The 115,343-nt window shown below is 26.5% G+C and carries 92 protein-coding genes, 1 tRNA gene, 1 rRNA gene and 1 other RNA gene (2 of these 95 running past the window's edge); 41 read left to right on the top strand and 54 right to left on the bottom strand.

Features of this window, described 5'->3' with window-relative positions:
- The 4 genes from EXC58_RS02480 to EXC58_RS02465 form a co-directional block, all read right to left on the bottom strand.
- Positions 1-2,006, bottom strand: partial view of a transglutaminase-like domain-containing protein gene (locus EXC58_RS02480; protein ID WP_129725465.1) — the 5' portion only. The gene continues 136 nt to the left of window position 1, outside the view; the window shows 2,006 of its 2,142 coding nt (coding positions 1-2,006); it begins with the start codon at positions 2,004-2,006; its stop codon lies beyond the left edge, outside the window.
- 71 nt (positions 2,007-2,077) lie between these two features.
- On the bottom strand, positions 2,078-2,722 hold the full coding sequence (locus EXC58_RS02475; protein ID WP_129725464.1) for a hypothetical protein: 645 nt from the start codon (positions 2,720-2,722) through the stop codon (positions 2,078-2,080).
- A gap of 154 nt (positions 2,723-2,876) precedes the next feature.
- A complete protein-coding gene (locus EXC58_RS02470) occupies positions 2,877-3,140 on the bottom strand; it encodes a hypothetical protein (protein ID WP_129725463.1) in 264 nt (87 codons plus the stop codon).
- A 43-nt stretch (positions 3,141-3,183) separates the two neighbouring features.
- On the bottom strand, positions 3,184-3,456 hold the full coding sequence (locus EXC58_RS02465) for a hypothetical protein (RefSeq protein WP_129725462.1): 273 nt from the start codon (positions 3,454-3,456) through the stop codon (positions 3,184-3,186).
- A 49-nt stretch (positions 3,457-3,505) separates the two neighbouring features.
- Here EXC58_RS02465 and EXC58_RS02460 point away from each other — a divergent pair, with 49 nt between their 5' ends.
- On the top strand, positions 3,506-3,949 hold the full coding sequence (locus EXC58_RS02460; protein ID WP_129725461.1) for a hypothetical protein: 444 nt from the start codon (positions 3,506-3,508) through the stop codon (positions 3,947-3,949).
- Positions 3,950-4,077: 128 nt separating this feature from the next.
- On the opposite strand, the gene EXC58_RS02455 is transcribed toward EXC58_RS02460, so the two are convergent.
- Both EXC58_RS02455 and EXC58_RS02450 read right to left on the bottom strand, forming a co-directional pair.
- Positions 4,078-5,520 carry a hypothetical protein gene (locus tag EXC58_RS02455; protein WP_129725460.1) on the bottom strand — a complete coding sequence of 481 codons (1,443 nt, stop codon included), beginning with the start codon at positions 5,518-5,520 and terminating at the stop codon, positions 4,078-4,080.
- Between the two features lie 338 nt (positions 5,521-5,858).
- Positions 5,859-6,335 (bottom strand): hypothetical protein, encoded by a 477-nt coding sequence (locus tag EXC58_RS02450; protein ID WP_129725459.1) that lies wholly within the window; start codon positions 6,333-6,335, stop codon positions 5,859-5,861.
- A gap of 431 nt (positions 6,336-6,766) precedes the next feature.
- Here EXC58_RS02450 and EXC58_RS02445 point away from each other — a divergent pair, with 431 nt between their 5' ends.
- Positions 6,767-7,066 carry an HU family DNA-binding protein gene (locus EXC58_RS02445; protein ID WP_129725458.1) on the top strand — a complete coding sequence of 100 codons (300 nt, stop codon included), beginning with the start codon at positions 6,767-6,769 and terminating at the stop codon, positions 7,064-7,066.
- On the opposite strand, the gene recU is transcribed toward EXC58_RS02445, so the two are convergent.
- Together recU and serS are read right to left on the bottom strand one after the other, a co-directional pair.
- On the bottom strand, positions 7,063-7,548 hold the full coding sequence (recU, locus tag EXC58_RS02440) for a Holliday junction resolvase RecU (RefSeq protein ID WP_129725457.1): 486 nt from the start codon (positions 7,546-7,548) through the stop codon (positions 7,063-7,065). The genes EXC58_RS02445 and recU overlap by 4 nt on opposite strands.
- Before the next feature lie 66 nt (positions 7,549-7,614).
- On the bottom strand, positions 7,615-8,880 hold the full coding sequence (gene serS, locus EXC58_RS02435) for a serine--tRNA ligase (RefSeq protein ID WP_129725456.1): 1,266 nt from the start codon (positions 8,878-8,880) through the stop codon (positions 7,615-7,617).
- A 195-nt stretch (positions 8,881-9,075) separates the two neighbouring features.
- On the opposite strand from serS, the gene rpmH reads away from it, so the two are divergent.
- The 3 genes from rpmH to yidC are packed head-to-tail and all read left to right on the top strand — an operon-like array spanning position 9,076 to position 11,568.
- Positions 9,076-9,222: a 50S ribosomal protein L34 gene (gene rpmH / locus EXC58_RS02430; protein WP_036464075.1), complete on the top strand. Its 147-nt coding sequence runs from the start codon at positions 9,076-9,078 to the stop codon at positions 9,220-9,222.
- A 5-nt stretch (positions 9,223-9,227) separates the two neighbouring features.
- Positions 9,228-9,566, top strand: coding sequence for a ribonuclease P protein component (gene rnpA, locus EXC58_RS02425; RefSeq protein ID WP_129725455.1), 339 nt, complete (start codon positions 9,228-9,230; stop codon positions 9,564-9,566).
- Complete coding sequence (yidC, locus tag EXC58_RS02420) at positions 9,544-11,568, top strand: membrane protein insertase YidC (RefSeq protein WP_129725454.1); 2,025 nt, start codon at positions 9,544-9,546, stop codon at positions 11,566-11,568. Before rnpA ends, yidC begins: the two co-directional genes overlap by 23 nt.
- A 62-nt stretch (positions 11,569-11,630) precedes the next feature.
- Here the strand turns inward: yidC and rrf are convergent.
- Positions 11,631-11,736 (bottom strand): 5S ribosomal RNA (gene rrf, locus EXC58_RS02415).
- A gap of 101 nt (positions 11,737-11,837) precedes the next feature.
- On the opposite strand from rrf, the gene EXC58_RS02410 reads away from it, so the two are divergent.
- The 4 genes from EXC58_RS02410 to EXC58_RS02395 all read left to right on the top strand — a co-directional run bounded on the left by EXC58_RS02410 (position 11,838) and on the right by EXC58_RS02395 (position 15,480).
- Positions 11,838-12,479: a DUF402 domain-containing protein gene (locus tag EXC58_RS02410; RefSeq protein WP_129725453.1), complete on the top strand. Its 642-nt coding sequence runs from the start codon at positions 11,838-11,840 to the stop codon at positions 12,477-12,479.
- 111 nt (positions 12,480-12,590) lie between these two features.
- A complete protein-coding gene (gene rpmG / locus EXC58_RS02405) occupies positions 12,591-12,743 on the top strand; it encodes a 50S ribosomal protein L33 (protein WP_036434678.1) in 153 nt (50 codons plus the stop codon).
- 101 nt (positions 12,744-12,844) lie between these two features.
- On the top strand, positions 12,845-13,885 hold the full coding sequence (locus EXC58_RS02400) for a hypothetical protein (protein WP_129725452.1): 1,041 nt from the start codon (positions 12,845-12,847) through the stop codon (positions 13,883-13,885).
- A 719-nt stretch (positions 13,886-14,604) separates the two neighbouring features.
- Complete coding sequence (locus tag EXC58_RS02395; protein WP_129725451.1) at positions 14,605-15,480, top strand: hypothetical protein; 876 nt, start codon at positions 14,605-14,607, stop codon at positions 15,478-15,480.
- 23 nt (positions 15,481-15,503) lie between these two features.
- Here the strand turns inward: EXC58_RS02395 and EXC58_RS04775 are convergent, their stop codons facing one another.
- From EXC58_RS04775 to coaBC, 3 genes are read right to left on the bottom strand one after another with little or no spacing between them, the layout of a single operon-like run.
- Positions 15,504-16,073, bottom strand: a complete 570-nt coding sequence (locus EXC58_RS04775) for a type III pantothenate kinase (protein WP_334295059.1) — start codon at positions 16,071-16,073, stop codon at positions 15,504-15,506.
- 38 nt (positions 16,074-16,111) lie between these two features.
- Positions 16,112-16,303, bottom strand: coding sequence for a hypothetical protein (locus EXC58_RS02385; protein WP_129725449.1), 192 nt, complete (start codon positions 16,301-16,303; stop codon positions 16,112-16,114).
- On the bottom strand, positions 16,291-17,424 hold the full coding sequence (coaBC, locus tag EXC58_RS02380; RefSeq protein ID WP_129725448.1) for a bifunctional phosphopantothenoylcysteine decarboxylase/phosphopantothenate--cysteine ligase CoaBC: 1,134 nt from the start codon (positions 17,422-17,424) through the stop codon (positions 16,291-16,293). Before coaBC ends, EXC58_RS02385 begins: the two co-directional genes overlap by 13 nt.
- Position 17,425: 1 nt before the next feature.
- On the opposite strand from coaBC, the gene EXC58_RS02375 reads away from it, so the two are divergent.
- The 3 genes from EXC58_RS02375 to EXC58_RS02365 all read left to right on the top strand — a co-directional run bounded on the left by EXC58_RS02375 (position 17,426) and on the right by EXC58_RS02365 (position 21,448).
- Positions 17,426-18,157, top strand: a complete 732-nt coding sequence (locus EXC58_RS02375; RefSeq protein ID WP_129725447.1) for an ECF transporter S component — start codon at positions 17,426-17,428, stop codon at positions 18,155-18,157.
- 137 nt (positions 18,158-18,294) lie between these two features.
- Positions 18,295-20,244, top strand: coding sequence for a DNA topoisomerase subunit B (locus EXC58_RS02370; protein ID WP_129725446.1), 1,950 nt, complete (start codon positions 18,295-18,297; stop codon positions 20,242-20,244).
- A gap of 196 nt (positions 20,245-20,440) precedes the next feature.
- Positions 20,441-21,448 (top strand): DNA adenine methylase, encoded by a 1,008-nt coding sequence (locus tag EXC58_RS02365; RefSeq protein WP_129725445.1) that lies wholly within the window; start codon positions 20,441-20,443, stop codon positions 21,446-21,448.
- Here EXC58_RS02365 and EXC58_RS02360 read toward each other — a convergent pair.
- From EXC58_RS02360 to EXC58_RS02340, 5 genes are all read right to left on the bottom strand, one after another.
- A complete protein-coding gene (locus EXC58_RS02360) occupies positions 21,441-22,574 on the bottom strand; it encodes a PDDEXK family nuclease (RefSeq protein ID WP_129725444.1) in 1,134 nt (377 codons plus the stop codon). The two genes, EXC58_RS02365 and EXC58_RS02360, sit on opposite strands and share 8 nt — an antisense overlap.
- A 141-nt stretch (positions 22,575-22,715) precedes the next feature.
- A complete protein-coding gene (gene plsY / locus EXC58_RS02355; RefSeq protein WP_129725443.1) occupies positions 22,716-23,378 on the bottom strand; it encodes a glycerol-3-phosphate 1-O-acyltransferase PlsY in 663 nt (220 codons plus the stop codon).
- A gap of 29 nt (positions 23,379-23,407) precedes the next feature.
- On the bottom strand, positions 23,408-24,925 hold the full coding sequence (gpmI, locus tag EXC58_RS02350; protein ID WP_129725442.1) for a 2,3-bisphosphoglycerate-independent phosphoglycerate mutase: 1,518 nt from the start codon (positions 24,923-24,925) through the stop codon (positions 23,408-23,410).
- Between the two features lie 113 nt (positions 24,926-25,038).
- Complete coding sequence (gene rsmG / locus EXC58_RS02345) at positions 25,039-25,725, bottom strand: 16S rRNA (guanine(527)-N(7))-methyltransferase RsmG (protein ID WP_129725441.1); 687 nt, start codon at positions 25,723-25,725, stop codon at positions 25,039-25,041.
- Complete coding sequence (locus EXC58_RS02340; RefSeq protein ID WP_129725440.1) at positions 25,715-26,689, bottom strand: ribose-phosphate pyrophosphokinase; 975 nt, start codon at positions 26,687-26,689, stop codon at positions 25,715-25,717. The genes rsmG and EXC58_RS02340 overlap by 11 nt, the downstream gene beginning before the upstream one ends.
- 129 nt (positions 26,690-26,818) lie before the next feature.
- On the opposite strand from EXC58_RS02340, the gene EXC58_RS02335 reads away from it, so the two are divergent.
- Positions 26,819-26,895: transfer RNA gene (locus EXC58_RS02335), tRNA-Arg, on the top strand.
- Positions 26,896-27,024: 129 nt separating this feature from the next.
- Here EXC58_RS02335 and EXC58_RS02330 read toward each other — a convergent pair.
- The 4 genes from EXC58_RS02330 to EXC58_RS02320 form a co-directional block, all read right to left on the bottom strand.
- The gene (locus EXC58_RS02330) at positions 27,025-27,429 is read right to left on the bottom strand and encodes a hypothetical protein (protein WP_129725439.1); all 405 of its coding nucleotides are present in this window, start codon (positions 27,427-27,429) and stop codon (positions 27,025-27,027) included.
- A 158-nt stretch (positions 27,430-27,587) separates the two neighbouring features.
- Complete coding sequence (locus EXC58_RS02325; protein WP_129725438.1) at positions 27,588-27,977, bottom strand: hypothetical protein; 390 nt, start codon at positions 27,975-27,977, stop codon at positions 27,588-27,590.
- Between the two features lie 167 nt (positions 27,978-28,144).
- Positions 28,145-28,309, bottom strand: a complete 165-nt coding sequence (locus tag EXC58_RS04710; RefSeq protein ID WP_165177535.1) for a hypothetical protein — start codon at positions 28,307-28,309, stop codon at positions 28,145-28,147.
- Positions 28,310-28,402: 93 nt separating this feature from the next.
- Positions 28,403-28,762 (bottom strand): hypothetical protein, encoded by a 360-nt coding sequence (locus tag EXC58_RS02320; RefSeq protein ID WP_129725437.1) that lies wholly within the window; start codon positions 28,760-28,762, stop codon positions 28,403-28,405.
- A 639-nt stretch (positions 28,763-29,401) separates the two neighbouring features.
- Between EXC58_RS02320 and EXC58_RS02315 the strand changes: the two genes are divergently transcribed.
- Positions 29,402-29,827: a hypothetical protein gene (locus EXC58_RS02315; RefSeq protein ID WP_129725436.1), complete on the top strand. Its 426-nt coding sequence runs from the start codon at positions 29,402-29,404 to the stop codon at positions 29,825-29,827.
- Between the two features lie 527 nt (positions 29,828-30,354).
- On the opposite strand, the gene EXC58_RS02310 is transcribed toward EXC58_RS02315, so the two are convergent.
- The 4 genes from EXC58_RS02310 to rpsP form a co-directional block, all read right to left on the bottom strand.
- Positions 30,355-31,017 (bottom strand): hypothetical protein, encoded by a 663-nt coding sequence (locus EXC58_RS02310; RefSeq protein WP_129725435.1) that lies wholly within the window; start codon positions 31,015-31,017, stop codon positions 30,355-30,357.
- Between the two features lie 86 nt (positions 31,018-31,103).
- A complete protein-coding gene (gene rplS, locus EXC58_RS02305; protein WP_129725434.1) occupies positions 31,104-31,454 on the bottom strand; it encodes a 50S ribosomal protein L19 in 351 nt (116 codons plus the stop codon).
- Complete coding sequence (gene trmD / locus EXC58_RS02300; RefSeq protein WP_129725433.1) at positions 31,444-32,127, bottom strand: tRNA (guanosine(37)-N1)-methyltransferase TrmD; 684 nt, start codon at positions 32,125-32,127, stop codon at positions 31,444-31,446. The genes rplS and trmD overlap by 11 nt, the downstream gene beginning before the upstream one ends.
- 3 nt (positions 32,128-32,130) lie before the next feature.
- Complete coding sequence (gene rpsP, locus EXC58_RS02295) at positions 32,131-32,379, bottom strand: 30S ribosomal protein S16 (protein WP_129725432.1); 249 nt, start codon at positions 32,377-32,379, stop codon at positions 32,131-32,133.
- 113 nt (positions 32,380-32,492) lie between these two features.
- On the opposite strand from rpsP, the gene ffs reads away from it, so the two are divergent.
- The 4 genes from ffs (at position 32,493) to tsaD (ending at position 34,542) form a co-directional block, all read left to right on the top strand.
- An RNA gene (gene ffs, locus EXC58_RS02290) (signal recognition particle sRNA small type) lies at positions 32,493-32,589 on the top strand.
- Positions 32,590-32,639: 50 nt separating this feature from the next.
- Positions 32,640-33,050: a tRNA (adenosine(37)-N6)-threonylcarbamoyltransferase complex ATPase subunit type 1 TsaE gene (gene tsaE, locus EXC58_RS02285; protein WP_129725431.1), complete on the top strand. Its 411-nt coding sequence runs from the start codon at positions 32,640-32,642 to the stop codon at positions 33,048-33,050.
- Positions 33,050-33,613 carry a tRNA (adenosine(37)-N6)-threonylcarbamoyltransferase complex dimerization subunit type 1 TsaB gene (tsaB, locus tag EXC58_RS02280; RefSeq protein WP_129725430.1) on the top strand — a complete coding sequence of 188 codons (564 nt, stop codon included), beginning with the start codon at positions 33,050-33,052 and terminating at the stop codon, positions 33,611-33,613. Before tsaE ends, tsaB begins: the two co-directional genes overlap by 1 nt.
- A complete protein-coding gene (gene tsaD / locus EXC58_RS02275) occupies positions 33,613-34,542 on the top strand; it encodes a tRNA (adenosine(37)-N6)-threonylcarbamoyltransferase complex transferase subunit TsaD (RefSeq protein WP_129725429.1) in 930 nt (309 codons plus the stop codon). Before tsaB ends, tsaD begins: the two co-directional genes overlap by 1 nt.
- A gap of 14 nt (positions 34,543-34,556) precedes the next feature.
- Here tsaD and EXC58_RS02270 read toward each other — a convergent pair whose 3' ends face one another.
- From EXC58_RS02270 to EXC58_RS02260, 3 genes are all read right to left on the bottom strand, one after another.
- Positions 34,557-35,453, bottom strand: coding sequence for an ORF6N domain-containing protein (locus tag EXC58_RS02270; RefSeq protein WP_129725428.1), 897 nt, complete (start codon positions 35,451-35,453; stop codon positions 34,557-34,559).
- A gap of 143 nt (positions 35,454-35,596) precedes the next feature.
- Positions 35,597-36,406, bottom strand: a complete 810-nt coding sequence (locus EXC58_RS02265; protein WP_129725427.1) for an alpha/beta fold hydrolase — start codon at positions 36,404-36,406, stop codon at positions 35,597-35,599.
- 2 nt (positions 36,407-36,408) lie between these two features.
- Positions 36,409-37,389 carry a lipoate--protein ligase gene (locus EXC58_RS02260; RefSeq protein WP_129725426.1) on the bottom strand — a complete coding sequence of 327 codons (981 nt, stop codon included), beginning with the start codon at positions 37,387-37,389 and terminating at the stop codon, positions 36,409-36,411.
- Positions 37,390-37,467: 78 nt separating this feature from the next.
- On the opposite strand from EXC58_RS02260, the gene dnaJ reads away from it, so the two are divergent.
- From dnaJ to EXC58_RS02245, 3 genes are all read left to right on the top strand, one after another.
- Positions 37,468-38,577, top strand: a complete 1,110-nt coding sequence (gene dnaJ / locus EXC58_RS02255) for a molecular chaperone DnaJ (protein ID WP_129725425.1) — start codon at positions 37,468-37,470, stop codon at positions 38,575-38,577.
- 92 nt (positions 38,578-38,669) lie between these two features.
- Positions 38,670-39,401, top strand: a complete 732-nt coding sequence (gene tpiA, locus EXC58_RS02250) for a triose-phosphate isomerase (RefSeq protein WP_129725424.1) — start codon at positions 38,670-38,672, stop codon at positions 39,399-39,401.
- A gap of 345 nt (positions 39,402-39,746) precedes the next feature.
- Positions 39,747-39,941 carry a hypothetical protein gene (locus EXC58_RS02245; RefSeq protein ID WP_129725423.1) on the top strand — a complete coding sequence of 65 codons (195 nt, stop codon included), beginning with the start codon at positions 39,747-39,749 and terminating at the stop codon, positions 39,939-39,941.
- Between the two features lie 151 nt (positions 39,942-40,092).
- Here the strand turns inward: EXC58_RS02245 and EXC58_RS02240 are convergent, their stop codons facing one another.
- The 24 genes from EXC58_RS02240 to EXC58_RS02135 all read right to left on the bottom strand — a co-directional run bounded on the left by EXC58_RS02240 (position 40,093) and on the right by EXC58_RS02135 (position 62,173).
- Positions 40,093-40,776 carry a winged helix-turn-helix domain-containing protein gene (locus tag EXC58_RS02240; RefSeq protein WP_129725422.1) on the bottom strand — a complete coding sequence of 228 codons (684 nt, stop codon included), beginning with the start codon at positions 40,774-40,776 and terminating at the stop codon, positions 40,093-40,095.
- A gap of 65 nt (positions 40,777-40,841) precedes the next feature.
- Positions 40,842-41,252, bottom strand: a complete 411-nt coding sequence (locus EXC58_RS02235) for a hypothetical protein (protein ID WP_129725421.1) — start codon at positions 41,250-41,252, stop codon at positions 40,842-40,844.
- Positions 41,253-42,364: 1,112 nt separating this feature from the next.
- Complete coding sequence (locus tag EXC58_RS02230; protein ID WP_129725420.1) at positions 42,365-43,765, bottom strand: hypothetical protein; 1,401 nt, start codon at positions 43,763-43,765, stop codon at positions 42,365-42,367.
- Between the two features lie 269 nt (positions 43,766-44,034).
- A complete protein-coding gene (locus EXC58_RS02225; RefSeq protein WP_165177532.1) occupies positions 44,035-44,250 on the bottom strand; it encodes a hypothetical protein in 216 nt (71 codons plus the stop codon).
- Between the two features lie 607 nt (positions 44,251-44,857).
- A complete protein-coding gene (locus tag EXC58_RS02220) occupies positions 44,858-45,466 on the bottom strand; it encodes a hypothetical protein (protein ID WP_129725418.1) in 609 nt (202 codons plus the stop codon).
- Between the two features lie 147 nt (positions 45,467-45,613).
- Positions 45,614-46,033 (bottom strand): hypothetical protein, encoded by a 420-nt coding sequence (locus EXC58_RS02215; RefSeq protein ID WP_129725417.1) that lies wholly within the window; start codon positions 46,031-46,033, stop codon positions 45,614-45,616.
- Between the two features lie 380 nt (positions 46,034-46,413).
- Positions 46,414-47,133 carry a hypothetical protein gene (locus tag EXC58_RS02210; protein WP_129725416.1) on the bottom strand — a complete coding sequence of 240 codons (720 nt, stop codon included), beginning with the start codon at positions 47,131-47,133 and terminating at the stop codon, positions 46,414-46,416.
- Positions 47,134-47,246: 113 nt separating this feature from the next.
- On the bottom strand, positions 47,247-48,044 hold the full coding sequence (locus EXC58_RS02205; protein ID WP_129725415.1) for a hypothetical protein: 798 nt from the start codon (positions 48,042-48,044) through the stop codon (positions 47,247-47,249).
- The gene (locus EXC58_RS02200) at positions 48,038-48,520 is read right to left on the bottom strand and encodes a hypothetical protein (RefSeq protein WP_129725414.1); all 483 of its coding nucleotides are present in this window, start codon (positions 48,518-48,520) and stop codon (positions 48,038-48,040) included. Before EXC58_RS02200 ends, EXC58_RS02205 begins: the two co-directional genes overlap by 7 nt.
- 274 nt (positions 48,521-48,794) lie before the next feature.
- Positions 48,795-49,226: a hypothetical protein gene (locus tag EXC58_RS02195; RefSeq protein WP_165177528.1), complete on the bottom strand. Its 432-nt coding sequence runs from the start codon at positions 49,224-49,226 to the stop codon at positions 48,795-48,797.
- Positions 49,227-49,693: 467 nt separating this feature from the next.
- Complete coding sequence (locus EXC58_RS02190) at positions 49,694-50,281, bottom strand: hypothetical protein (RefSeq protein WP_129725412.1); 588 nt, start codon at positions 50,279-50,281, stop codon at positions 49,694-49,696.
- A 128-nt stretch (positions 50,282-50,409) separates the two neighbouring features.
- Positions 50,410-50,562: a hypothetical protein gene (locus tag EXC58_RS04705; RefSeq protein WP_165177525.1), complete on the bottom strand. Its 153-nt coding sequence runs from the start codon at positions 50,560-50,562 to the stop codon at positions 50,410-50,412.
- A gap of 544 nt (positions 50,563-51,106) precedes the next feature.
- Complete coding sequence (locus EXC58_RS02185; protein WP_129725411.1) at positions 51,107-51,511, bottom strand: hypothetical protein; 405 nt, start codon at positions 51,509-51,511, stop codon at positions 51,107-51,109.
- A gap of 407 nt (positions 51,512-51,918) precedes the next feature.
- Positions 51,919-52,083: a hypothetical protein gene (locus EXC58_RS04700; RefSeq protein WP_165177522.1), complete on the bottom strand. Its 165-nt coding sequence runs from the start codon at positions 52,081-52,083 to the stop codon at positions 51,919-51,921.
- Positions 52,084-53,036: 953 nt separating this feature from the next.
- Positions 53,037-54,476: a hypothetical protein gene (locus tag EXC58_RS02180; protein ID WP_129725410.1), complete on the bottom strand. Its 1,440-nt coding sequence runs from the start codon at positions 54,474-54,476 to the stop codon at positions 53,037-53,039.
- A gap of 124 nt (positions 54,477-54,600) precedes the next feature.
- A complete protein-coding gene (locus EXC58_RS02175; protein WP_129725409.1) occupies positions 54,601-54,879 on the bottom strand; it encodes a hypothetical protein in 279 nt (92 codons plus the stop codon).
- Positions 54,880-55,073: 194 nt separating this feature from the next.
- The gene (locus tag EXC58_RS02170; RefSeq protein WP_129725408.1) at positions 55,074-55,304 is read right to left on the bottom strand and encodes a hypothetical protein; all 231 of its coding nucleotides are present in this window, start codon (positions 55,302-55,304) and stop codon (positions 55,074-55,076) included.
- 153 nt (positions 55,305-55,457) lie between these two features.
- Positions 55,458-55,889 (bottom strand): hypothetical protein, encoded by a 432-nt coding sequence (locus EXC58_RS02165; protein WP_129725407.1) that lies wholly within the window; start codon positions 55,887-55,889, stop codon positions 55,458-55,460.
- A gap of 368 nt (positions 55,890-56,257) precedes the next feature.
- Positions 56,258-57,019 carry a hypothetical protein gene (locus tag EXC58_RS02160; RefSeq protein ID WP_129725406.1) on the bottom strand — a complete coding sequence of 254 codons (762 nt, stop codon included), beginning with the start codon at positions 57,017-57,019 and terminating at the stop codon, positions 56,258-56,260.
- A 3-nt stretch (positions 57,020-57,022) separates the two neighbouring features.
- The gene (locus EXC58_RS02155) at positions 57,023-58,444 is read right to left on the bottom strand and encodes a hypothetical protein (protein ID WP_129725405.1); all 1,422 of its coding nucleotides are present in this window, start codon (positions 58,442-58,444) and stop codon (positions 57,023-57,025) included.
- A 124-nt stretch (positions 58,445-58,568) separates the two neighbouring features.
- Positions 58,569-59,273 (bottom strand): hypothetical protein, encoded by a 705-nt coding sequence (locus EXC58_RS02150; RefSeq protein ID WP_129725404.1) that lies wholly within the window; start codon positions 59,271-59,273, stop codon positions 58,569-58,571.
- A gap of 3 nt (positions 59,274-59,276) precedes the next feature.
- Positions 59,277-60,053, bottom strand: a complete 777-nt coding sequence (locus EXC58_RS02145; protein ID WP_129725403.1) for a hypothetical protein — start codon at positions 60,051-60,053, stop codon at positions 59,277-59,279.
- 15 nt (positions 60,054-60,068) lie between these two features.
- Entirely contained in the window at positions 60,069-60,935 is an 867-nt protein-coding gene (locus EXC58_RS02140) for an ROK family protein (RefSeq protein ID WP_165177519.1), read from the bottom strand.
- Between the two features lie 149 nt (positions 60,936-61,084).
- Positions 61,085-62,173, bottom strand: a complete 1,089-nt coding sequence (locus EXC58_RS02135) for a hypothetical protein (RefSeq protein ID WP_129725401.1) — start codon at positions 62,171-62,173, stop codon at positions 61,085-61,087.
- Between the two features lie 262 nt (positions 62,174-62,435).
- Here EXC58_RS02135 and EXC58_RS02130 point away from each other — a divergent pair, with 262 nt between their 5' ends.
- From EXC58_RS02130 to EXC58_RS02035, 20 genes are all read left to right on the top strand, one after another.
- On the top strand, positions 62,436-63,392 hold the full coding sequence (locus EXC58_RS02130) for a phosphate acetyltransferase (RefSeq protein WP_129725400.1): 957 nt from the start codon (positions 62,436-62,438) through the stop codon (positions 63,390-63,392).
- 2 nt (positions 63,393-63,394) lie between these two features.
- Positions 63,395-64,582, top strand: a complete 1,188-nt coding sequence (locus EXC58_RS02125) for an acetate/propionate family kinase (RefSeq protein WP_129725399.1) — start codon at positions 63,395-63,397, stop codon at positions 64,580-64,582.
- The gene (coaD, locus tag EXC58_RS02120; protein WP_129725398.1) at positions 64,572-65,000 is read left to right on the top strand and encodes a pantetheine-phosphate adenylyltransferase; all 429 of its coding nucleotides are present in this window, start codon (positions 64,572-64,574) and stop codon (positions 64,998-65,000) included. Before EXC58_RS02125 ends, coaD begins: the two co-directional genes overlap by 11 nt.
- Positions 65,001-65,002: 2 nt before the next feature.
- Positions 65,003-65,599, top strand: coding sequence for a ribosome biogenesis GTP-binding protein YihA/YsxC (gene yihA, locus EXC58_RS02115; RefSeq protein ID WP_129725397.1), 597 nt, complete (start codon positions 65,003-65,005; stop codon positions 65,597-65,599).
- Positions 65,580-66,704 (top strand): MAG1430 family protein, encoded by a 1,125-nt coding sequence (locus EXC58_RS02110; protein ID WP_129725396.1) that lies wholly within the window; start codon positions 65,580-65,582, stop codon positions 66,702-66,704. The genes yihA and EXC58_RS02110 overlap by 20 nt, the downstream gene beginning before the upstream one ends.
- A 145-nt stretch (positions 66,705-66,849) precedes the next feature.
- The gene (gene pyk / locus EXC58_RS02105) at positions 66,850-68,280 is read left to right on the top strand and encodes a pyruvate kinase (protein ID WP_129725395.1); all 1,431 of its coding nucleotides are present in this window, start codon (positions 66,850-66,852) and stop codon (positions 68,278-68,280) included.
- Between the two features lie 146 nt (positions 68,281-68,426).
- Complete coding sequence (locus EXC58_RS02100; protein ID WP_129725394.1) at positions 68,427-69,776, top strand: hypothetical protein; 1,350 nt, start codon at positions 68,427-68,429, stop codon at positions 69,774-69,776.
- Positions 69,777-69,900: 124 nt separating this feature from the next.
- Positions 69,901-70,767 (top strand): hypothetical protein, encoded by an 867-nt coding sequence (locus tag EXC58_RS02095; protein ID WP_129725393.1) that lies wholly within the window; start codon positions 69,901-69,903, stop codon positions 70,765-70,767.
- Positions 70,768-70,898: 131 nt separating this feature from the next.
- Positions 70,899-72,077 carry a hypothetical protein gene (locus EXC58_RS02090; RefSeq protein WP_129725392.1) on the top strand — a complete coding sequence of 393 codons (1,179 nt, stop codon included), beginning with the start codon at positions 70,899-70,901 and terminating at the stop codon, positions 72,075-72,077.
- A 177-nt stretch (positions 72,078-72,254) separates the two neighbouring features.
- On the top strand, positions 72,255-80,789 hold the full coding sequence (locus tag EXC58_RS02085; RefSeq protein WP_129725391.1) for a coiled-coil domain-containing protein: 8,535 nt from the start codon (positions 72,255-72,257) through the stop codon (positions 80,787-80,789).
- 9 nt (positions 80,790-80,798) lie between these two features.
- Positions 80,799-89,492, top strand: a complete 8,694-nt coding sequence (locus EXC58_RS02080) for a coiled-coil domain-containing protein (RefSeq protein WP_129725390.1) — start codon at positions 80,799-80,801, stop codon at positions 89,490-89,492.
- 305 nt (positions 89,493-89,797) lie between these two features.
- Positions 89,798-90,418, top strand: coding sequence for a DUF6088 family protein (locus EXC58_RS02075; protein WP_129725389.1), 621 nt, complete (start codon positions 89,798-89,800; stop codon positions 90,416-90,418).
- Positions 90,415-90,645, top strand: a complete 231-nt coding sequence (locus EXC58_RS04890; protein ID WP_129725956.1) for a nucleotidyl transferase AbiEii/AbiGii toxin family protein — start codon at positions 90,415-90,417, stop codon at positions 90,643-90,645. Before EXC58_RS02075 ends, EXC58_RS04890 begins: the two co-directional genes overlap by 4 nt.
- Positions 90,646-90,702: 57 nt before the next feature.
- The gene (locus EXC58_RS02065) at positions 90,703-91,380 is read left to right on the top strand and encodes a nucleotidyl transferase AbiEii/AbiGii toxin family protein (protein WP_129725388.1); all 678 of its coding nucleotides are present in this window, start codon (positions 90,703-90,705) and stop codon (positions 91,378-91,380) included.
- A 224-nt stretch (positions 91,381-91,604) separates the two neighbouring features.
- The gene (locus EXC58_RS02060; RefSeq protein WP_129725387.1) at positions 91,605-100,148 is read left to right on the top strand and encodes a hypothetical protein; all 8,544 of its coding nucleotides are present in this window, start codon (positions 91,605-91,607) and stop codon (positions 100,146-100,148) included.
- Between the two features lie 12 nt (positions 100,149-100,160).
- Positions 100,161-108,836, top strand: a complete 8,676-nt coding sequence (locus EXC58_RS02055) for a hypothetical protein (protein WP_129725386.1) — start codon at positions 100,161-100,163, stop codon at positions 108,834-108,836.
- Between the two features lie 362 nt (positions 108,837-109,198).
- Entirely contained in the window at positions 109,199-109,807 is a 609-nt protein-coding gene (locus tag EXC58_RS02050; protein WP_129725385.1) for a DUF6088 family protein, read from the top strand.
- Positions 109,797-110,837: a nucleotidyl transferase AbiEii/AbiGii toxin family protein gene (locus EXC58_RS02045; RefSeq protein WP_197723782.1), complete on the top strand. Its 1,041-nt coding sequence runs from the start codon at positions 109,797-109,799 to the stop codon at positions 110,835-110,837. Before EXC58_RS02050 ends, EXC58_RS02045 begins: the two co-directional genes overlap by 11 nt.
- A gap of 347 nt (positions 110,838-111,184) precedes the next feature.
- Positions 111,185-111,793, top strand: a complete 609-nt coding sequence (locus tag EXC58_RS02040; RefSeq protein ID WP_129725384.1) for a DUF6088 family protein — start codon at positions 111,185-111,187, stop codon at positions 111,791-111,793.
- Positions 111,780-112,829, top strand: coding sequence for a nucleotidyl transferase AbiEii/AbiGii toxin family protein (locus tag EXC58_RS02035; protein ID WP_129725383.1), 1,050 nt, complete (start codon positions 111,780-111,782; stop codon positions 112,827-112,829). Before EXC58_RS02040 ends, EXC58_RS02035 begins: the two co-directional genes overlap by 14 nt.
- 58 nt (positions 112,830-112,887) lie before the next feature.
- Here EXC58_RS02035 and tig read toward each other — a convergent pair whose 3' ends face one another.
- Positions 112,888-114,207: a trigger factor gene (gene tig / locus EXC58_RS02030; RefSeq protein WP_129725382.1), complete on the bottom strand. Its 1,320-nt coding sequence runs from the start codon at positions 114,205-114,207 to the stop codon at positions 112,888-112,890.
- Between the two features lie 73 nt (positions 114,208-114,280).
- Positions 114,281-115,343 carry the 3' portion of a YihY/virulence factor BrkB family protein gene (locus tag EXC58_RS02025; protein ID WP_129725381.1) on the bottom strand. It continues 95 nt past the right edge of the window, so 1,063 of the gene's 1,158 nt are visible here — the last part of the coding sequence; its start codon lies beyond the right edge, outside the window — the gene reads right to left on this strand; the stop codon is at positions 114,281-114,283.

The raw sequence follows: 115,343 nt of genomic DNA, 5'->3' as shown, positions 1-115,343 counted from the left end.
TCATCTTTAAGTTCGAAAGTTTTAGGAATATAAGAATTTTCATCATAATCAAATCAAGTTAAGTTAATCGCTTTTCATCTACCGTCAACAAAAACTTCATTTCAAGCATGATAACCATTCGGAGTTGCTCTAGACGCATCTATTACAATAGGTCCACCTAAAATTCTTACCGGAATATTTAAAATTGTTAGAGCAGCAGCTAAATTCATTGAATAACCAACGCACTGAATTTCAGGATCGTTTGTAAAAATTTGTGTTGGATTATAAAATCCATATCCATTGTAATTAAAGTTTTTTTCTTCGGGTGATAAATATAAAGAATTAGTGGCAATATAATAAGCAACAGCTTTAATTTTGGTTTTGGTTTCTCAATTTTTGTTTATTATTTTAGGTAAAACTTCTTTTCAATGGTTAAATCATTTTTTATATTCAAGAATTGGATTAATTCAATTAGTATCTTTGTTCGGTTTTTTTCCTTGTTTGATTTCTTCGTCTGTTAGTGAAGTTGTGTAGTCTATTATATAGTCATAATCTTTTTTTCTTTTATGAACAGGTTTTATTAGTTCTGAATATATAGATTTATAATTTCCATCAGAAAACAAGTTTGGTTTGTCTCATAATAAATTGTTGTAGATTTTGAAAATAGGTACAGATCCATAAATATCTTTGTCTTTTAGTTCTAAAAAATTTTGATATTTTCAAAATTTTTCGTAATCAAATTTTTTTTGTTGACTGTTATCAAAAAATTCGTATTCCTTATTTCTGTTTTTGATTTTTTTAGTTTCATTATTTAATTGTGTTTGAAAATTATTAAATTTTAAATTTAATTTATTTATTTCGTCAATTGTTTGAATTTCAGTATTTTCATATTTTGAAAAATAATCAGAAAAGTCGTGCTTTTTAAAATTTTTATAGTTAACTTTTTCTGGGTGTTCGGGATTTATAGTTCAAAGTTCATAATAATTATCAGGAGTAAAATTAATTTGCCTTTTTATATAATCACTAATTATTTTATTATTTTTAAATTTTTCATTTATTTGTAAAGCTTCAATATTTTTATCTTCAATTTTAGGAATTTGATTTTCTGGTTTTACAAAAATTCAATTTCATCTTTGGTAGTATTTTAATCAGTTTTTAATGTATTCATCATTAATAAAAATTCTTTGATAATTTCCGCTATAATATTTTTTTGGTTCTAGTGAAAATTTGTTATATTTGTCAATACCTCACTGGAAATCAATATATTCTTCATAATGATTTTGATAGTAATACAAGAGTTTTTTTAATCTTTCTAAAGGTTGAAGATAGTAAGGATACTGTTCATATAAATTAATTTGTTCCTTTAATAATTCAATATAAAAATCTTTTAAGTAATTTTCCAATTCTATTTTTTTGTTATTAAACGACAATTTATAAATATTACTTGATTCTTCATTAAAAATTTTATTTCACTTTTCTTTTGCTTCTTTAGATACAACAAATTCATTTTTATTCAAAAAAGCTTGTTTTCATGTGTTGTAATTTTCGAAAAATAAATTTCAGTGCGGATCTATTTGGTTAAAATAAATATCCCCAGTTAAAACTTTATTTGCTTGGGTGATTTTTTCATTTATAAGAAATAATAAATCTCCTGAAATTGGAAGATTTTTGCTTTCTGATTGGATTTTTTGAAATTTTAAAAGTATAGATTTTAAATCATTTTTAAAACTTTCTGATAAATTATATTTTTTTGGTTTATCATAAAAGTTTTTTACTTCGTTATGATCTTTTGGAATTAAAAAATCATCATTTTTAGGTTTAATATGTGGATTTTTTATATCTGATTTTTGAGGATATTGATTTAAATTCCTTTCTGTTGAAAAAGAAGATTTATTTTCTAAATTTAAATTAGCAGTTGAATTTATTTTTCAAGTGAAAATTAATATCAAAGAGGTTAGAACTCCCACAAAAACCAAAATTAATAATTTTCTAACTTTTTTCGAAGATAAAAATCTTTGAATTTTCATATTGTTTTAATTATACGGCAATTTAATATTTTAAAATTTAAAAACAAGCCTTATGGGTTTTTAAAATTCTTTTAAAAATAATAAATTTTAGATTCATCACCAGAAATATCTTCAACTGCTACAATCGGGGTTGTTTTGGCTATGCTATATTCAATTGAGTTTGTTAAATTAGAAGGCCCTTGTAATCCTGTTTCTTGAGCTGAACCAAGAACATTGGTAAATTCAAAAACTCCTTGTTCTTTTTCTTCTACAACAAGAAATCCTATTTCGGTTCTAGCATCTGGAGCATGGTATTTTATTTCTGAATTTAGTTCGAATGCACTTCGTTCATCTATTGGACCAATAATTTGGCTAGTATCTCTAGGAGCTGCTATATATTTTGAATAAATATTTATTATTTTTGTTTTAAGTTTCTTAGAATCGTCTATTTCATTATTGTCGATGTAATAGACTTTAAATTTTCAGTTAAAATGTGATTGTTTTTTTGCTTTTACAGTAAGTGTATTGACAACAGCAACCTGATCTGGAGTTCTGTTTTTACTATCAAATTTTTGAAAAAATTTACCATATTTTTCAATTGTTGAAGTTGTGGAATTAGTTAGCAATTTTTTTGCTGCTGATAGGAATTCATTTATACCTGTGTAAACTGTATTTGCAGCATTTTTGTATACATCAGAGTTTAAAACAGCATCTTTATATTTAGTATAATTAGCCAACGCTTCTTTAAGTTTTTGATTTGCATTATTTAATTGTTCTTGGATTTCTTTTTGCTTTTTTAAAAGTTCTTTTTGAAATTCTTGTCTTAAGTTTTCTTCAAATTTGAGAAATGTTTCTACTGAATAACCTTGATTATTAACTGCTTCACGTGCTTTATGTTCTCAATAATCACTGATATCTTTTGTTTTTTTTAAGTGTCTCGTTAAGTCTTTTTATTTCTTCTGATGAATTATTTTTTTGCTTTTCAAATTTTATTATATTCTCTCTAGATTTTTTATTTTGATTTTCAGCTTTTTTGAGAATTTGATTTTGTAATTTTAAAGTTTCAGAAGATAAATTGCTAATTCTATCAGTGTATTGTTTAACAAAATCAATTTGTTTGGTTAAATCATTTCCTGGATCTTGTAAATCTTGCAAGACAAGTAAATTTTCAAGTGCTGAAGTATTAATTTGATATTGTTTAGCAGAATCTTTTGTTTTTTGAGCTGTGGTTTTTCTGTTGTTGTAAGTTCTTTTTAGAGTTGATATATTTTCCTAAAACATTTGAAAATCTTCTTTGTTTTTCTTGCGAATCTTCAATTGATTTTTCAATTAAATCCTTTTGTGATTCAAGACTTTGAATTTGTTGTTGTGATTTTTGATTTTTAAAATTAAAATCTTTTTTATAAGCATCATTAAGTAAATTATTTAATTGATTTGATTTATCAACTAAAGATTTAATATTAGATTGCATTTGCTCAAGAGCTACATTTTCTTCAAAAACCGGTAGCTATTCATTTAATTTGTTTCTTAACTCTGAAATATCAATACTTGAATTCATTTCTTCAATTAAAGCATTTCCTTTAACTTTAAGATTTTCGTATACAGATTTAACACTGTTAAATACTAACTTAGCTTCATCTCTATTAGTGGTTATTTGAGCATCTAATTCTTCAAGATGAGATTTCGTTTTAATTAAAACTTCTTGAGTGCTAGCTAATAATTTACTTTCTTCTAATTCTGTTTGAAGAGTTTGTATAGAATTTTGAGCATTAGCAAGTTCTTGATTCTTTTGACTAAGTTCAGATTGAGCTGTGAGTAATTGCTCTCTAGTAGAATTTAAACTTTCTAATGTAGTTTTGTATTGAATTTTAAGTGCATCTAAAACATTACTTTTGTATTCTTGAATAACTTCTTGAGCTACTTTTAAAGCATCATTAAAAACAGGTGTAAAAGTTTGAGAATAATTATCTAATGTGTTAAACTAGGACAAGTTTTAATGACACTTTAAATTATAAAAAAGTCATTAAAAACACGATATGAATCCTTAATTTTGAATTTTATTGTCTAACCTTTGGGGTTAATATCATTTAGATTATTTTGATAAATCAATTACAAAATATTTCAGAGTTTGTCCATCTTCAGAGTATTCAATTTTGGCAGTATTAGGATCTACAGTCACTTGATGACCTTTAAGTTTTGGGTTTTTAAACATAGTTGTTTTTCAGTAGAGTTTAATTGATTTAGTATCTATTTTTCCAGTTTGTCCATTAAATCCTTTTAATTGAGGAGAATCTTGAGGAATTGTTAAAGTTATATCTTTGGAAATTTCATAAACATTTTTTGAATTCTTTTTAAGAGAAATGTTTATATAATCTTTTTTGCCTTTCCCTTTTTTCTTACTTTCTTTTTCAATATATTCTTTAAGTTTACTTAAATTATTGATTGTAAAGGTTATTTGATTTTTTTGTTCTGAAGATTCTTGATCTTTTTTGGGTTGTATCTTTATCTTTGTATCTTGTTTTTTATTAGGATCATCATTAGAAGAATTTTCTTCATCTTGATTGTCTACTTCATTTTCGTCATCACTGTTTTTTTCTGAATCTTCAGGAATAAAATCTTCATCATCTTCATCTTCGTCAGAATTTTCGATATTGTCAGTTAGTTTTAAATCCACTTGATGTATTTTATCATTTAGAACATATTGAACCACAACATATCCATCTTTTACTTTTACATCTTTAGCACTATTTTTTGAAAAATGGTAATCAACAGAATAAACTTTAATAGATTTTGTTTGCTTTTTGCCATCGGAACTTATTCCTTTTAATTCGGGAGTCCCTTCAGGGACGCTCAAAAGTGCTATTTCTTTTTTATGCTCTGAAAATGTGTTATTTTCAGGATTAAAATACAAATTAATATATGGTTTATCAGAGCTATCTAATGCCTTTTGTAATTCTTTTTCATTTACAATTGTAAAGTTAATTGTTTTTTGTTCATCTTTATTTTTTGAGTTTTCTGACCCATTTTCAGAAGGTTTTTGTTTATTTGGTTCTTGTGTTTCAGGATCGGTTTTTGGTTTTTCTTTGTTATTTTGAGGAGATTCTTTTTCTAAAAGTGAAATAAATTGGTCAACTTGTTTTTTTGAAAATTCTTTAGTTTTTTCAAAAACTTCTAGCATCCCCTTAGGGATACTGGTTGTGTCTTTTAAAGAATCAAAAATACCTAAAAATTGTTTGAGACCTTCTAAATTTTTAGCATCAAATAACTCTTGAGGGATTTTTTGTAATGTTGGCAAAAAATAAGTTGTAAATGAAGCAGTTAAATCTGCTTTTGCTTTTTCGGAAATATTTAAATTAGAAGAGATTTTAGTAAAAGCCTCTAAGTAATCTTTTAAATTGTTTGTATTGGCTTCTTTTTCATAATCCTTTATATTGATTTGTTGTTTTTTGCTATTTATATCGGTACAAGATATTGCTAAAGAAATGGGTAAAATAGTTATTGGAGTAATTGCTGATAGTTTCAAAATTTTCTTCATAAGTGCCTAAAAAAGTAATTTTATATACCTTATTTAATTTTAAAATATCCTATAATAAATTTTCAATTTAGTATAAATTTTTTAAGTTCCATAAATTCAATACTAAGGGATTTTTTATTAAAATATTTTTCCTCTTCTTGCTTTATTTTGATTATTTTAAAAGAAAAAGCAGAATTTTAAGTTTCTGCTTTTTAGTCTTTTATTGTTGCATTTCTTTTTGATTTTAATTTGTGTCAGTTAAATTTTTTGACTTAATATTTAAAAAAAGCACTCTAAGTAAGCTTTTGAACTCTCAAAAGAAGAATTTTCTTTTTTGTGATTTTTAAATGAATCTTATTTTAAGTTTGTTTTTCTGGATTATTTTCTCCACTAGCTTTTTCAGGCAGTTTTAATTCCTGTTGATATAATTTATCATTTAATAAATATTGAATAACAACATAACCTTGTTTAACTTTAACATCTTCTACGTTGTTCTTTGGATATTTGTAATCCTTATAGAAAAGCTTAATTGATTTAATTTCTGTAACACCATCTGATTTTAATCCTTTTAATTCAGGAGTTCCTTTTGGAACACTTAAAAGATTAGGTTCTTTTCGGTACTCACGAAATTGATTTTTAGAAGGTCTGAAATATAAGGTAATGTAACTTTTATCAGAAGCTTTAATTGCTTTTTCAAGCTCTTCCTGATTAATAATTGAAAATTCTATTGTACCTTGTTCAGAAATTCTTGGTTTTTTACTGGTGCAAGATATTGCTACTGCAACAGGCAAAATTGCAGCTGATGTAATGCTTAATAAGTTTAATATTTTCTTCATATATCTCCTCGTATTTAAATTAATTAGCAATCTATATTTTAAAATATATAAACTTTCAATAAAAGCAAAATAATAATTTTTTAATCTGCTTAAAACCTGTATTTTATGGAAATTTTTCAAAAAATTTTCATTAAGATTTTTCTAATTTTATTAATTTTTAAAAAATAACTTTTTCGGAAAATTAAGGATTTTTAATTAAAAAAAATGATCTTAATATTTCATTATATTAATATTTAAGCAAATTTGAAATAAAAAAGCTATATTTTCCTCAAAAATAACCATTTTTTAAATTTTTTTAACTAGTTTTTGGTCAGAGTGTTTTAAAGCTTAAAAATATTTTTATCCACAAAATACAGGTTTTTTATTTTTTTATTTGTTTAAAGTCTATATAATTTAGCTATACAAACTACATATAAATGTAAGGAGACTTAATGACTAAAAAAGAATTTATTGCTGCAGTTGCTGAAAAAATCGAAGTTGCTCCTAAAGAAGTAGATAGAGTTTTTGATGCAATGGTTTTTGTTTTAAAAGAACAACTAATTACCGAAGATAAAATTCAATTATCACAATTGGGTATTTTCTCAACAGCAATTAAACGTCCACGTAAAATCTATAATAAATTCTCAAAAGATGAAAAAGAAGGGGAAGTGAAATTTGTAGATATTCCACAAAGACGTGTAATTAAATACAAACCTTCAAAATATTTACGTGAATTAATTGATTTTAACTAATCAAGAAAATTTAAATAACCCGGAAATTCTAAAGTTAAAGCTTTAGAATTTTCTTTTAATCAGTTTATATGCATTGATTTAGAATTTTCGAGCGCTTTTTCTAAAGACTCAAAAGGAATTTTGAAGAATAAATTATAGCTAGACATATATAAAATTACAAAAGCAATTCCTTGCAATTTGTGTATTTGAGATAAATATAAAAATTGATGTGATTTAATTTGATTAAGATAAAAGGTGTCACCCTCACAAGTTTTTGCCTCAAAACATATAAATTTTCCCCTTGAATTAATTCCGATATAATCAACTGTACTTTTACCTATAATTTCCACCGAATAAGCTTTTAATTTGTTTTGATTTTTCTGAATAGTTCGGAATTTATAAGGTAAAAGTTTCTTTTCAATGAAAGCAATATTATTAATAGCTAAAAATGAAATAGTATTGTTAATAATTTCTTCAAGTAGCATTCCTTTATTTTTGTTCATACTTTAGTAATAAATTTTTTATCAAAAAAACCAAAAAAAATAAAAAATAAAGCTTTTGTTTAAGCTTTATTTGATAATTTCCATTCCCATATAAGAAATTAATGCTTTAGGCACTGTAATTGATCCGTCTTCGTTTTGATAAATTTCAAGAATGGCTGCAATAACCCGATCAATTGCAAGTGCTGAACCATTCATGGTGTGAGCGTATTGATTTACACCTTTATTATCTTTATAGCGAATTTTAGCTCTTCGAGCTTGAAAATCACCCATGTAGCTAACTGAAGAAACTTCTCGATAACGTTGTTCGCTTGGTAATCATAATTCTAAGTCAACAGTTTTTCGAGATCCAAAACTCATATCTCCTGTACATAAAAGCAATTCTCGATATGGAATTTCTAATTTTTCAAGCACATTTTTTGCATCTTGAAGCATTAAATTAAATTCTGGTATTGCATCTTCAGCACTAGTAACTTTAACTAGCTCTACTTTTTTAAATTGATGTTGTCTTAAAATTCCTTTAGTGTCTTTTCCTGAGCTTCCAGCTTCGCTTCTAAAACACTCAGTATATGCAGTTGCTCTAAAAGGTGTTGATAAATTAACAATTTCATCATTATAGTAATTAGTTAAAGTAACTTCAGCAGTAGGAATTAAGTAAAAATCATCTTTATTTAATTTGAACAAATCCTCTTCAAATTTAGGAAGTTGACCAGTTCCGTATAGCGCTTTAGATTTAACTAAAACAGGAGTAGTTAATTCTGTATATCCGCTTAAAACGTGTAAATCAAGCATAAACGAAATTAAAGCTCTTGTTAATTTTGCTCCTGCATTTTTGTATATAATAAATCTTGATCCAGATAATTTAACTGCACGTTCAATGTCTAAAATATCAAGTTTTTTAGCTATTTCATAATGAGGGAGCATCGCCTTAACAAGACCACGCCCTAAATTTGGGTGTTCTGATAAAACCACATTATCATTTTCGCTACTACCGTAAGGAACTTCATCAAGAGGTAAATTAGGAATAGTAAGAGCTAATTTTTCAATTTGTTCATTTAATGAATCAGCTTGATGAGTTAGGTGTGCTTCTTGCTCTTTAATTTTGGCAATTAAAGATTTTAATTCGCTTAATTTTTCAGAGTCATTTTTGTATTTTGAAAAATCTTTTGATAATTTTGTTAGCTCTGATTTTTTACTTTGAGCTTCAAACATTAAAATCCCTCTTTTTTGAGCTAATTCTAAATATTGCTCATAAATTGATAAATCAAAACCTCTTTTTTGTAATAATTCTTTTGTTTTTTGTGGATTTTTTAAAACGTACTTAATGTCTAACATATAACCTCATTTTTGTAGTAAAAATTATACACTTTTTGTTCAAACAACATAGCAAAAGTATTGTTAAAAAACAAAGGATTATGACTTTTTAATGCGAAAAATGAGCTAAAAAGTTATTAAAATATCAAAAAACGCTTTTTTACGTATTTGCTATAATTTAAATACGTTTATTTTAACTATTAAAAAGGAGGGAATATGAGCAAGAGAACATACCAACCAAACAAACGTAAACATGCAAAAGTTCACGGTTTTAGAGCTAGAATGAAAACAGCAAATGGTAGAAAAGTATTAGCTAGAAGAAGAGCTAAAGGTAGAAAATATTTAACAGTTTCAGATAAATAATTAAAATGAAAAAAGAAAATCGACTAAAGAAAAATTGAGAGTTCAATGAAATTATCGACCTCAAAAAGCAGTTTTTGAATAAATACATTATTGTTTATTATCAAGAATCTGATATTTTAAAAGTTGGTTTAACAGTTTCAAAAAAATTTGCAATTGCAGTTAAACGGAATTACTATAAGAGACAATTAAGAGCTATTTTACAAAATATTGGAATACAAAATTTCAATTATAAGTTTGTTATTATAGTTCGAAAAGAATTTTTATTAGCTTCTTTTGAGCAAAAAGAAAAAGCTATTAAAGAATTATTTGAAAAGTTTAAAAATGAAAAGATCAGACAAATTTAACTATTTTATACAAGATAAAGATCCTGTTGAAAAAAGAAAAAAGCTCATTAAACGAACCCTAAAATGAATTAAAATTATTCTTTTAATTTTTATTTTAGGAATTACTTTAACAGGGTGTATTCAGTCCTTTGCTATTCGAACATCTACAAATGTTGGAGCTGGATTAGAATTCACTAATTCAAGAAGCAAAATTGGTCCTAAAGTTACTGTGCTTGAAAATAAAACAGAAACTTTAGAACTTCCTTCTTCAGGAAAAAATTCTGAAACAAGCAAAATAAATATAAATACCTATAAAGTTAATACCAATGCCAATCCATATATTTCAGATCCTAATGTGATAAAAGCAGTTAGAGAACAACTAAATGGTAAAGATGGAGATAAAGGTTATTTCGGAAGAGATAACACTTATTCATCAGGTATTGTTTTAAACGAAAATAAAGATACTATTTTTCACAACGAAAATAATAAATATCTAGTTGCAACAATTAGATCAACAAATCAAATTCAAGCAGATTTGCCTGATTATGAATTTGTCAATAAAATTAAACCTATTTATTTCTTTAATTACTATTATGACTGAGCTAAAAATGGAAAAATTTTCCTAAAATATGCTAAAGTAGGTGGCGAAGAAAAAGGGACAACCACTGTTGCAAAAGAAGCAATAGATAATAACGGAAATATTTCAGTTACTTGAGTTTCGGGCTTAGGACAAGTAGCTTCATATAACGGAGAAAAAGAAAATATTTCTGATTTTAATGATCCTGAAAAGCAAGAAGCTTTATTAATTAGAAAATTTAATCGCGATGTTTTACAGTTGTTTTATGACAAAACCTTCGCTAAAGATTCACAATTTGTAGAAACATTAGGTAAGGATCCTTCAACTTTTTTAGTAGAGAAAATACAAGAAGCTCAAAAAAATGCACAAGCAAAAAAACCAGTTTTATTTACTTTGACTGCTAAGGAAGAAGTTTTAATTCAAAAATACATCGAAATAATGAACTCTTGATTTGCACTTACTGGTTATTTATGAACTCAAAATGGGAATGTGACATCATCACAAATTGTTGCTCAAAGTGGAGATAAATCAACCGCAGCAGAAAAAGCTGCCGAAAATTCAAGTAAATATGAATTTGAAAAAAATGTAATTGGAATTGGAGATCCAGTTAATAAACTGGCTTTCCAAGACGCATTACCACTTTTAAACATTTCTTCTTGAGGACAAGCGTGAAAATATGGACCTTTTTATGGAATTTTTGTATACCCAACTTCATGAGTTATTAATGGAATTTCTCAAGGAATTGGAATTTTAAAAGGTTGAGGAACCATTATTGTTTTATTTATTGTCACATTTATTATTAGAGGATTAGTTTTTGCTTTTACTTTTAAATCAACTGCAAAAATGTCAGTTCAAGAAGAGTTAAAAAGCAAACGAGCTGTTATTGAAGCTAAATATGTTGGTTTTGAAAATAATAAAGCAATGAAAGCACGTAAAGCACAAGAATTGCAAACATTAAATAAAAAGTACAATATTTCAATGCTTGATACTATTGGTGCTCAATTTTTCACCTTACCAATTTTTATTACCATGTGAAGGGCAATTCAAATTATTCCATCGATTAAATCAACTGAATGAATTGGAATTAACTTTGGTTCAACTTCATATCAAAAAGTGGCAGAAGGTCAATTTATTTACTTATTAATACTGATTTTAGCAGTTCTTATTCAACTTGCTTCTTCAGTTTTACCAATGCTTTTAAATAAAAAACGATTCAAAGAAAGAACTTCAATTGCTGAGCGTCAAGCACTCAAAAAGCAAGAAAGAACACAACAAATTATGATTATTGTTTTTACTGTGTTTGTTATTTTATTCTCAGCTGGGGTTCAAATTTATTGAATTTTCACTGGTTTATTTACTATCATCCAAACTTTGATTATGTGAAAAGTCAAAAAAACTCAATGATTTAAAGATCGTTATTCACTAAAAGCCTTAGCAAGGCAATAACAAAAGTAACCCTAAGGTTACTTTTGTTTTTAATTTAAAATATAGTATAAAATGAAAATAAAAAACAGCAACTCCCTATTTTAACATCTCTGCTATCGTCGGCACTAACAGGCTTAACTACTGAGTTCGGAATGGTATCAGGTGATCCCTGTCGCTATAATCACTGTAGTATAAGTATAGCACAAAAATAAATTTTTTAAAGTTTTTTCTAAAATTTATTACTTTGATATTGATATAATAAAAATATAAATATAAAAAAAGAAGTTGACATGGAAAGAGATTTTAAAAATTTAAGAGTTGGACAAATGATCGATGTTCAAGCTTATAAATTTAATGGTTTTTTATATCGTCAATGAAATTCGGCTAAGGTTATTTTTAATAACTCAAGACACATTGTTTTATTTTTATGTAATACCAAAGTAAGTGATTATAATAAAAAAATTAATCACTGAAAATATACTGAACATGCATTGTGATTTTTTCCTAAAAATTCATATTTTAATGCAATTTTACTACTTAAACAAAATGCAGGAATTTATCACTATATGAACATTGCTTCTAAACCGATTTTCGAGGATCAAACCCTTAAATTTATTGATTTTGATTTAGATATTAAGTGTTATCCTGAAAAAGATTTACAAATTGTCGATCGAGATGAATTTTTACGGAACATTGTCCAAATGAAATATCCCAAAAAACTAAAAAAAATAGTTTTTGAAGAAGTTAAAAACATTTTCTCACTATATACTGATTATAAATATTTTTTTAATCCTGAAATTCTTATTTACTATTTAGATATTTTGCTTGCAGATAAACTAATTGATAAGAAATTTCATGATAAATTTATCATAAATAACATTCAAAAATATAGTGATGAATTTAATATGTTTTCAGATTTAATGAAAAAATAAAGTAATTTTAAAATTTATACTATAATAGATAATAAACGAGGTTATTTAAACTCTGTTTAAATAACTCAAACTAACATTTATTATTTATCTTAATTAATTAAAGGAGTAGTTATGGCTAGAGAAGGATACACATTAGCATGTACAGAATGCAAAATGGAAAACTATATCTCAAAGAAAAACAAAAAAAATCATCCAGAGAGAGTAGAATTATCTAAACATTGTTCAAAATGCAATAAACATACTAATCATAAAGAGAAAAAATAACTTTTGTATTTTCTATTAATGATAATTCAACCTCAATAAATTTGAGGTTTTTTATTTTTTAATAATTAGTATTAGTCTATAAAAAATAATGGAGTATGAAAATGAAATCACTATTTTTAAAATTAGGTCAGCCTGTTTCTGGTATAGCACAATTTTCTTCAATTGTTTCAGCAAACACAGATTTAGAAACCGAAAACAAAAATATTTTAGCTAAAAAAATTAATATTACTGAACAAGAAAAATCAAAACTTACATCTTTGATATTTCAAGATTTAAAAAATAAAAGAAATCAATTAAAAATACTAACAGAAAAATTAATACCAGAATTAAAATATTGGGTTTATCAAAAATATGTAAACCTAAATTTTGCTTTTATACCAAGTGTTGGTTCTGTATTATCAACTGGAGCTACATTATCTAATAAAATAGAATTAGCTACAAAGTTTAAAGCTGTAGCAGCGGGTTTTGCTTTTTCTGGAGTGTCACTTGCACTACATTATAAAATGTCAGAGATTGAAAAAAATATTGAAAAATTGCAAGAAAAGATAAGAAAATATATTAAGTTATTTTTCGAGAATAACAATAAATTTATTGATATTTTTGGAAAATGACATGACAAAATATGATCCCATACATCATATGGTTATAATGCTATTTCGCTAATTTTATTTGATTATTCACCTAAAAATTTTCCTATCAAATGATATGATAAGTTCTTAAATTCATTAAAGAAAGGGGTAGAATTTAAAGCTTTGGGTTTGCTTTCTTTGGGTAATGATATTATAGCAATATTATTGAATAGAGGTGAAGAAGCCAAAACAGAACAAGCACTTAAATATATACAAAACAAAGAAAACGAACTCAAAAACATATTAGAGGATTTAAATAAAAAAATTGAAAGTTGAGAAGAAGAAAAATGAGTTGTTATTAATGAAACGCATCAAACAAATGATTATTCTTGTGGTGGAAGAGGAGGGAGAAATTTAATTTTTAGAAATACTAAAACCAACGAGGAAAAAACTATTGACCAAATGCTCCGATATTCTAAAGAAGAATTAAAGGTTTGGGGGTCTTCAAAAAGTACATCATCCCAAAAAAGGATGATATATAAGAAGCATTCCAAACAAAACCAAAGATGATAATCTAGGATAAAAATGAATTGATTCTTTTTGTTTGTTTTAATAGCTTTTTTCCCTCTTTCTAGTTTTTTCATGATAAAAGAATGACACAAGCGTTATTCACAAGCGAAAATATTAGTATTTTTCATAGATTTATCAATTGAAAAAATAAAATACAATAGCAAAAAATTTTTTTCAGATTTTCAAAACATTGAAGGAATTCAAGAACTATGTATATTAACTAAACAAAGACTTTTCTTTATTTATTCTTATTTAATTATGTCTCTTGGATTATTACTTATTTCACTTATTTCCTTGTTTATAATTAACTATTTTGAATTTACTAGTTATTTTTTCATGAATTTCATAATTTTCGTTTCTGGGATTTGAGTACCTATTTATTTTTTGTTGTTTTTATTTTCTTTTTTGTTTAAAAGAAGGATCTTTATCAAAATTCTTTTTAAATTTGATTTTTTTAAAATAAATAATATTAATAAAAATTTAATCATTGAAAAAACTAAAAATAAACAATTTATTACTAAGGGTTTACCATTTATTTTTTCAACTTGCAGTTTTTTTAAAAGAAAAAGAACTTTGATTTTTTACGAAGGAAAAATTAAACAAACTTTACAAAATAAAGCTCAATCAATTATGTATCTTTATATTTATGACATAGATAATTTTAAAGCTCCTTATTTTGTGTTTGAAAATCAGCTTATGATTAAACAATACCAGGAAATAGAATGAACCCATATTTAACTACTTATGTTCTTTTTGCTGGAACATTTATTATTTTATGCATAAAAGCCATTTTTCGAATTTTATACATGTATTTTACTTCGATGAAAATTGATGCTTTTTTGTATTCAATTACAATGGAAAAAATTAAATTTTGTTTATATCACAAAATCCAAGTTCATAGTTTTTTTATTAAAGGGATTAACTCTCTTTGTAAAAATTTAAAATTAAGGAATATTCAAGTAATCTATCAAAAGATACCTGCTCTTGTTTTAATGGAAGCAATATTAGTTTTTCTAGTTTGATTTACATGAGTTTCTGTACCACCATATGGCTCTAGTTTTTCTGTTATTTCGTATATAACTACCTGAGAATTTATGAAATATTTGTTTAACTTAATATTACTAATCCTTTCAATTCTTGTATCAATTCAAATTTTCTGATGAATGATTTTTATTTTTTATAAAAGAAATCAAATTAAAAAAATAAAAAAACTATCTCAAGATTTGCAAATAAGCGGAGAAGATAATTTATTTGGTCTAACACTAACCCCTAAAGAAATTTTATTTTTAGACCAAAAGGGATCGGTAAAAAACTTTGTAAATTATGTTAAAAATCAGAATTTATCTTTAAGATTTTCTACTTTTTATCATAATATTTTAAATTGAAAAATTGATGATTTGCAAAAAATATATAAAGAAGACATATTTTGAAGTAGAGATATTTTAATTGATTATTCAAATGGGAATAAAGATGATGCAAGATTTATTCACTACTTGCTAATTGTTTATTCTAATTATTTAGGTGAACATTTTTATAATTCCGATTACAAAGATAACATGAGATTTTTTATTGAACTAGAAAAATATTATCAAGATTAAAAATAAGACTTTTTAAAAAAGTCTTATTTTTTATTAATAACTTGAGCAAATCCTAAAGCAACCATTGAATTAACAATATGAACCTTTAGATGTGGAAAAATCAGTCTTAATTCTTTCTGTAAATGTGCTTTTAAATTTACGTCTCCACCAGTAATGAAAATATCTTTTATTACTTTATTTTGCAAAACTAAATGAGACACAATATATCCTAAAAACATCTTATATAGTCCACTATTAAGCGCTTTTAAAGTATTTGTACCCATTTGAGCAGAAAAAGTTACAGGATAATTTCAGGTAGCATTACCTGAAGAGGATTTTTTTAGATGCTTTTGTAATTTATAAAAAGAAAATCCAATCCCAGGAGCAATAGAAACTCCTGAGATAGTTTTGTTTAATATTTGGATAGCCACCGAAGCACTCCCAAACATAAACACAAAACTATCGTTTGTTAAAGAATTAGCATATGAAGCAGAAGCAATAATATCTAAACCTATTTTCTCTTTTTGAATAACAGTTTTTACATCAAAAGGATAATTATGATTAATAATTTTGATGTTAGTAATCTTTAAGTCATTTTCTAAAATTTGTTTTAATTTAGTAGCAAAAATTTCTGAAGGCGATCCAATATAAATTAAAGTGTCTTGGTTTTGTCAAATACCAAGATTTTTTTAAGGGATTTTAGTAGTGCTAAAGATCTTTTTTTAAGCAATAATTGTGAAGATCCAATTATTAATTCTAAGTTAATTTCTTCTTTATTTGATTGATTAAAAAGGTACATTTTAATATTTGTGTTACCAATATCAAATATAATTATTTTTTTCATAACTCTTCCAATATCTTATCAATTTTTAGTGCTAAATCATGTTTATTTAAATTATGAAATTCGCTTATTTGTTCATTTTTTAAAGCAATAAAACCATTGCTAGTTTGATTTTGTAAGCTTTGAGCATCGTTAATGATAATTGCATCTAATTTTTTGGAAATTAATTTTTTAATTCCGTTTTCTAAGATATTTTGGGATTCTAAAGCATATCCAATTTTAATTTTGTTTGGATATTTAAGTGAGATATCCTTTAATACATCTCTGCCAATACTATAGTTAAATTTTGTGTTAACATCTTTTTTAATTTTATGTTCATGTTTTTGAAAAACCAAATCACTAACTGCACATAGTGAAATAAAACAATCATTTTCATGGACGTTTCCATCCACAGCATCATAATATTCTTCCAATGTTTCAATATTAATTATTTTAACATTTGAAGGAATTAAATTATTTAAATGCTTCAAATTTCCACTAATTACAGTTAGATCATATTTTTGAGCTAATACATAAATAAGGGCGAGTCCACTTTTACCAGATGAATGAACTGTTATACTGCGAACTGGATCTAGAAAAACTTTAGTGTATCCAAAGGTCAATAAAACTTTCTTCTTGGGTTTATTTATTAAAAAATCAACAAGTTGCTGAGGTTCAATAACTCTCCCAATTCCGATGTCTCCATCTTTTAAAATTCCATAATTTGGTCCTAAAAAAGTGGCCCCATGATTTTTTAACTTTGTAATATTAGCTTGTAAAAATGGATTTTGAAACATTTTGGTATTCATTGCAGGGGCAAAAATCACTTTGTTAAAGCTCGCCAAACTTAAAGTGGTACTAATAAAATCATCTGCAATCCCATTAGCTACTTTTCCAATGACATTAAAACTAGCTGGATAAACAATAATTTTATCAGCTCACTTAACTGCATCTACATGAGTAGAATTATCTTTTTGATATCAATTTACATCAATACTTCCTTTTGTAAATTGTGGCTCTAAGAAACTCTTAGCAGCATGTGAAATAGCGTATTGAACTGCAATTCCTTGTTTTTGCAAGGAATTAATTAAAAGCGGAGCTTTAATAGCGGCAATACTACCAGTAATTAGTAATAAGACTTTCATAATGCAATATAATTATAGCAATATGTTTATCATCAAAATACTTATAAAAAGCAGGAAAATTTCTTGATCTTTTTTAAAAAATAAACTAAATTATCTTATTACTAAAAACAAAGTTTTTAATTCAACTTCACTTGTAGTTTATTTAGCGATGTGACTTTCATTATTTATTTTACTCACATTTACCCGAACTGGAGTTATTCCCTTAGGACCTGTGAGTTTGAATTTAATTACTTTTTTAGTTATTTTGATGGGAATTCATTTAGGATTTAAGGGATCGTTTTTTGGAGGGATTTTTTTAGGTCTTTGTTCATTTTTTGGAGCACTAACTTTTGGTTCGTTTTTATTTATTTATCCATTAATTTCGATTTTACCAAGATTTATTTTAGGATTTTTTGTATATTTTTTATGTAAAATAGCTCAAAAAATTGTTATACGCTATGTTGACGCAAAAAATCAAAATAGAGCATTTAAGGTTAAGTTGATATCTTATTTTTTTGTTGGTGCATTTAGTGCTTTAGGAAATACAATTTTTGTGAGTATAGGATTATTTACCCATAAATTAATTTTTGGTCTTGAAGCAATTGGTTCACTAAAAGCATGATTATCGCTTATTTGGATTCAAGCTCTTTTTGAGTTTGTTTCAATAGGATTTTTATGCATGATTATGAGTGGCTTTTTGTATGAACTTTCAAGCAAAAAAAGCTCATTTTTACCTAAAAATAGAAAGTGATAAAAAACGCAAAAGACATTTGCGTTTTTTATTCTGAATGTTTGCTAAAAAAGAGCTTAAAAAATGAGATCAAAGCAAGAATTTCGTCCCCAATTTTCGTGGATTTTGATATAATAAAAATAATTATTTAAAGGAGCAAAATGGAAGCAAAAAAACATAATTATGATGCAAGCAATATTAAGTTTTTAGAAGGTTTAGAACATGTTCGTAAGCGTCCAGGAATGTACATTGGAACCACTTCAAAAACTGGTCTTCATCACATGATTTGAGAAATTGTTGATAACTCAGTTGATGAATGTATGGCTGGATTTGCTACCAAAATTGACATTACTATTACCAAAGATGAGCATATCATTGTTGAAGATGATGGAAGAGGGATTCCAGTAGGGGTTCATGAACGTTTTGGAATTAGTGCTTTAGAAGTTGTTTTAACAAAACTTAATGCTGGTGGAAAATTTGAATCTAATGCTTATAAAGTTTCTGGAGGATTACATGGAGTAGGAGCTAGTGTTGTAAACGCTCTTAGTGATGTAATGAAAGCTTGAGTGAAACGAGATGGAAAGCTTTATTATGCTGAATTTGCTAACGGAGGAAATACTGTTAAGCATACTCAAGTTATTGGAGAAGTTCCTTCTGGAATAAGTGGAACTAAAATTGAGTTTCATCCAGATTATTCTGTAATGGAAAAAGTTCCTTTTGATAAAGAATTAATTATTGATCACGCTAAACAAATTGCTCACTTAAATAAAGGATTATTTGTCTCAGTAACTGATCATCGAGACAATAGTTATTTAGAATTTCAATATGATAATGGAATTATTGATTATGTTAAAGAATTAAACGAAGGTCACAATCCGATTAATCCTGAAATTATTTATGCTGGAGATGATTTTATCTCACACCAAGACCAAAATGGGAATGAAGTTGTTATTGGAGTTGAAGTGGCGTGTCAATATTTACACAATTTTTACCGAAGCAACATTATTTCATATACCAATAATATTTCCACTCATGAAGGCGGAACCCATGTTTTAGGGTTTTATGATGCTTTAATTAGAATTGTGAATAATTACGCTATTGAAAAAGGTTTTGTTAAAACTGATGCTGAAAAATTTGTGCGGGAAGATTTAATTGAAGGTTTAACAGCAATTATTTCAATTAAGCACCCAGATCCACAATTTGAAGGACAAACTAAAGGAAAATTAGGTTCAAAAGACGCTCGTCAAGCTGTTAATAGAGTTTTTTCACAAGTTTTTGAACGATTGTTAATCGAAAACCCCGATTTAGCAAAGAAAATTATTGATAATGCCATTTTAGCTCGTAAAGGAAGACTTGCTTCAAATGCTGCTCGAGATAGTGCACGTCGAAAAAGTGCTTTTGATAATGGTGGATTACCTGGTAAACTAAGTGATTGTTCAAGTAAAAATGCAGAAATTAGCGAACTTTACATTGTCGAAGGGAATTCAGCCGGAGGAAGTGCTAAAATGGGTCGTGACCGAAACATTCAGGCGATTTTACCATTGCGTGGAAAAGTAATTAATGTGGAAAAAGCTCGTCAAGAAAGAGTACTTGAAAATGAAGAGATTATGTCATTAATTACTGCTCTTGGAACTGGACTTGGAGACACCTTTAATATTAACAAACTTCGTTACCATAAAATTATTATTATGACTGATGCTGATGTTGATGGTTCGCACATTCGAACTTTATTACTGACTTTCTTTTATCGTTATTTCAGGGAATTAATTGAATATGGATTTGTGTACATTGCTCAACCTCCACTATATAAAATTCAGCAAAATAAAACTGTTGAATATGCTTATAATGACAATCAAAAAGAAGAAATTATGAGCAAATTAAATTCAGCTCAAAAAATTAACATTCAACGTTATAAAGGTCTTGGAGAAATGGATCCAGATCAACTTTGAGAAACAACCATGAATCCAGAAAATCGCAAAATGCTTCAAGTTCAAATTAAAGACGCTTTAAAAGCCGATAAAGCTTTTACCACTTTAATGGGTGAATTAGTTGAGCCTCGTCGTAGATTCATTGAAGCTAATGCTAAATATGTTAAAAATATTGATTTATAGGCAATAAAAGAAAAATCAACTTTCTTTTTAAAGATTACAAAAATTTTAGGAAATCATTCTAAAATTTTTCTTTTTCATATAAAAAATTTAAAATAAATATAAAAATCATTTTTTAAACTTTACTTTAATATTAAATATAATTTTAATGAAATTAAATTTCCTAATTTACAGTAATAAATTCACAAGGAGGCTATTAATGAATTATATCGGCTCAAAAAATTCTTTATTGTCATTTATTGATGATTCAATTAAAGAAATTACAAATTATAAAGATAGTGATAGCTGGGTTTTTACTGATTTATTTGCAGGAACTGGTGTTGTGGGGAATTTTTATAAGAAAAAAGGCTGAACAGTTTATTCGAATGACTTTCAAACATACAGTTATATTGTTAATAAGCATTATATCGAAAACAATTCAGAAAAAATTGACGCAAGTTTATTTGAATATTTAAATAACCTGAATGAAGTTGAAGGTTTTATATACCAAAATTATTGCTATGGCTCTGGAAGTGGTCGTAAATATTTTAGCGATCAAAATGGAAAAAAATGCGATGCTATTAGATTAAAAATAGAACAATTATACAAAGATGGAAATATTAACGAGAGTAGTTATTATTTTTATTTAGGAAGTTTAATTAATTCTATAGATAAATACGCAAACACCGCTTCAGTTTACGGAGCTTTTCTTAAGAAAATAAAAACAACAGCACAAAAGAGCTTTGTCCTTGAACCACTTGAAGTAATTGATAATAAAATAGGCAAAGTTTTTCAGCTTGATGCTAATGAACTAATTAAAAAAATTAAAGGTGATGTTTTATACTTAGACCCACCTTATAATTCAAGACAATATTATTCTAATTATCATGTTTTAGAAACAATTGCCAAATATGACAATCCACTTTTAAAGGGAAAAACAGGACAAAGAGCAAATAATAGCCAAAGAAGTGATTTTTGCTTAAAAAATAAAGTATCAGAAGCCTTTGAAAATTTAATTGCAAACGCTAATTTTAAATATATTTTTCTTAGTTATAACGATGAAGGTTTAATGAGTATCGAAACCATTAAAGAGATTATGTCTAAATATGGTGAATATTCTTATAAAACAAGAAATTATAAAAGATATCAAGCTGATAAAAGCCATAATAGAAATATTTTGCGCAAAGGAACAATTGAATATTTACATTGCTTAAAAAAAACTAAATAATATCAACTTGATTTCCTTTAACTTTTAGAAGTTTTAAATCAATTTTACTTACTTTTAAAAACTTATTATTATATTTTTCAAAATTATGTTCTTTTAATTTATTTTCAACTTCATTTTGTTTTGATATACTCTTATAACCCATGCCAATTATTATAGGATCAACATATATATTTTTACCTTCAGAAAAATAAATTGGAACTAAATAATCCAAAATTCACTTTAAGTATCTGTCTATTTGAATAATAATTTCGCTAGGTTTTATTTTTTCGTCTTTAAGTTCAATTAAAGAAATATAAACATTATTATTTTCTTCTTGAATAGCCATGCAATCAATTCTTTGCATCCCTACTCCACAACTAACTTCATTGCCTATTCAATTTAAAGGAATATCTCTTTTTAAAATTAAGTTAGGATTATTTTTTAGAGTATTTAGGGTAAAAAGTTGAACATAATGCTCAAATGCTTTTTTGGTCTCTATTCGAAATATTAAATTATCTAATGCACTAGGGTGAGGATTTAATTTATTTCCTAAATATGGATTTGTTTTTTGTGTTGAAACAATTATTTTGTTATTTCTATCATAAGAAAAGTTTATTCCTTCAAGAACTTTGTTGTTTTTTGATATAAGATTTTTAAATCTTTTAAATTCTGAATCTGTAATTGCTGTACAGCCTCGCTCACCTTTTAATTTGCGATAAATCAAAGATCAACACATGTCTTGTGGCTTGTAAACTTCATTTAACGAATCTAACAATTCAAATTCAGATAATCCATTTTGGTAGACTCTTTCAGGTGCAATTGTTATACGGTAAGTTAAAACTTTATTAAGTTTTGAGTACAAATAATTATTATTTACATTATCAACAAAAACTTCACTTGTTGCTTTGAAAATACCAAAAAATCTAGAAATTCCCGTAACAAAAAACAAGATATTATCTCCAATTCTAATTCTTTCTAAATCTGAAAGCATAGAAATTGCTACCTTCTGTTTCGGATTTGTTGCCTTAGTATTTTCTTTATTTTTAATTAAAAAATTAATATCCGATATTGAGTTACCTGTTCCAGCAAACATATATTCTAAGTGTATTTTGAAAGTTTGTTCATTTACAATAAAAACGTGAGTCATATTTTCCTCTATTTATAAAATAAAATAATTGATTATTATTATATTTTATGGAAAAATCAAACATTTTTCCATAAAATATTTTAAATATCATTTTTTTTATAACAAAATCAACCACTAAGGGTTGATTTTATTTATTTAGTTTTATTTAATCTTAGATTCTTTTCCTTGGACAATTCTTTTGACATTTGAATGATGTGCAATGATTAGTAAAATAAATGCAAAGCTGTAAATAATAGGATTTATCCATCAATATGGATTATTTTGGCCCTTAGTAAATGCTAAAATACCATCACTAATTCAAGGAATATACACAAGTGCAACAACTATAATTGCAGTACTGATGCTTGCTAGTGAAACCATTTTTTTTCAATATAAAATTCCAAAGAAAATAATCGCACTTATAAAAAATAAAGTAATGTTTATTGAGATAATTAATCCAACTGAACAAGCAACACCCTTACCACCTTTAAACGCAAAAAATACTGGAAAAACGTGGCCAAAAATTGTTCCTACTCCTGCAATAACAGGAAAAAAGACAATTGATTCACTTCAAGCATAAGACAAAAAATAAGCAAAATAAACAGCTAAAGCAGTTTTAATAATATCAATAAGAAGGACAATTAGTGCAAATTGTTTGCCATAGGCTCGAAAAGAGTTGGTTGCTCCAGCATTTTTTGAGTAATGATTTCTGACATCATCACTTTTTAGTTTCTTACTTAAAATAATTGAAGTGTTTAAAGATCCTCACAAATATCCCAATAATAAAGCTGATAAGTTAGCGATAATAGAATAAAAAATAAGCATATTTAAGTTAATTAAGAGTATTTTTTATTTTAAGCACAATTACATTTTAAAAGAAGTGAATCTTCATCCATTTGCTGAGGCTTTTTAACACCAATATAATCTAAAATAGTTGGAGCAATATTAGCTAATTTACCATCTTTAAGTTTTAGATTTTTATCAGTACTAATAAGCATTACTGGACTACTTGTATGCTTGGTTGCTGGCTTACCATTTTCATCCTCAGTAATTTCAGCATTTCCATGATCAGCAGTAATAAATACAGTTACGTTATTTTTTTCAGCAAATTCAACCACTCTTTGAATTTGTGTATCTAAAATTTCTACTGCTTGAATTGTGGCTTTTAAGTTTCCGGTATGTCCTACCATATCTGGATTGGCATAATTTAAAATAGTAACATCATAATTTAAAGCATTATCAATTAATGCATCAGTTATTTCTTTAGCTGACATTTGGGGAGCATCAGCATATGATTCAACTTTAAGTGAAGGAACCATGATTCGGTGCGAATTTTTAAATTCAATATCATCTCCTCCATCCATAAAGTAAGTTACGTGAGCATATTTTTGAGTTTCAGCAAGACGCAGTTGCGATTTTCCAGCTTGTTCAAGCACTCTTCCGATTGGATTTGGGATTTTCATTTCTGAAAAAGCAACAATAGTATCAATTCCTTCATATTTCATCATTGATACAAATTTATCAATTTTTACCTTATCAGTAGGCTTAGCATCATAAAGCGGAGAACCAATAAGTAAGTGAGTGAGTTGTCTAGCACGATCTGGACGGAAGTTAAAGAAAATAATGCTGTCATGATCTTTAACGAAGTATTTTGCATCTAAAGTGCTATTATGTGCAGGAACAAAAAATTCATCAGTAATATTATCTTTATAACTTTGAACAACATACTCTTGAACATCTTCAAAATGATTTTGTGCTTTTCCTAAAAGTGCATCAAAACCTTTTTGCACTCGATCAAACATTTTATCACGGTCCATTGAGTAAAATCTTCCCGCAATTGAAGCAATTTTATATCCATATTTTTTGGTTAACTCAACAAGTTGATTTAATGAATTATTAATTGAAGCAGGCGCTACATCTCTTCCGTCTCCAAAAACATGGATAGAAACATCTTTTACTCCATTTTCATGTGCTGATTTTAAAATTTCAAATAAATGCGAATCAAGTGAATGAACCCCTCCATTTGAAAGCAATCCCATAACATGTAGGGTTGAATTTTGTCTTTTTACACTTTCAAAAGCTTCTACAAATGCTTCGTTAGTTTTAAACTTTCCATCAGCAAGTTCTTTAGCAATTAAAGACAATCCAGTATAAACAATTGTTCCGGCTCCAATGTTTAAGTGTCCAACTTCTGAATTTCCCATTTGTCCTTTTGGAAGTCCAACAAATTCTCCTGAAGCTTGAATTAATGAGTTAGGATATTCTTTAAATAGCTTATCAAAAGTTGGGGTTTTAGCAAGTGCAAAACCATTTCCTTGTGTTTCTTTTCTAAGTCCTAAACCATCAATAACAATTAAAATAGTTTTTTTCATAACTCTCCTTTAATATTTTTTATTATATCTTTTTCTTTGATTTTTAGGGATAAAAAGTAAATATTTTTAAAAAAACACCTTTTAATTAGGTGCTTAAATTAATTTTCAAATATTTAACTCTTACTTAATCTCGCAATATCTTTTCATTTATAAGGAAATTGTTTTGGAGTACTTCGTTTTTTAATTATTTCAACAACATTATTTTGTTTATCGCTTGAAATTTGCTTAAGTTGAAAAATATTAACTTCAGTTGTTAATTGCTTTAAAATTCCGCTTGCATGAAGCAATTCTTCTTGGTATTTTTGACCCTTAATAAGTGACATTTTGCCATTTAATTTTACTAAATGAAAACCACACATGAGCATAGTTGCTACATTTCCAACTGCTCGAGCAGTTACAATATCAAAAAGATTTTTATTAAACACTTCTTCAGCTCGTATTTTTAAAACTTCTACATTTTGTAAATTTAAGTTTTCAATTACTAAGTTTAAAAAATTCACACGTTTTTGCAAAGGTTCATAAATTGTAAATTTTTTATGTTGATTAACAATAGCATAAGGCATCGAAGGAAAACCGACTCCTGCTCCAATATCTAAAATTTCATTATCTTGTTGATTAACAATTGAATTCATAAAAATTAGCGATTCATAAATTCCTTCTTCTCAAAGCTTATCTCCTGAAAATCCGGTAAGATTCATGACTTGATTTTGCTGTTCAATTAATTCAACATACTCAGATAATTTTTCAAAATCCCAGTTATTTTGTTTACATAATTGTTCTGTTAATTCCCTATTTAGCACGAAGTTCTTCTTTCATTAATTGATATACATCAGATACACTGCTTTCTGAGTATTGTGCTTGAATAACTTTTCCTAAAAATTCACCCAAAGAGACAATTTTTAATTTTTTATATTTGGTAGCTAGTTGAGAATTATCAATACTATCTGTAATAATTACTTCTTTTATTGCATCATTATTTTCGAAAATGTCAAATCCCTTAGTAAATAATCCATGAGTAGCTGCAACAATAATATCTTTTGCTCCATTTTGCTTAAGTGCTTCGGCAGCTTTAATAATAGTTCCGCCAGTATCGATAATATCATCAATAATTACTGCGTTTTGGTTACTAATATCTCCAATTAAGCCCATAATTTCAGTTTGATTAACTCCGATTCTTCGTTTGTCAATTACACATATTTTGGCTGTATCATCAATAATTTCAGCAAGTCTTCTTGCTCGAACTGTTCCTCCATGATCTGGAGATACGACTGTAAAATCTTGGTTATAAGTTTTAAGAGCTTGAGCTATGGTGTATTGAGCACGCAAATCATCAAGAGCTATATCAAAAAATCCTTGAATTGATGGGTTGTGTAAATCCACACAAATTAATTTTGTAGCTCCAGCTACTTGAAGTAAGTTAGCCACAAGTTTTGCCCCAATTGGCTGTCTACCGCTTGCTTTACGGTCTTGACGAGCATATCCATAGTAACTTAAACATACAGTAATGGTTTTAGCACTGGCACGCTTTAATGAATCGATAAATAATAATAATTTCATAATATTATCATTTACAGGTCGAGCGGTGTTTGCGATAATAAACACATCTCTTCCTCGTACTGTTTGCTCTGAGACGAGCATATTTTCTCCATCAGCATAAGTAATTGTTTGCATTTTGGTAAGTGGGATTTGCACAATATCAGAAATTTTCTGAGCAAGCCCAAGGGAATTTTCCATTCCAAATAAAATAATGTTGTTCTTTTGCATTGTTCCTCTTATGTAGTTAAAAATAATAGTTAAATTATATTATTTTATTAACTTTAATATGCGAAAATTAGGGTTATAAATAATCTTTTTGCTTTTGATTTTTGGAAATTAATATAAAATTATTTTAGTGGTCCCGTAGCTCAGCTGGATAGAGCACAAGCCTTCTAAGCTTGTTGTCACAGGTTCGAATCCTGTCGGGATCGCCATTTTTATTTTTTCTTTTTTTGCATAATTATGACATAAAAAAATAGGTTCAATGATACAAACCCCTTAATTTTGGATTTTATTATCCAACTTTAGGGGTTAATATCACAATCCTATTTTTTAATTTGCCATTACATAGTTGATTTTGAAAAACTAAGTGATTCCGAAGTTCTATTCAAAATCATAAAATATGTAACAATTGAAATGATGGGAATAAAAAAGCCAACAATAGTTAAAATCATTAAGGTTCCATAACTGTTTGATTGAGCTAAATCATTTGCTAAGTAGTACCTTTTGATTTCATTTAACCTAATAGTAAGTAGAATTTTAGCAACAAATATAGTTATAGATCCAATTACAAATAGTAATACACTAATACCAAATAATACAATTCATATTACTGGTATGAAAAATGCTCCAAATGTTATAACTGCTTCAATAATTAATAAAATGAAAAATAAAATATTAATTAGCCAAATGATTAAAGACATTTTAGCTAGTGATCTTGCTTTTAAAAGTTTTTCAGTAATATTCAAGTTTATCCTCCGTTATATTTTTCTAGTTGTATTTATATTGTAAAAAAAAAAAAAAAAAGCAAGCTTTTTGTGAAAAAACCGCAAAAATTTTCATTAAAAAAACAAAGCTCATCATTTTTGTTAGAAGCTTTGTCTTTAAAATATTTTTATTACATATTTTATTTTGAAAAACCAAGGGATTCAGATGTTTTACTTAAAACCATAAAATATAAAACAATTGAAACAAAGGGAACGAAAAACCCAACAATACTTAAAGTAAATAAGGTATTATAACTTTCTGATTGCATCGGATCAGTTGTTAAGTAATATGCTTTAATATCATTAATCCTTATAACAAGAAGAATGTAAAGCACAACTGATGTTATTCCAGAAATTGCAAAAACTATAGGCCCAATTAAAATTACTACAAGTATAATTCCAATAAATCCGCTAAATCCTAGTACAAGGCCAACTATTAGTAATATGAAAGAGACAAAATTCAGAAGTGCAGTAATTAATAATATTTTAGCTAGTGATCTGGCTTTATTGAGCATTAATATAATATTCATTTTTTCTCCAATATTTTTTAATAAGAATTTTAGGATATTTAAATTCTTATAATAATTATATTTTGTTTGTATAAAAATTAAAAAATTAGTTTAAATTTTAAAAAACTAGAAAAGAAATTTTCTAGTTTCTATTATTATCTTTTTAAGTATTATATGCAAAAAGAAATTTATTTTTTATCACAACCACACGAAGGGTTTTCTTCTTCATGCATGTGATCCATTTCTTTGGTTTCTTCTGTTTTGTCCATGTGATCCATTTGACTCATTTCTTTTTTAGCTCCACATGAACATTCTTTTTTCTTTTTACATAATTTTTTTAGAAAACAAAACATGTTATACCTCTTTTTTATTTATATAATAATTATATTTCAAAATTGGAAATATTTACATAAAAAAACATTCAATAGTAAATGCTTTACATTTTACTATTGAATGTTTTCCATTTCTTTTAAAGTTTTAGTGGTTTGAATTGCTACCATAATTCAAGCTACTCACCCTACAGGAGGAAGAGGTATTGATATTACTGATAAAATAAACAAATTATTATATTTATCTGATAATTGCTTGTTAATATTTAAAAAATAATTTTTAATTTGTGAAATTCGAATAACAACAAATGAAGATGCTAAAGCCATTAATATTGACAATAGTACAGCACCAAACTTACCATTTTCTATACCAAAAACAGCTAGGGAAACTATTAGTCCAACTAACCATATAAATGAATAAAGAAAAGCATTAATTGCATGAATTCTTGCATGTTTAAGTTTTTTAATAATATCCATTTAATTCCTTAAAAAATTTTAAATTGAATAATTAAATTATACTAATTTCAAATTTATTTATGTACATTTTTTAGGATAAAAAGAAAAATAAAACTCATCAAAAAATAAATTGATGAGTTTTATAAAATTGGCTACATATATTCATTTTGTTTTATATATTTATAATTTGAACGCTTTTTAAAAAAAGTTCTATTAATTAAGCAATATTCATAATAGTAAATATAAATCCAACTAGAAAAGCTAATAAATTAATAATTGACATAGCTATTATCAAACCATACTAATTAAAGTTTTTTGATCTTTTACTCTGCAGAGATTTTTAAATTTTTAATTCTAGAGATTGTATATATCAGATTAATATTGATATTATAATTACTAATCATAAAATAGGAATTATTAATAAAAAAACTTGAATTTGCCTAATGCTTAAGGTCATAATTTATAAATTTTTATAATAATCAAATTATGTAATTTTCTAAATTTGTGTTTCACTACATATTTTGATAAATTGTTTTGAAACGGTTAATGATAATAATTTCTATATTTTCAAGCTTATTCATAATTTATTTTTAAATTAAATATAATTATTTATATATAGAAATAGAATCGAAATAATTCTTTTTTATGGGAGAACAATTCATGAAAGCAATTTTTAAATTATTATCTTTAAGTACAATTACTACTATTCCAGTTGCTACTTTAATTTCTTGCTCACAAGATCTTAAAAGTTACGAAAAACAAAACCCTACATTAAATGATTTAAAATCATATTTGCAGGTTTTTATATCAAAGGTTTCTGACGAAAATCTTCCAGAAACAGAAAAACAAAAAATTTTGCAATCTTTTTTGCAATATTTTCCAACTAATTTAACTAAATTAGCTTTACAATATCGACAATCTAAAAATGTGTCGGAATTAAGACAAATTCCATCTATTTTTGATGTTATTTCATCTAACTCAAAACTAGATCCACAAGTAAAACAATTATTAGAACTGCAAAAAATATCACTTCAACAACAAATTGAAGAATATATTTCTTTAATTGAAAGTAGCAAGAATGAGTAATTTAAAATCGGAAAATTTCCAATTTTTTAATTAAACATTTTCTGTTTTTTGCAAATTTTTATTTCTAAAAAAGAAGATTGAAATTTTCTTGTAATATTTTTTGTTTTTATCTAATTGTTTATGCTATAATGGTTACGTTGTATTTGAATATTTACTAAGTAAATAGATCAAAAAACCACAAAAAAGTTTCTTTTTTGTGGTTTTTTATCATATATTTAAAAACAGAAATATGATAGCAATCCTAAAAGTAAGTTAGTATAAAGATAAGATAGGAGATGTTTATATTAATATTTAATTCATTATTAAATGTATTTGAAGTTGATTATTTTGATAAAAAATCACTTATCTCTGTGCAATACAAAAATAGTTTCTTTTTACATAAATATTGATGAATAAAGAAAAGGCATATTAAATTTTTTGATTAATAATTGCAAAAAAATAAATGAAATATTTTAAAAAATTAAATTTTTCCTATTGAGTATTATAAAATCCTATCTTTTAATAAAAGATAGGATTTATCTTATTATTTATATATTTTTTAAATGTCAATTCTCAAAGATTAAGTTAGCTAATTCACTCATTGAAAGATTGGAATAATTATTAATACCTAAAGATTGCGCAATTTCTTTTATTTGATCTTTTTTGAGTGAAAGTAATTCTGTTGTTATTTTTTCTCTGTTATATCCTAATTTTAATATTGAAATTTTTTGGCACTTACCTTTATCGTCTAAATTTACAAAAAGTTTTACATTTTCTTTGTCTTGGTTTTGAATCAATATGTTATTTACATAAGCAATTGACATAAAAGCAAATACTAAGCCAAAAGGTCAAATAAAAAGTCCTCAAATTGATCAATTTAAAAGTTGTGTATATTCAATAAAAATTTCTAGATTTTTATCTTTATAATATTTTCTAACGTAATTAATTCTAGTTATATTAATAATTCAATAAATTCAGACAAAAACACCAATAATTGTTAATAAAATTAGGAAAACTAATGCACTCTTATTTTGTTTTAAAAATGATCTGCTTAATAAACCGACTGCTCCAAATAAATTAAATTTATCTAAACTTTTTGAATAAATTGATAAATAAGCAACCAAAAAAACAGATAAAAACAATGAAGCAATTAAATAAAAATAAGCAAATTTTTTAATTTTTATAAGCTTGTTATAAAGATGATATTCCATTTTCCCCCTATTTCTTCTTCTTCTTATATTAATTATAAATTTTTTAGAAAAAAGTCGCTTAAAATGCGACTTATAGCATATCAAAATTATCTTTTAATTTCTTTAAGACGAGCACTTTTTCCAGTACGATTTCTCATAAAGTATAGACGTTTTCTTCTAACTTTATTTGAACGAACTACTTCAATACTTGCAATTAAAGGTGAATTTAAAGGGAAAGTTCTTTCCACTCCAACACCATAAGAAATTTTTCTTACCGTAAAGGTTTCTCTAGTTCCTGATTCTTTTTTAGAAATAACCAAACCTTCAAAAATTTGGATACGTTCTTTTTCACCTTCGCGAATCCGAACGTGAACTTTAACATTATCTCCAGTTTGGAAATTAACTAAATCTGTACGTAATTGATTTTCTTCAACAAGCTCTAATAATTTATTTCTCATGTTTAATCCTTTCAATAATATCAGGTCGATTTTTGAGAGTTTTTTCTCACTGAGCCTGATTTTTTCATTTTTGTATCTCGCTATGATTTCCATTAAAAAGTACTTCAGGAACTTTCATTCCTTTGTATTCTCTTGGGCGAGTGTATTGTGGATAATCAAGTAAACCTATTCCTTGAAATGAATCGTGTTGATGAGATTGTTCATTAATTACTCCATTGATAAGTCGACTAATACTATCGGCCATTACCATTGCTGGCAACTCGCCTCCAGTTAATACATAATCACCAATTGAAAGTTCAATATCTACTAACTCTATCACTCGTTCATCAAACCCTTCATATCTACCACAAATAAAAGTAATTTGTTCTTTTTTACTCAATTCTTGGGCTAATTGTTGATTAAAAACTTTACCTTGAGGAGATACAAGTACTTTGTATCCTCCTTGATTTTTAAGGGATTGTAATGCTAAATCAATTGGTTCAACTTGCAAAAGCAATCCATGTCCACCGCCATAAATTTCATCATCAACTTTACGGTGTTTATTAGTGCTAAAGTTTCTAAAATCAACTACATTAATTTCAAGCAATTTTTTTAAAATTGCTTTATTAATGATGCTTTCAGAAATAAAAGGTTCAAAATATTTTGGGAATAGTGTTAAAAAATTAATTTTCATTGCTTATTTTCTAAGTTCAGCAGTTAATTTGTTGGTTCTAAAAAGATTTGCAACAGTCACAGTAGGTTGAGCACCTTTAGCAAGTCATGCTGCAGTAGCTTCTTTATTTAATACAAGTTCTTTTGTAGCTGGATTGTAGTGCCCTAAAGCTTCGATAAATCTTCCATCACGAGGAGCACGAGCATCAGCAGCAACGATTTTATACACTGGTCTGAATTTGCTTCCCATGCGTCTAAGTCTAATTTTTACCATAGATATGCCTCCTTTGCTGTCAAGCACTTTTGCTTGACACTTTTAAATATTTTAAGTTAATTATAAACTAAAAATATCAATCTCATAAAATAAAAATTTAATTTTTGATATAATAAGTAAGCCGTTAAAACAATAACCCACTAACCTGGTCAGGACAGAAATGTAGCAGCCAAATGAGGAAGTGTTGTGTTTGACGGTTTTTTATTTTGCTAAAAGTAGCTTTATCACACAAAAATTGGTACAATAATAAAAAGGAATTTATGAAAAAACCAAAACAGCACCTTTATGTTTTTAATGCAAAAAATGAATCAGATGTTTCTATTTTAATTAGTTATCTTCTATATGAGATTCAAAAATGTAAAATTGTGCTTCTTGAAGGTGATTTAGGATCTGGAAAAACAACGTTTGTTAAATACCTAGCTCTTTATTTAAACATTAAAGAAAACATCACAAGCCCGAGTTTTTCATATATGAAAACTTATAATGGATTAGTTCATATTGATTTGTATAACTATAAAGGTGATATTGAGGAATTTGAGGATTATTTTGAAGATAATGTTGTTGCAATTGAGTGAAGTAATTTAAGAGAATTTAAATTTTCTAAATATGTGCATGTAAAGATTGAAATAACTAAAAGTGGACGCAAATTTGAAGTAACGGTGGTGAGATAATGAATATTTTTTTAGATACTGCTGGTAGTGATTTAGTGATCATTTTATTTAATGATGATTTTAAAGTTCTTGATTATGTCCATGAACAAGGAGTTAAACAGAAAGTTGAATTATTAACCCAAAAATTTGATGATTTGATGAATTTCCACAATTTAAGCTACTTTGATATTAAATCTTTTTATATTAATAAAGGACCAGGTTTTTTTACAGGTGTAAGAATTGCTTTGGTTTTTGCTCGAAGTATTGCTTTATGAACTAATGCCAAAATGTACACTACCAATACTTTTTTAATATTAAAAAAACAAATTTCAAAAAGGTTATATGTTTTAGATGCTAGTGGTGGTAAAAAATACTTATTAGGTCAAAAAACCTTACTAAAAGGAAATATTAAAAATATTGAAAATAGTATTTCAGTTGATGTAAATAACAAAAAAACACATGATATTAATTACAATTTGGTAATTAATTCTTTTAAAAATTATCAAGATATTTTTACTGAAGAAAAAATTTTAGATATAACTCCTTTGTATGTTAAAAAACCTCAGATTGGAGGGTTAAAATAATGACTATTTTAGGAATTGAAACTTCACATGATGATACTTCCATAGCAGTTTTAAAAGACGGAAAAGTCCTAGATATGTGGACCATCTCCCAAATTGATATTTTTAAAGAATTTGGTGGTACCATTCCTGAGCTTGCTTCACGAGAACATGTTAAAAATATTACGCTCATTCAAAAACTAATTTTAGAAAAATATTCTAAAGAAGATTTTGATTATGTTGCTTACACTAAAGAACCAGGATTAATTGGAACTTTACAAATTGGTTATTTATTTGCATTTGCAACTGCAAAAACACTTAAAATTCCGCTTATTCCTGTTAATCACTTGCATGGACATTTTTTATCAGCAACCTTAACAAACGAAATTACTTATCCAGCACTTTGTTTGCTTGTTTCTGGTGGACACACTCAGCTTATTTATGCTACATCTCATGCAGATTTTGAAATTATTGGCGAAACTTTAGATGATGCTGTTGGGGAAGTGTTTGATAAAGTTTCTTCACGTTTAGGGATAGGATTTCCTGGTGGTCCACTAATAGATAAAATTTATAATCAATACAATGGAAAGTATATTAATTTCACTATCCCTAAAACCCAAAATGAATTAGATTTTTCTTTCAGTGGAATAAAAACACAAGTTTTAAATTACTTAAATAAACAAAAAATGTTAGAAAAAGAAATTGATGTTAATAAAATAGCTGCAAGTTTTCAACATACAGCAGTTAAGTATTTAAACCAAAAAACATTAGTAGCTTTAAAAAAATACAAGGTCAATACTCTTGTGCTTGGAGGAGGAGTTTCAGCAAATTCTTTACTTAGAAAAGAGTTTGCCAAATTACATCCAAATACAATTATTCCATCTATGAAATATACTACTGATAATGGTGTAATGATTGCTCAAGTAGCATATTTAAATTTAAAAGAAAAATAAACCAAATAATAATATTAAATATCTATTTGGTTTATTTTATTTATAAGACTTTCTATTAAATCTTTTTCTTCAATTTTTGAAATAGCAAAACTTTTTTTGCCGGCATCTTTAATAGAAGCACCAATATGATAAACATCTGCGTCATCTAATATTAAAAACCTATCGTGAAAATTATTATTTATCTTAACAATAAGGTTAGGATATTGTAAATTAAATTTGTCGGTATCTTTTGCTGATAATTTTCCTTTACCTGAAGTTATGATAACTACATTTACTTCTTTATTTTTATTGCGTAAAATATTTAAGCTATTAATATCTACATAGTTATCAATTAAAATAATTTCTTTTTTTGCTTTTTGAATTATTTTAATAATAAAGCTAAAAGCATCATATATTTGTCCATTAAAAAATATTTTTTGTTTTACTTCTTTTTGATTGGCAAGATAATCAAAAACCTCATCCATTCTTTTATCAGTTTCTAATAGTTTTAACTCCACTCTATCTAGTCTTGAAAAAATTTCTTTATTAGCAATTAAGAAATTACGCATTTCTACAAAACTTTTTATAATTTTGATACTCATTTGTATTGCAATATCACTATTAAGAACTGCTGAGAGCATTGTTATCCCTTGTTCAGTAAAAACATAAGGGTTAGATGTTGAATGTTTTAAACTACTGAACCGGTCGCAATTTGCGACCAGTTCCTTTTTTTCTTCATTATCAAGTTGGAAACAAAATTCTTCCGGAAATCTTAAATAATTTCTTTTAACTTGTTCATTAAGTCTTTTAGTTGTCACATGATACAAACTTGCTAAGTCTCTATCAATCATCACTTGCTTATCACGTATAGTAAAAATCATATTTTTTATATTTTGATCATCAATTTCAAGAATATTCTTACTATTTTCCATGAACTTAATCTCCTTTTTAAAAATAAATATAAGAATCTTATAATAATTTTACACCCATAAAATAAAGTTTTAAATTTGTTATTAAATTAATAATAAAAAAATAGATGAACCGGCCGCAAATTGCGACCGGTTCATATTTATATTTATCGATTTTTAATTATTTGATTGAGTTTATTAATTACTTCTTGCGGTCTTTCAGTCATTATTGCATGTCCAGTTTTAGGAATAACTTCAACATCAATATTGTATTTTTGGTTTAATTTCTCCATTTGTTCAATTGGAGTATATCTATCTGTATCTCCAGTTAATACCGATACATTAGTAGCATTTTTATATAAATTACTAATTACACTTTCAAGATATACTTCATTTTTGAGTTGATTATCAACCATATGTTGAAATTTCTTTTTCTTAATAACATAACCTTCAGGAGATCCTTGGCAAAGGTATTTTGCAACAGCAGTGACTTTTTCAGTTTTTTGATAAAACAGATTTTCACAAGCTACTATACAGCCTTCTTCATCATCAGGCAGAACTCAATGAGGAAGTTCATTAGCATATTGATTGTATTTTACAAACTCATTAAATGGAGAAAGTAACAAAGTAGCTTTAATTTGTGGTTCTTTATTTAATGATAAAGCACTCGCAGATCCAAGGGAATGTGATACAAGATAAATTTCTTTTTCTTCTTTTAAAACATTATCTAAAAATTTCTTAACTACATCAAAATATTGTTCTAAAGTTAAATCATTTGCTGATGAGCTTTCTCCACATCCTGGAAAATCCAAAGCAGCAAAACGAAAATCTCTTTGCAATCTTAAAAGGGGTAAAAAGATTGTAAAAGTTCCACCAAATCCATGAAAAAATAATACAAGAGGTTTGTCTGAATTTTCCTTATTTTCATAAAGATAGTTAATTTCAAAATTATTAATTGTTACTTTATTAGTTTTCATAATTATCCAAAAATTAAATCTAAAATTTCTTCTTTAGCAATTCCACCAAAATATGTGTTTAAATCAATTTGATCTAAAACTTGTGCAAAAGCTTCTTTTTTAAATTCAATTCCTTTAAACAAGTGTAATACATCATCAAGATCTTTAGTGGCTAAAAAATCACCCTCAAATAAAATATCTTTTACCTTATTTTCTACAACATTGAGTTTAACTTTTAAAATTCCATTAGTAAATTTAGCAGCATTTTCGGCACTAAATTGTGGATTTTTACCATAAATTCATTCCTCTGAAGATTTAAATTTTCTAAGCTCTTCAAGTTTTTTAGAATATTTTTCAAGAGGAAGCTCTTCTAATTTTGCTCCAAAATGATCAATAAAGTATTTTACCAATCCATCAATAAATTCTTGTTCGTTAATTGAGTAGTTTAACTCTTTAGCAATGTTTGTTACTCTTTGACGAGCTGATTGAATCCCTTTAGATTCCATTTTTAATTTTGAAGGATTGAGTGCATTTGCAAGTTTAGTTAAATCAACATCAAAAAGCAATGTTCCATGTGATACAATTCTATTTCCTTTGATAAATTGGGCGTTTCCACTAATTTTAGCTCCATTGCAAAGTAAGTCATTACGACCTTTAAATTCAGCGTTTAATCCTAAAGAATTTAAATATCCAATAATTGGAGTTAAAAAAGCTTCATATCCTCCTTTTTTATTATTATCGGTAATAAAAGAAAAATTAATGTTTCCTAAATCGTGATATACAGCTCCACCACCGCTGTTTCTACGTGCAAGTTCTATGTTATTTGCTTGGATATAATCGCGTTTAATTTCTTCGTGAGCGTTTTGATTTCTTCCGATAATTACGGCATTATCGTGTTGATATAAATACAAAATATCACCAGTTTGTTCAGGGTCATTAACAATTAATTCTTCAAGAGACAAAGTGATATAAGGAGAGTAACTTTTACTTACATATATTTTCATATAAAAAGTATATATCATTAGGACACCATTTAAATAAATTTAGCAGTTTATATAAAATTGTGCTAAAATTAAAACATTATGGCAGGAAAAAGAGATTATTATGAAGTTTTAGGTGTTTCAAAAGGTGCTTCAGCTCAAGAAATAAAAAGTGCATATCGTAAGTTAGCGATGAAATATCACCCAGATAAATCTAAAGAAAGCGATGCACAACAAAAAATGCAAGAAATTAATGAAGCTTATGAAGTGCTTTCAGATGAAAATAAAAGAAAAAATTACGATCAGTTTGGTCATGACGGAGCAAATGCTCAAGGGTTTGGAGGCCAAGGATTTAGTGATTTTGAAGGTTTTGGGGGATTTGGAGATTTTTTTCAAGATCTTTTTGGTTCATTTTCTGGTTCTTCTCGTCGGAGAAGCAACGCTCCACAAAAAGGCGAAGATCAGTCAATGATTTTTGAAATTTCTTTCTTAGATTCATATAATGGATTTTCACAAACTCGCAAACTTCCTAAATACGAACTTTGTTTATTTTGTAATGGAAGTGGGGCCAGTTCTAGTGCAGATATAAAAAGTTGTGGAACCTGTAATGGAAGTGGTCATATTCAAAAACGAATCAACAGTATTTTTGGAGCTCAAATAGTTTCAAGTGAATGTCGTACCTGTGCAGGGACTGGTAAAATTATCGCTAAACCCTGTGGTGAATGTCGTGGACATAAGTATATTAAAACTCAAAAAGAAATTAAAATTAATATTCCAGCTGGAGTAACCAGTGGAACATTACTTAAATGCACTGGATTTGGATCTCCTGGATATAATGGCGGGCCTGCAGGAGATTTATACTTAAAAATTCATGTTAATGCTCATAAATACTTCCTTAGATCTGGAGATGATTTAATTTTAGATTTTCCAGTATCTTTTGCAGATATTTTGCAAGAAAAAGTTGTGGAAGTTCCTACCCCAAATGGAACTACAAAAATTCAACTTAAAAAATCATATTTAGAACCTAAAACTATTTCGCTTTCAGGGCTTGGTTTTAAACGAGGAAATCGAAGTGGAAATATGAAATTAAATTTAAAGATTATCATTCCAGATTATGCTTCGCGTCAACGTAAAGAAATTAATAAGATTTTAGAAAATATTAGCGATAAAACAAACCAAGATTTTGTTAGAGCGGTTAATAAAGCAAGTTAAAGAACACGAAAATGTGTTCTTTTTTTGCTTATTTGAGCATAATTAGGTCTTTTTTATTATAATTTTAATAATTATTTCATAAAGGAGAAAAAATGAAAAAAACAGTTATTATCGGAAACTGAAAAATGAATAAAACCTTCAGTGAAACCAGTGCATTTTTAGAGGATTTGTCAAAAGCTTTAAAAGAAAATCACAGCAAAATAGTTGCTAATTTAGAATATGGAATTGCTGCTCCTTTTACTAATTTGGCAGCTTTTACAAATAAACCTAAAGACTTAAGAGTTGTAGCCCAAGATGTTTCAGCTCACAGTAAAGGAGCTTTTACTGGAGAAGTTTCAGTTTCAATGCTTAAAGATTTAAATGTTTCACATGTTGTTATTGGACACTCAGAACGTAGAACTTATCATCACGAAAGTGATGAACTTGTAAATGCTAAGGCAAAAGCCGCTTTAGAAGCGGGAATAACTCCAGTTATTTGTGTGGGAGAAACCTTAGAACAATACGAGCAAGGAATAACCAAAGAAGTTATCAAGCATCAAGTCCAATATTCATTAAAAGATTTGGATTTATCTAAAGTTATTGTTGCTTATGAACCAATTTGAGCTATCGGAACTGGTAAAGTTGCAACTCCTGAAGTAGCTCAAGAGGTATGTGAATTTATTCGCTCATTAACTAACAAAGATCTTCTTATTCAATATGGAGGAAGTGTATCTCCAAGTAATATTGAAGCATTACATTCACAAAAAGATATTGATGGATTTTTAGTTGGTGGAGCTTCTTTAGAAGTAAGTAGCTTTGTAAAACTACTTACTTTAGGAAAATAATAATTATTTAAAATTTTGAAAGTGATTTTGAATTCTCAAAATCACTTTTTTTATCATTTTTTAATACTTAAATTATCTTGAAAAAGTTAAATTTTATAGTCAAAAAATCTTTAGAAAAAATTTAAAAAATTTTGTAAAAAATATTTATAAGTTATATAATTACTATGACTTAAAAATAGCAAAAACATCAAAAAAAGCTCTTTTTTATGTCAAAAATGCAATAAATGCTAAAAATTAAATATTTTAGTATTGAAATAATTTAGTTAAAAGTTAATCTTTTTAATGTTTAAAATAATGTTTTTTAGCATTTACACTTTAAAATCATAATACGAAAGGAGAATTAATATGTCAAGTTGTGAAATGAAAAAAGAACAAGAACAAAAAACTTGCTCAAAAAGCGCTTGCTCAATGGAAAAACAATCATGTTGTCCAAAAAGTGGTGAATGCTCAAAAGCAAAAGAAACTTGTGCTAAATCATCATGTCCTTCAATGGAAGAAAAATCTTCTTGTTCAGATGGAACATGTCCAAACTCAAAATAAATAAAAAATAGCAATTAAAATGCTATTTTACCCAATTTTAATTTAGAACAGCATTCTTAAAATGCATTTCATAAGTTAGTTTTTAGCTTTTAACTTTTGAAGTAAATTGGATTATGCTGTTCTTTTTAAATTTTTCTTTAATAATATTTTATTATGAAATTTTATTTATTGATCCAAATTCTTGGTGAAAAAATTGGAAATGATCTGGATGTACATATAAAGTTCCTGCTATTGAAATAGATTCAGTATCATATCCATAAAAATTAATTACCACTAATTTTTCATAACCAAATTTCTTAACATCTTGATATTCTAAAAAGTAAATAATATTATTAAGCATTTTTGCATTAACTAATATATCTGTTAAAGATTCTTTTAGGTTTACTTCTGGAACAACTTTAAAAAGATCATTTGAAACATAAGTGATTCCTTCAGCTATAAGTTGATTTTCCTTAAAATAATCCTTTGCAAAAGCTCGATATCCATTAACAAAAATAATGTTTTTAGTTTCAAATCATTTAGGAGCTTGAACTGAATTTGTCACTTCAATACCTTTTTGTTGGTCGCACTTAAGCATATATGAAAGAGGTTTGATTAAATTATGAAAATTTTCAGCCACAAAATGACCGCGCTTATTAATTGAATATACAGCCCCTAAAGCAGCTAATTTATTATAAGCACTCACTACCACACCTCGAGAACACTCAAAGCGATTCATCAACGCATGCTCAGAAGGCATTACTTTATTTACGGGTATTTTCTTAGATTTAATTAATTCAAGTAGGTAATCAATAATTTCTTGTGTTTTACTAATATCGTTTTTCGGATCTTTCATTTAAATAATTATATTAAAAATACCCAATTTATTATAAAAATGTGGATAAACAAAAATAAGCTTTTTTAAAGCTTATTTTTGTCATTTGAATGGTATTTTTCCAGCTCTAAAAAATATCGCATGTTATTTTCATAATTTGGATTGTAAAATTCTTCATCTTTATAATTAGAATAAACCACCATTAAATAGTGAATATGTCGAGCTTGCTCTTTGTTTCCGTTAAGTTTATAATAAATAATGTCTCTATTAAGTAAAATATTTTGTTTTTTATTTTTAAATAAACTTTTTGGTTTTAATTCAAAAAGCAAAAATCTTATATCTCGATTCTCATATATTTCTTCCATTGAAGAAAAAGTGATTTCAATATTTTCGACAGAACCAGTATGATTTATTTGTTCTAATAATTTTCTAGATAAATGAATATCAAATAATTTAGCATCTTTTTGAAAAATTATTTTTCTTTTAATATTTAGCATTTGTTTTATTTTTATATATCTAAAAAATGTAAATAATAAGAAAAAAATTGATACTATTGCCCATATACTAAAGAAAATTAATTGTATTATTTGAGAAAAATGTCCTTGAAAATCATTGATTTTAATAATAAATATAAAAACAAAAATAAAATAAGGACTAGAAAAAAGAATTTTTAAAATTATCTTTTTGTTAGTTTTTTTGGTATTTATAGCAATAGATAAAATAGCTTCTTTAATTAAAAAATGTGGATGTAAATTATTTTTTAATATAAATTTAATCTTTTTTATAGCTATTTTAATTCAAATGTTTTCTATTTTTTTAAATAGAAAAGAAAAAACTTCTGAAAATAAAATTCATAAAAAAATCAATTCAAATAAAATAATTATCGTTATTAGAGCTATATTATTTAGTCCCATTTTGCTTCTCCATAATTTTTTATCATCTTTTGATGTTCAAATACAAAATATGGAGCTTTAAAGTTATTTATATCATATATGTAAATGTACATAATTGTTTTTGAGTTTTTACCTAAGAAATATTTGATATTTTTTTCAATTAAAATAAAGGATTCTATTTTCTTAAATAATATTTTTTGCGTTGTAAATAAAAACTTTTTTCCAGGTCTTTGATTAAGAAATATTTTAGGATTTTTAATTTCTTTGATTTTATCAAATACAAAAACATTGAGTTTTTTGATCTCTTTTTGAAAATATCAAAACACATAAAAAAACTTCAAAAACGCGAAATACCAAATAAACAAAGAGAAATTAATTATGAAAAATGTGTATTTTAAATAAAAATCTTGCTCACTTTTAAAACTTGTACTTAAGATCAAGAAAACTGTAATAAAAACTAAATTAACAGAAAAATCAAATAGAAAATTTATGCAAAGAATCTTTTTGTTGTACTTAATTTTTGATAGAAAAATATTTATGCTTTTTTTAAAATTGTTATCTAAATATCAAGTTTCTTGATTATGTTTTATTTTAAGAAGAGAAAGTTTAATTAAACAGTCAAAAAACTTTCACCTTGAAAAATGTTTTATACTCACAAAGATAATTCTAATTCCGAAATAAACAATTAACAATATTATGTATAAAATAAGCAAATTTTATCCTAAATTATCTTCTTTTGAAGAATTTTTAATTTTTCTAATATAAAAACCTTTTTTGTGATCATAAACTTTTTGAAGGCCTTGAGCTCTTAATTCAAAATCACTATATTTGAGTAATTCATTAATTGTTTTTATTTCACCTGTTTGAAGGTTTTTAAAAACTAAGTTTTTTCCACCTCTTCCTCCATTTCAGTAAAAATCAGTTTGTTCAGTTTCATTAATTACCACTCAATTGTATTTTTTTAGCTCTTCAATTCTTTGATATATTTCGCTTAATGAATTATTAATTTCTTTTTCTTTTTTGTTAATATACGCTATTCTTTGATTTGTTAAATATAATTCATGGCTATTAAAACCAACTTCAATAGCATCATTAATTGCTGCAAAAGCTATAAACTTCTTTTTTGAGAAAAAATCACCTAAGAATTTTAATACACCTCAATTTTGAGGTTTACCTACTTTTTTTGCAATTTGTGAGGCAAGTGATATTAAAGAAGATTCTGCAGAACCAGCTGCCCATATATTGCCGTGTAATATTTTTAAGGCAGTTATTGGATCGTCTGTTTGTGAAATTAAAGAACCGTAATATTTTACTTTTAGATCTGCAATTTCGATATTATAATTAATTTCATTAATTTTTTGACTTATAAGGAATGCAGCAGTTGTTAATGCCAAACTCCCTAAAACTAAAACTGGTGCAAATATAGAAAAAATCCCCACAAAAAATGAACTAATTCCCAAACCAATATTTGCCGCAACGTAATCACGTTTAACTTCAGTTCAATATTTCAAGTTGTTTTTGATTTCATTTCGAAGTTTAATTATTTCTTTAGCTTTTTTCTCTAAATTATTAAATTCAAGTGAGATTTTTTTGGAATTTATTTCACCATCTATAATGTTTAATTTATAAGAATTTGCATAATCTATTGTGACTCTTTTTAAACTATCTTTAAATTTTTTGGACGAATATTTAACGATAACTTCTTTTTTTGTTTGTATAGAATATTTTTTAAACTCCCTTTTGAAATTTTCAAACATACTATCAGAAATGGGTGTATTAATATACTTATTGTAATCTTCTTGTGAAATTTTATTTTCTTTTAATAATTTTGTTAAAAGAGTTTTTGAAAATGCTTTTAAATCATCTTTTTGTAAATTTTCTGCAACTTTTGTTCCTGATATTTTTTTATCTAGCATTAAATTTGTAAATTTATCAATTAAATCTCTATTTTGATTTTGCAATTCGTTACCTAGTTTTCTCAGAAATTTATAATCAATAACTTTTTTATTTTGCTGAATTTTAGAAATATTACTTGTATCAATATTATTTGCTACAATCGAAGAAAGTTGAGTAACGTTAGCAACAGGCTCTCCGATTTTCAAAAATATATTTTTCATTTTTATCCTCTGATAGTTTTTTGATTTATTTTAATAATTTTATTTTATAAGAAAAATGACAAAAATATGGTTCAATTTTTAGATTTTATAAAATGTAGAAGATTTTTTATTTTCATTTGTAGTACCATTTTTTGAAAAGTCAATAAATAAAATAACCTTAATATAATCAAAATGATATGAACCCCTTAATTTTGGATTTTAATGTCCAACTTTTGGGGTTCATATCACAACTTAATTATTTTCTATCCTTTTTTAAAAAATAAGCTTATTTAAAGCTTATTTTTATCATTTGAATGATATTTTTCCAGCTCTAAAAAATATCGCATGTTATCTTCATAATTTGGATTGTAAAATTCTTCATTTTTATAATTGGAATAAACCACCATTAAATAGTGAATGTGTCGAGCTTGCTCTTTGTTTTGATTAAATTTATGAAATAAAATATCTCTATTTAATAAAAATTTTTGTTTGTCCTTTTTAAACAAGTTATCTTTTTTAAATGGAAAGTAGGTATTAAAAATCACTCAATCTCACTTTATAGAATATAAAAAATAATCAAATCCTTCAATATTTTCAAAAGAAGCATTGTGATTAATTTCGAGAATATCTTTTGGTTTTAGGTCTATATCAAATAATTTAGTTTTTGTATCAACAACAAGATTTTTAACTATTTTTTTAGTTTATTAACCCTAAAAAATCTTTTAAGTATAAAATAAATTAAATAACTAAAACGCAAAAATCAAAACCCAACAATTCATCACGCAGGATAATAAAATGGTTTTTCTCAAGAATCTTCATGCCTTGTTAAAAACAGAAAAATAAATAAAAATATAAAAAATAAAAATTGGAAAAAAGTTTGAGCAAAAATTTTTATGTTACCTCTTTTTACAATACTAAAAACACTACTAATAGATTTTAGAAAAAGTGAAGAAACATTTATTTTATTCTTTGAAGCAAACTTAGTTTTTTTAATAACAATAGTTAAGATATGATTTTCGAAAGTTCTTCATCAAAGAAGAAAGATTATTATAATATCAATTGTTAAAACTATAAAAGCAAATAAAAAAACTATATTTGATAAAACATAACTGCTTATCATTGAATTTCCTTATAGTTTTCAATTATTTTTTGATTATCGTACACAAAATATGTGGCTTTATAATTACTGATGTCATACACATAAATGTACATAATTGATTTTGCTTCTTTTCCTAAAAAATATTTAATCATTTTTTCACTTATTACAAAAATTTTAGCTTTTTTTGAAAAGATTTTTTTACCAACAAAAGCAAAATTTACACCATTATCATCTAATTTTATTTTTTCTTCTTTTTTTAACTTTTCAATATTTTCTCAATCAAATATTTGATGTTTAATAATTTCTTTTTTAAATTTATTGATTTTATGCAAAAATAAAGTTAAAAAAATAAGTCATCAAAGAGGGGCAGTAAAGATTATAATTGGTGCAAAAATGTCATGAGCTAGAAAATATGATTTTAAAATAATATCATCAATATATCATAAAATTGCAGTCGCAAGAATTAAAGTAAGATTGAAAGACCAATCAATTCAAATATATTTTTTATAATATTGAATTTTTTTAAATAAATCTAAAGTTGCTTTATTTAGTTTTCGATCTAAAATTCACTTATTTTGGTTAATTTTAGTTTTTTCAAATCAAAGATCAAGTAAAAATATCATAAATTTTCATTTTCCTATTAGATTGCTATGTTTGAATAGAAATAAATTTGCATATAAGAAAAAAATTATCAAAATTGAAATTGAAATTATTAAAATGTAATCATCCATATATTTAATTATCTTAGATTATTTTGATTTGTTTTCTTTTTAATAAAACTTTTCAAGCTCTAAAAAATATCGCATATTATCTTCATAATTTGGATTGTAAAATTCTTCATTTTTATAATTGGAATAAACCACCATTAAATAGTGAATATGTCGTGCTTGCTCTTTGTTTTGATTAAATTTATAAAGTAAAAGATCTCTATTTAATAAAAATTTTTGTTTGTCATTTTTAAATAAATCACTATTTTTTCTTATTTTATAGTCTTTATATGTCGAAAAATCAAATATAAGTGAATGCAAAAAATAATTATCACTTTCAATATTTTCAAAAGATCCAATGTGTTCTATTTTTAAAACATCTTTTTGCTCAATTTTCAAATCAAATAAATTAATATCAGATTTAATAATTAGCTCTTTACTTATGATTTTTAATTTTTTGGTTATAGCAAATCTGGAAAACATAAAATAAAGCAAATAAAAAAATTTTATTATTCAAAAAACTTCAAATACTAAAATTAAACTTGAAAAAGGATCTATATAAAAATCATATATATATCCAAAAATTAAAAAAATTACTGTTCCAATAAAATAGAGAAAAACAAAAAAGTTTTGAAAAATAATTTTTTTATTACTATTTTTTATTATTGACAAAACCGAAAAAATTGAATTGACAAAGAGATCATGAACTTTTATTTTATTTTTAAATACAAAATCAATTTTTTTAATGGAAATAATAGCTATTTGGTTTTCAAATATTTTTGATCTTGTGTAATAAATTAAAAAATTATCAATGATAAAAATTAAAAAAGATATAGCAAAAACCAAAACATAAATTAAAAAAGTTAATCCCATTTTATTTCCTCGTAATTTTGAATCATTTTTTCGTTTTCATACACAAAATATGGAGCTTTAGGGTTTTTTATGTCGTAAATATAAATATACATAATTGATTTAATATGATTGGATAAAAATTCTTTAATATTGTTTTCATTTATTATAAAAGTTTTAGTTTTTAATAAAAAAATACCTCTATTTCTCATTAAAAAAGATTTGCCAGCTTTTTTAAAATGATTTAATTTTTCTCTGCGCAAAGGTTCTATATTGTTTAAATCAAAAGCATTACTTTTTAATATTACTTTTTTAAATTTAGAAAATTTATTTAGAATAACACTTAAAAAAATAAATCATCAAAGAGGTAGTGTAAATATTATTAAAGGAGCAACTAAATCTTGTCCATAGAAACTATATTCATAAGCTATATGACTAATTAATCATGCAACTAGCACAGAAATTATTAATGTTAAATGAAAAAATCAGTCAAGTATTATATATCTTTTATAGTATTGAGTTTTTCTATATAGATCTAAAACACCTTGAACTAATTTCTTATCTAATGTTCAAATTTTTTTGTTAAATTTATTTTTTTCTAAGAAAAGATTAACTAAAAATAAAAGAAATTTTCATTTTCCTAAAATATCAGAATATTTAAACAAAAATAATATTGCATATGAACCATAAGTTAAAATAAGAACAAGCGAAATTATAAAAACAGAGTCATTCATTTTTTAATTATCCTAAATTATCTTTTAAATTAAAATAATTTCTTGCATGAAAAATAATACAATTGTTTACTTAAAAAAACTTTTATTATCTAAAAATGAAGCCATCACTTGTTTTAATTTGAATAATATTGCTCTAGTTCCAAAAAATATTTGATGTTATCTTCGTAAAGAGGATTATAAAATTCTTGCATTTCATCATCTGAATATGCAACCATTAAGTAATGAATATACCTTGCTTGTTGTTTGTTACCATTTAATTTATAAGAAAGAATATCTCGATTTAAGAGTAGTTTTTCAATGTTGATTTTATAATTTTCATAATTAGTTGAAGAATCTATTAAATTTTTATCATTTGTTATACTTGAAGAACTTCAGTTAAAATTTTCAATATTAGCAACAGCACCACTATGGTATAAGATTTCATTTGGATCGGCGCTGATTTTTAAATTAAATAATGGAGCTTGTTTATTAACTATTATTTTTTTGGATACTTTTAATAATTTGTTTATTTTCATATTTCTCAGAAAGATTAACACTAGCATTAGTGATCCAAAAAATGCTCAAATAATAAATAAAAATAAGTGAGTAAATTCTAAAGCCGATTGATTAAATCCGTTAATTCGAAATAAAATTACAAAAAAAATAAAAAATAAAAAATCTGGCATTTTTTGGTAAATTAGTTTTTTGTTGCTATTTTTAACTATCAAAATAACGCTTTCAATACCCGCTAAAAAGAAAGGATGAACTTTACTTTTATTTAGTAAAACAAAATCTGTTTTTTGAAACGATATTTCAACTAAAGTGTTTTCAATTTTTAATCATCAAAGAAACGACAAATTTACTATTGAATATATAATCATTCCAATATCTATGATGATAATTATGCTTTTCAAATAACTAAAATCTATCATTGTGCTTCCTTATAATTTATTAGCATTTGTTTATGTTCAAACACAAAATAAGGAGCATAGAAATTATTAATATCATATATGTAAATATACATTAGCTCTTTAGTTTGAAGTCCTAAAAAACGTTGTACAATTGTTTCGTTTAAAATAAAAGTTTTAACTTTAGGTTTAAAAATTTCTTTTGTAACAATTGTAAAAGCATTATTTGTCTTTTGCATGTAAAGTGATTTGGTGTTTTTTCAAGGGCGAAGTTTTTTAAAGTCAAAAAGATTTTGCTCTTGAACATATTTTTTAAATTGAAAAAATTTAAAAAGAGCAACTGCAGATAAGAATGCTTCTATTATAATAATTGCGATAGCAATTCACAAAAATATTTCACTTATTGATGCTAAAAATTTTTCATTTGCATTAACTTTAATGTAAAAAACAATAAAAAGAATAATTGAACTAATAATAAAATCAAGCGCTAAATTCAACATAATTAAATTCTTGTTATATTGATTTTTTCTTAATAAAGTCCAAGTTGCGTTTTTTAAAGGCAAATCTAAAAACCATTTATTTTGATTATGCTTTATCTTTCAAAAACACAAATCACTTAAATGGATATAAAACTTTCACATAAAATAAAATTTTGTGTATACTAAAATCTGTTTTACAACAACATAAAAAATAAATAAGATAATTACAATATCTTTTAATTTGACTGCCATTCTAACCTAAATTTTTCCTTTTAATTAAATTTTATCAATAAATTTATTGGTTCTTTTTGTTGATTAACTGATCAATTTTAGCATAAACCGTTCTGTAGTTTTGATCATTAAAACTTGAATTACTTTGCAAAAACTCTGTTCCAGCAGCCATAAAATAAAGAATATTTACAGATTCTGAAGGATCTCTCTTTATTATTTCTAATAAATTTACCACCTCATTGTTATAAAATTCAAAAATTCTTAAATCGACTTTTCTACTTTTACCTTTTTTAAAATAAATAGGAATTAAATTTTCATTTTTAAAAGAAATTTTTTCAAATAGTTTTTCAAATCTTTTAAACTTAAAACTAAAAATATATAAATTAAAAATAAAAGCAAAAGTACCAAATAAAATAGGCATAATAAAATAAAATAATTTTAATTCAACTAAAACAATAAAAATAATCGATGCTATTAATTGTAATAAAAAAATCAATGTATATAATAAAAGAATTCATAAAAGCTTTTTATTGCTTTTAATTATTCGTTTTTTAATTGCACTATATCCGTCTAAAAATCTTTTATTAAAGTTTAAATTTATATTAATTGAAAATAAAAAAGAGATTTTCTTATAAGAGAAGTTAAGGATACGACCATATTTAAAATCTTTTTTATTTTTCAAAAGAAGAAATATCATGCTTGGAAAACCTAAAACAAAAATTGATAAGCTTATTCCTAAATATATAAGAGAATAATCAATATCCATTTACTCCACCCCCCCTTTTTTTTAAAATAAATATATTTATATTATAAATAATTGTTAAAGTTATATTTATTTTTATTTAAATCTCTGATAATAGCTTTCATATTCTAAAAAATATCTAGCATTTTTCTGATAATAAGAATTATAAAATTTTTGATTTTTGTAATTTGAATAAACAATCATTAAATAAGTAACATATCTTAAATGATTTTTGTCTCCATTAAATTTTCTTGTCAGAATTTTTCATGATCATTTTTATTGCTTAAATTCTTAGAATATTTTTCTAAATCAAAATCAAAAAGTTTTAATTTGGAGTTAGCAACAAGCTTTTTAGATAAATTTTTTATTTTTTTAATTTTCAAATATCTCTTAATAATTAAATGAATTAAAAATGTTGCTATTAGCAAGGAAAAACAACTAACTATTCAGCTTATCATTCCGAAAACAAAGTCATTAATTTGATTTAATGAGGCTCAAATTAAAAAACTTATTACTCCTAAAGCAGGAAGTAAAATTCACAAAGTTATTAAAATTATTTTGAAATTAACTTTCTTTATTAAATAAGCAAAAGAATCTATTCCCTTAATAAAGAAAGGATGAGCGTTGAAATTATTTTCCAAAACAAAATTTGCTTTTGCCAAACTCAGATCAATTAGATTATCATCAAATTTTTTTGTGGATATAGAAAATAAACGAGGGGTAATTCCTGAAAAAATATCTAAATTAAAAAAACTAATTCCAAATATAGTGCCAAACTCTGATAGATATTTTCAAGCGATAAAATCCATTACAATTCCTTAAATTTTCTGAGCATTTCTTTATGTTCAAACACAAAATAAGGTGCATTAAAATTATCAATATCGTATATATAAATGTACATAATCTCTTTTGTTACATCCTCTAAATTTCGATAAATTTATAATGATGTTAATAATTTTTTAGAAACTATACTTTTAGAAATTCATGTAAATTTGCATTCTTGGTCTTCTTTATCAAAAGCATTATTAATTTTTGTTTTTTTATTAACTTCTTGAATTTGATTAAAATCAAAAAGATTGTATTTTTTCAATCTTTTTTGGAAAGAATAACTTTTACAAATAAAAAACAAAAAAATCCACTTCAAGTCAAAGTTCCAGGAATTGGTCCAATAAAAACTACTATAGATGTAATTGTTGGTTCGATAACAAAATTTAAAATATAACTTAAAGTCAGAATAATAGTTAAAATAATTAAAATTAAAATTCTTAATAACAAGTCAAACAAAACAGTTTTACTATACAGCTTTGTTTTTTGAAAAGCTCAACCACCCCTTGTTTTAAGAGAGCATCCAAATATCAAGTATTTTTGTTAAATTTAATTTTGAAAAATAACAAATTAATTAAACGAATGTGAAATTGTCATTTTTCAAAATTTCTTACCATTGTATATGCTATTATTGACGACGTATAAGTAATACAAATAAAAATAAAGATATAGCTATGTGCATCTAAAACACCTCATTATTTAAAATTATAGCAATTTTGCAATATTAAAACAAGCTAGTGCTTGTTTTAATATTTGTTCATAATTTTCTAATCACAAAAATCAATATTATCTTTCTAAAATAATCAATTTTATTGATAATATTTTTCTAAGTGCATAAAATATTGCATATTATCTTGGTGATTAGGAATGTAAAATTTTTCGTTTTGATAATTAGAATATACAATCATTAAATAATGAATATATCTTGCTTTTTGCTTATCTCCATTTAAGTTATAGGCGATAAAATCTCTATTAAGTAAAAGCTTTTCTTTACTTATATCATAAATGCTATAAATTCTAGAGGTATTAATTTTAATATAAAGAAGCTTTATTATATAATTTTCTTCTTTCTTTTTACTTGAAAATTCTCCGTTTTTTAAATTTTCAATAGTTCCACTGTGAAGTATTTCTAAAATATCTTTATCATTAGGAAATTCGACATTAAATAATATATTTTGATTATCTAAAATTAAATTGTTTGAAATTTTTATCACTTTTTTAATTTTAATATACCTTAAAAGAGCAAAAAATAACAAAGGAAATCATATAACAATTCAAATACAATACATAGATAATTGAAAAATTTGAAAATCTGTTTTAAAATCGTTAGGATTAAAAGCTAATCAAAAGGTTATCGAATAATAAAAAAAGCCTATTAAAAATTTATATACCATCTTTTTATTGGTGCTTATAATCGATTCTTTGATAACCAAAATTGCACGGAGAAAGAAATTGTGAACTTTTAGATTATTTTGAAGTGAAAAAAATGATTTTGAAATTGCATTTTTTAATCAATGATTTTGAATCACTCTCAGCGTAGAATAAAAGAATTCAAATAAAACTATAACTAAAAAAATAAAATCAATTAGAAAAATAATAAAAGCAACAGCGGAACTAAATTTTATCATTGTGCTTCCTCGTAATTTTTTATCATTTGTTCATTTTCAAACACAAAATATGGAGCATTAAAGTTATCTATATCATATCTATAAATATACATAATTACTTTTGCCTCTTTACCAAAGAAATTACTAATATCTTTTGCGTTTAAAATGATATTTTGCATTTTTTCACCATAAATATTTTTAAGTATAAATAAAAAATTTAATTCTAAAACATCTTTATTTCCACGACTTTTTTTAATAGGTTTAATTTTTTCTAAATTTAAAAAATTAAGTTTCTTAAATTTATTTTCAAATTTTCAAATTTTATAAAGAAGAATTATTAAGTAAAAAATATTGCTAATTGCTCAAAAAAAAGTAAGTAAAAAAGATATAGATAATCGTCAATGTGGTCATTGATAACTATGCAAAAATACTAAAAAAACACTTAATGCAGTGGCTATGTTTATAATAGACTCAAAGATTAAATTAATTCAAAGGTACCTTTTTTGATATTTTATTTTACCTATTAATGTTAAAATAGCTTCTTTTAATAACTCATCTAAAAATCAAGTTTTTGAATTGTACTTTATTTTAAGAAAAAATAAATCAAATATTTGAATAAAAAATTTAATTTTTATCAAAGGTAAGAAGTAAATAAAAAATATTCTAAGGATGTTATAAACAATATAAATAATGATTAACACATATATATTAGAAACAAAATTATTTTCCATTTTCGCCTTTAATTGTGTTTGTTTAATAAATACTTTTAATATAAATAAAACATTTTTATCTTAAATAATTTTATTATTTTTATTAATTATATTAGAATTATTTAAGAAATCAATTTTGTAAATTTTAAAATACCTAAAATTAAGTATTAATTATCCTAATTTTTGACTAATAATTTGTGTTTTAAAATAATAAGAGACTAATTAGTCTCTTATTATCAAGTATAAAAACATTATATAAAATATTTTGTAATCTTTATCATTATAAATCAATTAGAACATTTTTAGGGAAATATCAAAGAGATTTAATTTCTTATTAATTAAAAATAATATTCTTCAATAAATTTTTGATATCAATTCCTTAAGTTCGAATTTCTAATATCCAGCTTTTAAGTGTTGTATCATTACCCCAAATTATCCTCTTTGGTATCGTTTCTAAGTTTTCTGATGTAATCGCCTTTTATTTTGTCATGAATTTTTTGTAAACCTCAAAACCTTAGTTGTCAATCAGGAGTCTTTAACATTTCTTGAATTGTTTTTTCTTCTCCGGTTTGTTGGTTTCTAAAAACTAAATTTTTTCCACCCCTTCCACCGTTTCAATAATAATCTGTTTGTTCTGTTTCATTAATTACAGTTCATCCATATTTTTTAAAATCATTTATTTGTTCGCTTATTCCTTGCAATTCTTCATTTATTTCTTTTTCTTTTTCATTAATTTGTGTAATTTGATTGTTTAAATTTACTAATTCTTTTATGTTAAAACCAAATTGCACAGCATCGTTTGCTATTGAAAATAAAGTAAATTTTTTACGAAATAGTTTAGATAAGATTCCAGAACCGCCTTTAATTACATTTTTACTAGGTTGTATTTTTTTGTCTAAAATTTTAGTTTTACTTTTTTTAATCTTTCAAATCTTTTTTCCTGAATCTACAATTGATATTGAATCTGATAAATAACCGTGGATTTTTACTAATATTGATTCTATATCTGTTGAATTTGAAATTAATTGTATATATTTTTTCACTTTATTTTTAGCAAGATCTATATTTTTTTGTATTATATCAATTCATATACTTAAACCAAAAGAAGTTACCGAAGCTGTTGCAGATACTACAGTAACAGCAAATACACCAAAAAACGGAAAAATTAAGGAAAATGCACTAACTAGTATAGAAGTTGTACCTACTCCTATACTAGCAGAAACTAATATTTTTTTATATTTAATTCAATATTTTAAGTTATTTTGAATTTGATCTCTAAGGTCCATCATTTTTTTAGCAGTTTGTCTGAGTTTTTCGGCTTCTAATGAAACTTTTTTGGAATTAATTTCCCCTTCAATAATATTTAAGTGATAACCTTTTTCTTCATTAACAGTTTCTCAGTCATGTTCTTCTTGAAATTCTTTAGTTTTTGCTACTTTATCAATGTTATCTTTTACATCTTTATAATAATGCCTTAATTCAGACTTAAATTTATTAAATGCTTTTTCAGAAATTGGTGTATTTATAGCTCTATTGTATTGTTCTTGAGTAATTTTGCTTTCTTTTAATAGCTTATCTAGAAATGACTTAGCAAAAGCTTGCACATCCTCTTTTTGAAGTTCTTTGCTCATTTTTAATGATGAAGCATTTTGTTCAACCATTAAATTTGTAATTTTATCAATTACATCTTTATTTTTAAATTGTAATTCCTGACTTAGTTCCTGAACAAACTTATCATCAATAGCGGTCTTAGGTCGTTGAACTGATGTTAACTTACTTGTATCAACATTATTTGCAACTACTGATGAAAGTTGAGCAACATTAGCTACAGGCTCACCGATTTTAAAAAATATGTTTTTCATGTTTTATCTCCTTAGTTTATTAATTTTTTAACTAAATTAATTTTATAAAAAAAGTAAGTAAAAACTTACTTTTGGAAATTTTTTCCACATTTTTTTAAAATCTAATTATTATCTTTTTAATTACTTATTGATTGTTTTCACGGATTAATTCGTTGATTTTATCATAAAGCATTTTGTAATTTTGAACGTTGAAATTAGAGTTATTGCTTAAAAATTCTGATCCAGCAGCTATAAAATAAAGAATTTCAATATAATCTAACGGATGATCATCAATTAAATCTAATATATTGACAGTTTTATCATTATAAAGCTTAAAACTTTTTAAATTATTTTCGTCAATTTGGCCTTCTACATAATTTAACGAGAGCAATCCGACCTCTTTAAAGGTAATTTTTTCAAGCATTTTTTGAAATTTTTAAACTCAAAAAAACATTAGATCATATGCATATAAAAAAATAATAATAGCAGTAGCAAATAAAAAATCAATATAATAAGTTTCTGTTTTGTCAATTATTATAAAAAACGGAATTTGTAAATTGAGCTAAAATTATTAAAATATGAATCGAAAAAAGATATAAAAGATGCTTATTCATTTTATTATGCTTCTTTTTTGATAATTTCACATCCTTTTAAAAACTTTTTATCAAAAATTAAATTATCTTTAAATGATATAACGTTTTCAACTTTAATATAAACAGCTTTAAAAATTTTTCTATATTCATCTTTATCAATGGATTTATAAACAAAATAAAATATTAAAACAATTGCTATCAAAAACAAAGAAGCTCCAATTGAAAAACTTATAGTACCATAGTAAAATGAATTCATCTTTTTAATCCTTTTTATTTAATTATTCTATTATTGAAAGCATTTTTGAAATTTAAATTAAAAAGTATTAAAATCGCTTATTAAAAATTATAGTGTTTTAAGATAAGATAATTTAAATTGAAAAACAGATTTTAATTACTTCTTTAATTAATCTTAATTATATTTTTCTAATTCTAAAAAGTATCTAATATTCTCTTTATAATTTCGATTATAAAATTCTTCACTTTGATAATTGGAGTAAATAAGCATTAAATAATGGACATGCCTTGCGTGTTGTTTGTTTCAATTAAGTTTGTTAACTAAAATATCTCGATTAAGCAATATTTTTTGCTTACCACCTTTAAATAAATCATAGTCTTTTCATGGTTTATAAACTATATATATTTCAAAATCATTTTTAATAGAATGTAAAAATATATTTGCTTCATCTATATTTTCAAAAGATCCACTGTGTTTTATTTCATTGATTTCTTTTTTACTAATTTCTAGACCAAATAAACTTGAGTTATAATTTAAACTTAATTTTTGACTTATTGTTTTTAGTTTTTTAGCAATAGTTTTTCTTGAAAATAAAAGATATATCAAATAAATAAATTTTAGAAATCAAAAAATTTCAATTATTAAAATAATAATATAAAAAACGTCATAAAATAAATTATAAATAGGTGCCAAAATCATAAAAAACAACAACCCAGCAAAATATATAAAAGTGAAAGAATTTTTAAAAAGAATGTTTTTATTTCCTATTTTGATAATGGAAAAAAGAGAATTAATTGATTCTCCAAACAAAGGGTGAACCTTAATATTATTTTTTAAAACAAAATTGATTTTTTTAATCGTAATTATAATTATATGTTTTTCAATTTTTTTTCATTCAGTATGAATAATAGTTATATGATCGAAAATTAAAACGATAAAAGTTATTATAAACAGTATAAAATATATTTTTGCTTCTAATTCCACTCTACTTCCTCATAATTTTTAATCATTTGTTGATGCTCGAAAACAAAATAGGGCGCTTTATAATTATCAATATCATATCTGTAGATGTACATGATTGACTTGGATTTTTCACCTAAAAAATATCGTATAGATTCATCTCTGGTAATAAATGACTTCATTTTTTTAAAAACCATTCCTTCAGTAACCCATATAAATTTAACTCATTCTTTATTTATATAAGATTCAGTTTCGTCATCTTTTTTATTTGTTGCTTTTTTGCTTTTTTGAGTCTTAATGTCTTTTAGATTTCAAATACCTTTCTTTTTGATGAAGTCTTCCAATTTATAAAATTTATATAGAACTAAAGTTAAAAATAAAAGTCATCAAAGAGGGCTTGTTCCAAGTAAAAATGGCATTACATAATAATGAATAATAAGTGATTTATTCTGATAAACAGTTTCAGAAAGGATTGTTAAAATAAGAAAGAAAAGTCATAAAATCAAATGGATAAGCCAATCAAGCCATATAAATTTTTTGTAGTACCTAGTTCTTATCACCAGATCCAAGCAAGCTCTTTTCAGTTTATTATCTAACATTCAAGTTTCTTTGTTAAATTTTATTTTTTGAATAACTAAATCAATTAAACTAGTGATAAATTTTCACCTTCCTAAATTAGCTAAATTATTAATTGAACTTAACATTAAATATAATATAAATACTACAATAATAATTATTGAAATTGTTAAAGTTGCATTATCATTTTTTTCTAACATTAATTATCCTAAGTTATCTTCTTTGGTGTCATTTCTAAGCTTTCTAATATAATCGCCTTTTATTTTGTCATGAACTTTTTGTAAGCCTCAAAATCTTAGTTGTCAATCAGGAGTCTTTAACATTTCTTGAATTGTTTTTTCTTCTCCGGTTTGTTGGTTTCTAAAAACTAAGTTTTTTCCGCCTCTTCCACCATTTCAATAATAATCTGTTTGTTCTGTTTCGTTAATTACAGTTCATCCATATTTTTTAAATTCTTTAATTTCTTCAGTTATTGACATTATTTTACGATTAATTTCTTCCTCTTTTTTATTTATTTTGTCTAATTGGTTGTTTAAATTAATAAAATCTTTTACACTAAAACCAAGTTGAACAGCATCATTTGCTATTGCAAACAAAGTAAAACTTTTAGAGGCGGTTTTAATAAAATTAACTAGCCCTTTTTTAAGACCTAGTTGTTTAAATCCATAATTTATGTATTTGATATTGTCTTTTTGAGTAAGATTATCAACATCTATTCAAGACTTACCTATTGAAGTTACACCTCAAAAAAGTGCATGAATATTTACTATTCCTGATTCGGTATCATTTGAATCAGAGATTAATTCCTTGTAAGAATCGAGTTTTTCTTGAGCAATTCTAATGTTTTCTTCAATCCCTTTAGTCCATTGATTTAAAATAAGTGAAGATGTTGCGGTCGCTACAGAAACAATAGCTAAAAAAGGAAAAAAGAACGAAAAGAAACCAGTTACTATTGAAGTTACACCAATTCCGATGCTAGCAGCAACAAGTCTTTTCTTATATTGTATTCAATATTTTAGATTATTTTTAAGCTCATCTCTAGCTTCCATCATTTTTTTAACAGTTTCTCTTAAATTTTCAGATTCTAATGAAGCTTTTTTAGAGTTAATTTCTCCATCAACTATGTTTAAACGATAACCTTTTTCTGAGTTAACAATTTCTCAGCGATGTTTTTCTTGGAACTCTTTTGTTTTTGCAGCTTTATCAATATTATCTTTTACATCTTTATAATAATGTCTTAGTTCAGATTTAAACTTTTTAAATGATTTTTCAGAAATTGGTGTGTTTACAGCTCTATTGTATTGTTCTTGAGTGATTTTCCTTTCTTTTAATAACTTATTTAGAAATGATTTAGCAAAAGCTTGCACATCCTCTTTTTGAAGTTCTTTGCTCATTTTTAATGATGAAGCATTTTGTTCAACCATTAAATTTGTAATTTTATCAATTACATCTTTATTTTTAAATTGTAATTCCTGACTTAGTTCTTGAACAAACTTATCATCAACATCGGTCTTAGGTCGTTGAACTGATGTTAATTTACTTGTATCAACATTATTTGCAACTACTGATGAAAGTTGAGTAACATTAGCTATAGGCCCGCCGATTTTAAAAAACATGTTTTTCATGATTTATCTCCTTAGTTTATTAATTTTTTAATTAATTTAATTTTATAAAAAAGTAAGTAAAAAATACTTTTGAAAATTTTTTCCACATTTTTCTTTAAAATCTAATTATTATCTTTTTAATTACTTATTGATTGTTTTCACGGATTAATTCGTTGATTTTATCATAAAGCATTTTGTAATTTTGAACGTTGAAATTAGAGTTATTGCTTAAAAATTCTGATCCAGCAGCTATAAAATAAAGAATTTCAATATAATCTAACGGATGATCATCAATTAAATCTAATATATTGACAGTTTTATCATTATAAAGTCTAAAATTTTTTAAATTATTTTTGTCAATTTGGCCTTCTACATAATTTAACGAGAGCAATCCAATCTCTTTAAAGGTAATTTTTTCAAGCATTTGCTTAAATTTTTTAAATTTAAAAAACACTGGATAATAAAAATATGAAAAAATAGTAACAGCAGTAACAAATAAAACACTAAAGTAACTAATTTCCATTTTGTCAATTACCACAAAAACAATTGAATTTGTTAATTGAGCTACAATAATTAAAACACTAATTGTAAAAGCATATAAAAAACGTTTATTCATTTTAACTACTTCTTTTTCAATAATTTCGTATCCTTTTAAAAAACGCTTATCAAATACTAAATCATTTTTAAATGATAAAATGTTTTCAATTTTGAAATAAACAGCTTTGAAAATTTCTACATATTTATTTTTGTCTCTAGTTTTAAAAATAATATAAATTACCAAAGCATATGCCAGAAAAAATAATCCAATACCAACTGATAAGTTTATAGTTGTATAGTCAAATGAATTCATTATTTAACCCTTCTTATTATTGTTATTTTGCTTATTAAGTTTTGAAAATTTTTCTAAAAAATATTTCATATTTTCATGATATTTGGGTGAATAAAACTTTTGATTTTTATAATTTGAATACACAAACATTAAATATAAAACTGATTGACCATGATCTTTGGTTTTGTGAAATTTTTTAGTAATTATTTGTTCATTAAGTGTTAATTTATGTAGATAATTAGTAAAAACTGAATTAGGATTATTTTCTTGAAAATGATCGGGACTTTGATCTAAATTTGCATCAAAAAGCAGAGCCTTTTCATTAACAATTATGTTTTCTAGCAACAATTTTAGCTTTTGGATTTTTATATTCCTAAAAATTGAAAAACTAAGCAAAATTATTGATAAAACTACCGTAGCAATAATAATTATTCAACTTAATACCGTAAATACAAAAACAACAATTTCATTAACTGCAAGTCAAATTAAATATCCTATAATTGGTGTAGAGCCTAATAAGCAAATTAAACTTGAGATTGTTAATCTTATGTTAATTTTTCTGACTAATAAAATTATTGAACTTACTCCTTGTTCAAAGAATGGGTGTACTTGGATTTGATCTTTTAGAACAAATTCACTTTTTTGTAAACTCATATTAATTAACTTTGCATCAATTTTAGGTGATGATTTAAAAAATAAATCACTAGCAATGATACTAATAATTACATATAAAAGTGTGCTAGCTCCAAAAATTCAACCCAATATATCAAAATACTGCAAATCTAATTCTAATTGATTCATTTTTGTCCTTTATTTTTAAATTAATTCATGCAATCCAAAAAGTGCTAAATCTTCACCTAAAAGATCAATTTTATAATCTAAAACTTGTGTTTGTGAAGCTCACATTAGTTGTTTTGCTTTAGCAAAAGCTTCTTCAACAATAAAAGGAGCATTAACTGCAATCGGTCCACTAAAAACAATTAAATTCGGATTAATTAAACATGCAGTTGTTGCAATAACTTTAGTTAAAGTAAAAATAGCATTACTTACAATTTCATGAGCATATTTTAAGTTATTATGATAATCACTTAAAATTTCTTTAGCAGTTACATTAAATCCTTTTTCTTTTGCTTGTAGCGATCATCCACTTCCTGAAAGATAAATTTCGCTAGCATAAGGACTTAAATGGAAAGTAGGTTCTGAGCTTGGTCCAAGGGGTAATTTAGCTATTTCTTGAGCTTGATGATTATATCCAGTGATAATTTGATCATTAATAACTAATCCCCCTCCAAAACCAGTACTTAAAGTGAAAAACTGTGTGTATGAGCCTACTTTATTATATCGACGGTGAGCTCCTAAAGCTGCTGCATTAGCATCATTTTCACAAATAATTTGCTCAATATTAGAATTATTTAATAGATGTTGTTTAACATTTAAATTACTTCAACTTGGTAAATTAGGAGTTTCTAAAATAATTCCTTGCTCATAATTTGCTGGCCCAGGTAAACACATTGCTAGTGTTTTTATTTTAAATTTTTGAGCTAAAACAATAATTTTATTTAGTGTTTCAAAGGCATTTTTTGGATTGGTTGTAAATTTTTCTTTAAAAATAATTTGATTGTTTTCAATAATTGCAAAGCGAGTATTAGTTCCTCCAATATCTACAACAGCTTTATTAAACATAATTCTCCTTATAATGAATTTACACGTTTTAAGCATAAAAAATGCTTATATTATAAATTTTATCTTATTTTTAACAATTAAAAATAAAGCTTTAATAAATAATGAAAATAGCAGGTTTAAAACCTTGCTATTTAAGAGTTTTTTAACTTTTAAACAAGCCGAATAACTAAAGTTTCTTGTTTTGAACCTTTATTTACTGTTAGTGTTACAGTTCCGGTGTTTTTGTCATAACTAGCTGAGATGTATTTTTGATCCTTTTTGTTTTTGGAACTTTTGTTACCTTTTGAAAGCTTAATATCTTTGACATAATTAGCTTTTAGAAGAAACATTTTGTTTTCGTTTTTATTATCATATCCTGCAAATCCAAATCCTCAATTATCATTTTCGTCAAATGCTTTATATCTTTGAACATATTGAATATTAGCGTTTTTGGGCTTTGTTTCAAGGAATTGGTTTAGTTCTGCTAGATTTTTTGTGTTTAAAACTTTATATTCATCTGTTTCTTTTTGGTTTTTCTCAGATTCAGACATTTCTATTGATTGGACTTGTTTTTCTGGAGATTCTTGACCAGATTGAGCATTATTTTTGTCTTTTTCTTTTGCAACTACAGGAGATTTTGTTTCATTGGTTTTTTGTTTTTCTGTTTCTTTTTGTGAATTATTGGAATTTTGCTCAGAAACTAGTTGAGAGTTGCCTTTTTGCTCTTTTTCTGGTTGATTTTCACTTGCCACTTTAGTTTCTTCTGTTTTAGTAGCTTTGTTTTGCTCTTGAGATGTTACAGTATCGCTATTTTCTTTTTTGTCTAATTTTGTTGTGTCTTTAATTTTTGGATTGCTCGAAACTCCATTTTCTTTATCTGGTTTAGCCTCCTGAGATTTTTGATTATCTTTAGACATAGGTGTTTCTTTGTGATCTGATTCAGAATTTATTTTTGTTACTTTAGAATTTACAGAATCTGAATTTTGCTTTTCATTATCTAAAGTTTCTGTTTTTGGATTTGGTGCTTGAGCTTTTGAAGGATCGCCATTATTTACATTTTTAATATTTTTATTTTTGGCGTCTTCTTTTGTTGAATTTTGTGGAGAATAACTATTTTGCGGGGTCTGAGAAACACCAGAATTTTTAGAATCTGAATTTAGATTTTCTTTTTCTTTTACTGATTGTGCATTTTTATTTTCACAAGAAGCAGATGTTGCTATTAAAGTAATTGGACCTACTAAAATTAATAATTTTTTCAAGTAGCTACTTTTGTTCATAAGAATAATTATATATGTGTAAATATATAATGAAACTGTTCTTGTAAAATTTTAATGAAAATAGTAAATTTATAAAAAATTTTAATAAACAAATTACAAATAAAAGAAATTTTTTATCCAAAAAATTATTGAAAATATTTCCTTTTTACACTAATTTCCAACAAAAATAAGTTTATAAGGATTTTTAAAATATCTTTTTTAGAAAAGAATAAAATAGATAGTATATTGATTTAAAGGAGTAATTGTGAATTTTGAATTATCACTACAAACAAAAGTAAAACAATTAGCTAGTCAAAAAACCATTGTTTTAATTGATGGAGATGATCCAAGAATGGTTCAAGCGGCTAAAGAGTTACAAAAGCATTCAAACATTAAAACTATTTTATTAGTTGAAGATGATAAAGACAAAGTTGAGGGATTTAACTTTGTTAATATTTTCGAAGATAAAGATAAACTTGAGCATTTAACAGCTAAATACGTAGAGCTTAGAAAAGGAAAAGAAACCCTTGAACAAGCTCAAAAAGCATTATCAACTAGACCTTTTTATGCTATGATGCTTCTTGCACTTGGTCAAGCTGATGGAGTTGTTGGGGGATTAAAATATGCTACAGCTGATATTTTAAGAGCCGCTTTTAAAGCTATTGGTCCAAAAGAAGGAACTAAAACTATTTCTTCGGCTATGATTATGCATAAAGACGAACAAAATTTCATTTTTTCAGATATTTCAGTTAATGTTAAACCAACAGCTGAACAACTTGCTGAAATTGGCCTTAATGCAAAAGATTTTGCTACTCAAATGGGATTTGACCCTAAGGTGGCCTTTTTATCTTTTTCAACTAGCTTTTCAGCTAAAACCCCTGAATCAGAATTAGTCAAATTAGCAACTGATTTATATAATGAAAAAGCAACTCAAAAAGCTCTTGGAGAAATTCAACTTGATGCAGCTATTGATTTAGAAATTCGAAAAGCTAAATATAAAGGCGAAAGTTTCAATCAATCAGCTAATGTGCTTGTATTTCCAGATTTAAATGCAGGAAATATTGGTTATAAATTAGTGCAAAGATTTGCTGGTTATGGAGCTATTGGTCCAGTGGTAGTTGGTACTAAAAAACCAGTTAATGACCTTTCAAGAGGGTCAACAGTAAATGATGTAGTAAATACTGTTTTAATTACTGCATTACAAAGCGAAGGAAGTAAATAAAGATGAATAAAATTTTAGTTATTAATGCTGGAAGTAGCTCAATTAAAATGAGTCTTTTTGAAAAAGACACTTTAAATGTTATTGCTACAGGACTTGCTGAAAGAATTACTCTTCCAATGGGTAATATTACTATTAAAACTACACAAAAATTCGAAAAAGAAGTTAAAATGGAAAACCATGAAGTAGCCGTAGAAGAAGTATATAAATTAATGCAAGAAATTAATTTAATCAAAGATAAAAACGAAATTGAATATATTGGTTTTAGAGTGGTTCAAGGTGGAGAATTTTTTACAAAATCTTCAAAAATTGATGATAAAGCCATTGAAATTATTGATCAATGTTCAATTTATGCACCGCTTCATAATCCTGGAGCAGTTCAAGCCATGAATGGATTTAAAAAAGTCTTTCCAAATGCTAAATTAAGCGCTAATTTTGATACCGCATTTCATACTACTATTGATAAAGTTAATAATACCTATCCAATTCCTAAACAATTAACCGAACAATATAAAATTAAACGCTATGGAGCACACGGAATTAGCCATCGCTATATTACTTTAAAATTACAAGAAATTTTAAACAAAGAAAAAGTTACTTTTATTAACTTACATATTGGAAATGGTGCTTCACTTTGTGCAGTTAAAGATTCAAAATCTTTTGATACTACAATGGGGCTAACTCCACTAGCTGGAATTATGATGGGAACTCGTTCAGGAGATATTGATCCTTCAATTCACGAATTTGTGATGAAGCAAAACGGAATGAGTATTTCAGAATTTACCAGCATGCTAAATAAAGAAAGTGGCCTACTTGGAGTTTCGGGAATTTCTTCAGATATGCGTGATGTAACTGAACAAGCAAAGCAAGGAAATGCTGATGCTCAATTTGCTATTGATTTGTACACTCAAAAAATTGCTGATTACACTGCAATGTACTTTAACAAATTAGGTGGAAAAATTGATGCTATTGTTTTTACAGCAGGAATTGGTGAAAATGCAGTGGCAATTCGTGAAAAAGTGTTAAGTAAATTACACTTTAAAAATATTATTTTAGACAAAAATGCTAACGAAGGAAAAATTGGAGAATACCAATTAATTACTACTTCAGAAAGCGAAATTCCTGTGTACGTAGTTCGTACCAATGAAGAACTTTTAATTGCTAAAGACGCATTAAAACTATATGAAAGTTAAAAAAGCAATTTACCCAGGAAGCTTTGACCCCCTGCATCAAGGTCATATTCAAATTTTAAAAAAAGCACTTCTTTTGTTTGATAAAGTTTATGTGATTGTTACCAATAATCCTGACAAAGAAAATCAAAGTGATATTAATCAGAGATTTTCAAACACTAAAAAACAACTTGCTAATTTTGAAAATGTAGAAGTTCTAATGAATGAAAATGAATTTACTGCAGTTTTTGCTAAGCAATTAAATGCTAATTTTATCATTCGAAGTGCTAGAGATAATCACGATTTTAACTATGAACTTGAGCTTGCGGCCGGAAACAAACATTTAAATTCTAAACTTGAAACAATTTTAATAATTCCAAATTATAAAAGTGTTAAATATTCATCAACACTAATTCGACACAAAGAAAGATTAAATAAGTAATTATGTTTAAATTTATCAAATCTTCTTCAAATATTTCTAATTGGTATCAACATCCAAATAAAGAAATAGCATTTTGGGGTCGTTCAAATGTGGGTAAAAGTTCTTTAATTAATGCTTTAACAAACAATTCAAAACTTGCTAAAGTTTCTAAAACCCCCGGACGAACCCAATTATTAAATTTCTTTGAAAATTATTATGGAGCAGTTTTTGTAGATTTACCTGGATATGGATACGCACGACTTTCGCATGCTCAAAAAGAAAAAATGACTTTAATGATTGAAGAATATTTACTTAAACGTCAAAATTTAGACAATTTATTTTTGCTTCTTGATGCTCGACATGGGATTACTAAAATTGACTCACAAGTTATTAATTTTTTAACTATTAACAAGATCCCATTTACGATTGTTTATACTAAATTAGATAAACTTAAACAATCAGAAAAAAGTAAGTTACTTAAAAATCACAAACAATCAGTTAAAGAATATAATTTTACCAACACCTATTTTGTTTCTAGTGAAACAAAATTTGGAATTGCTGATTTAATTACCTTTATAAATAGTATTTTAGGAGCTGAAGATGAAAAAAATCACTGATAAATTCAAAATGATAATTTTAGGAGGAACTGCATCAGTATTGCTTGCAGCAATTATTGGTACATCAGTAGCTATTTCTAAAAATTCTAGTAGCAGTGTTAAAAATGCTACTTTAGCAGATTTTGAATTTACTTCAAATAAAGATTTATCTACTTTATTAGCTTCTGATTATGCTACTGAAAATAAAACTCACAATATTCAGGTAAATTCCAAATATTGAACCGAAGAATTATTCTTTAAAAATTTTCCTACTTCAAGCGATTTAGCTCAAAGAGAATTTATCCTTAGAGCTAAAAATGGAACATTATTAAATGCTTTTAAAGATAAATTTTTAATCGAATTTCATTCATATGCTAATGATTTAGAAGGAGAGTTGTTTTTAAAAGTAACACTAACTGATTTTATTTCTAAAATTGGGACCCCTCAAAAAACTGAAAAAATTTTCACTTTAAAAGGCTTTAAAAAAGTAAATTTTGAGAGCCAAAAGCAATATTTATTTGTAAATTCTGCAGACGCTAAGCTTCATGGACTGGTAGATTTTAATTCACTAACACAAATAAAGGATAAATATAATCAAGATAATACAAATGATAAAGAAGCTCTTTTAAAATCAATTGTAAGTTTTGATTTACCTAATTCAACCTTAATTGATTATTCAAAAAGCGTTGTAAGTTTTGATGATAAAAACATCACAATTAAACCGTATTTACTAGCTAAAGTAAACTTTGCTAATTTAAATAATTTAGATCAAATTTCAACGTTATCATCAACTAATGAATCGTTCTTTGGTCCAGAAATTTCGGTAAATTTACAAAATTACTTTGACATTAAAAATGATTGAGGAAACAAAGTATCTTTAAGTGCAGTTACCAAGAAACTTTCTGAGTTAACTCTTGAAGAAATTGAAAAATCTTATGATTTAAAAACATCGCTTTTTAAAGAATTAAAACTTGATAATATCCCAGCTGGGAATACTTATAAATTCCAACAAAACATTAACAAAAATGGCGATGAAGTTATCTTTAGATATGATGTTTATTCTTCGCAACAATTACTAATTTATACCGGTTTAATTAAACTTAAAAAAGATCAATTTAAAAATTCATAGTGCAAAATTTGCACTATTTTTCAACTTTTAAAACCAAAAAATGTGGAATTTTTACCTTTTTAAGAATTGATTTTGCAATTTTTCAAAAGATTTAGTCCATTAAATTGGTAAAATAATATAGATATTATAACTACAAGGAGTAAAAATGCATGTACAAAAAAGAACAAAATTAGTTGCCACAATTGGCCCTTCAAGTGATAGTTATTCAGTGTTAAAATCACTTGTAGAAAATGGAGTTACTTGTGTTAGAGCTAATTTTTCACACGGAAGTCAAGAAGAACAATTAAACAAATTTTTAATCGCTAAAAAATTATCAAAAGACTTAGCAATTCCCCTCTCAATAATGCTTGATACTAAAGGTCCAGAAATTCGAGTTGGAAAAATGAAAGATGGAGCTCAAGTTATTAAGTCAGGAAGCATCATAACTGTATATACAACTGCAGATAAATATCAATCTTTAGAAGGAAGTTCAACTGAAATTACTGTTGCTTATGATATGTCTAAAGATCTAGCAGTTGGAAATCAAGTATTGCTTGATGATGGAAAACTCTCAACAGTTGTTGAAGAAGTGGGACAAGGTTATGTTAAAGTTAAAGCCGAAAACACTCACACCTTAAAAACTAATAAACGTATCAATTTACCAGGGGTTGAATTTAGCTTACCATTTTTAGCTGATAAAGATGTTAGTGATGTTTTATTTGGAATTAAAAATGGTATTAATTATGTAGCGGCTTCATTTGTTAATTCAGCAAAAAATGTTTTAGAACTAAGAAAATTACTTGATGATAATAATGGAAAACATGTGCAAATTATTTCTAAAATTGAATCATATTTAGGAGTAAAAAACATTGATGAAATTATCAAATATTCAGATGGAATTATGGTCGCACGTGGAGATTTAGGGCTTGAAATTCCTTATTATGATGTTCCATATTATCAAAAACGAATTATTAGAAAATGTCGTGAAACTGGGAAACCAGTTATTGTTGCAACTCAAATGCTTGATTCAATGGAAAATACTCCTCATCCAACTCGAGCTGAAGTAACTGATGTGTATTATGCTGTTGAGCTTGGAGCTGATTCAACAATGCTTTCAGGAGAAAGCGCTAATGGTTCATTCCCACTTGAAGCTGTTAAAACTATGACAGCTATTAGCAAAAAAGCCGAAAAAGAATTCTACTCAAGACAATATTATGACAAACAACTTGATATGAACTTAAAGAATTCAGATGCTAATGACGTAAGAACTTTAATTGCATATTCAATTGCAAATCGTACCAAAACTGGTGAGTATAAGTTCGTTGTGGTCCTTTCAAAAACTGGAACTTTAATTAAATCAATTGCTAAATTTAGACCAAATGCCACTGTAGTAGGAATTGTTGATGATCAATTATTGCTCAATGGCTTTGGAATATATTCAGGAGTTTATGTTTCTTTAGAATCAGCAAAATTATTTGCTGAAATTAAAGCTGATCATAGCAATGGTCAAGACGCTCTATCTCCTTTTAGTCCACGTAAAGGCGATAAATTCCTTGTAGTTGAAAACACTAAAATTACAGAACATGTTGTAAAATAATCAGGGTACGTATAGTAAATGTTAAAAATGTTATAAAAAGTGCTATCAGCACTTTTTATAAGACAAATTATCAATTAAAATGTGGAAATTTATAAGAAAATGTTTCCATTATATATATATATATATATATATATAATAAGGATACTATGAAAAGAAACAGATTATTAAAACATTTATTTATATTAGCAACTCCTGCTATTATTTCAATAGCTTCAGTATCTTGTTCAAGTCCAACAACCCCACCTCAAAAGGACGGCGATTCTCAAGGAACCCCTGGTAATGAGACAACCCCTCCACCTAATAATGGGGAAGGACAATCAAATCAAGAACCTGGTACACAACCACAACCGGAAGTTCAAAATCCTTCAGATCAAAAACCACAAACAGATGATAAAGATGACCAAAAAGGCAAAGGAACCCCAGCTCCTAATCCAGGCACTGGGACTGCTCCTTCTTTATCTGCGTCATTTCAACAACTCAAAGCTGAAATTCAAAAACTTTCACTTTATAATGAAAAATATACAAAAGAAGATTATGCTCAATACTTTAAAAATCTCAAAGATAAAAAAGATTCCTTTGTTAATTCAAAATATACTGCTGAACAATTTGAAAAAGACACCACTCTTTTAGAAAAATATTATTCTCAAGCATTAGATTTATTAGAAATTTTAAAAACTAAAGGTGATGCAGAAGTTAAAGAATATATAGATTCATTAAAATCACAAGGCGATTCAATTTTTAAAGTTGAAAATGAAGTTACAACAGTTAATGTTTTAGAAATTAATTCATTACAAAGTAAATTAAATTCACAAAATGCTAAAAAGGTCGAAGAAAAATATTACATTAATCCTAGATTTACCTTTACAACTAAAGGTAGTGCTTTAGGTTCAAAATTAGTATTGCTTACCCCTTATGTTCAAAAAGTAATTCAACAATTAAGCAATCTATCTCTTTATTCAAGAGGGAATACAACTCAAAAATATAATCAGCTTTTGGCGTCTTTAAAGAAAGAAGACTATGTCAAAGATAAATATACAGAAGAACATTTTAACAGAGATCTTTTAAAACTTAAACTTGCATATGCACAAATAGCGGTACTAGATGCAAATTTAAATACTATGAACGATCTTGAGTTAATGAAATATCTTAAAGAACAACAAAATAGAGAAAATAATATTGTAAAATCTGTTGAAGAACCTTCATTAGATTATCAAAGTATAAATCAACTATTTTTAAACATAATTACTAGTGGATCTGTTGATATGCAAGCCGAAGATATTAAAATAAAAAAAGAACTTCAACGAACTACCGGATTACTTGATTCAACACAAGTAAATCAGCCTAAAATGATGGCTTCAACTCCTTCTTCAGGAAGTGCAACCTCTGCGGCATCGTCAACAAATAACGCTCAGGGAGGAACTTCAAATCCAGGGTCCGCACCAGCTACACCTGCATCTTCGGGCCCTTCGGGAGCTAGCGGGACTCCAACTAGTTAAAAAATATTAAATATTTATAAATTTCAAAAAGTATAGGTATGTTTACTTATACTTTTTTATCGTAAAATGTGAAAATTTGTAAAAAAATCTTTTTTTTTTTTTTTTTTTAATATATCATATTGCTATGAAAAGAAATAATTTTTGAAAATCTTTACTACTTTTAGCTTCTCCTATAGCTATTACAGTAGCTTCAATTTCGTGTGCTAAATCACAAATTAAAGAAGATCCAGGAAAACCTGAAGTTACCGAACCGCCAACACCTATGAATCCTCCAAAAGGAGATGATAAAGATCCGATAAATCCTGAAGGTTCACAAACAAATCCACCAGTGACAGGTGAAAAACCAAACCCTGAAGGCGAAACTAATCCACCTGCAACTTCTGGAGAAACCACTACTAAAAAAGAAGATACAACTCCAGAAGGTTCAATTACTCCGCCTACTGAAAATCCACAAAAAACCGAAGAAACAATCATAGAAACACCACCAACAGATCAAGGTGATGGTAATTCTTCAAAGCAAGAAGAAACTGAACAACAACCAAAAGTGGATCCACAAAAAAGTGCCAAAGAAGAATATGTTAAAAAACTAAAAGAACAGCTCAAAGAACTTCTTTTTTATAAATCAGGAAACACAAAAACACAATATGATACCGATCTTACAAAATATACAACTCCTGATGCAAAATTTGTAAGTGAATCAACTCCTTTAGAAACAAAAATAAAATTTAAGCTAAATGCTTGAAATTTAAAATATTTATATGCACAAGTAGCTGAATTAGAAGATAAATTTAAAGATTCGGTTTTTTATGAAGATTTTCTTAAATATATAAAAGAATTACAAGACAAAGGAAATAACATTTTCATTTCTTCAACTGAAAACACACCTTCAATTGATTCTGATAAATTAAATGAAGTAGTTTACAAACTAAATGCTCAAGCAGCAGTAAATAATAGAAATGGTCAAACCCAAAGTAGTCAATCGAAAAAATAAGTATTAATTTTGATAAAACATAACAAATAAAAGATTTGTTATGTTTTATGTATAAAAATTTAAAATTTTCAACAAAAACGCTTTGATTATATATATATATATATATATATATATATATATATAATATTGCTATGAAAAGAAATAATTTTTGAAAATTTTGATTGCTTTTTGTAACCCCTGTAGCAGCATCAATTGCTGCAGTTTCTTGCTCAAGCTCACAAAATAAAGACCAACCTCCAGCTCAGTCTCAACCGCAACCAGATAAATCACCCGAAAAACAAGTTGAACCACCAAAACCAAAAGATGAAACAAGTTCCTCAACACAAGAAGAGCCATCAAAACATAATAATGCTCCAGATGATACCCAAAATCCTGATAAACATACAGATAATACTCCTAAAGAAGAAAAACCAAATTCTGCAAAAGGTCAAGAAGGTACTAAACCAGACAAAAAACCTGATCAATCAGAAACTAGCTCCCAAGATACTAAAAATGAACAACCAAGTGTTGAAATTATTCAACCAGCTAAAAGCGATCTTGGCAAAAAATTAAGACAAGATCTTGAACAACTTGTCCTTTATAAAAATTTACCAACAGTAAAAGAATATAATGAATTTTTTGAAAATCTTGAAAAATCTTATCAAAAAGGTTTTTCAAAAATTAAAAATTATACTAAATGAGATTTCTCAAAGGATGTTTGATTTTTACAAGATGCATATGCTCAAGTAATAGCTCTTAATCAAAAAATTGGTACGATGAACCAAGAAGAACTCAATAAATATGTTCAAGATCAAAAACAAAAATCAAACAATATTTTTACTTACACCGATAAAGATCCGAAAGTAAATGTCGATAAAGTTAATCAATTGTTTTCAAATTTAAGTGTTTTACAAACAAAATCTCAAAATAACGATGAAATTCCTGGGAAACCAAAAGATAATTCAATTAAAGGGTTAGTACATTTTCCTGGATTTGGGTGAGTTAGAAAAGATTTAGAAGAAGCACGCAAAAAAGCCAAACCTAAAGATAACTCGATCCCAGGATTGTTCCATCTTCCAGGCTTTGGATATATTCCATCAGTAGCTGAGGAAGTTAAAAAGAAACTTGATAGTGTTAACACCATTCCAGGTATAATTCATTTCCCTGGTTTTGGATGGATTCCTTCTGTTGCAAAAGAAGTAGAAAAATCACAAAAAGCTCATAAAGAATCATCTTTAGGAACAAAAACTACTTTTACAACTACACAAAGTTCACAAACAAGTCAAAATACACCAAAAGCACCTTCCAATCCTCAAAGTCCAAGTAAATAAATTACATAAATTTAATGACTAAAAAAGCAAGCTTCCGCTTGCTTTTTTAGTGTTTTTTTGAATGTGGAAATTTTTACAAAAAACTTGCGATATATATATATATATATATATAATTTATTATAATACAAATTTTTGGGAAAATACCTGAACTTATAAACAGTAATAATGGAGATATATATGAAAAATAAGAGGAAAACACTCACCGCTTTAGGTGTAGTTTCTGCTGTCACTGGTGCTGGTGCGTTACTTACAACAGGGTTATTGTTATCATTACATAGTAGCTATAAAGTTCCTCGCCATCAAACTTATTTTTTCTTAGAACTTAAAAAAGAAGTTGAAAAAAATCAAAGAGCTTTAGAGTCGCTATCTATTTCCGAAAATAACCAAAATAACACCAATGAAATTAAAAATCTTTTTAGTGAAATAGATTATGCAAGACAACTTTTATCTAATGAAGATTCAAGTATTCCAATTATGCTTAAGCAACGTAATATTCTTAAGCAACTTGGTCTTAAAGCAATGCTCAGTGTTGTTAAAGAAAAAACCGAACAAGAAAAAATAATTAATGAGTATTATCAGCTAGTTAAAGAAGTTGATTTTTTAAATATTGCTAAGGAAGTAAAAAATCAAGCATTAGTTTCTTTAAGTAATACAGCTATTAATAAGTTTTTTAACGATATTGATCCGCTAATTAAGAAACAAAATGAATTTTCATTTGCCCTTGAAACTAAAGTATGAACTGATTATGATAAAATCCTTAAAAACAATTCAGAAACTTTAACTGCAGAACAAAAATCAACTTTAGACTCAGCTATTGAAGAGATTTTGAATTTGTTAGGACAAAGTTGATATTCCAAAGATGCACTTCTTGAATATGGGAAAGTTTATGATAGTGTTATTAAGTCTATTAGCATTAACAAAGCCCCAGAAAATAAAAACTTAAAAGCTTTCTTAGATAATGTTATTCATATTAGAAAAGAAATTGACTTGCTTAAAGTTAAAGAACAAGTCAAAAGAGATTTTTTAACTCGCATTGATAATTATAAAAAACTCGCATTAAGTCCTTCGCCAAAATTAGCAATAACAAAAGCTCAAGAAATACTTTATTTAAATGATTTAGTTAATAATCAGCTTGATACTATCACCAAAATTCAAGACGAAAATAATCTTCAAAACTCACAAATACTAAATCAAAAAATTCAAGATTTGGAAAGTCTTGATGTTAATACAAATTTAAAATCTTTAGTTACTGCTCAAGTTGAGTTAATTAAAAAAGATTTTAGTCAACACCCACAAAATATTTTTAATAACATTTCAGCAGCAACTAATTTAAAAACTGCAATTGATAATATTGAAAATTTAATTAAGAAAATTAAAGAAAAAATCACCGAGTATTTAACCAATTTAAATATTAGTTCAGATGAGGCTAATAGTTTTAATACACAATTAAGCGAAATTGTTAAAGAAAAACATAACAATATTAACGATTATTTAGAAAAGCTAAATAATCTTTATAATCGCATTTATGATAACAACTTATTAAACACTACTTTTAAAAGCTCCCTTAAAACACTTCGAGAACAAGTAAAATTATCGCTTGATAAAGGATTTGAGGTTGATAAAAATGCTTTAGTAAAGATTAATTCTAAAATTAATGAGTTAGTTGATGGAGCTTCAGCACTTAAGGATTTAAATGATGGATTAAGAATTTTAAGCAATGATTTAAGAAACTCTAATCGGGATGAATTGAGAAATTTATACAACACTACAGTATCACTATTAAGCGGAGAAAGTCTTGTTGCTGAAGAAATTAAACAACGTCTTAAAGATTTAAATTCAAAATCCAAACCATTAATTGAACCTTCTTCAACAGCAATTAGAGATGATTTGCAGTTTTTAATTGGTGAGTATAAAAAAGAGCTTCAGCGTGCCAATGTTAACGGAGAGTTGCAAAAAACCTTGTTTAAACACTCTCAAGTTAGGTCGCAAATTGAGAAAGTTTTTGGTGGCCCAGAGCAAATTTTAAAATCACCATTTGGAAGAAAATTACTTGAACATGCTGATGATCTTAAAAAACAAGCTGAAATTCTTTCGCTAGATCCTAATCCTGAATTAACTGAAAAAGATAAAAGTAAAAAACTTTTTGATATTCGAGAACAATTACAAAATTTACAAAATAATGCCCAAAACTTTAAAGATCTTGAAGTAGCAGTTGCAAACGGAAATACTGCCCTTGAATCTTCAAAAGGAAGAACCGCTGAACAAGTAGCCTTAGAAAAAGAAGCATTGCTAATTAAACAACTTCAAGATGCAGCTTTTGAATCTCTTAATAAAGCTCCACAAACAAAGGATGTTTCTGATATTTTAACTAAGCTTGAAGATGCGATTAAAGATTATAAACAAAAGCAAGCTTCATATCAATCAACTAAAGATTTAGACAAGAAATTTGAAGAAATTAACAATGTTTTTGCTCCTTATGAAACTAATGGTAAAAAAACCCAAACTCAAGAAAATTTAATCGATAAACTTAAAGATTACTCAAAACAACTAAGTAATCCAAATTTAAGTAATGAAGAGCGTGAAAAAGTTCATACAGAAATTAATCACTTAATTAGTGTTGTTTCATCATTTAAAGATCTTGAAGCTAACAATAATTCTCTTAAAGCATTAGTTAAAGATACTGAGTTTTTAGATTTTGGTACTTTTAAACCAGATCAAGAATATGCTAATTCAAAAACCCTTAATAATGAAATTGATGCTTATTTAGTAAGTGCTTTTAAAGCACCTTTTAATCGTAATGAAATAGAAGATAAAATCGAGAAAATTAAAACTCAAACCAATAATCTTTCTCTTGCTATTTCAGTGGCATTTTTAAGAAAAATTAACGATGAACTTCAAGCTCATAAAATTACTAATAATGCTCTTTTAAATACATCTCCATACCAAGAAATTAATAATTCAATTGAAAGCTTAAATGTAAAAACAGATGAGTTAATTGCTCAAAATGATAAAACAAGCGATCAAATTAATGAGCTTACTAATAAATTATCTAAATACAAATATTTAGTGATTGCTCTTGAAAAAAGTGGTCAAAAATTAGCAACCATTGATCAAACTCAATTTCCCCTTTCATATCAAAAATTGCTAGAATCAATTATTGGCATTCCTCCATTAGTTGGAGCAAATCAGCCCCAAAATACACTGGTTAATTTAGATGATAGTAGTTTTGTTATTGATTCAAAAACTTCCATTTTAAATGAAGAATTAGCAAAAGTAGAGACTCGAATGAAAGTTGAAAGTGCTTTGACAAATTTAAAAACTGTTTATGGAAGTAATGAAGCCAATCAAGCTATTTTTGATGATGCAATTAATAAATGAGAAAAACAAATTCGTTCATTTACTGCACAATTACAAGATTTTTATGCTAATAAAACAAAATTAGCTTTACTTAGAGATGAAATTGTTTTCTATGCAAATAATCAAGAAAAACTTAAAAATGAAATTCAAAAACAATATCAAGATACTCTCAATGAAAAAAATTCTCAACTTTCTAAGTATGACTCTCGTGCAGAAAAAATTAATCTTCGTATTCATGCCAAACTTGATGCAGTTTTTGATGAATTTGATAATTTAGTCAACGCAACTAATGCAAATGGTAAAAAAACCACAACAATTAAAGCTTTAAGAGCTAAATTTGATGAGTTACCACTAGCTTTTATTAAAGATTTATTAATTAAAAGAGTTGAAGCTCTTAAAAATAAAATTAATAATGATACATTTTATTTTAATCACCATTCAACTGAGTTAAAAAATGCTTACTCAAATAAATGAAGAGATATTCTTAATAATTGAATTAATGCAATTAATGATACTGCTCAAAGCTACACTTCTTCAGAAGATGTTATCAAAATTAATGGTGATATTGCTAAAATCGCTTATTTAGATAACCTAGCGACTGTATTAAATGATACTTTTCGCTCTTTAGATACTATTTACCCAGAAAGCACACAAAAAGAATTTAAACTGCTTCAAACTCAAAATCCTAATAATATTTTATTTACGAAACTTTTAAATACTAATGTTTACGAAAATGCTGATGTATCAACTTTATATAATTTCAGCACTACTTCAATGATTGTTTTACAAAATGAAATTCGTTCTGCTTATGTTGAAGTTAGTACTTTAGGAAATCTTAAACGAATACAAGTTCCGACAATTGCAGTAGCAAGATCTAGTTTCATAGCTGACTTAGTTAGAGGTGATTCATATGATCCAAATTTTGAAACACAATTTAATAATAAAATCGATGAGTTAATTAATCAAACCAATAATGCAACTAATAAAAACACCATTATTGATGCAAATAATAAGTTTTACCAATTACTAGAGAAGGAAGATTCTTTATCTAAACTTGCAAGAAGAGCTTATCAAGCAAAGTATTTAGTTAGAGCAAATTTAGATGCTCCAGAAGCAGGAAAAGTGAGTATTGCTAATTCAATTCAAAGTATTTATGACTCTTTTAAAGATAATTACTTTGAATTGAGTATCCAAGAAATTATTACTAAGGATCAAGAACTTGAAGAAAAAGGTGTTTTATTAGAAAAATTCTCTGAAGTTTATGCACAAGTTGAGCAAGCAAAAGATCAAATTCCAACTAATTATCCAGATGGAACCGGTACTAAAGGAACCGGAGAAGATGGTAGACAAAAAATGGAAGCTTACTATGATTTTCTTCTTAATAATTTAAACACCGAACCAATTACTCAAAGTAAACTTTTTACAATTACCCAAACACTAGCTTCACTGGAAAAACTAATTACTCTTCATCAAGAAAAAATCATCACTCAAACAAGTGTTAAAGATGATAGTGATTATACAAGTTTTACCTATAAAACCGGAGAATCTACTACTTATGGATTTGAAGATGATGCAAATAAATTAGCTGATGATATTTTAGAAAGCATTCCGGATACAACCAAAAATGCTTCTAATATTGACAATGAATTGTATCCAAAATTATCGGATAACTTTAAGATTAATTATCAGTTATATTTAGATAGAAAACAAGCCCTTGATTTAATTTATAAACAGGCTCAAGGTTCTGATCCAAAAGGAATTAAAGTTGAGCAAATTGAAAAAATTACCGATCAAAATGGTTCTGTTGATACAATGTATCAGCAATTACAAGATAAAGGCGATGACTTTTTCCACATTCAAGCAACAAGTATTCAAAATGCCACCAGCAATTCTGAAATTAATCAGGCTATTCAAGCAGTATCTGAAACAAACTTTTTCTTTGATAAATATAAAATGATTGCTGAATTAATTGCAAAAGCAAAAGCAGCAAAAGATTTAATTACCAATGCCCCACAAAATGTGCAACAAAACCAAAATGTTATGCAATCACTTGCTAAATTAGAAGCAGAAATAACTAAAGGAGAAGGATATTATTACACCGAAAAAGATCAAGTAAAACTTGATAATAATATTTTCTTGTTAAAAACTTATGTTGAGCGTTTAAATTTAGCAACAGAAGTAGCTCAAGCTTTAGAAAAGCTTAATAACTTTAACACTGATCCAAATCAAGGTGAGTATTTAAGTGACCAAGCTAAAGCTCCACTTAGAGCTATTATAAATATGCCCTTTACTTTACTTAATGGAAATACTAATTTAGAAAACGAAGAAGAATACAAACGTTTATTGCAAACCTATGTACTTAGTTCAAATCCGCAATCATTTAATGTAGCTTTCTTAAATTCCATAGAATTGCAAAGTAAAATTCAGAAAGCACAAGAATATTTAGATTCATATAATGCTCAAAAAGCACAAAATCAAGATTATGAACCACAAAATATTCGAGATTTATATGCAAGCACAAATGCTCAAGCAGTAACTTTAGAATCCAAAATAGCTCAGGCAACAAGTATTTTAAATACAATGAATCATGATGAAGTTGCTAAAGTGCAAGCAGCTTCGCAAATTTTTAACTCTAATGATGGAATTTTAGACTTAATTTTCCATGCTGAAAAAGAAAAAATTGAGCAAGTTTATAAAAGAAATTTAGCTTTGAAAAAATTTATGACTGGTGCATATAATAATGCAACCCAAGGTCAAAAACAAAGTCCTATAATAGATGATTACGAAGCAATTGCACTTGAAGCAATTCAAGATATTGACATAGCTACTCCTGAAAAACTTGTTCAGTTAAATACTAAATATTCGCAAGCAAATGATAAATATTATGAGCAAGTTCTTGCAGTGTATAAATGAGAAGCATATCGTTACAAATCATATAAAGAAAAAATTCAACCATATACAAATTTATTTACTAACGCTACTACTGATAATGCTAAAAAAGAATTTATTTTAAAAGTTACTGGAATAGATGAAAATGTGGTTACAGGTTTAATGGAAAAACTAAATCCAACATCAGTTGATAGTTCATATAAAAAGGCTAAAGAAAGCTCTGATCATATTAGTGATGGTGATGATGCCATTCGAGCGTGATTAAAAGAAGCACAAACTGTTCCAAATTTAGTAGTTGAACAACTTCATGATGTTGGATCAGAATTTTTAGATTATTTTCAAAATTTAATTTCAATTACTTCAGTTCCTTTGCTAGGATTAACTTTTAGTCAATTTAAGGATATTAATGAACAGTTGCTTGTTGATAAGGGTACTCAAAGTGTTGGATATGCACTTCAATTATTTGGCAAATTAAGTGAAATTCAAACTAAAAGTTCAACATTTAAAAGAACAATAACAACTGATATTGATCCAAATTTACATACACAACTGCAAATTGGAATTAATGAACAAGGGTTAACATTTGAACAAGAAACCCCAACAATGTATACTAATCCAAGAAATAATTTCTTTAATAAATACAAGGAATTAGCAACTAAATTAGCTATTGCAAAAGAAAATCTTAATAGCTTTGTATTTGGAGATAGTCCTACTGATAATATTAATTTAAAGAGCATCTTGCATAAATTTATTGTTGGTGAAAATAATTATGATGGAAGAGCTAATTTAGATAATTTATTAAAATATATTGCCGATCCAAGTCAATTAAATGTTACTGGAGTAAATGACCGATTTGCAGTAGTTAAGGATGAATATAACAAAATCGCAACCCCAGCTACGCAAGCAGAAACTTTAGTTGCTAACCTAAATAAAGCAACTTCAAGTGATTTAGACATTCATGATGCTATAACTAAAGGATTTTCTAAAGCTTCTATTTTATATGATTGAATGACTGATTCTAATAACACTGATTTATTTTTTGAATATTTAGGAGAAGTATCAAGTGGAATTTTAAATTATGCTGATATTCTTCCGAAAGATTCAACTTTTATTAAGAATTTTGAAGATTATATTCAAGGCCAAAATGTTCTAGAAACTACTATTAGAATTAATCAAACTGATTATGATGCAAAATTACTTAATCAACAGTTTCTTCGAACAAATGTAAATTCATTTATTGGTGGATTGTTTGAAAAATTTAATGTTTTAAAAAACGATAGTTTTACTTTTAATCAAGATAATGTAGAAGTTTATGCTTACAAAGAAAAAGCTCAAAATAATCAAGTAACTCAATATATAACTCAAAAACCAACAAATGATAGCACAATTCGTAGAGGGTATATTAATTTATATTTTAAATTTAAAAAACCTTCTCAATTAAATGATACAAATAGTGCTTTTGCTAGCATTGAAGATTTTGGGGTTAAATTTGAAAATGTCGGAATTAATTTTAAAACCTTAGATCGCTTTATTATTCAAGCTGGAAATATTCAAAATGAAAATAGTTTAAATGCTCCACTTTTCAGGGTTTCAGATGCAGGATGAAACAATTTACAAGCACCATATCACCTATCAAGTGCCTTTGTAAAATATTCATCTTTAAAAGCTCGTAAAGATCAAAGTAATAACGATTTCTTTGTAGAAAAAGTTGATGAACCACTTTTTGGAACCGATAGAGTATCTAGCTTTGCTAGCGGACCAGATTTTAGGGTTAAAGTTAAATTAGGAGGTCAATATAAAGGATATACTCAAGTTGGAGATACCATTTATTGAAAAACTTTAACACCATATGTGGCTTCAGATGAGGATCTTTTATATCAAAAAAATAATTTAGAGTATCAAAGAGGAATTCTTGCTGATAGTGATAATATGACCCATAATTGAAGGGATAAATATCAATACTTAACACCAGATCAAGGTCAAGGTCAGCCAACAAGTATTGATCAATTTAAAAACTTAGCATTTCTTCCACTTGTTATTGGAATTCCGGTAAGAAACGTAGCTGGAGAAGACGCCTTATTAGTGCTTTCATGACAAATTTTAAACCGCTTTAGTTATGATAAATTAGATTTAAGTGAACCCGTTTCACTAGGGACAAATGATAAATTAAGATATGCATATTTCTTTAAACCTAGTGCTGTAGGAAAAGTTCAATGAGGAGTGCCCGGTTCAAATACCGTTATTCAAACTCAGGAATTTTATTCACATGTAATGAATAAAATTAAGTACCGTGATTTAGTCGGTTTAACTTTTACTGATTTAACAAAATCAGGATTATGAGGAACAGATAACTTAATTGAATTAGATAATACCAATTCAGGAAAAGGTGGAATTGGATATCCTGATTTTTATCAAGCAATTAATACAGTAACAGGACGTTTTGAAATTCAATTTAAACTACATTAAGGAGCATTTATGCCTAAAAAACAAACAAAGAAAAGCTTCGTTATTGCTTCTTCAGTAACTGCTCCCCTTGCAGTAGCTTTAGGTGCAACTCTTTTTAGCATTCACTCAAATGAAGCAGTCAAAAACAATAACGTATATCAAAACTTACTTGAAGGAGAAAATCTTTTTAAACTTTATTCTCCTTACTTTAGCATTAGCAATCAAGAAAAAAATGATATTCTTTCACTTTATTCTGAAGCTAAAAATCAATGAAATAGTCCTGATAAAAAACTTCAAGAAAAACTCACTCTGCTTGATGGAGTTCAAGCAAAAGTTTTTGATTTTTATATTAATAATCTTGATAAAGTTGATTTCAAAGAGCAAGAACCTACAATTTTTTGAAAGAAAATTTTAGATAATCAAGAAGCTCGAATTCGTGAATCGGATTTACAAAATCAACTAACTCAACTTAAAGAAGATTATTCATTTAAATTTTTCGAAGTCCTTTATAACTCTACTAATGAACAAAAACAAAATTATTTAAAAAATATTGCTCAAGAAATTTCTAAATTAGTAGTTGCACAAAATGAAATTTTAAGTCCATTTATCAATTTACTTGAAGGAACTTCAAAGAAAATTGACGCAATTGTCTTTGATGGACTTAAAAAAGAAGTATCTTCATCACTTGTTCCGCTTTATTCTCGTATTATTGATAACAATATTCATTTAAATGAAGTCCAAATCGCTTCTCAAGATACAACAAATAAAGTTGCATCACTGCAAGAAATATTAGAAAAAAATCAAGTTGAGATTAATGAAATCAATGAATATTTAAAATTAATTGAACCATATACTGAAAATGTTGCATATAATAATAAGCAAAAAGCAAATGTGAAAAATTTTCTTGCTTCAACAAAAATTAATTTAAATATTGCTCAAACTGCAGCTGATATTAACTTAATTAGAAATAATTTAGTAACTTTTTATGAACAAATTTCTGATTCAAGCAAAAGTGTTTCAGAAATTAAGCAAGTTATTGGTGAATTAAATGATTATGTTGATAAATTTGATGATTCACTAGATTTTAATAAAAAGCTAGTTACCAATTTAATTGAAAAAACTCTTTTAATTAATGATAAAAATAACTTAATTACACAAAAATCAGAACTTTTTAGCGAATTTTACTCACTAAAATTTGTTAACGAATTACTCAATGATTTAAAAAATAAAGTTTCTTTATCAGTTAAAGATAATTTAATTTTACAAAGCAAAGCAATTATTATTAATTCTCAAATTGATACAATTTTTAATAAAAAGCTTCCAAATAAACAACTTGCTAGTGAATTTTTTAGCTTTTATAATACTCAAATTAAAGAATTGGATTTACTTAAATATTTAAATAATGAATTAAAACTTATTGAATCTCAAAGCACTTTTGTTAAAAACCTTTCATTTGCAAATGAAGATATTTTAAACAAACTCAAAGAATTACACAATCAAGTAGTTAAAACCTATTCAAATGATGTCTCATCAACATTTTTAACAGAAGTTAAAAATAAGCTTAATGAAGAATTTCGCTTGATTTTAAAAGGTTACTTAAAACAACTAATTTTAAAAGCAAATGAGCAATTAAACCTTTTAAGACATGTTGATAATCCAATTAACAAAGATGTTATTGACCAAGCAAAAGACCTTGAAGCAATTGCTCTTCCAATGACTGAAGATTTTAATCCAGTTCCTACAGTAATTTTAATCGAAAACATTAAAGCATATAACTTTAAAATTCAAAACTTAATTAATGCAAATAAACAAAGTCAAACTGAAATCATCTCAGAATTTGCTGATGATTATTTAACTGTAGTGTTTTCAGGTCGTGATCCGAAATATATTCCTACAAAAAATGAGCAACAACGGATTGACTTATATAATGATCTTAAAAAACGTCTTGATGAATTGAGAAAACTAGTTAATGAGGGTAATGGTACTCCAGAAATTGAAAAAGAACTTGAAGAAATTAAGCAAAAGTTACAAAACATTATTGATACAGCTGATAAATTTAGAGAAATTTCTAATCTGGATAAAGAAATTTTAGATACAATTAAGCGAAAATTAGAGAGCGAAAATGCTAATGAGCTAAAACCTTATGTTGAAGCAATTGAAAAAATTCGATCTCAACTTGATGGCCTTTTTACCAATCCAAATGCTACCAATGAGCAAGTTCAAGATTTAATTAATCAACTCAATAAAGCTCTTAAAGATTTAAACGAAGTTGATACTAAGGAATTACTTGAGAAAAAAATTAATGATTTGAAAAAGATTATTAATGATAAATCTAATCCAGATAATACTAGTGCAGGTTCAAGTGCATTAAATGATCGGCTAAGGGATCTTATAAAAGAAACAGAAGATGTTTCAAATCAACAAAAAAGTAATCAAGCAATTGATCTTGCCAAAAAACTAATTGAAATAGCTCCAGTGCTTTTTGAATTAGAACTTAATAAAAAAAGATTATTAGAAATTATTGAGCAAAAATCTTCAGATCAATATAGCAAAACTCGAACCATTCAAGCAATTAAAAATGGAAAAGAGCAAATTGTTATTTCTGATGATTTAGTTGCAAGGTTAAACGACCCCAATAATATTCCAAATTTAGAAGCTTTTGAAAATGAAAAATTACAACTTTTCTTACGAGGAAATGAGATTTTACTTGCTTATGAACAAGATAAAATCGAAACAATTAATGAACTTATTCAAGCTACGGTAAAAACCCAAACTACCGAAGCAAATTCTCGTTATAAAACCTCTTTAGAACGAATTAATAATTATGCACTTGTGAAAAAAAGTGAGCTTGAGTATGAAAAGGCACTTGAAGCTTCAACTAAAATGGAAAAACTACTTGCTCTTGCTAATGTTTCTTCGCAATTGCTTGATTCTTATAATCAATATAATGTTGGTACAACTTTATCACTTGCACAATTTATTGATAGTTTATTATTTAGAAACGAATTATTATCTAGCGATAGTGATGAAGTAATTGAACGAAAAACTCAAACCTTACTTAAAGCTCAAACCACAATTAATACCAAAAAAGAGTTTTTGGATGTTTATAATTTATTACCAACTATTTTAACTGATGATGCTAATTGAAAAATCTATACTCAATTAAAACACGATATTACTTTAGCTACTTCTGAAAATAATGAAATTAATTTTAATAATAATTTAACCGTTGAACAAATTAATGCTAAAAAAGTGCAATTAAGTGCTAAAATTGCTTCTTTTAAACGTCAAAAAGAAACCTTAATGGAAGCTTTTAACGAGGCAATTAAAGGGGTTGATGATCAAGTTAAACGTTTAGATAATGAAGCACTAAAAATGCGTCAAAGCAACCCTTCTTATACATTTAATAATTATTACTTAGTTGCTAAAAAAAATTACAATCAAGCAAAAGCTGAAGATCAAAGAGAAAATGTTAATACTGAAGATATTAACAACCAATCATTAGCTTTACAAATTGCTTATCAAAAAGATCTTGCTTTAAATAAACTTAAAGACATTGAAACCTTTGCTGGGTCTGAAACTTTTGTTGATACTACTACATTTTACAAAGGTACAAAAAGCGAAGTTTTAGCTGAGCGGGCAACTTTTGATTCATTAATGAAACTAGAAATAGCTAAAGATAATTTATCTTTAGATGATTTAAAAACTATTAATGAAAAAATTAAAGATTTCTTTGAATTATTTAATTTTCAAAAAAACGCTATTGATTATATCGAAAGCTTAATTAATGCTGATATTACCGATCTTATCCATATTCATCAACTTACTTCGGATATAGTTTCTCAAGCAATTAATTCAACTCTTCCAGCTTCATATACTAATTACAATGATTTAAAAGAGAAATACTCTCAACTTAGAGATGTTTTATTTAGAGAATTTGACATTGATAAAATTCGCTTACTTATTGAATTTACTTTGGAAAATACCGATAATACCAAAGGTCCATTTGGAATTGTTAAAACTTTTAACGATGGAGGTGGAGTTAATTTTGATACTGGAGCTCCAGAAAAATTAGAGTCTTGAGTTGATGAAATTAAGCGACAAACTCGGGACGCAATCATTAAAGATCAATTAATTCCTATTATTAACCGAGTTAATAAAATTAAACAAGAAGTTTCAGCAATTGCAGATCTTTCGCAAGCAGCTGGTGAAGCAAATGAAGCAATTCATAATTTAACTAACGATAACTTAGCTCTTGTAAAGTATTATTCTGTTTCTTTAGCTGGATTTATTGTTGAAGCAAGAAATAGTTTCTTTATCGAAAATGATCAAGATAATAATAACTTTTACAATACATTAAAAGACAAAATTAGCTTTAGTCATAAAAAAATTCTTCAAGCAGATTTACTTGCAGGTAAACTTGAAGAAATTCGTGAAATTGTTAATGACAATGCATTTAACTTGCGTAGCATTGGAAATCAAAGCGGTATTGATAAGTTAAATGATTTAAATAATTATTTAAGATCCTTTGAAACTACAGCTCAAAATGAAGATTATTCACAAGTTGCGGTAGAAAAAATCACTCTTTTAAAAGATAAAGCAACTCAATTTAAAAATATTATCGATGCTGCTAATACTGTTTTAACAACAGTTAATAACTGATTAAATCAGTCAAGTGCATCTAAAATAACCGATGCTAATTCATTATTACAACTTGTATGAGATGCCATTCCAACAAATGTTGCTAATCCAACTTCAGTTTTAGGAAAACAAGCCGGAAATACTTACAATGTTAATGATTTATTTGACCTTTCTTCAACAAATACTTTAACTCTTGAGCAATATACCCAATTAAGTGAAAAAATTGTTCAAGAAATAACTACTGAACATCAAAAAATCCAAACTAAAAATGCCTATCGTGAAACTACTGATGCAAAAATTCAAGCTCTTAAAGCAAAAGATTTTACTGCTGTAGTTCATAATGATTTCAAAGACTCTTTATTAGCATTTTTAACTCAATTAGAGCAAGAAAATAATTCTCAAATTAGCTTTACCACTAGCCCGGATGAAAGCGGAGATTTAAATCAAACTCGTGCAAAAGTAGAGATTGTTGGAAATAATTTTGATGTTCTTAAAACATTAGCTCAAAAAGCTTTTGAATTAGCTAATTTAAATAACCAAATTATTTCTACTGATAATAAAGTTATTGCTGAAAAAACCAAAGCTCAAGAATTACTTAATAAAGTTAAAAGTTACTATGATGATTCAAATAAAATGTCTGCTACAGGAAATGATTCAATTGCAAGTGTTACAATGGAACTTGAAGACCAATTCTTTAGACTTACTTTATGATCAAAATATCAAATTGTTAAAAATTTACTTGACAATGATAAAACACTTGATCAAAATCAAAAAACTCCAATTCAAGCTAAGCTTGATGCTTTTAACAACGAATATAATGATGTAAATTCAGTTCCTAGAGATTTATTTAATAAATACTTTAGAGATGTATCTGATGTAGGTCAAAATGAACCTGCTAGTGCTAAAAATAATCTTATTAAATACGTTTTAGAAAACTCAATTAATCTCAAAAAAGTTTTAAATGATGCAAATGCTTTTTTGAGTCTTGAAGATCAAGATTTAGATGATGCTGATGTTCAAAGTAAATTTAACGTTTTAAAAGCAACAATTAATAATCAACAAAATAATCCCACTACAGCACTTAGTGACAATAACAATAGTGAAGAAGATAAGGTTAATTTATTTAATGCTCTTAATGATCAAATTACTAACTTAGTTACTGCTAAAAAGAATCAGATAGATCGTCAACTTATTTTAGATAATCAAGTTAAGGATTATGTTGATCAAAATGCAAGTACTTTTAACAAAAATATGCTTGCTGATCCATATGTTCGAAATTTTTTAGAAGCTGCAATTACTAATTTACAAAATGCAAGTAATGATATAGATAATATCTCCTATTCAGAAGCTAATATTTTAATTAAAAACGCTAAATCAGTGTTAAATGATCAAATTTTTGATTTATATACCAAAGCAAAGCATGAAGTGCAAACAATTCAAAACTCAATGATTGATTATTTTAATGATTTTGACGCAACTCATGTTGATGTTCGTAATGGAGCTGGTGTTAGTGGTGCAGAGTATGCTCCACTGGTAAATTTAAATAATTTAATTACTACCGCATTGGCTCAAGACCTTAATAGTTCTGCAAATTATGTAAATAAAATTAATACAATGATTGCAGTTATAACTTCCAATGCTGATAATATTATTTCTACTTTTGCAACTCATGTTAAAGACTCTTTTAAACATAAATTTAATCCTAAATCAACTCAAGCAGGGGCAGGATTGCCAGGATTTTATGTAAAATTATTTGAAATTTTAGATCCGCTTCAAAATCATATTGCTGGTAAAAATCAAAATCATTACCTATATAATGATTTATCGACTTTAGAAACTCAATACAATCTTTTAAAAAGCGAATTTAAGAACGTTAATGATTTTTATGGAACAATTATTGATAAAAACGATGCTACTTCACTTTCATTATTTGCAGTTAAAGTAGATTCATTAAATAAAAAATTTGTCGCTTTCCAAAACCAAGCAAGAAAATTAGCTCGAGCAGCAGTAGAAAATAACCCCCTTAAAGATATTTTTGCTGATTTATATATAGCATCACATTCATATGACAAAAATCAGTCTGAAACTGATGAAATTAAAAATGAATATCAAACTTTTAAAGCAACTCTAAACCAAAAAATAGTTAATATTAATGAACTAACTTTAGATAACAATACTTTTAATAATTTAACCGAAAATAGTAATAATGGTAATGTTATTTTTGATGCTTTAAGTGCTTTATATACTAATAAAGATTGAATTAATGATCAAGGTCGAAAAGAGAAATTATTTAGTTCTTTAAATGTTAATCCAAATAGAACTAATCCTTTAGAAGCTACTGCTAATGATGATCTTAGAAATAAAAGTCAATTTGATCAAAAATTTAAAGTAATTATTGCTAAAGATGAATATACTAGAAGAACTTTCGAGCAAAACTTTAGTGAAATTCAAAGGTTAAGTGTTGTAAATAATCCAAGACAAACTAACCGAGTTCGAATTGATAATAACGATAACTTTTTGGATATGTTTAAGCAGTTTGCTTTCACTAAAAAAGACATTCAAGTTGATAGTGATGTTAAATCAATTTTTTCTCCTGTAACTTTTAAAGTGTACATTGAAAAATACGATCCAAATAATTGATTTATGAATGTTGATGATCCACGACAACAAGATGTTGATCGTCGTTCATTAAAAGCTAAATTAGTCTATGTTTATGATTCTAATGCAGCTAATGTAGGTAAAATAGAAGTGTCTAAAGAAGTAGTAATGACTTTTAAAACTGTTGATATAGCCCAAATTCCAGATGGAAATAGCAGTATCTTTTTTGATCCAAGTAAATCAGCTACTAGTAGCAGTGATGGAATCGGATATTCACAAAGATTTGCTGTTTTAGATGTTGATGAAGCTGGATGAAATATAGCTCAGTCAACAAATGCTAACGATACTAATCTTAAAAATCAAGTCATTTTAAAAACTTATAATTTAATGAAAAAAGCAATCTTTGGATTTAATGATTCAAATTCAATAATTGATGGTTCAGGAATTATTAAAGAAAATAATAATTACAATAATTTTATTAGTTCACCAACTAATTCAGAATTTAGTAATGTTTCTTCAATTGGTGGTGGTATATCAAATCGGATTAGTGCATTTTTAAATAAAGATAATCGAAATTCACATACTAATTATGCTTTTGACATTCAAAATCAAGAAAGTATTGCAGTTACCTTTAATACACAACTTTCAACCACTAAAGATGATGAATACTTACGTATTTTTCCTCTTGATCAAGAAAAAGGATTTGCCTTTTTACAAATTCAAGGTGGATTTTTAACTGGATATGTTCCTAATGGGACAACTGCAGGGACAACTTATTCTCCTCAAGTAAATGATAATAAAATTCATGATCCAAGCTCTGATATTTATCGTGGAAATGCTAATTGATGGGAAATTGATAAAAACAACCTTCCTTCAGGAGTTAATATGAATTTATACAAATTCAATATTGACTATAATCCAGTTACCAGAAAAGTTTATATTTATAATTCATGATTAGAAAACTCTTTATATTTACCTAATCGAAGAATAATTGGGGCTAAAATTATAGATTTTTATGATCAGATAAAAAATAATAACTTATTTAATTTAGAAGATCGGAATTTCCTTAAAACAATTGGTGATAGCTATAATGGAGGAGTTACTAATTTTATTCCTAGTCCTGAGCAACTAGCTAGAGTATATTCAATTGTTTCGGCTAATACAGGGACAATTTTTTCAGAAAATACAAACCCAACCACTTCGAAATTACCAACTACTTCAGATGAAGCTCTTGGTTCTGTTTCATTTCCTCCAGTTAGCGGTGGACAACCAGTAATAGTTCGTAGTATAGTTGCTCTTCCTCAAAACTCCCCAACCCCTCCACCAACAGATACATTTTTAAACCCTGAAAATGCTGTTAATGATACAAAAAGCACTTTGTATACAAAAAATCCTGGGACTGATTTTATTGTTAAAAAATCAGCGAGGGTTCCTCTTTACTCAGCATCAATAAACAAATTCTGATTTAAAATTAGAAATCGCTAGAAGTTTATCATTTAAATTAATAAATATCAAAAACACAAATGAACAAGATAATTCTTGTTCATTTTTTTGATTTAAAAAATAAAAATTTTTGATATTTTGTCTAAAAATCTTATTACTATAATGGGTAGGTGTTGTGAAAAATCGTTTTTTAAGCATTTATTCCAATTATCAAAAAAGTCCATACAGTGGCATCTACAGTAAAATATTTAAAATTCAAAAAATAAAAACCCAACTTCGTTTAAAGAAACATTTAAACACAATTAAAGCTTAAATTGTTATATAATTTTTATAAATAAGAGGTAAAAATGCAAACAATAAAGCAACAAATTCAAGAAGCAATGTTTAAAAACTCAGGAAAAATATATTCAGCTGAAGATTTTGAACATATCATAAATAAAAATTCCGTAAAATCAATTTTACAAAAATTAGCTAAAGAAGGTAAAATTACAAGATTAATTAACGGCTTATATACTAAGCTTGAATATAGTAAATTTTTAAAAAAAGAATGTTACCCTTTGCCTGAAGCAGTTGCTGAAAAAATAGCACAAAAATTTACCTGAAAAATTGCTCCAGGTGGCGAAGCGTCTTTAAATTACACTGGTGTTTCAACTCAGGTCCCTAATGTTTATTTTTATATTTCAGATGGCCCTTCTCGTGAGTATCGTTATAGAAATAAAAAAATTACTTTTCAACATACCAACGAAAAATTTATTACATCAAGATCATTACAATTTGCTGTTTTAATTGAAGCAATAAGAATATTAGGGAAAAAAGATATAAACAAAAAATGAATAGTTAAAAAATTAGCATTTTTTGCTCAAAATATCAAAGAAGATTTGCAAAGTGATACAAAAGATCTGACTTTTTGAATAAGGAATGTTTTACTAAAGATTAAGGAGATCAATGATCATCGACAAGTTTTATAACTTACCCGATAAAGAAAGAAAAAAAGTTATTCAAGAAACAATATCTTTTTAATAATTTTAAATACAAAGATTACATTGTTTTTAAGGGAGGAACTAGTCTTTCAAAAGTTTATAATCTTATTGAAAGATTTTCAGAAGATATTGATTTAGCACTTGAATGAAGGATTTTAGGTTATCCAGAAAAAGAGCCATATAAGAATCGAAGTTTTTTGAAACAAAACAGCTAAATGAGCAAATAAATCAAAAAACGGCAAACTTTTTAAAAAACAAAGTCATTCCACAGCTTGAAAAAAGATTTAGCTCACATCTTAAAAGATAAAAAATTTAAGTTTTATATCGACGAAGATAATCCACTTATTTTATGTTTTGATTATCCAAAAGAATATCCAAATGATGACTCTCTCTTAAATGTGATTAAATTAGAATTTAGCACTTTATCTGAACCTATCCCATTTTTTAATAGATCAATTAAGCCATATATTTCTGAAGTTTACCAAGATGCTTTTCCTGAAAAAATCAATGTAAAAGTTGTAGATTCATTAAGAACTTTTTACGATAAAATTACCATTTTACATCGAGAAGCAAATCGCATAAATGGAAATTATCCAAAAAAATATTCACGACACTATTATGATATTTACAAAATGCTCGAGAGTAATTTAAGAGAAAAAAGTTTAAAAAATTTAGACTTACTTGAGTCTGTTATAGAATTTAAGAAAAAGTTTTATCACTGTAATTTCGCTAATTATGATCAAATATATCGAAGTAAATTAAAACTCATTCCATCTCAAAAAGCTATTGAAGTTTTTGTAAATGATTATAAAAGCATGAAAAATATGATTTTTGGCGATATTGTTAGCTTTGAGCAAATTATTAAGACACTAAAAACTTATGAAAATGATTTAAATAAAGCAATTAAATCATTTTATAAATGAACTTATAAAATTATCGGTTTAAAATAACAAAATATACCAATTAAGACAGGAATTTTCCTGTTTTTTTCTTTGCTAAAAAATAATCAAAAAAATACAAATATTAAAGCTAATTTTATAATCTGGAAAATTTCAGAAAAAACTTGTCATATATATATATATATATAATATTTAAAATTTACACTTTTAATAAAAAATATACAAAAAAGTGTTTTGTAACAAATAACAAAATAAAAATTTTTTTGGAGATTAATATGAAAAATCAGAGGAAAACACTCACCGCTTTAGGTGTATTTTCTGCTATAGCTGGTGCAGGGGCACTAGTGTCTGCTGGATTATTATCATCATTACACAGTAGTTATAAAGTACCTTATCACCAAACTTATTTTTTCTCAGAACTTAAAAAAGAAGTCGAAAAAACCCAAGATGCTTTAAAAACATTTTCGATTTCTGAAAATAATAAAAATAATACTAACGAAATTAAAAATCTCTTTAGTGAAATTGATTATGCAAAGCAACTTTTAGCTAATGTTGATTCAAGTGTTGCATTGATGCTTAAGCAAAGAAACGTCTTAAAACAATTAGCTCCTAAAGCAATGCTAAGTGTAGTAACTGATGCTTCAGAACAAACAAAATTAATTAATGAGTATTACTCATTAGTTAAAGATGTTGATTTTAAATCAGTTGCAACTCAAGCTAAAGATAAAGTTATTGCTTCGCCAACTCAGAGCACACTAACTGCTTTTTATAGTGAAATTGATCCTTTCATTAAACAGCAAAATGAATTTTCATTTGCTCTTGAAACTAAAGTGTGAACTGATTATGATAAATTGCTTAAAAACAATTCAGAAACTTTAACTGCCGAACAAAAGTCAGCTTTAGATTCAACTATCCAAGAGATTTTAAATTTATTAAATCAAAATTCATACTCTCGAGATGCATTACGTGAATATGGTAAAGTTTATGATCAAGTTATTAGTACCATTAGTGTAAATAAAACTAGTGAAAATGAAAAATTAAAAAACTTTTTAAAAAATGTAATTCATGTAAGAAATGAAATTGGATTATTAAATATTAAAGATAATGTCAAAAAAGATTTCTTCAATCGAATTGATACTTACAAAAAATTGGCTTTAAGCCCATCTCCTCGTTTAGCTATAACTAAAGACCAAGAGATAAATTATTTAAATGATTTAGTTAATAATCAGCTTGATATTCTTGTTAAAGAGCAAAATGATGATCAAGTAAAAAATATGCAGTTATTAGCTTCAAAAATCCAAGAGTTAAAAAACTCTCAAGTTGATGAAAATGTGGCAAAACTTATTGCTAGTCAAATAGAGTTAATTGAAAAAGATGTAAAAGAACATCCGAGAAATCTTTTAAATAATCTTTCTTATGCAAGTAATTTGGACACATCGGTAAAAAACATCAAAAATTTAACTGAAAACATTAAGTCAAACATTGCTCAATATTTAAATGATAAAAATATTAGCTCAGATGAAGCTAATGATTTTAACGTTTTATTAAATCAAATTATTCAAGAACAACACCAAAATATTAATGATTACTTAGAAAAACTCAATCAACTCAACAATAAAATCAAAGACAATAGTTTACTCAGTGTTGTATTTAAAGAATCTCTAAAAACTCTTAAAAAACAAATTGAGAATTTACTTAGAGGATCACAAGATTATAAAAATGATTTAATAACACTAAATAATAAACTCGATCATTTAATTAATAATGCCACACCACTTAAGGATTTAAATGATGGGCTTAGAATTTTAACTAATGATTTAAGAAACATTAATCGAAAAGAGTTAACTGATTTATATAATGTTGCCAAAGCAGTTTTAAACGGACAAAGTATCGCCTTAGAAGAAATTAAAGAACGTTTAGCCGAATTAAATAACAAAGCTAAAGATTTAATTAAACCTACTTCAGCGGCTTTAAGGGAAGATTTACAGTTTTTAATTGGTGAATATAAAAAGCGACTTTCACAAGCTAATATTAGTGATGATTTACGTCAAACTTATAAAGTACATGCAAAAGTTACCGAAGAAATTAGCAAAATTTTTGGTGGTGAAGCTGAATTGGCAAATTCAGAATTTGGAAAAAAACTTCTTCAAATTGCTGATGATTTGAAAAAACAAGCTGAAATTCTTTCGCTAGATCCTAATCCTGAATTAACTGAAAAAGATAAAAGTAAAAAACTTTTTGATATTCGAGAACAATTACAAAATTTACAAAATAATGCCCAACACTTTAAAGATCTTGAAGCTGAAGTTGCAAGCGGAAATACTGCCCTTGAATCTTCAAAAGGCAAAAATGCTGAACAAACAGCTTTAGAAAAAGAAGCGCTTAAAATTAAGCAATTGCAAAATGATGCTTTTGATGCATTAAATAATGCTCAAAACCAAAAAGATGTTTCTGATATTGTAACTAAACTTCAAGATGCCATTAAAGATTATAAAGATAAACAAGCTAATTATCAATCTACTAGTGCTTTAAATGATAAATTTAAAGAAATTGAAGATACTTTTGCTCCTTATGCACCCGCAGGGAAAAAGACTCCAACTCAAGAAAATTTAACTAATAAATTAAAAGAATATCAAAAAGAACTTACTAACCCAAATTTAACTAATGAGGAGCGGGACCAAGTTAATGACAAAATTGCTCAGTTAATTAATGTTGTTGGAAGTTTTAAAGACCTAGAAGTAAATAATAATGGCTTAAAAGAACTAATTAAAGACACTGAATTTTTAGATTTTGCATCCTTTAAACCTGAAAGCGAATATACCAAAGCTAAAAATTTAAATGCTGAAGTAGATGCTTACTTAGTAAGTGCTTTTAACTCACCTTTTAACCGCAGTGAAATTGAGAGCAAAATTCAAGCTCTTGTAGACCAATCGCATGCATTAGCATTAGCTATTTCGGTGGCCTTTTTAAATAAAATTAATAGTGAAATTCAAGCTAATAAAATTACTGATGCAACTATTGCTGCTCAAGCTCCATATCAAGCAATTAATGATTCAATTACAACTTTAGATACCAAAACTAAAGAGTTAATTGCCAAAGTGGATAAAACTCAAGAACAAGTTGATGAATTAACAAACAAGCTTAAAAACTTTAAAAATCTTGCTGTTGCCCTTAAAAATACTGCCGATAAACTCCATACTATTAACCAAACAAGCAATCCAAATTCATACCAAAGTTTGCTTGATTCAATTACTAATAAACCAAGCGGAGGTGGTGTAGATGAACCAAATAATTCACTAATTAATTTTAATGATTCACCATCAGTAATTGAATTTAAAATTCGAATTTTAAATGGTGAAGTTGCTAAAACTGATACTCGTGTGGAAGTTGAAAATCACATTAATCAGTTGAAAAATGTTTACTCAACAAACGAAAGAAACAGAGTTATTTTTGATGAAGCCATTGCTACTTGAGAAAATAAAATAACCGAATTTACTAATAAATCTAAAGAATTTTACTCTTCTAGAGCCACTTTAGCTTCACTTAGAGATGAAGTAAACTTTTACATTACTAGAGAAACTAACATCAAAAACTCAATCCAAAAAGAATGAGATGACGTTGTTGCTCAAAAAACAGCTTTAGTAGCTGAATATAATCAACGCAAAAATGCTGATGGGTTAACAAGTATTACTAACACTGAGACTATCTTTAGTGCTTTTGATACTTTAAAAGAAGCTAAAACTGGAGATAAATTTACCACTACAACTGCTTCTTTAAGTGCAAAACTTAAAGAAGTTCCCCTTGGGTATGCTAAGGATTTATTTACCAAAGACGCTGATGCAGTAATAAGTAAATTAGTTCCTTTTGATACTTACACTAATAATGAACTTAAAACCACTTACTCACAAAAATGAAAAAGTGCAATTACTACTTGAGTTAATGCACTTAAAGCTAAGGTTAATGGATATGGAACTTTAGATGATATTTTAAATATTAATTTAGATCATCAAAAACTTTCAGCACTTGAACTTTTAATTGATGAACTTAAAGATATTTTTACTTATTTAGATACAAACGCTAAATCAGATGCATCTAATAAAAACTATGAGTTGTTAAAAACTCAAAATCCAACCAATGCGTTATTTACAAAATTAGGAAGTGAAAGTACCTATAATTCTTCAAATCAAGATACTTTATATGCCTTAACTCCTGATTCAACTATTACCTTAAAAAATGAACTTCGAAATGCCTTTTTTGATGTAGTTGATCTTGTGGATGCTAAAGCTGCGATGTTAAATAAAATTTCAACTTACAAAACAACTATTAGTAATGAATTAGATAATGCTAGCCCAAATATTGATGCAGGATTAAAAACTCAAATTACCAATAAATTAGATGAGCTAAAAACCCAAACAGAAGCTGTAACTACCGGAAGTGAGTTAGTTACTGTTGATAATTCTCTTAGTGATATTAAATTTAAACAAGGAGCCTTAAAGCAACTTGCGATTCGAGTTAAAGCTTCTGAAGATTTAGTAACCAACCAAAATGCAAACCAAAATGCCAGTGGAGCTGGAAAAACTAGCATTATTACTTCAATTCAAAATGTTTATAACTCATTTAAAAATGATTATTTAATGTTAACTGCTTCAGATTTAATTGCCAAAGAACAAGATCTTGTTAATAAAGTAACCTTGCTTAATAACTTTGTTCAAGTGTATGCAAATGTGCAACAAGCAAAAACTCAAATTCCTATGAGTTATCCAGATGGAACTGGACAACACGGAACTGGAGCTGAAGGTAAACAAAAAATGGAAGGATATTATGATTATTTAATTAACGATCTTAATACTGAACCAGTTACTGAAAGCAAATTATTTGCCACAACTGAAACTTTAGCTTCATTAAATAAATTAATTCAACTGCAAAATGATAAAATTCAACTTCATACTCAAGTAAAAGATAATAACGATTATAAAACCTTTACTTATAAAACTGGTACAGCTGCTGCTAATTATGGATTTGAAACTGACGCTAATAAGCTTGCTGATGATATTTTACAAAGCATCCCTGATAATCCTAAAACTGCTTCAAATATTGATAATGAATTATATCCAACTCTAGCAAGCAATTTCCAAAATAAATACGATCTATATTTAGCTCGTAAGGAAGCATTGGACTTAATTTATAAGCAAGGAACTGTGGATGCCCAAAAAGGAATTAAAACCAAACAAGTTGAAAAAATCACTACTAATGGGCAAATTGATGCAACTTATAATGATCTAAAAGCTAAAATGGATGATTTTTTCCACACTCAAGCTCAAAGTATCCAAAATGCTACTACCCTCAGCACTATTAATGATGCAATTCGGGCAGTTGCAGAAACAGACTTTTTCTTTGATAAATATAAAGAAATTGCCGAATTATTAGCAAAAGCTAAAGCCGCAAAAGCTTTAATTACTAGTGCATCTCAAAGTGTACAAAGTAATGCAAATGTTACTGAATCACTACAAAAACTCGAAGGAGAAATAACCAAAGGAGAAGGATATTATTACACCGAAAAAGATGAAGTAAAACTTGATAATAATATTTTCTTCTTAAAAACTTATGTTGAACGTTTAAAATTAGCTGAAGAAGTTGCTAAAGCTCTAGAAACTTTAGATGGATTTAACACTAATTCAGCTCAAGGTGAATATTTAACTGATGCTGCTAAAGCTCCACTTAGAGCAATTATTAATAAACCATTTACTGAATTAAAAGCTAATGCTAGCTTAGAAAATGAAGAAGAATATAAGCGTTTATTAATTACTTACGTTACTGGTTCAGGACCACAATCATTTAGTGTTGCATTTTTAAATTCTAAAGAATTACAAGCAACCATTCACAAAGCTCAACAGTATTTAGATTCATATAATGTACAAAAAGCTTCCAATCCTGATTATGAACCAGCAAATATTGCTAATTTATATGCAACTACTAATGGTGGAAATAATACCTTAGAAGCAAAAATTGCTGAGGCAACTATTGCTCTAAATAATATGAATCATGATGAAGCAGCCAAAGTGGAAGCAGCTTCAGCAATTTTTAACTCTAATAATGGAATTTTAGATGAAATCTTCAAAGCTGAAGCGGCTAAAATTGAAGCAGTTTATCGTCGAAACTTAGAACTTGATAAATTCATGATTGGTGCATATTTAAACGCTAATAACGCAAATCCTCAAGCTCAAAATCAAAGCCCTAGAATAAATGATTATGAGTCAATTGCGCTTGAGTCAATTCAATCTATTGACACCACTACTCCACAAAAATTAGTGGAATTAAACAATAAATACAATCAAGCTATTGAAAAATATTATGATCAAGCTCTTGCGGTATATCAATGAGAAGCTCATCGTTATAAATCTTATAAAGACCGAATTGAGCCTTATACAGGATTATTTAATAACGCTACCACAGCTACTACCACAGGAACAAACGCTAAAAAAGAATTTATTCTTAAAGTTGCTGGAGTTTCTCAAAATGATGTGAGTGCATTGATGGAAAAATTAAATCCAACAACTGCAGATACTTTATACAAAAAAGCTAAAGATAGCTTTGATCACCTTGCTACAGGAGTTGATGCAATTAAAATGTGACTAAGAGAAGCCTCAACTAATGCTAATTTAGTCATTGAACAGCTTCGTGAAGTGGGAACTGAATTTTTAGATTATTTCCAAAATCTTATTTCAATTACTTCAGTTCCTTTACTTGGATTAACTTTTAGTCAACTTGAAGCAATTAACTCTCAAATCCAAGATACCGGAAGAAGTCAAACTATCGGAACTGTACTTCGAAAAATTGAAAAACTAACTGATATTCAAGTTAAAACTAATCCATTTAATACTTCTTTAAATAATGTTGATCCAAATTTACATAGACAATTGGAAATTGGAGTCAGTGAACAAGGGTTAACCTTTGAACAAGAAACCCCAGCAAGATATACTAATCCACGAACTTCTTTCTTTAATAAATATAAACAACTAGTAACTAGCTTAGCTGTAGCTAAAGAAAGATTAGAGAGTTTTGTGTTTGGAGATAATCCAAATGATACTAATACTTTAAAAAACATCTTACATAGGTTTATTCTCGGAGAAGGAAATTACGAAGGACGCGCTAATTTAGATAATCTTTTAAAATACATTGAAGATGCTATTCAGTTAAATATCACTGGTGCAAACGATAAATTTAAGGCCGTTAAAGATCAGTATGCAAAACTTTCAGATCCAGCTAAAGAAAACGAAGCTTTAGTAGCAGCTTTAAATAAAGATACTGCCACTGATTTTGATATTTACGATGCTTTAACTAAAGGATTTTCAAAAGCAGCAACCTTAATTGATTGAATGAGCGATAAATCAAATACCAACTTATTTTTTGATTATCTATCACAAGTGTCAAATGGAATCTTAAATTATGCTAACATTGTTCCAAAAGATTTAACTTTTATTAAAAGTTTCCAAGATTACATGAGCAAAACTCTTTTAGAAGCTCCGGAAATATCTCTTGATATTGACGGAAGCTCTTATGATGCTAAAAAACTTAATGGAATTATTCTTCGGGATAGTCCACTATCATTTGTTGGAGGATTATTTGAAAAATTTAACGTATTAAAAGGAAATGAATTTACTTTTAATAACGATAATGTTGAAGTTTACATTTATAAAGCAAAACCCGCTCAAGGACAAACTACCTCATATGTAACCCAAAAAACAACCAATGATACTTCAATTCGAAGAGGATTTATTAATTTATATTTCAAATTTAAAAAACCATCAAATTTAACTAAAGACAATAGTGCCTTTTTCGATATTGAAGACTTTGGGGTGAAATTTGATAATGTAGGAATTACCTTTAAAACCTTAGATCGGTTTGTAATTGATGAATCAAACATTCGTTCAGTTAGCGATTTAAACCGTACCTTATTTAATGTTTCAGATGCTGGATGAAATAAATTGCAAGCTCCATATAACTTATCAAATGCTTTTACTAGATATTCAACTTTTAAGGCTCGTACTCAACAAGGAAATAATGACTTCTTTATTGAAAATGTTGATAGTCCGCTTTTTGGACCTGATACAGATCCTTTAACTCAACAATTTTCTTCTGGACCTGATTTTAGAATTAAAGTTAAATTAACCAATACATATAAAAACTATCGCCAACAAGGTAATGTCATTTACTGAAAAACTTTAACTCCAAATATTGGAACTGGACAAGATATTCAATATCAAAATCAAACAACTTATCGTTCAAGTGTCATTTCAACTATTGATGATATGAATAATCGTTGACATAATCAATACGAATATCAATATGATGCATCAACAGATGCAAATGCAAACTTAGTCTTTTTACCAATTGTTATTGGGATTCCGGTTCGTGATGCTCAAGGTAATGATGCAATTATGGTTATTTCATGACAAATTTTAAACCGTTTTGATTATGGTAGAGTAGCTGGACTTGATGCACCGGTTTCACTTGGGGATAATGATCGCTTAAGATATGTATATTTCTTTAAACCAAGTGCTCAAGGTAAAAATAATTTTACTGATACAAGTGGATTATTTTCTGCACAAAACTTTTATTCATACGTGATGAACAAAATTAAATATCGTGATTTAGTCGGATTAACTTTTACTGATTTAAAAAATTCAGGATTATGAGACACTGATAATTTCATTATCAAAGATTCTACTAATTCAGGAAAAGGTGGAGTTGGAGATCCTGCTTTTTACACAGCAATAGGAAATAATGGTCGTTTTGAACTTCAATTCAAATTACATTAAGGAGGAGAACTTATGCTAAAAAAATATTCCAAAAAGAAAAGCTTAATTGTCGCTTCTGCTGTAACTGCTCCTCTTGCAGTTGCTTTAGGGGCTACATTCTTTACCATTCACTCAAATGAAGCAGTAAGCAATTCCAATGTTTATGAAAATTTAATTGAAGGAGAAAATCTTTTTAAAATTTATTCTCCTTACTTTAACGTTACTGCTGAAGAAAAAAACGATATCCTTTCATCATATTTGCAAGCTAAAAAACAATGAGCTTCTAAAGATAAAAACTTGCAAGAAAAACTTGATATTCTTGATAAAGCCCAAGATAAGGCCTTTAATTTTTACATCAATAATCTTGATAAATTCAACCTTGAAGATCAAAAACCTACAATTTTTTGAAAGAAAATTCTTTCTAATCAAGAAGGTCGGATTAGAGAACTTGATCTTAAAGATCAACTCACTCAACTTAAAGAAGATCAATCATTAAAATTCTTTGATGTGCTATACAGTGCAACTAATGAACAAAAACAAGAGTATTTACACACTCTTGCTACTGAAATTTCCAAATTAGTTGTAAATCAAAACAAAATTTTAGAACCATTTATCAACTTATTACAAGGAACTTCAAGCAAAATTGACTCAATTTTATTTGAAGGACTAAAAAAAGATGTTTCTTCATCACTTGTTCCACTTTATTCACGTATTATTAGTAGCGATATCCGCCTAAATGAAGTGGAAATTGCTTCTCAAGATACTAATAAAAAAGTTGCATCTTTAGAAGAGATGTTAAATAAATCTCAAAATCAAGTAAATGAAATTAATGAGTATTTAAATTTAATTAAACCTTACACTGAAAATGCAATTTATACTGATTCCCAAAAAGCTAATGTTAAAAAATTCCTTGATGCAACTAAAATTAATTTAAATATTGCACAATCACAAGCTGACATTAATACAATTAGAAATAATTTGGTTACTTTTTACCAACAAATTTCTGATTCAAATAAAAGTGTTTCAGAAATTAAAGAGGTAATTCGTGGTTTAAGTGATTATGTTAATAAATTTGATCCCCAATTAGACTTTAATAAAAAGTTAGTTAATGATTTAATTGATAAAACCTTACTAACTAATGATAAGAATACTCTTATCTCACAAAAAGCAGACTTATTTAGTGAATTTTATTCACTTAAATTTACTAATGAATTATTACTTGAGCTTAAAGAAAAAGTTAAAGCAGCTGTTGCAGATGATTTAATTTCTGAAAGCAAGGGAATTATTATCAATTCGCAAAGTGATGTTATTTTAAGTAAAAAATTACCAAATAAACAACTTGCCAATGACTTTTTTGCCTTTTATAATGCCCAGTCAAAGGAACTTGATCAACTCAAATACTTAAATAATGAACTAAAATTAATTGAAACTCAAAGCACCTTTGTAAAAAATCTTCCATTTGCTAATAAAGATATTTTAAATAAACTTGATGAGCTTCATAATCAAGTAATTAAAACTTATTCAAATGAAGTAACATCTACATTTTTAGCAGGAGTTAATAATAAACTTAACGAAGAATTTCGTTTAATTCTAAAAGCATTTTTAAAACAATTAATCAATCAAGCAAATGATGAATTAGCATTACTGAAAAATTTAGATAATCCAATAAATAATGATGTTATTGAAGAAGCTAAAAAACTTGAAGCTGTTGCATTACCTTTAACAGTAGATTTTGCTCCAGTTCCAACTTCAATATTAATTGAAAACATCAAATCTTATAATCTTAAAATTCAAAACTTAATTAATGCAAATAAGCAAAGTCAAACTGAAGAAATCTCAGATTTTGCTGATGATTATTTAACTGCAGTATTTTCAGATGGAAAACCAGACTATATTCCTACAAAAAATGAGCAACAACGGATCGATTTATATAACAAACTTAAAAAGCGTCTTGATGAATTAAGAAAACTAGTTAATGATGGAAATGGTAGTCCTGAAATTCAAAAAGAACTTGAAGAAATACAAGCTCAATTACAAAATCTCACTGATACTGCAGGAAAGTTCCGAGATTTATCAAATTTAGATAAGCAAATTTTAGAAACTATCAAACGTAAGTTAGACGGAGAAAATGCTACCGGCCTTAAACCTTATGTAGATGCAATTGAGAAAATTCGTAAACAACTCGATGGTCTTTTTGCAGATCCAAACGCTACCAAAGAACAAATTGATGATTTAATTAATCAACTTAATAAAGCTCTTAAAGACTTAAATGAAGCTGATACTAAGATTTTACTTGAGAAAAAAATTGCTAATTTAAAAGAAACAATTAGTGCTAAATTTGACCCAAATACTGCAACTGCAGGATCAAATGCTTTAAATAAACACTTAAAAAATTTAATTGAAGAGGCTAAAGACGTTTCAAATCCTGAAAAAAGTAATAAGGCAATTGATTTAGCTAATAAATTAATTGCTATTGCTCCTGTGCTTTTTGATTTAGAAGTAAACAAAAAACGTTTGCAAGAAATCATCGGACAAAAGGCTTCTGCTAAATATAATAAAACTCGTACAACTGAAGCAATTAATAATGGGAATGCACAAATTACTAATGCAGATGATTTAGTTGCAAGACTAAATAATCCCGATAATATTCCGAATTTAGAAGCTTTTGAAAGTGAAAAAACCAATCTTTTCTTACGGGGAAATGAGATTTTACTTGCTTATGAGCAAGATAAAATCGAAGAAATTAATAAAGAAATTCAAGCAACTGTTACAACTCAAACTACCGAAGCAAATACTCGTTATAAAGCTTCGCTTGAACGTATTAATAATTATGCAGTTGTGAAAAAAAGTGAGTTAATTTTTGATAAAGCTCAAGAAGCTGCAACCAAAATGGAGAAATTGCTCGCACTTACAATTGTTTCTAAGGAATTACTTGATTTTTACAATCAATATAACTCAGGTCAAACTACTTCGCTTGCTGGATATATTAATAATTTATTACTTAATAACGAATTATTATCCAGTGATAGTGATGATGTTATTATTCAAAAAACAGCCACTTTAACAAATGCTAAAGAAATTATTGATGCTAAAAAAGAATTTTTAGATGCATATAATTCACTTGCATCAATTTTGAGCGATGGACAAAATTGAAAAATATATGCACAATTAATGAGTGAAATTACTTTAATTAGCGAAGAAACCAATGCTATTATTTTTGATAATGATTTAACTGTTGAGCAAATTCGAGATAAAAAAGTTGAACTAGCAGCTAAAATTGAATCATTTAAACGTCAAAAAGAAGCTTTATTAAAAGCCTTTAATGATGCAATTAAGGATACCGATGCTCAACTTACACAACTAGAAAATGATGTAACTAAAGTTAAACAAAATAATCCTGATTACAGTTTTAACACTTACTATGAAACTACTAAAGTAGCTTATAATAAAGCAAAACAAGATGATCAAAAACCAAATATTGATACTGCAGATATTAATAATTTTGCTTTGAAATTACAAGTTGCTTATCAAAAAGACTTAGCTTTAAATAAGCTTAAAGACTTAGAAAATTTTGCTACTTCAGGAAATTATGGAGATAGTGATTTACACCAAAAAGCAAAAACTGCTCGCAACACTTTTGATGCATTATTAAAAATTGAGCTTGCTAAAGAGACATTAACTTTAGCTGAAGTTCAAAATATCATTGAAAAAATCCAAGATTTTGCTGAATTATTTAACTTAGAAAAACATGCTATTGATTATGTTAATAGCTTGCAACCTCGTACTGATGTTCAACATTTAAGTATTAAAAATCTTCAAGATACAATCAACAATACCTATCCTTCTTCAGATAACAATTACAATGATTTAAAAACCAAATACTCACAACTTCGGGAAGTATTATTCAAAGAATTTGATATTGATAAATTCAGAGAATTAATTAATTTTACCATTGATAATCAAGATTCTGCTAAAGGAATAATTGGAGTTATTAAATCATTTACTGATGCAGCTGGAGCAAATTATGATACTAGTGCTAAAACTAAATTAGATGCATGAGCTGATAGTATTAAATCACAAACAAAAAACGCTTCAACTAAAGAAGAATTAACAAGTATCTTTGATAAAGTTACCAAAATTAAAGGCGAACTTAATTCTATTGTTGCTCTTGCTCAAGCAACTAAAGTCGCCGAAACAACTTTAGCCAATTTAACAAATAATGATTCGCCACTGATAAATTCGTATTCATCAAATTTAACTGGGTTTATCACCGAGGCTAAAAATAATTATTTTAAAGAAAGCACCGATGATAATAAAGGATTTTATAATTCTTTAAAAGATAAAATTAGTTTTACTAAAGATAAAATCTTGCAAGCTGATTTACTAGCAAGTAAACTTAAAGAAATTCGCACCATTGTTGCTTCTTCAGATTTTAACTTACGTAGTATTAATGATCAAAGTGGATTGGATAAACTTGCTCAGTTAAATTCATATTTAAATTCATTTGAAACTACTGCAATGAATAATGATTTTTCAAATGAAGCAGTACAAAAAATTATTACTTTAAAAGAAAAAGCTGAAAAATTTAAAAACATTATTGATATTGATAATACCGTTTTAACAACCGTTAATAATTGAAGTGCTAATCCTTCTGCGACCAAAACTACTGATGTTAAATCGCTCTTACAACTTGTATGAGATAGCATTCCAACTTCAACTACTAATACAAATACCACTTTAGGAAAACAAGCTGGAAATACTTATAATGTTAATGATTTATTTGATTTATCTTCAGCAAATACCAAAAGTATTGCCGAATATACACAATTAAGCGAGAAAATAGTTACTGAAATAACTGCTTCGCATCAAAGAATTCAAACTCGAAATACTTATCGTGAAGCTACTGATACTAAAATTAAAGCACTTCAAGCTAAACCATTTACTGCATTAGTTCATAATGCTCTTAAAGATGCTTTACTGACATTTTTAGCTACTTTAGAAACTCAAAATAATGCTCAAACTAGTTTTAGTATCACTCCTGATGAAACTGGTGAATTAAACCAGACTCGTGCAAAAGTTGAAATTGTTGAAAATAACTTTGACGCATTAAAAACCTTAGCTGAAAAAGTTTATCAGTTAAATAATTTAAACAACCAAATTATTTCTACTGATGTAACAGTAACTACTGCAAAAAATCAAGCTCAAAGTTTAATTACTAAAGCACATGGATATTATAATGACACCACTAAGATGTCAGCAACAGGTAATGAATCAATTGCATCATTAACTGCTCAAGTTGAAGAACAATTCTTTAGATTGAATTTACTTTCAAAATACCAAATTGTTCAAAACTTATACCAAAATGATAAGACTTTAGATGATACTGAAAAAGCCCCAATTAAAGCTAAATTAGATAGTTTTAGCACTGAATATAATACTCCTAATGCAGTCCCAAGAGATTTATACAATAAATATTTTAGAGAAGCTAGCGAACTAGGTCAAAATGAGCCAGCTACAGCAAAAAACACTTTAATTAAGTATGCACTGGAAAATGCAATTAATCTTAAAAAAGCTTATAATGATGCTAAAGCATTTTTAGGTCTTGAAGATGATTCGCTTGATGATGCTGATGTAAAAAGTAAAATTGCTCTGTTAAAGGCAACTACTACTGATATGCAAAATGGTCCTGAACCAGTTATTAAAGCAATGGATAATGATGAAACTGTTAAAGTTAATTTATTAAATAACATTACTGATGAAATAACTAATTTAGTCACTGCTAAAAAAGATCAATTAAATCGTCAATTAACTTTAGATAATGAAGTTAAAGCATATGTTGATAATAATGCAGCTACTTTTAATAAAATGAATGTTGCTGACCCATATGTAACTAACTTCTTAACTCATGCAATTACTGACATTACCAATGGAATTGCCAATCTTGCAGATTTAACATATTCACAAGTTAATATCTTGCTTAAAAACGCAAAATCAGTGTTAAATGATCAAATTTTTGATTTATATAACAAAGGAAAACACGAAGTACAAAACATTCAAAACAAAATCATTAACTATTTTAATGATTTTGATGCAACTCATGTTGATGCTCGAAATGGGGCTGGAGTTACTGCAAATGATTATAGTCCGATTGCTAATTTAAACACTTTAGTTAATACTGCTTTAGGAAATGATCTTAGCAGTGTAGAAAATTACACTACTAAAATTAATTCTATGATTGCAGTTATTAGTCAAAATGTTGATAATATCATTAATACTTTTACTACTCATATTAAAGATACTTTTAAACATAAATTTAATCCAAAATCTACTCAAGCAAATGCAGGACTTCCAGGGTTTTATGTGAAATTATTTGAAGTTTTAGATCCGCTTAAACAAACAATTGCTGGAAAGCAACAAGGAGAAAATAATTACAAGTATAATAACATTCAAAATCTTGAAGTAATGTACAATGTTCTTAAAAGTGAATTTGAAAGCATTAATAGTTTTTACGCATCGATTTTAGATAAAACCGATTCAACTTCACTGTCATTATTTGCTACTAAAGTTGATGATTTAAATAATAAGTTTGTTGATTTTCAAAATGCGGTTCGCCAAGAGGTTCGTGCAGCAGTTGATAATAATCCACTTGTAGATATTTTTGCTGATTTATATACTGTTTCATATAATGATGACGTTCCTGAAACTCGAGATATCAGAGATCAATACTCTCAATTTAAAGCAACCCTAAACCAAAAAGTGGTAGCAGTTGCTCAATTAAATAAAGATGTTAACACCTTTAATAACTTAAATGAAAATAGCTCTAATGCTACTGATATGTTTGAGATTTTAAGTTCTTTATATACTAATAAAGATTGACTTAATGACTCAAATCGTAAGATGATGTTATTTAATCCTTTAAATGTAAATCCAAATCGAGCTAACTTATTAGAAGCCACTGCTAGTGATGATTTAAGACGCCAAAGCCAATTTAACCAAAAATATAAAGTTATTATTGCAAAAGATGATGTTATTAGGGAAAAATTTGAAAGTAATTTTAACGAAATTGTTGCTTTAAATAACGCAAGTAATCCTGCAGATCCAAATTTAGTACGTATTGATAATAATGATAACTTTTTAGATATGTTCCAGCAATTTGCTTTTACTAAAAAAGACATTCAAGTTCAAAATGATGTTAAATCAATTTTTTCACCGGTAACTTTTAAAGTTTATATTGAAAAATATGATGTCAATGGGTGATTCCAAGATATTGGATATACAACTGATGTGGATCGAAAATCACTTAAAGCAAGATTAGTATATGTTTATGATTCCAATGCCACTAATTTAGGGAAAGTAACAGTTAAAAAAGAAGATGTTATTATGACCTTTAGGACTTTAGATATAGCTGAAATTCCATCAGGTAATAATACTGTCTTTTATGATCCTAAAGATATTTCAACTCCTAAAGTAGGACTTGCAGCAAAAGTTGAAGCTTTAGATGTTGATAAAGCTGGATGAAGTATTCGCCAAATTTCATCTACTAGCGATCCAAACTATAGTAATACTCGACAAGAAGTTATTCGAAGAATTTATAATAAAATGAAAGAAGCTATTTTTGGATTTAATAATACTAATTCTGAAAATAATATGAGTAATGGAGTTTTAGTTGAAAAATTCAATGAGTATCAAAACACTTTACAAAATCCGCAAAATAATGTAGGACTTGATAATGTCTCACTAGTTGGAAGTGCTGCATCTCATCGAATCAGTGCTTATTTAGATAAAAATAATCGAGATAGAAAAAGCATGTATGGATTTGATTTTCATAACCAAGAAAATGTTGCTATTACTTTTAATACTCAATTAACTACTACTAAAGATAGTGAATATTTAAGGATTTTTCCACTAGATAATGAAAAAGGATTTGCCTTTTTACAAATTCAAGGTGGATATTTAACTGGGTTTGTAACTAGAGGAAGTAGCTCCGGAAGTAGCTTTTCTCCACAAGTATATGATGGAAGAATTCGTGATTCAAATTTTGATATTTACCGTGGAAACGGTGGAAATTTAGATAAATGATGAGAAATTGATAAAAATCAAACTCCAACAGGTGTTAACTTAAACTTGTATAAATTTAATATTGATTATGATCCAGTTAAACGGAAAGTGTATTTTTATAATTCGTGAGTTGAAAACACCTTATTTTTACCTAATCGTGGTGAAATTGGAGCTAAAATTTTAGATTTTTATGCAACAGCTAGCTCTAATTTAAAACAAGATGATGCATCATTTATTCAAAACATTGGAAATAATTTCCAAAACAATCAACTTTCTCCTAACTACATTGCATCTCCAGAAGATTTAGCAAGAGTATATTCGATTGCATCTTCTAATCCTGACACAATTTTTATGGATAATGCTGGAGATAGTTCAAGTAAATTGCCAATTCAAGCAGTAAATGCATTTGGTTCATCTCCATTTTTCCCAATCAATGGTGGACAAGCAGTAATTGTTAGAAATATTGTTCAAGGTCAAACTGGAGCTCCACCCGAAGCTGCAATGTTAAATCCTATACATCCAAATGGTAATAATCTTAGAACTCTTTTTACACAAAATCGTGGATCTGATTGAATTATTAAAGAATCAGCAAGAGCTCAATTATATTCAGCTTCAATTAATAAATTTTGATTTAAAATCCGAAATCGTTAATAATATTTAAAAAAGAGATTTGTAAAAAATCTCTTTTTTGTTTAATTTATATATCAAATATAAACATTTAAAAAATTAGATTTGTCTTTAGTAGCTACGTTTTTTTACTTAAGTTAAAAAAAGAAAATTTTTTGCTATTTTCTAACAAAAATTTTATTACTTAAATGAATGGAGATTTAAAGAAGTTTGATTAAATCTTTGTTCAAAGAATAAATACAAAAGTCCACTAACAAGTGGTGTGATGACACTGAAAATCATCATATTTTGCAACAAAACATTAATGAGTTTAAGCGACTTTTAAATACTTTAGGTAAAATTTTTGTTTGTAGTATTATAATTTTTATAATTAAAGGGGTATAAAAATGCAAACTGCAACGCAACAAATTAGAAATATTATTTTTAATAATCCATGCAAAATCTTCTCTATTAATGATTTTGAAAATATTTCAAAGAATAAAAATACCGTTAAATCAATTCTATATCGATTAGCTAAAAATGGCCAAATTACTCGTTTATTAAATGGATTGTACACTAAACCTTATTACATAGATGTTATAGACGAATATTCAACTCCATCTCCTGATGAAGTAGCACGAAAAATTGCTCAAAAATTCAATTGAACGATTGCTCCTGGTGGAGAAATTACTTTAAATTACACTGGAGTGTTTAATCAAGTTCCTAGTGAATATGTTTATGTTTCAGATGGTCCGTCTCGTATTTATGAATATGAAGGATGAGCAATTACTTTTAAACATACAGATAAAAAGTATATTAAAGGTCGCTCAGTACAATTTATCATTTTAATTGAAGCAATTAAAAGACTTGGTAAAAGAAATCTTAGAAAGCCAGAATTAGAGCGATTAGCATTATTTGCTAGAAACATTAAAGAAGATTTGCGTAATGATACGCTTGATATAGCCACTTGAATTCGAAATGTTTTATTGCAAATAAAGGCAATAAATGAATATTAAGAAATTTTTAAAATTACCAGCTGAAAAAAGAAAAAGAATTTATAATAACACAGTCAAAAAACTTAAAGTTTCTCCTGCTGTAGTTGAAAAAGATTTATGAGTTTGCATTCTTTTAAATTATCTCTTTACTAATTTTAAATATAAAGATGCCATTATTTTTAAAGGTGGAACAAGTCTTTCGAAAGTTTATAATCTCATTGAAAGGTTTTCTGAAGATATTGATTTAGCTTTAAACTGAGAGGTTTTAGGATATCCTCAAAAAGAACCTTATGAAGCTCGAAGTTATACAAAACAAGAAAAATATCTTGATAAATTAAATGAAAACACTTCAGAATTTTTAAAAAATGAAGTTATACCTGTAATTGAAAGTGATTTAAATAGTTTATTAAAAAACACAAATTTAAAGTTTTACATAGATGCAAAAAATCCACAAAGCATTTTGTTTGATTACCCTAAAGAATATGATCTTGATCCTTCGATTTTAAGTGTTATTAAACTTGAAATTGGTGCTGTAGCTGAACCAATACCATTTGAGGAAAAAGAAATTTCAACATATATATCTCAAGCAAATCCTCAATCTTTTTTAGAAAAAATATCTGTAAGAGTTGTTGATCCAATAAGAACTTTTTATGAAAAAATTGCAATTTTGCATAAAGAAGCTAATCGCACAAGCGCAAATTATCCAAATAGATACTCGCGACATTATTATGATGTTTATAAAATGCTTCAAAGTAATTTAAAACAAAGAAGTTTTCAAAACTTGGAAATACTTGAATCAGTTATTGAATTTCTTAAAAAGTTTTATCGTGCTAATTTTGCAAAGTATGACGACATTTATCAAGCTAAGTTAAAACTTGTTCCTTCTACAGAAGCAATTGATTTTTTTAAAAATGATTACAACCAAACTAAATCAATGATTTTTGGAGAACAAGTTAGTTTTGATGAAATTCTTAAAACATTGCAAGCTTATGAAAATGAGTTGAATTTAATAATTAAATCTTTTGATAAATGAAGCGATAAAGCCATATAACACAAAACCAATGCCCAAATTTTTCAGGTTTTTTTTAAACTTTTTAAAAAATTTATTATGAGATAATCCATTAAGTTTAGCATTTAGTTGTATAATTTTCTATTTTGTGAATATTTAAAATAAAATTTTTTGCTATTTTCTAACAAAAATTTTATTACTTAAATGAATGGAGATTTAAAGAAGTTTGATTAAATCTTTGTTCAAAGAATAAATACAAAAGTCCACTAAAATGTGGTGTGATGACATTAAAAATCATCATCATTAATAAAATATTAACGAATTTAAAAGTACCTTACTATTAAGCATTATATTTGTATTATAATTTTTATAAGTTAAGAGGTATAAAAATGCAAACAGCAACCCAGCAAATTAAAAAAATTCTCTTTGATAACCCTGGCAAGATTTTTGAAATTAAAGATTTTGAGCATATTACAAACAAAAATACTGTAAATTCAATTTTATGCAAATTAAGTAAAGAAGAAGAAATTGCTAGATTAGTCAATGGACTTTATACTAGACCTAGATATAGCGATATTCTGGAAGAATATTCAACTCCCTCACCTGATAAAGTTGCCAAAAAAATTGCTCAAAAATTCAATTGAACCATTGCTCCTGGGGGAGAAATTACTTTAAATTACACTGGAGTGTTTAATCAAGTTCCTAGTGAATATGTTTATGTTTCAGATGGTCCGTCTCGTATTTATGAATATGAAGGATGAGCGATTACTTTTAAACATACAGATAAAAAGTATATTAAAGGTCGCTCAGTACAATTTATCATTTTAATTGAAGCAATTAAAAGACTTGGTAAAAGAAATCTTAGAAAGCCAGAATTAGAACGATTAGCATTATTTGCTAGAAACATTAAAGAAGATTTGCGTAATGATACGCTTGATATAGCTACTTGAATTCGAAATGTTTTGTTAAAGATTATTGAAATTAATGAAAAAAACTAAAATACATAATTATTTTACTTTAAGTGCTGAACAAAAAGATTTCGTTATAGAAAGAACAGTAAGAAAACTCAAGACATCTTTAGCTGTTATTGAAAAAGATTTATGAGTTTGTATTCTTTTAAAATATCTTTTTAATGATTTTAAGTATAAAGATTATCTCGTTTTTAAAGGTGGCACAAGTCTTTCGAAAGTTTATAATCTAATTGAAAGGTTTTCTGAAGATATTGATTTAGCTTTAAACTGAGAGGTTTTAGGATATCCTCAAAAAGAACCTTATGAAGCTCGAAGTTATACAAAACAAGAAAAATATCTTGATAAATTAAATGAAAACACTTCAGAATTTTTAAAAAATGAAGTTATACCTGTAATTGAAAGTGATTTAAATAGTTTATTAAAAAACACAAATTTAAAGTTTTACATAGATGCAAAAAATCCACAAAGCATTTTGTTTGATTACCCTAAAGAATATGATCTTGATCCTTCGATTTTAAGTGTTATTAAACTTGAAATTGGTGCTGTAGCTGAACCAATACCATTTGAGGAAAAAGAAATTTCAACATATATATCTCAAGCAAATCCTCAATCTTTTTTAGAAAAAATATCTGTAAGAGTTGTTGATCCAATAAGAACTTTTTATGAAAAAATTGCAATTTTGCATAAAGAAGCTAATCGCACAAACGGAAATTATCCAAATAGATACTCGCGACATTATTACGATGTTTATAAAATGCTTCAAAGTAATTTAAAACAAAGAAGTTTTCAAAACTTGGAAATACTTGAATCAGTTATTGAATTTCTTAAAAAGTTTTATCGTGCTAATTTTGCAAAGTATGATGACATTTATCAGGCTATGTTAAAACTTGTTCCTTCTACAGAAGCAATTGAATTTTTTAAAAATGATTACAACCAAACTAAATCAATGATTTTTGGAGAACAAGTTAGTTTTGATGAGATTCTTAAAACATTACAAGCTTATGAAAGTGAGTTGAATTTAGTAATTAAATCTTTTGATAAATGAAGCAACAAAACCATATAATAAAAAACCATTGATCCACAAAAATCAAGGACAATGGTTTTTTATTATCTAAATTTTTTTATTTTAATAATTGTGAGTATGCTTTTTCAAATTCAGGAAGCGATTTTTCGTCAACAACTTTTAAAATTGCTTCTAAAAATTTCTTAAGTCAAACAAGGCGTTTTTTAAATTCATTATCTATAAGAGAGAACTTGAATTCTAAATCTTTTATTTCTTCATCGGTTGTTTGTTCTGGACTATAGTTTTTAATTAAATATTCATTTGCTAGTTGAAGTTTTACTTCTTTTTGAGCAGCTTCCATAAGTTCAGCTTTTAGTTTATCATCATTTGATTTTACAAGTTTAAAGTACTCGTGTTTTTTTACCCCAAAGTTTTTTAAAGAATCGTTAAAGTTTTTTTCTAATTCTTTGTATTTATTTTCTAAAAGAAAATGAGCTACTTTTAACTCTTCTTGGTTTGCAAGATCCTTGTTTACTTCATCTAAAAAAGTTTCGCTACTTTTAGTAAAAGCATTTAAAATTTCTCTTTGTTTGAAAAATTCTTTAGCTTGTTCAAGGGTTTTAACACCTTCCAAAGCAAGTTGTTTAATTAATTCTTCAGTAAATTCAACGTGTTTTACTCTTGTAAATGAATGTAATTTCACTTCAAAAATAGCTTCTTTATTTCTAAAAGTTTCTACATAATAATCAGCAGGGAATGCGACTTTAACATCAACTTGATCACCAGCTTTTTTGTTAAGTAATTGATCTTCAAAACCTGGAATAAAAGCTTTTGAACCCAGCTCAAGTTCATAACCTTGAGCTTCGCCACCTTCAAAAGGTTCATTATCAATAAAACCTTTAAAATCAATGTTAACAACATCACCAATTTTAGTTAGCTCTTGAGGATTATTTTCAAGGTCAAATAATTCTCGTGATGAAAAAGGTTTAGTAAATTCTTGCATTACTTTAGTTACGTCTTCATCTGAAACTTCTTTTAGGTGTAATTTTGCTTTTACATCTTCTAACTTTAAAACACTTAAATCAGGCATTAAACTATATTTATATGATAAGGTTCAATTTTCATTTTCGTCTTTGTTTATCTCAACAACAGGAGCTAATGGTAAAAGTGTGACTTCTTTTTGTTCTTGAGCTTTTTTAGCTACTTCAAAATGTTTATTTTTAATGAAAAAGTCAAGAGTTTGTGAGTGAACTTCTCCAGTATTAACTGCAGCTTCAAGTTTGTGCTTTGGTGCCTTTCCGGGTCTAAAACCTGGGATTTTTACTTTGCTTAAAGCATTTTTATAATTTTTTTGAAATTCTTTATCATATTCTTCTTTATCAAGAGTTAAAGTTACAATATATTCTTGGTTTTCCTTATTTAATTTAGTATCAAACATGGATTTTCTCCTTTTTTAGCTTAGTTAAATAGTTATTATATATTTTACCTTATTTTGCTTTTTATCTGCTAATTTAGTAAATATAAAAGATTTTATATCCTCGATTATAAGTTTTTTGATTATGAAACATTTTGTAGTAAGCTTGGTTAAATAAAATTCCAAAAAACATTAAATTAACAAACCAAGTAATAAAAAACGCTAGAGTTAAAACAAAACCAATACTTCCATAGCGGTCATAATTTAAGGTTTCATTAATTCAAAATGAAAAAATCATTACAAAGACTAAATTTGGGACTGTTGAAAAGATTGCTCCTCGTAAAATGTGGTGAAATTTAATTTGAAAACTTGGAGCAAACTTAAATAAAGCAATAAAGAGAACTAGTAAAAACATAAAAGTTCAAAAGATAAAAAATGCTTTAGTTAATGTTGGAGAGTGTTTTTGAGATAAATTAAAATCTCCAGTTACCATTGATTCAGTTAAAGTTTGTAAATTTGAAATAGCTCATAAAAGTATACTCACCATAAAAACTAGTGCCATTCCTTTAGCTCTGTTTCCTAAATAAGTTCCAACTTTTTTATGATCGTACATATAATTTATCGCTGCTACTAATTTTCCATATCCACTAGATGCAAAAAGCAAAGTGGTGATAAAAAATACCGAATTAGCAATTAAAGTAGATGAATCCAAAGAGCCATTATCACTAGTAAATAAATTGACTGTACCAACATAATTAGGGACATCCGGGAAAAAGCTTCCTAAAGTAGCATTGATAAATCGTTCTTTAAAAACAATTTGTTCAGGTGCATTTCCATAAACAATATAACCGAGCAGTAAATTTAAATTTAAAATAATATAAATAACTGGAATAAATGAAATAAGAAAATAAAAAGCAATTGTTAATCAAGTAAAATTAAAATCTTTAGAAATAAATTTTGCAAAAACAATTTCTACAACTCCCCGACGTTTACGGTGAAGGGCATTAATTTTATCGATGGTTTCAAAATTTTCTTTTTTCTTATAAATTAAGAATTTTAAATATCTAAAACCTGGAAAAGTTAAAAATCAAGCAAAAATCAAAATAATTAATTTCAAAATAAATTCAAATCAAAGACCTAAATATTTATACGGGTCATCT

The organism is Mycoplasmopsis citelli, from assembly GCF_900660645.1.
GTDB lineage: Bacteria > Bacillota_I > Bacilli_A > Mycoplasmatales > Metamycoplasmataceae > Mycoplasmopsis > Mycoplasmopsis citelli.
Note: the sequence above shows the minus strand (reverse complement) of the source record. Positions and strands in the feature narration are given on the sequence as shown.